This window comes from Paenibacillus sp. NAIST15-1 (assembly GCF_001894745.1).
Taxonomy (GTDB): domain Bacteria; phylum Bacillota; class Bacilli; order Paenibacillales; family Paenibacillaceae; genus Paenibacillus_B; species Paenibacillus_B suaedae.
In genome coordinates this window covers 403700-519042 of the sequence record NZ_BBYF01000002.1, presented here as the reverse complement: position 1 = coordinate 519042, position 115343 = coordinate 403700, and the positions used below count along the sequence as shown (strand labels likewise).

Genomic DNA, 115343 nt, shown 5'->3' with positions numbered 1-115343 from the left:
AACGAAAGAACCACCGAGAGGAGCAGCCGGCCTATGGCTGCTTTTTATATTTCTTGTACATCGTTTAAACTGTTCACGTACTTCATGTACCTGTCCAAGTTAGGTACAGTACTAACGCACTCACCAATCCAGTGACGCGGTTGGAATTCTCCAATCCAATACACATGACTATGGTTGTAAGAGTAAGCCTCATCTTCTGGGTCATCATAATTTTCGTTAACCCATACATACATAGCCCATTTATTCTTGTATCGGGTAGCAGACACACTGAATGTAACGGAGCAGTCATCATCACATTCTATGTCTTGCAAAAATTCGTCATCTTCACTTAGAAGGTTCTTAACCTCTTCCTCATACTTTTTTAATAAAGTTCTTGGATAGAACAGTTCATCCACATGTTTGAACTGTTCGAAGTACGTTTTGCACTCATCACATTTTGTCCATCCATCTCTATTGACGAGTACCTTATGCCCGCATTCTGAACATGTGATATAGGCGTACCTTTTCTGTTCTAGATACCGTGTTTCCGCACATCGCATTTCCCGATATAGCTTTTCCCCCAGTGAATATGGTGAAATATCCGGTGTCAACTCTTCTGGAAGAAACGCGTATTCGTGATATTTCCATTCGCGGCTATCACTATACCTGTATTGATAAGTGTAGACGACTTTTTCCAAAGTCGGAATTAACCCAGGAACCAATGTGTTTTCTTTAATCATTTTCTGAACCCTCCATCTCTCCGTATTTGAGTACCGCTTCGTACAACCAAGCTTCAACTTCATCCAAGTGTTGCTCGTGCAAGTCATTGATGAGCACTTCAAATGAGAAATGATTCTGAGAGTATCTGTCAGTTGAGTATGTTACGTTGAAAACACAATTCGTTCCAAGAACGTGATACTCGGCATCTGCAACTGTACGCGTATAATCAACAGTAATTGCGATTTCTTCCCCTTCGTCTTGAATGTCAAGTATGTAATGACCACCATCTGCATCGATACTACTTTTGCCGAGTAAATATTGTAAAGCAGCTTCCGAATTAATAATAACCCCATTTTCGAAATTTTCCTTTTTCATTCTTATCATCCTCTCTTCTTCATCAATTTGCGCCATCTTTGTAATCTTTGCGGCGTCTATTCTTCTTAATCTAAATATAGCAAATTCGGTTGTGTAATACAACCGAACATAAAGGGAACATAATCTAAATTATGTGATTTTATATATAATGAAACATGTCTTTTATTTTGTATTGTCGTAATATCCAATTGACAATTCTTTTTGCATTTCATCTTTTAACTCTAGACTATGCAAATTAATATCATCGTGTATTTTTCTTAAGTTTTTTCGTGACTCGGTTAAATTAATATCTTGTTCAATATAGTTTATATCGTATATTTCTTCTAGCTCAAGTAAAGCTTCTGTCAATTTTGAAGATAAGATCAAGCATATGCTTTCTACTTTCTTTGACAAGTATAAACGAGTTAATAAATATTCGTTTTTAGCTTTTACATAAGCGGCCTCCATTTCCCTAACTTCGTTTATATTGTAATAACTCTCTACTTTTTTAACTAAGTATGGATCTGTTCCGTTATTCCAGTTTTCAGCAATAGTTAACCATTCACTTTCTGACAGATTAAAACGTCTTAAATATTCCGCTATTACTTCATTTGAGAAATTTTTAAAATCTGGTATTTGCCTGATCCCTTGAAATCTACTTACTCGGCTTGATGCTTCTAAAAATAAATTATACAACTTCATATATGTTTCGTGCCTTTTAGTCGTATACAAATTGAAATCATACATCTTTCTTTGAATATCAAATTTATTGGCCTCTACTAATAAATTCAAATCGTGTTTGTGATTTTCTATTCTTTTAGAGAACTCTTGTTCAACATATTTTTTTGCCAAGAACCTTAAGCCTGCCCACACTGTCGCCAATATCAGTGGAATAGAAATAATATAACTTCCCCAATCAATAGGAATATGTATATTCATATTATTATTTCCTTTCATATTTGTATTTTATTATAATTCATAAGATTCGAAAAAATATTAATTACGAACTGATTTAATTATACAACCCAGATCATATATAACAGTTTCATCAAACTCAATTAACTCAAGTCCTTTATATCCCTTTTAACGGGTATATTTTCAAATCCATATCTATGTCCCACCATTTTTTGAAACATAAATATTCAATTCATTAAAATTTAATCCCTTGGATAATCCATGCTCATAATATCCATAAATGGGACTTTTGTAATTACTTCGTCTTGTCTTACATGAACTTTTCCTGTTCTTGAGTCCATTTTAATAATTTGTCCTTTTACTGGCTCTTCCCGCCCCCAAACCGTCAGTACTATAGCAGACTCTTCTTGATAAGCTTCAGTCAGTTGGTTTCCTAATTCCTCTAAAACAAATTCATCACGTGTCGGACGTTTTGGTACCTTAGGTTTTGCCATGTTGTTACCTCCTATTGCTGTTATATTCAAGTTATATTTCAAACCTCGTTTAAAACAGTTTCACATTAATTCACCAATGTCCATTGATCATTTTTTTCGTCATGAACAAAAGCGCATACCCCTATAGGAGTGTTGACATTAACAAATCTACTGTTTGCAATTTGTCTTCCAGCTTCTTTAGCCAATCTAACCATAAAGAAATTAAGAAACTTAACATTTGAACAAGCAAAAACATAATCAAGTGTTTCAGTTAAATCTAAATTTTGGTCGAGAATGATCATGTCTTCATAGTTAACAATCAAAGGTACCGCGTAAGTCACATATGATTCATATCTTCTAGTGAGTATATCTTTCTGTTCTTGACATAAGCCTGTCCCTTCATCCACAAATACTTTCGCTTTCAATGTAAGTCCTCCCATCAAACAGTCATTTCATTTAGAATCATGATGCTATTTGCTTATATTGATATCCAGTTTTTGACTTACCAATAAATTGATATTTGAATATCAGGGTACTTAGTTTTATCTCAGTGATAGAACCAACTTCAAAACTCGTTTCATTCAACTTATTTATGAAGCTTGGATTAAAAATTTCATCAGTGGTTCCATTGTCAGATACGATTTCAAACTTCTTCAAATGATCTGGTAACTCGCTGACCTCTTTCCAATAGTCCAGTGCTTGTAAAGCTCCTCTGCCGATTCCTGCATTATTTATGGCATCTGAGATATCATTTCCAATAACAAATTCTTTCTTGCCATGTAACCAAATGAGTTCATAAACATTCATTTATTAGCTCTCCAATCTCTTTTAATTTTACCCTATGAAATAACCCTTTTATGATACAATTTCTTCAATATCATCACGTTCACTTAATTGAACAAGAATGAATCCTAATCCCCATGCAGATATTTCATCATGCGTCATTACTTTAGGATCAAGAATCCCATTACCTTCAGAAAAGGTCTTATCTAGCATGTACATTCCGTATTCGAAAGTAGTGTATTTTTCTCCATCAATCATAAATACTCTCATTTAATGCACCTCCGATATCCGATAACCTTTTCATTGTTTACCTTATACTTCTTCAAGAACAACTTTATATTTCTTTCCTGTTCTCTCATTTATATATTGCGTCATTTCACCGTAAATATAATTTTGTCGCACATATGTAACTTCCTTGTTTTCTTCCTTTGCTAAAATTTCCATTAACTCATCTGAGCTTTTAACTGCGTAAACTCCAAAATCCTCTATGTACTTTTCATGATAGGCATAAAACAATTTCATCGATACCTCTCCTTTCTAAAATAAAACAGTAATTTAGTTAAAATTAATTTCCGCTACATTCAATCCTAGTTTTTCTAGATGATCGTTTGCAGCCTTAAGGCCACCTAAAATTCTAATTTCTGCTTTCAAGCGCCATTTTAGTGTCTCCCAGTCGGTTTCTTCTGTTTTTTCGTTCACTCTAAATTTTAATTCATTTAAACTCGGAAAATATACACCTTTGATTAGCGCTTTAGTTGTTGGACACTCAAAAGCATTTGTTTCATAAAAATCCTTCAGCTGATTACTCATTTCTATCACTCCTATGGTATTAGTATTAATCTATTTCCCGTTGAATCAACAGTTACATTTAAATATCGCTTTCTATTTTCACCAATGTTGCATCAACCATCCATTGTGCACTACCTTGATAATTATCAAATAGTACTTGTACCACAACATCATGAGTAGGTGAAATTGCTGTTACAGTGCCCTTACCTAACAATTCATGTTCAACTCTCTTTTCTTTTTGAAGTCCAATAAATGATTGTCTTTCCATATAATAACCCTCTGTTGATAATCCAAATACAAATTCCATACCTTCCCTAGTAACAACCCAATCACGCCCTACTTTTCGAAGCGTACCATCTGGGAATTCATCTCTTCGATGTCTTATCGAGGAATCATCCTTTTTGCCCCATCGAGTAGCTGCTTCCTTGGTGCTCATAATGTCAGGATCATTCAGGTTAATTCTTAACATCCAATCACCTTTTCTCTATTTCCTTATCTTGGTACTAGTATATCATTCACGCACGCGTGATGTCAATACAATATCTATAATATATTTTCATATTTTATTCCTTTAAATATGTAAAAAAGCCGAATTTCTTCGGCCTCATAAAATAAATGATTCCATTGCTGGCGATCTTAACATACCATTCTTAGTCCAGTTTCGAGTCTTTACTCTGGCTTTAACAAATGGCTCCATATAAACATAATTATTATCTTCTTTATAAGCCAATTTCTTTTTCACACGGTTAAACTCTTTCTTTTGATCTGGGGAAACCCCCAACTCTAAAATACCAACTGGCCTTAACGTTCCATTCTCAGTTATGATCGATGTTAACCATCCAAACTCATTTTTTCTATAACCTGTGATATGCACATCAGCATATGTCCAATTTATTGCCTTTTGCCAATCCCATGAACGCTTATTTACTTTGTAAGTCGAATTTATATTCTTGATTACAATGCCTTCGAGCATGGCTCCTTTAACGACCTCAAAGACGTCTACTGGGCTTCCTGTCATGAATCTACTCTTAGTATGTCTATCTGATTCTGGAAAGGCTTCCTCAAGCAATTCCTTTCGTCTGAACAATGGCAAGCCTGTAACATCAACACCCTTATACATAACAATGTCGAATGCAACAAATGTGACTTTACGCTTATCACGTTTAGACTTGAATCTCTTTTGTAGCTCTTCAAAATCTGGCTTCCCTTGATTGTCTGTTAATATAACTTCACCATCTAGTATTGTATTATTGGGTAAATCAATCTCAAGTAACTCAGAAAAGGTCGTGGTTACTTCGTTATTGTGCCGTGTATATAATCTAACCTGATCCATTTTAGATAATACAAGCCTAAATCCATCAAACTTCAATTCGGCAGCGTGGTTTGGACTATCAAAAGGAAGATTGTTTTCTGTGTACTGTAGTAACATTGGAGAAACGAACATAATATCACCCTACTCCATTATACTAATAATTCAATAGTAAGGTGAAAGGTAAGTTATTCTATTGAATAATTGATTGTTTATAAATATTTCACTTTTATTTCTCAATTTTCTTAACATTTTTCAATACATTTCTTTTCTATTAATAGGTAAATCACCAGTCCCCCTAAACGGCTTCAGATGCTTCGATTTCAATTTTTTCAATCACAACTAATATAGTATTCACCCCTGTTCCTGACTCTTTAAATGAACCATCTGGGAGCTTTTCATAATATCCTTTGTCACTTAACCAACTTCGGAAATGTATACTTTTAGCGTCATTTGCAAATGTCCAATGAGGCGACATGATAGCAATCAATTTACCTCCATCTTTTAAGCAACTGTAAGCATGTAATACATGTTCAATATCCTGATTCTTTTCAAATGGTGGATTCATAATAACTTTATCATATTTTATTTCGCATTCATATGTTATAAAGTCATCTGAAATTACATTATAGTTTTTCAATTTTAATATTTCTGATAAAGTATGATTCCGTTCAATCGCTTCTAATTTCAATTCTAAACCATTTTCTTGTGCATGGACGGTTATTCCATCTAGTATATTGCCATTGCCTGCTGACGGTTCTAGAACTATTTCTCCGTCTCTTAAATCTGCCAATTCAATCATTTGATTAACAATGTTCGCAGGTGTAGGAAAATATCCATAAATTTTAACCAATTTCACATTTGATTCCAGTTTCTTGATTTTTACTTTGATTGGATCAATAGGTCTTTGTATTTTATCTTTAATAATTTTATATTCTTCTACTGCTTCAATCAGTTGATGAGTATTATATATCCCTGCCTTTTGCAGTCTTTTTTGCTTTTTAGGTATTTCAGCATTATACCAGTTATTTAAATCAAAACGAGTATCAATTTCAGGATATTTATATTCATATTTCTGTATTGAATAATTCTGTATCTGATCACGAAAAGATCCAACTAAAAGACATTGCTCAAAATTAGTCATTTCGTTCAATGTAGCTTTATTTCTAAGATACTCAAGCAAAGAAATATCAAAACGCAATGAATTACGTTTCATTTCTCTACCGACTTCTTCTTGCTGCCGTTTCCACGTATTTGTTTTATAATTACCAGATAAAGAATCTAATTTAATTTGGGCTGACTCGATCTGTTTATCAATTTTTTCAATGAAATTTGTTTGATCGTGTTGCTTTTTACTTTCGGTTGTTTGACTTACTTTAGCTTCATTGTTGCTATCATCGATATTCATCATAAATTCAATTTCTTCAACAATATTTTGACCTGCCTTCGATTTGCTAATCAAATCACTGGCCTTCTGTTTACTAATGACTAGATTAGTTGTATTTAATCTTGTGGCACAATGTAAAGCCCACAGTTGACGTTTAGAAGCTTGTTCTTGATCCGTAGCATTATTCTCTTTTGGGTCTTGTGTTTGTGTGTCATATGCTTCTTGTGTTTCAAGCTGAATAGCATTAGTAACTTTCTGAGAACGTTTTGTTTTAGTGAATACAGTTTTTTCTGTATATTCGATTACCTCTTGTAATGTGTAAACTTTTACCCTCCCTTCTTGCATTTCTTTTTCAAGGCGGTTCATTGGTTGGTAGTATCTCTTAGCATTTTTTTTACGTTGATACCCTCTTTTTTCGCTTCCTAGAATCTCATACGTTACGCGAATCTGTTCACCTACTGTATAAACATCATTGACAATCCAATAATGTCCATGATACGAAAAAGAAAGGATGTCACCAATGTTAATAGTTTTTCCTTCCTTTTCAACTGGTTTAATAACTGTCTTTTCTACTTTCACTACTTCAGATTTTAATGCATCCGAGTCAGTTAATACTTTTTCAATTTTCTTAACGAATTTATTTAGTTTTTCTGCTTTTTGTTCATCTGCTGTTTTAGTTTTATCTTCCCAATTGTATTCATTAACTGAAAATACACCTTTCCCCTTAGCAATAATTTGACCATCTTTTTCAATGTGCCATGAGCAGGCTTTAGGGTTGCCATGTTGAAACGTTGGGTAAGTTTCGATTACTGTATATTCTTGCCCCTCTCCTGCTTTTTCTTTCTCTTTTTCGATAAGCACAGCACAAGAAGCTTTTTCATTTTCAGTGGATGCTGAATCGTTCATCATTGCAGTTAGTTTTGCAATCCTCTTATTTTCTATGTATTTTTTGTTATTATAATTATATTTTTTTACTTGATATCCAGATTGGCGATTATTGTATTGATCGATAACAAGAACATATCCGTTTTTTTCTGCGATTCCATCCCATGAAGCTGGAGAGTAGTAATCAACCATCGAGTCAGATTCATCTGCTTTATATCCATACACTTTCCAACCGTTTTCAATTAACTTTTCCATGATCATTACTTTTGCTTCTCTCTTATCTCCATAGTACATATCTAACGCCTCCAGATTATGTATTGTATTGATTGTATTACATTAATTAATTTATTTTATTTATCAACCCATTGATATTCAACATACCCATTAGGGTTTTTAATTTCGACACGTTCCATGATTGCTTCTAATGTTGTTTTTAAGTCATTGTAAAAAGGAAGTTCATAATAATCGAATCCAAACTTTTTAAATAAAAACTGATCAATTGTTCTATATCCAAAGCTCCCAAGTTCAGTAGATAATTGTATAATTTCTGAAATTGTTAGTTCTGATTTTTTCATTGATAATTGCCTCCACGTACTATGTATTTGATAATTTTATTATATCCCTTTAGAAAAATAAAGTCAATATATATTTTGTTATTGATCATATATTTTATTTTATAAAAGGTGAAGCAAAGAATGAGTTTTTAGTATTCTATTAACCAAACACCGTGTACATTCTTTGCTTTTAGTCTTCCGTCTTCACACATACGCTGAACTGTGCGAATATTAATATCATTCTCTATTGCATATCCTTTTACTGTGGTTACACAGTCCAGCGGTGTTACTTTTTTTCGATATATATCGTATTGCCCATTCCATCTTCCCAACCGTTCACATCTTCACCAGCATCTAAATCGCTTATTATTTGCTCCATTGATTCCATATCTGGAGGTACAATAGTAGCTATTACCTTTTCGTCTTGAATCACTTCAAATTGATGTAAGTCAAAATTTAATTCAGATTCAACTACTCTATATCCTTGGCGCGTCCATGATTTCATATTCTCTTCATCCTCTCATCATCATTTGATATCTTGGCATTTGTCGTATGTACGACTTACTAAATCCAATTTATCACAATGTCGTATGTGCGTCAACCATTATTTTCTTATAAAAGAACTATTTCATACCCTAAGTATAAATTGATATTTGACTGTATAGAATGGATCTAAGGAGGGTTGTACATATGGAAAGAAAGGACAAGTGGTCTAATCAAGAAAATATTTTACTAGCTCAAACTGTGATATCTCACATTAGCAAAGGCAGTACGCAATTAAACGCCTTTGATGAGGTCGCAGAAGCGTTAAATAGAACGCCAGCAGCTTGTGGATTCAGATGGAATTCAGAGGTTAGAAACGACTATAAGAACGAGATAAGACAGGCCAAGACAGAACGTGCAAAATTGAAGGGAAATAAGTCAGTAAAAGTTGAGAGTTCAACAACGCCCTTTGATTCAATCATTGCTTACCTTTCCAGATTCGAACAATTGCTGAATGAAAAGGACAAGCAGATTCAGCACCTTAAGGATGAAGTAAGAAGTTTAAGACAGAATACTAATAGTGATGACTTGAATAGTCTTATGGAGATTTTGAGACGTGCCAAGGATCTTGGGGCCATGGATAAAATAAGTTAAGCCTGTAGTACAATCCTACAGGCTTTTTACGTTAGACAATCTGGAAAGCAATTATTTTGTAAGTAGTATTCTTCAAGATTAACTATTTTCTCAAAATCAATATTTCCATGATAAAATAGCACTTCCTGTTCCCTTCTTATTTTCAATACATAATTTTCGTTAGTGTATATAAATTCGGCCTCATATCCTGCAACCAGTAAATGAAGTGTATCACCATTCGCCATGTTGTTCCTTACTCTTTCAAATTCTTCTCTTATAGCTTCCATTCTCATTCTCTCCATGTCTTTCCTGAACTCTTGCTCAAGCACTTCTTGCATATCTTTGCTCCATCTGGTGGACTACTTACAGGATCACCGTATAATGCATTTATTCTATCTAAGTTGTAACTTTGACAGCTTGCAATTGCTTCACCAAAATAATTGCCTGCATGTTTATGCCACATGCCAGTTTTTGATTGCATCCAAAGAGAAGGTCTATCATGCTTCATTGGCTGTTCTGATTTCGTGCCTTTCTTGTTTTCAATTTTCACTCTCTTAGAAAGTTCTTCTCTAGCATTGCTCAAATCACGTTGTATTCTCTCTAGTTCGGTAAGTGATTTTCTTTCTTCAGAACCAGCAGGGAATGAAGCCCAAAACGCACCTGCATCAATACCCAACTTCTTTATTAATTCTAGATGGTTATTTAACTTTGATTCATAGCGATCAACTCTATTAATAGCTTTTTCCATCTTATCCACATTAAATGCCTCCTATGTATTTATCTTATATTCATTATAATTCTTTATTTTTGCGAAGTCAATATAATTTTATTATTTATTGATATTTTACACTAAAAAAAGAGCCTCTAAAGGCTCTCATGTACAATATGTTTAATTCCGTTGCTATCTCTTCTTTAGTAGAATGTTTTAACTTTTAACTAATACACTCTAGCTGCGGAAGTGTAACCGTAATCCCATCCACCGTCACCATCGTTAGATACGATCTTAATTCTATATGTTCCTTCCTTTGTTGGCTTTGTTTCCAACGTTACTTGATAGCTATTGCTTGATTTTGTTTCTCCAGAAGCAAATACTTTATTGCTCGGATCGTAAACTACCAATTTCATTCCCTTTTTATCGTCATCCCCTAAATATACTCTGAGGTGGGCACCATCTTCAGAACTGTAATCGATTGAATATTCAACTTCTCCGCTGCTTGGCAACACACCTGATTTTGATTCATAAGCGAGTGGTGAATATTTTTGATTGAATACATTCTTGAGTGGATTGTATGAAGTCACACTTTGAGCAAAAACACTTGTTGGAAGGGCAGTCAGAGTTAAAACAGTAAGGAATAAAACTACTTTCTTTTTCATTCTACACGCTCCTACAAAATAGTATGATGTATTGGATTGTGTATTTCTAGGAATATATTACCATATGACCTAATAGATTTCAACACATAATCGTTATAATATAAGCAATAAATACTATTGATTTTTTGTAATATATCGAATTAATGAAAACAGTATTTCAACATAATAGATATTTCCTTATAAATTTTCCGCAATTAATTTTAAGATTATTTAGTTCCCTTACTGATAAATGATTATAATGTTCTGGCTCTTCCTCAATTAGATCTAACTCATGTTGTACCAAATATATTAAATCATATATTGAAGTGTGTTCCATAGGGTCATATGAAACACCTTCAGGCAATGATTTTACAGCTAATTTGAAATCCATTGTTATTCCTCCTATATATTAGTAGCAGCTCAATAAATCCTCCATCCGTCTTAAACTTTAGGCTTTAAAATTCTGTATTGATCTACTTTAATCTCATATTTCTTCCATTTTCCATCCACCTTTTTACAAAAGTGCCATGATCCCATATGTTTAAAAATCGCCTTATCTTCATATTCAAATATTTTTCTTTCTACAACTCCACGCCCATATAATAATTCAACATTTGCTTTTTCGATAAATTGCAATTTCCCCATTTATTACAGCCTCCTCTATGTATATGAGTGTTTTCTTTATATTATTATTATATAACTTTATAAATATAAAGTCAATATATTTATTATACTTTAATTATTATTTTATTTATATGAAAGTAACATTTCATTGTCTGTTTGATAGTTTGAGGCAATAATGCTATGCATTCTCCACTTTGAATAAAATATGCACGTTGCAAGAATGTTAAAGTGTGATCACTGTGACCTTCTTTGTATTCTCTTGCTTGATCATTTCTCCACGAAAAATACGCTTCACTATCATTTACATTTTGTTTTCCACTTTTGACTTCCTCGATACACGCTATTGCATTATCGGCAAACCATTTTCTAGTTTTCTGAATTGATTCGTCTGTTAACTCAACTCCATTAAATCGCGCCATATTTATTCCTCCGTATCATATTGAAATAACATTTCATTTGATTATGCAATATCTTTTAAATTAATTATTTTACCTTCACCTATTAACTGTTTACGTTTTTCTAAGTTGTTTAAAACTAATTCTTTTAATTTCTCTGTAGCCTTAGCCGAATATCCAAACATCGATGGTTCTTTGGGAATTTGAGCTAAATTTAATTCAGACAATTTAATTTTAATATCGCTATCTGTAATTTTACGTTTTCTTCCGTCATAATTTACATCCTTTAGTAAAATAAATTTCAACTCATATCCTTCTAATACTTCAAATTTATCAGCCCATGAATAACCTTTGTGCAAATTCAAGTCATAGTTATAATTCTCTTGTAGATCTGGAGCTAAGAACATCTTATCAATATGGACTGCATCAGTGTCTTTATTAATTTCTAATTGTACATACACATTTTCTATTGCCATTCCGATTCCTCCAAGTTCGAATATAATTAAAATTTGATTTGCTTACTACCCCTCTACTTCAGCAACTGCGTAATATATTTCATCAATATCACTGTTATAGTCAATTGGTTGTTCATTAACGGTTATCTGATCATTACGAATCTCAATTGTACAATTTGGTGTATAAATTATATGGCCTTCTACTTCAAGATCGTACCCATTTGATTCAAGTAGTTTTATAACTTTCTTCTTCAACTTATTCATTAAAATCACTGTCCTTTCGTAGTGAATGTTAATTTTATTTGATAAATCCTAATTCCCTTAACTCTTCACCATACATAACCTCTAACAAATATGAAGCATTCACAATTGTAATTTTACATTTATCTTTAAATTGTCGTATATATTTGAACATTTCGTCCCAGTCGCCCCACAAACTCGCATCAACTACCAGCATTTTTTATTCCTCCATTCAGAATATTCTAGTTTTTTTCTTGCTTTAAAGGATTACACAACTTTAATTCACTTTCACCAATGGAAAACCAAGGTGTATCAATTGGGTCAATGTAATAAGTATATTCAAAATATGTTTCACCTGACCTTGTATCATATCCTATAATTTTTCGCTTACCAAGATTCACTCCATTTGAATTCGTCCAAATAACATCATCACCAATTTTAAACTTTCTTTCTCTTTTTGATTTGTTCATTTTAACTCCTCCATTATTATAGTTATTTGCATCCTCCTCCCCCTCAGTAATGAGGGGAAGGAACACATCACTTGCATTCACTTTTTTTATTGTTTCTAGAACCATATTTTATTTTTGTCATTTTACAATTTCACTTTCGACAATCAACACTTCCTCATCAGTTTCCAGATTGCCTTCGTAGCTGATTTTAAGTTTCTTCCCTTTAAGAGACTTGTTAAGCGCCTTTTCCAGTACTTCGTCATATGTATCGTAATACAACAAGTCTACTACCCAATGTCCACCGTCTGCATCTTTTACAGATACCGCATAATACACTTTCGAAGTCTTATCAAAGTAGATGTAATCAACCTTAGTAGAAACTTGATTTGCTTCAGCAGCCTTAACAACATTCGTGCTAATCATCATCATTACAAGTGTGAATACTACGATAAATGTTTTTTTCATTTTATTTTCTCCTTTAGTATATTATAGTTTTTTAATTATTTGTTTTATTACTTAGAGAGCAATGCACCAACAACCGTTAACTTTTTAATTTCTTGCTTTCTTTGGATCTTTGACATTGCAACGATTAATTGTGTTCTGCTCATCTTCATTACCACCTTTTTATATTTATTCATTTCCTTCGTTGAATTAAATATAACATATATCTTTATATATGTAAAGTGGTTATAAGATGATTTTTATTATTTTCTATTATTATTTTTCAAAAGAAAAACCAATAAGGCCATTCGTTCCCTATTGGTTTAATTGTTCTTTGTATTCGTCTATATGGTCGAATGCAAACGATGGATAAGCAATAGCATTACAATGCTTACAACGCATCACAGGGACGTTAGGAATAGTGTAGACTTTACCGTTAATCGTTTCTTCTTTATTAATGGTCGTAAACTCATGTTCTCGCTTCCCACACTCTGTGCAAAACATTCGCTTACCAAGGTTAATTAGTTCTTGCTTATCTTGCTCCAACATTTGTATCACCTCTTGATCATTAATATATCACTCGGCAAAGAGAAAAGGCAACAATCATATGACTGTTACCACTATTACAAGATTATCAAAGTCTATGCTGACAACTACGCTTCTATTCTCTTCATTTTTAATTCTATATTTATATGTTTTATATTCTTCATCATATCGTGGTTCACCTACAAGATCACAAGGGTTAAACAGTATGTGTTCGATCTCTTCCCTTGTAAATCCACGTTCTTTCATGCGATCTTCTGCATGTGTTGATATAACATAGAATCCTTTGTTCATCAGTCCTTTTACGAGTTTGAAGAGTGTTTCTTTGTCTAATGGCTTCATAATATAATAGCACTCCTTTATTGTTTATAGTGATATTATAATATATTTCTTTATATATGCATAGTAAACGTCTTGTTTATTTCAATACTTTATTTTATAAGATCCATTTTCTTAATTCATACTCTTCTAATTCGTTAGCGGTTAATTCTCTATCATATGCAATAATTCCATGTCTTCCTTTAGTCTCATCATATTTAATGTGCCCATTTGGTTGGCAATATGGAGACAATGGACGAAGCAGCATTTCGTACCAGTGTAAGCCCTGTTCATCCCTATTGTTTGCCTGTTCGTCTTTAAACTCAATGAATGCCTTTTCTGCTTTATATTTTTCAATGAACCCATTGAACAGTTTTTCATTATTCATTAATAATTCTTTTTGCTTATTTACTTCATTATAATCTTTATTGATTGATGTATTAACAGCAAATTCGATACCTGTTTCGCTCGAATCCTCTAGAATTGTATCACCGTTATGATTGATCTGGGTCATAAGGTTAATGTTTTTGTACCCATGTTGTTGGAATTGATTGATTAAGTCGATTGCCTCTTGAATATTGTTGCGCTCATATCTTTTGATGTTGGTAAAATCTCTGTCTACTTCCTCATCAAATTTGGTGGTTTCAATTATGTATATCAATTCAAGTTCTGTTCCGAGTCCCTTTTTCCAAGTACCATTACTATATGTTGCATTATTGTTCATTATTATATCCCCTTTAGTGTTATTTTATATTTATGATTATAATACATACCTTTTCATTTGTAAAGTCTTTATAATTAAATATCAATAAATTAACTCATCGTGAAATTTGAATACGGAACATTCCTGACAACATTATAGATCCCAATAACAGCCCATCACGGTCTTAGATGGGATGAACAAGCATTCTGCCTTTTGAATGCGCGTTAGCTGTATTATATTCTTGATAAATAATCTTACCTCCCTTTAAGAGCAACGAGCCTATAGAGTAGATATTTATTGACTTTTAGACACCCACTTAGTAAATATGTTTTACTAGCTCTATAGTTCATTATCTAACCATTGCTTTAATAGTCCTCTCATTCGCTTAGATGGAATGTATATAGTTATACTATTCCCTTCTCTTATCCCGCTTCTCCATACCCATTGTAACAAGTCTGATACGGAATATAGATCTTCATTAATCTTCACATTCTTGTCATTAAAGAAACCTTCAATAATAGGATTAAGGAAATAGTTAATCGTATATGCAATATGTATTCTATCCTTAAATTCATTTGTGGCTCTTGCATTACATGGAACAAATGATTTGGCATATCCTCGTCCCTTTATCTTAGATTGAAACTGTTTAAATGTAGTCCACATTACTTGATTAGACTTAGCTTTTACTTTGTTCTTAAAATAGTTTTCAGTATTGTTTTTAAGTTTAGGTAATAGATCTTTTTTATTTGTGTACCAACTTTTTGATAAAGAGTAATCAGGATCGCCAATATTATTTAATGTACCTTGATAAATAGTTATTTTACTTTTAATTTCTTTCTTAATCTGTTCCTCATATGTATTATCTGTTTTTGCCCTGAATGTGTAATAGTTGAATCCTCTATCTTCTACTGCTTCATACTTTTCATATTTAACATTGTTCATATCATAATAATATTTTTGTATCTGTGCATCGAATAGATAAGTTAATATGTATACTTCCTTGAAGGCTTTGAATACTTCTATTGGGAATGTCCAGATTAGAATCTTACCTTTATGTATGATTAGGTTCTTATTAAGTGCCATATCTCTAATGTCATTATATCGTGAGTCATAATCCTTCTGGGACTCGTTCCAATGGATATAACCATCCTTCTCATAGATAAGCTTTTGTTTGAATAGCAAGTCAATGTCACCCTGTTTAAGCTCAAGTTGCTCTATAACGTTCATTACTTCATCTAGGATTAGAATATAATTACCACTATGGATAAGATCTTTTGTCTCCTCATTAGCTCGTTTAAATAGTGCATGAGTAGAAGCAATGTTCTTGTTGTTGATGAGTAGATAATGTAATGAGTCAAACTTAGTGTGCTTCTCACCGTCTACTGTTGTGATCTTAGGGTCATAGAATCGTCTAGTACATGCTTTCTTTACTCGTTCAATTTCTGATAGATATGGAGTGATAAAAATGTAATTGTTCTCATGATCATAGTTCATAAGGTTGATAGCTGCTGATGTCTTACCAGACCCCATTATGGAATCGACTACTTTGATTGTTGATATGGTTACTTCCTCCTTTGATTGTGTTGTGATTAGGATATGTGCTTGTGATTCCATTATATCAAAGTTGATATATGAATGTAAATTATTAAATAAATAGTGTTAATTGTTATGTTGTGATGAAGTTCTCTTATATGATATAAACTTGTAAGCCGTGATAAGTGATATGACTATGAACAGTAATTGAGTGTTGATACACATATATAGTTATACAACTTGCTTTATCACACTGGCCAAACGGCTCCTGTTACAATAACGATTATTCGGAGCCTAACTATTATTAATAATGGTGGTGTCGTTGGTCTCCCCTTTCTCCTTCTCACTCTCATCACACTAAAATAATAAGCAAAATATCGTCCAACTAATATAATAATCTAACTAAAACAGTTAAAATGCTACTAATGTCTATTAGTTGGTGCTAAAAGTCAGTAAACATAAGGGTTTTATGACCATATAGAGGGGGGTAGTTTACAACTAAAATCAGTCTAATTGGTCGGAAAAGTCGGCTAACACATCAATCCACACAGCCAACTTACAAAACATCCGATATACATTATCACCTCATTTCCCGCTTCAGAATTTCCAATTTTGACACTCAAATAATCGTAACTATAATCGCAACACACATCGTGACTCATCTCTCCTATACAGCTATATAGCCCATATAATCACTCACCTATCCTCACTTTTCATCACCTTTTACTTCTCTCGTAATCGTCTCAAATAACCCTTTAAAATTTCCAATTTTCACTCCAAAACGTCAATTTAGTCTAATATCTCTCCTTCGGTATCCAAATAACCCTTATAATTGCTCAGTTCTAGCGATATCACCTAATCTTCTCTCTATCACGTCACCTCATAAATCACTCTCTAGCCCATATAAACACTACTCTCTATCCTCATTTCTCACCTAAAATAATCGCAATCACGATTATCACTTTTTACACTCACGATTACGTACCAGTATGGGGGGATAATTTTCATCCAAAACAAAAACAGCTACCTCAGTAACAAGGTAACTGTTAAATACACACTATTCTTTATCCCACTTTTTAATATTCTTATCAATCAAATCCTTATAACTTCTCAGAAACTCGTCTCTATAGTCCAAATTAGTCAACAAGTAGTGTTCAAACTTTGTTCCTGACTTGCCATTAACAGTTTGCTCAGTTTCAATATATCGACTATATAACAAATACCTTTTATTCAACTCACGAATCATATCATGGACACTCTTATACCCAAATCCTAATGTGCTAGCCATCTTATTAATGGACATCCATGCCTTGCCTTCTGAATTGTTCGAATACCTGCTCAGTAAACAATGTAATCCCAAATACCTCTCACCAAATCCTAAGTCTATGTAATGCTGCATAAGGGGTAAATCTAAGCTTATGTACTGGTCATTTATAGTTACAGGATAATCAATCATATCACCATGTTCATTCCTTCTTTTATCCGTAACTGGTTTATCAATAGCCGTGATGACAATTGTCTTATCAGTATCAATCTTCCCATTTACATCAAGAAGTCTATCCCAACGGGAAATATCAATCTTAATAATTTTCTCTTTAACTAATACCTTTAACAACTCCAATATTCTCTGAGCTGTGTATTTCGTTTCTTTTCTCAGTAGAGATATCGACGTAATAAACGTGTATTCATGTTCCTGATTAAATAGTCTGAACCGAAACATATTTAAATACAGATTGAAACCATCTATCCCTATTTTCTGATACTTGTTACTACCATCATCAAACCAATTAGATTTAACATATATCCTCTTCATACAAAAGTTCATGAGATACACATATCACCTCTTTCTCTAACATCAATTCTACAGTCCAATTTCTAAGTCCAGTTACAGGAATCAGAACACATCCCCCCTAAGACAATATAAATACATATCCTAAGTACAATACACTCTAAAACTAAAGATAATTGTCTTACAATACAACAACCAATCTAACATCCAAAAAGAACTCTCCTCCACTGGACAAAATCTCATTTTGTTCAGGAGATATTAAATATATTAACTAAATAATTATTAAATCTATTAACTCTATAGTCAAAAATGGGCTTTTTGTCACGCACTCATCCTCATTTTTGTGTTCATTTTTAGCTTTTTGTCAAGAAAATGGTGTTTTCTATATATAGTCAAAATCGATGTTTTTGTCAAAGTTTTTTGTACTCTGATTTTTCAAAAACGGTGTTTTTGTCAAGGCAGTTATTTATAAGCTCTTTCAAATCAACTATATTTTCATGAGCAAATCGCTCTAGCCCTTAGTTTATAAGGGTTTGGTACTGTTTCGATTCAGATACTTTTGTCATATAACCATTTTCTGTTTTTGATGTTTTTGTCACGATAATGTGCCACTTAGTGTTTTCAATTAGACAACCTTTTTGTCATCCCTCATCAGATGTCTCGCAAGTTGGTTGTATACGTTTTGATTTAAGCTCTTCAGTAAAGACAAAACCTGTTCCTTACTTAAGTCATCAAAGACCGTCTCATCGATGGTACGGAACATTTGTATGCCAGCTAGATCCTCATAATTTATTTTCTCTTTCACGTATGTACTCATGAATGTCTGGACTGAGGCGTGGCCTGTTTGTTCCATATCTGATTTCACACTATTCCCGTTTTCTTGTCCGAATGTAGGCGCTACTTTTCTTAGTGAGTGTGTTACCACTCTTCCTTCAAACTCCAAAGCCTTTGCAGCCTTTGTTATTGCATCATGAATAATATCTACTGTTAGATTCTCAAACAGGCGCGTGTCTCCATTAAGATTATCAAGTAATTCAAATAACCATAGTTCAATAGGCATTGATCTTTTTTGATTTCTTTTATCAACAGCAGTTACAAGATAGAACTCTGAGTTCTTGTCTTTTCTTATATCTTTCTTTTTATCTATATTTAAAATTGCGTCCACCCTAAAACTTGTGATAACTGCTAAGTACACAAAAGCATATAGTTCATCTCCATACCTTTGTTTTTTTAAGTAATCAGCTAGAGTCATAACCTCCTCTTTTGTTAATGATTCATAACTGTCTGGAATGTATTTGAGTGGTTTTAAAGCGAATATCATATGATCAATATCATAACCTTCACTCTGTAAGAATTTATAGAGGTTGCGTGTTGCTGACATTTTTCTGTTTCTCGTTCCTTTAGAATTACCTTTTGAGTTCAGGTAATTACGATACTCAATAACACACTTTTTAGATAATCTTGTACCCTTACGACTAATTACATCTTCAGGTAACAATGATTCAAGTTCTTTTCCGCATATAAAATGAAAAAATTCTTGTATGTCTCTTCTGTACTCTTTCCTTGTGTTTTTACTCTCATACTGATTTAGAAATGCCATAATGTCAGAGTATACGTTGTTTAACACTAATCCCTGTATTGTACAGCTCTCCACTTGAATATCACCTCACCAACTAATATACTCTAAATTTAGATTAGTCGGTTATTTTTGTCAATATGATATTGATATTTTGTTTTTAATTTTGTTGACTTTCAATATTGTGTTTTGTTATATTTTTCTTATAAACAAACCAAGGGAGGGTTTTAATCATAAATCTTAACAAGCAAGTGCAGTTATACAGTGTAGACACGAGCTTTTTTTACACAAAGGAAGAATACAAAATACATAGCAAGTTAAAAATTTCCCGTCATTATAAAAAGAAAATACGCTCTCTTATGGATGAGACGCAGGATGAAGTACTTATCAAAAAACAAAAAAATCAAATAAAAAGACTCAATGGTCGAATAACATACTTAAAGAGCCTGTTGTTAGATAAATTGCAGTCCAATAACTCTGTACGTGATTTCAATGATAAATACATAAAAGACAAAAACATTGTTTCAGTATTTGAGTCAGTACTAACTAGGACATTAGGCATGGAACCTAATACATTAACAGAAGACATCATAATCGTTCAAGCTTATCACTTTAAAGTTCTTCAGAATTTAATTTTAGATGGATTCACTTACAAGAACGAAAAGTATGTTTGCTTTACTGCTTCAGCAGGTCAGATCCGTACCAAGAAAACACTCTTTATCAAAGAGTCTATTCTGGGTCAGTATATAAAATCATTAATGTGTGGCCTGTCGATTGAGCGAATTAATGAACTTGGTGGGGTAAATATTAATAAATTTCTCGCCTACCTAGCCCTATGTAACAGTGCTACAGAGCAATGGATTGGATTCGATATTGATAAGTCCATTGTAGTTGAAGATATGGAGACTAATGTTCAAGCAACGGTAGATTTTATTGATGATAAAACATACTCAATCTCGCGCAAGGAAATGGACATACCTATCACCCATACTGATGGCTGCGGAATGATACTACCCCGTACCCAAGGTAAAGCAGTTATGATAAGAATGCCTTGGATGAAGGGATTACTTGTCCCCTTCCCTTTCGATAAATTCATTAGGGAGAAGAACAAGGAGACGCCCATGAATACTGGAATTGTAAAAGATATTTATGGGAAAGAATACGATATTCTAAAAGACAAAATTGAAGTTATATTCACTAAAAGTCAGTTTAAAATGTGGAAGTATTATTCATCATGGGATGAATATAAGCTCTATTACAAGCAATATGGCTGCCAAGCTGGAATGTGTAATGAAGAGGAAGATGTTATTGGAAATGCTAAATTAAATTATCAGATGATTCAGACTTTAACAGACATTACGGAAGATGAACTAATTGAACTTACTAGTTCAACCAAGGAAGTCATTACTTCCCTTGGAGAAGATCGTAGAACAATGTTAAAAGTTCTTGGTGTAACAGAATCTAATACAAACAAGAACTACTTCCAACAGGCTTTAGATATATATCCTGAACTACTGAAAGATGTATATAGTCGAGAAATCATTAAGCAAACTAAAAAGAGTCTGATTAAAAATGCGAAGGCTGGAAAAATCGATATTGAAGGAAAGTACACTTTCATATCTCCTGATCTTTACGCATTCTGCGAATTTATATTTCTGAAAGAGTCTAATCCAAAAGGATTACTGTCTAATGGAGATATATTTTGCTCACTCTATAACCATAATGAGAAGCTTGATTGCTTAAGAAGTCCTCATTTGTATCGAGAACATGCAATCAGGATGAATACAATAACTAAAGAAATGAAAAGATGGTATGTCACAAAGAGTCTGTACACGAGCTGCCAAGATCCCATAAGCAAAGTGCTTATGTTTGACAATGACGGTGACAAGAGTCTAGTATCGAACGACATTACCCTAGTTACTGTTGCCGAGAGAAATATGAAGGACATTGTTCCCCTTTACTACAACATGGCAAAAGCAGGTGCAGAGTTAATTAATACCGAGAATATCTACAATGGACTTAAGGCTGCTTACACTGGTGGTAATATTGGTGTAATAAGCAATGATATAACTAAAATATGGAACAGTAATGATATTAACCTAGATGTGATCAAGATTCTATGTATGGAGAATAACTTTACTATTGATTATGCTAAGACATTGTACAAACCAACAAGACCAGAAAAAATCAACAGACTTATAACTCGATATACAAGGACTAAAGTTCCACACTTTTTTATTCATGCCAAGGATAAAAATGAATCAAACGTAGAACCCATGAGTAACAGCACTGTGAATCGAATGGGTAAACTAATTCCGAACAGTAGGATCAACTTTAATAGAACAAATATTGGCTCGTTTGATTACATCAATTTAATGAAATCACTTGATGTGGAAATGAATCAAGACATCATAGAGAAATACTCAAAGTTAGATCTTAAGAAACGCTTCATTTCAATTGACTATGACGAGAACAGTTCGTCCTTTGAAAATACTCATACATATAGAAAAATCCGTAACGAGCTACTTGAAACCAATAGTGATCCTTACTACGTTGTTGACATATTAGTGAAATATCTGTATGGAGACAAAAATAGCAGTCATAAAACAACACTATGGTCTACTTTTGGGGACATTATAGTTGAAAATTTAAAAGCAAATATTCACAATAAATACAATCACAAATACATAGCTTGCGAGTTATGCGGTTTACGTGTGCTGGCAACCAATAACGCAAAAAAATATTGTGCTGATTGCTCAAAAATAATTATTAGAGCTCAAGTAAAAGAAGCAAAGAAAAAATATAGGGAAAAATTAAAAAAAGAAAAGGGTATAAAATAGGATTTTTTCATTAAACTCAGTAAATTACTGGTTTTTATCTATATATATTTCTTATTTTATATTTAACTTTATTTTCTACTGTGTGATAAAACATAGATTTTTACTAAGTTCTATCGTCTATATGTTAATCTATACATAAAAATCGTAATGGTATATAAGGGAACATGAAAGCTAATATCCACATAAAAGAGACGATCATGAATCCCCTACTTAACAAAAAGAAAATTAAAGGGAGAAAATAAAGTGAAAAAAGTAGATATCGAAAAACTGTATGCCGAGAAGCGTAGTATTTCCAAAAAAGAAGCGGAAGAACAATTTGATACTTTTCTAGATATTATTGAAGACGGACTAAAGCAGGATGACTTTGTGGATATTACTAAGCGCTTTCGAATCGAAGTAGTGCCTACTAAAGCACGGAAAGGTCGTCACCCACAAACTGGTGAAGAAATCGATATCCCTGCTGGACGAAAGTATAAGTGGACAGCCCTTAAGCGTCTACAAAGTATTATCGGTAAGTAAAAACCTCCTAACTTTAATACATATATGGAGTGGTAGATTTATTTCTACTACTCCCCTATCCTCTCTGACCAACATTTAAGTTGGTCTATTTGTGCTTTCTAAAAATAATTCAGGGAGTGAATTAATAATGAATAATAAGCAAGAAGTATTGAATGAAATTAAAGAGCTGTTATATGGTCTCTATCCAAATGCAAAAGCTATCAACGTTGATGTAAATGGAGATAAGATTAAAGTTAAACCAAGTGAAGAGTATACTCTTACAGATACTCTAAACAAGGAGTAAATGTATGACTGCTAAGATACTAAGAAACACCAATGAAACTTTGGAAGAGTATCATGTCAGGCTTGGAGATAATTTAGAGACATATGGACTGAATTGGAATACTGCTGCTGAACTATTGAACAGAGAAGCTGATGAGGAGTATTCAGAGTCTAAATGGCGTAAAGATTACGCTTCATATGCTAAGTGGAAACCATTCCTCACAGATAAACTTGCTAATAGCGATGAATATATGAAGGATATACACGATAAGACTATTGAGCTCCAGAAGGAAAAGATTAGGTTTCAAGATCAAAAACGTGAGTACAACAATATAGTACGTTTACAGGCAAGGTTCGAGCATCTTAAAGATGAAATTCACAAGGCCATTACTGAGCTATCAACTAGTAAACCGTTGGAGTTCAAAGCTACTAACAAAGAACCTACTGAAGTAAGAGCAAATGTGCTTTGGTCAGATTGGCATTATGGCATGGATTTTTCGAATAGTTTTAATACATATAATCCAAATATTTTTAAATATAGAGTGCAAGAGCTTATCTCTAGAACTATTGAATACGGGATTAAACATAAAGTAGATACTCTTACAATCGGGGCACTTGGTGACTTCATAGGTGGAGCTATTCACGTTTCGACACGAGTACAAGCTAGTGAAGATGTAATTAAGCAGGTTCAGCATGTAGCTGAAACGTTATCTGAGGCTGTTGCTGAACTATCTAAACATTTTAGACAGATTAGATTTATTAATATCATTGGGAACCATGCTAGACTCATAGCAAATAAAAGTGAGTCTGTTTTCACCGAGAATTTAGAGAATATTATTCCGTGGTATCTAGAGAGTAGATTGAATGGGTTTAGTAACGTTCAAATTCTCAAGGATACAGATGGATACTATATTGATAACACTTTCTCCCCTGCTCATGTTTATGTACATGGAGACTTGGATCATGTAACTTCTGTCGCAAAAAACTTACCTCAGATGATTGGAATTGTCCCCTCTTATGTATTCAGTGCTCATATTCACCACGATACGGTGAAGGAGTATGGAAGAACTAAAGTTATCTCAAACGGTAGCTTAATCGGTGCAGATGATTATGCTGTATCAAGACGTGTATTCGCTGAACCAATGCAAAAAATGCATATTTTCAATGATAAGGATAAAATTGAGTATACAATTACAATCGATTTATAAAATATTAAATATATAAAAAAAAGGAACATAAATTATGTATTACATTGTTAATGTAAAGCAACCAGAAGTCGTAGTTAATGAAAATGGTATTGTTCAATGTATTAAGAACGAAGAGATGGATTTGCTAAGACAGATTCTTAATAAATAAATTAAACAAATACATAAAATGATTGAACCGTAGGAACCGATGTTTGTCGGTTCTTTTTGTTTGCTCATTTTGAGTAAAAAGTTTGGTGTGTGATTTTTCCACATTGCCTGTGCTTTGATACCACTCCCTTATCATACACAGGTCTTCACACACCTCCCCTCACCTGTCGTGCATTGAAGGGATAATAATAAATTCGTTATTTTTAAAAACGGTCTAGAAGTGGAAGTCATGAGTCTATTTGAAAGCTTAGATCTTCGTATCCGTTGACCATGTATTTCATTTTACACGGAGAAAAGTAATATCGGAGGAATATGTGATTTGATAAGTGAAAAGATATGCAACAAATGTGAAAAAGTATATCCACTTGATACAGACCATTTTTTCAAAAAGCATGACACAAAAGATGGATATACGAGTAAATGTAAAGTATGTGCAGGCGGTAAGTTTACTAATCATTTAAATGCCATTAAACCCAAAAATGGATATAAATTTTGTACTAAATGCAATCGTGAACTGTTGATAAACATAAGATTTTTTCCACCTGATAAATTATGCAAAGATGGCTTCAGAAATGTTTGCAGAGAATGTGGGAAAGATGGTCATTTTATGAATGAAGAATATTCAAAAAAGAGATTCTTTACCAAGGAAGATCAAGAATTCTTTATGGAAGTGTACCCTAAGCACTCTAATAAAGAATTGATAAAACTATTCTATGAAGGATTTACTGAAAAAGAATTGTGGGATAGAGCACAAAGACTAGGACTTAAAGGGAAGAATGATGAGACTCGAAAGAAGAGATATGAACAACTTTCAATTTTTATGTCTAGCCCTGAATCCCCTTTCCGAATACCAAAGACAGATGACCACAAAAGAAAGATTTCTAAAGCTAAATTAAGTGTTAAATTAGGTAAAAATCCAAACACTAAGAAATCGACCCCAGAGTTTAAAGCTTTAATCAGCAAACTAAAGAAAGAGTTGGGATACTGGAAGGGAGAACTTAATCCTCGTCATATTAATCCATTAAATGGTGACAAGAATGGTAGATGGCTAGGTGGAATTACTCCACTACACGCAAAGATTCGAAACTCTGAAGAGTATGCGGTATGGAGATTGTCGGTGTTTGAGAAAGATAATTTTACATGTCAATGTTGCGGAATTGTGAGAGACAAGATAGAGGCTCATCATGTCGAGAACTTTTCTGATAATATACATCTTCGGTTTGATATTAATAATGGCATAACTCTATGCAAGAAATGTCACAATCCAAATAAGATAAATAGTTTTCACCACATATATGGTACTAGAAATAATAATAGAGCTCAGTTAGATGAATATATAGAAAGATATAGAATGGGTGAATTTATTACACCACCTGATGATTCAATTGCGGAAGTAGGTGATCATACATGTCAAGTAAAAAACAATGCTCTAAATGCTATATAGAAAAGAATGTTACAAAAGAGTTTTATGTTAGTTACTCCAAATTATCTTCTGATGGTCGAGTTTCCGTATGTAAAACTTGTCTTAATAACATGTATGATCATAATGAACCATACGAATCATTAAAATCTATACTCCGCCTTATTGATAAGCCTTACATCTATCATATAGTCGATTCATCCATGAAAGAAAATCCAGACAATGTTTTCGGAAAATATATGAAGAACATTGGCCTTAAGAATTATAAAGGATATACATGGGGAGATAGCGTTTTTGAGCCTATTAATAAAGAAAATTACGTAGAACCTAATATAAATATTAACCAACAATTTACACTCTCTACTCAATTTCAACTTACTGATGAATTGATTGATAAGTGGGGAGATGGATACACATCTGACGAGTATCGTTCATTTGAGCGCAAATATAGCATGTTAAAGAACAACTATCAAGAAAAGACAGCGATGCATACAGAGGCTCTACTAACTTATATTAGATATAGAGTTAAAGAGGAATTAGCTACTGCTCAGGGTGATTCAAAAGCTGCGAAGGAATGGGGTACTCTTGCTAAGGATGCGGCTACTGCTGCAAAGATAAATCCGTCTCAATTATCAAAATCTGATTTATCAGATGGTTTGGACACCTTTGGTCAATTGGTAAGAACAGTTGAACAGGCTGTCGATATCATTCCAATCCTGCCACGTTTTAAAGCGAGACCACAAGATAGAGGTGATTTCACTTTATGGTGTTATGTCAATTATGCGCGTGACTTAAAAGGACTACCAGCGGCAGAATATAAAGATATTTATGAGTTTTATGAAGTCAGAAAGAAAGCTTATGAAGATGCTGCTTCCAATGGTGATGAAAATGGCCTCATATAAGAACTTTCAATCTGATAATGCAAAACATACTAAAAATAGATTAGATACTCGAAATCCTGAATTCAATCCAACTGTCTCATCTCGCGGTGTTATGGAGTCAGATAGTTTCACTCAAAATCTCGATAAATATAGTAATTTCGTTTCATGGGCTAGATTCTATCCTGATTTGTGGTGGGATTTAATTACTCCCCCAACAGGTGGAATCAGATTAGATTTAGATCAACGTATATATTTACGTTGTGTTGCAAGGTTCATTTCTAACTACATGGTATTCCCTCGTGGCTATGGCAAATGTGTATCCGGTGACACAATCCTCTTTACTGAAGGTGGTATGAAAGAGATAGGTTCATTTTTCGATTATGATGAATCCGGTAAAGAAAGATATATTGTTAAAAATATAAAACTGGTGAACAGATTTGGAGAATTAGAAAGTACTAATGCAGGTGTTTATAGCGGTAAGTTGCCAACAAGAGTAATTTTAACAGAAGAAGGATATGAATTAGAGAGTTCACTAAATCACCCTGTCTTAGTTATGACAGATTCTGGTGAAGTAGCTTGGAAACGAACTGAAGATATCCTAATTGGGGACTATATTGTAATAAATAGAAATAATGACAAATGGGGAAAAAAAATTACACTAAATGTTGATATGGATTCATTTTTAGATTCGTTCGGAAAAAGTAGTAGATGGAAAATCGAAAAATCAATGTGTTCCACTCCTACTATTCTAACAGAACAACTAGCTTTAATTCTTGGTTACCTTGTTGGTGATGGATGCTTAACAATGGATAATCGAATAATATTCACATCTAAAGATGAAGATATTATATCCAACTATATTAACTTTTTTAGTGAAGAGCTAAATATTGAAGTCAAAAAAAAGACTGATATAGATTATTATGTAAACGGAAAATATGTAAGAGAATATTTTAAACAACTTGGTTTAGAGCAAGTAGATGCTTACCGCAAAGAAATACCAAAGGTTATTTTAGAATCACCAAAAGACTTCGTGTCATCTTTTATAAGAGGTTTATTTGATACTGATGGTGGCTTATCAAACACATATATAGAATACTGTACAGCTTCAAAGAAATTATCGAAGCAAGTGCAGAGTGTATTGCTAAATTTCGGTATAGTGTCAACTCGATCAAGAAAATTCAATAAAGAATATAAGACATATTCATATCGAATTACTATTACCGGAAAGGATATGGATTTATTCTATAAGTATATTGGGTTTTCTTGTAAGAGAAAACAGGATAAATTAGTTGATTTATGTCGTGACATTAAGAGAAATACCAATAAAGACATCATTCCATACCAGCATAACCTAGTTCGTGCCTTCTATAATAAAGCAAAAAACCATAATTCATACTTATACGATAAAGTTTATCATCTCCTTAAAGGAAATAATAATCTTACTTATGAAAAACTTGATCATTTACTAAACTTGGAGAATGTCTCAGACACAACTGAATATTTTGAGCTTAAGAATTTATCTGATACTAACTATTTCTACTCAAGGGTAAAACAAATAAATAACAGTGAAAATCATGTTTATGATCTTTCATTACCTGAAACACATAGTTTTGTCTCCAATGGTTTTGTCAGTCATAATACGCTATTAGAGATAATGGCAATGGTTCACGCTTGTATTTTCTATCCTGATATTGAAATATCAATGACAGCTCAGACCAGAGAAAATGCCGCAAAATTAGTAGATGAAAAATTCAGAGAAATATTAAGATTCTATCCAATGATTCAAAACGAGATCCAAGGCAGACCTTCTTTCTCAAAAGATTCAGTTGAGATTGTTTTTACTTCTGGAGCACGTATTGATGTTATGGCTAATGCTCAAAGTTCTAAAGGTGCTCGTAGAAAAAGATTAAACGTTGAAGAAAGTAACTTGTTGAATAACGCACTTTTCGAAGATGTTCTAGAGCCAATTGTTAACGTTCCGAGAAGGACAATTGGTAGTTTAGCGTTAATAAATCCTGAAGAGTTGAATGGTCAAATAAATTTCATGACAACTTCTGGATTTAGAGGCTCTTCTGAGTTTGAACGAAACATCAGTATGTTGGATGAAATGGCAGAATTAAAAGGTAAGATCGTTATTGGCTCTGATTGGCAACTAGCTGTTAATTATAGCCGTGGTGAACCAAGGTCTACGATACTTGATAAGAAATCAAGGCTATCTCCAACGTTCTTTGCTATGAACTATGAATCTAAGTGGGTTGGTGCATCTGATTCAGCGCTAGTAAGCATTAACAAAGTAATTGACTTACGAACCCTAAAATCTCCTGAGTTAAAGGGAGATGAAAGATATATTTATATCCTGAGTGTAGACGTGGCACGTTCCCTCTCTCAGAATAACAATAAGACTTCAATCTCTGTGCTAAAAATAAAGAAGACGAAAGACCAAAAGATAAGTAAAGTGTCTCTTGTAAATCTTATTAACTTGCCAAATGGTCTAAATTTCACTGCCCAAGCTATTGAAATCAAAAAGATAAAAAAGAGATACGGCGCAAAAGTAGTTGTTGTTGACGTGAATGGTGTTGGTGTTGGCTTGAAGGATGAACTTCTTAAAGAAACAATCGACCCAATAACTGAAGAAAGCTTAGGATGCTGGGATACTATAAACACGGAAGATGAACCAGACATAGTCGATTCGGAAAAGATAGTATATGCTCTCATGGCTCAAGGTATTAACCATGACATAATAGTCAACTTCATTGACATGGTAGAAAGTTGCAAGTTGCAGTTATTAATCAAAAATACTGAAAATAACTATGAAGTTAATGACACTGATTATTTTAACAATAATGTACTTCCTCACGTTCAAACAGATTTATTACTTGAGGAAGTAGCAAATCTCAAATTAAAACAAACACAGAATGGAAAATACACTGTTGAGCAGTTAACAAAAAGAGTAGACAAGGACAGATATAGTTCACTTGTTATGGGATTGTGGTATATCAAAGAGTTCTTGTCAAAAGTAGAAGAAGAAAATGAAGATGATTATATGTTCTTCATGCAATCAGGATTCTAATGAAAGGAGGTTTTTATTGTAACACAGGTAACTGGTGAACGTAGAAAACGTGGTCGACCTCCAAAACAAAAACCCATAACCGAGACTGCTTCATCATCTAGTAATATTCAGAATGACGAACATCTTTATGAACTCTGTTCCCTAACAGACTATGTAACCCAATATGGTTCTGGCGCTTCTCTAACTGATATTAAGCTTACTGATCTATATAATTATTTGCGCAATCCATACGAGAATATAAAAAGAATTAGAACTGCTTCTAAATATCTAACTAACAAGCACGGGATAATCAAAGATGTTCTCAAGGCTTTTAAATCACTACCTACACTTAACTATCATTTGGCATGGTCTAGTTATGAAGATCTTGAATTGATTACGGAATTCGAAAAAGAGATCTATGATTTTCTAGACTCTATTAATGTCAAAAAGTTTGTTCGTGATGCCTTGTATGAAGTCGGAGAAATGGGCACTGTTGTTTCATGTCTGAGAAATGGCAAGTACGTACAATTTCTTGAGTTAGATGATCTTAGAATAAACAGACAAGAGAATGGTAAGTGGGTTGTTGAATATGACTTAGCTTCAATAAAAAGAACTCTACCATCAAATGCATCTGCAAATGATATTGCTATTGTAATTGAGTCCCTACCTGATGAAGTAACAAAGTCAGCCTATCTAAATTACCAGAGAACAAAAGATGATTCAGCAAGATATATCAGAATTTCTAATTGTGAAGTGCTTGGATTAGATAACAACAGAAACATGCCATATGGATTTCCATTAAGTATGGGCGCATGGACTTCATTGATTCAAAAGGAAATAATCGCTCGTGTTGAACGTAGTCAGGCAGATCAGCTCACCAAGAAAATCTTAATTCTCTATGCTGGTAACATAGGCGGGAAAGATTCTAATAAACCCGCACCAAAACCATTAATCGAAGGATATTTTAAAGAGGTTAGTAAACTGCTTGTTAAAAAAGGTCAGAGTAATAACTCCAGTAGTAATGATACAAGCGGAACTGCGGTAATGGCACTACCTGATTTCTTCAAGCTTGAGAGTCTAGATGTGGAAGTAGAAATGTTTACTAAGGACTTGTATAACAAGATTAATTCTGATGTCTTTATGAACTTGGGCGTTTCAGAGGCATTAATCTATGGATCTGGCGCTAACTTTTCAGCAGCAACAATGAACAGTGAAAAGTTCTTTCGAACGATCTTTACTGTTCTAGAAGACATTGAAACAATAATCAATAACTACATAGAAGAAAAATTTCCAACCGATATTTCATGTAAGTTCTATTTCGATAGGACGACAATGTTAGATAAAGATAAATATATAGATAAGTGCTATACATTCTATCAACAAACAGGGATATTCTCTCCTTGGGCAGAGGCATTACTTGGTGTACCTTATCATTATGCTCTTGGAATGGCTAAATATGAAAATGAAGTGTTGAAAATTCATGAGTTCATCAAGCCCCCACTAAATGCCCATACAATGCCCTCAAATTCAGGAGGTAGACCAGAGGGAGATGCTATTAATGACGGAAACACAAAGAGTAAGTCATATGGCGGCAATAATAACCCCTCACCTTCTGATTAAAATTATGTAGACGAAATGAAGGAGGTGAAATGAGAAAAATGAGCGAAGAGAAAATACTATTAAGAGCAAAATATATTGAATTAAGCGAAGAATCAAACGATATATACATGGTTCTTAACATGTGTATTTTGACTAATAAGGTTAATTTCAACGGTGTAGAGTTCACAGATGACTTCATTAATGGTGTTGTTACCAACAAGGAAAAATACATTGGCATACCATTGGTTGTAAACAAGCACAAACTAGAAAAAGGTTTATATAAGTCATTAACACATGAATTAGATAAAAAGACTGGTCAATTAATAACACAAGTTATTGGCTCATTTATAGATTTTTGGTCTGAAGAAGACGAAGACGGCTCTTTGAAGCTTATGGGCAGTGTAAGGGTACTTAAGCGATACCCTAAAGTTTGTGAAGCATTACTTGAACTTTACAATGATGATGACCTTGAAATGTCATGTGAAGTTTTGGTCGCTGGATATGAAAAGCAAGAAGATGGAATTCGCTATATTGCCTATAAATACGGAAAGAAAATAAATCATTTGATCGGTTCCGCTGTGGTTTCAGAACCAGCAGAAGCAAAGAGCAAAGCCACATTACTGATAGCCGAAGCATTTAATTCTGACTTTGAAGGAGGTGTAGATATGAGCAAAGAACAAACAGAGGTTTTTAATAAAGGCAAGGATATCAATTATCATACAGGAGTAGAGACTTCTTCGTTGAAATGGAGTGAAGTTTCTGGTCAAATCTACAGTATATTAAACCCGGTTAACTTAAAAACAACATACAGAAAATACAATTATTACATTCGAGATTTGTATCATGACTATGTTCTTGTAGAGGAATATGATGATTCCTCAACACTTTGGAAAATCGACTATGATATCGTAAATGATTCTGTAGTGCTATCAAATAAAGACACTTGGGCTAAAGGTAAATTGGGATTCATTCCTGATGGTGTCGAAATTGCTTCCTTAATTGAAAAAAACAAAAATCTAGAAAATGAACTTAATACTAAGGTTACCGAGATTAATAACAAACATAAGGAGGATCAAATCTTGACGGAACAGGAAATTAAAGAACTTCAGGATAAAGTCACCGAACTTTCTGAGAAGGTTACTGAACTTAATCAGACAATTGTGAATCAGCAAGAGACTATTAAAACTCATGAGCTTAAAGAAACTGAACTTTCTAATCATATTAGTGAGCTCACTCCTTTTAAAGATAAGTTTGAAAAAGCTGAGAAAGAGACAAAGAAAAATGCTCTCGTAGAGAAATATTCGAACTTATTGTCTGAGGAAGTTATGAAATCAGAAACCGTTGTCTCAGCACTGGAAGAACTGGATGAGCAAAAACTAAACGCCGCAGTTGTGGAACAGATTTCTAAGGAAGTTGCATCGAAAGAACCAAAGGAAAAGGAAAAACCAGTAGTAGTTGTAGCAAGTAATCAAGGAGAATTGATTAAGGGTTCTGTACTTGAAAAGTATGGAATTAACTAAAATATATAAATTTATGGAGGAATTAATTTAATGGGTAAATATGGTATTGCACGTCTTGATTTAGTGAAAGGACATGCTCGTCACTATGACTTTGATCAGCCAATTGAAAACGGAACGCTAGGTGAAGAAGATTATGTCACAGGTAAGCTCGTTCCCACTAAAGATGTAACTAAAAGACAAAAATTTGTAGCATCAGTAGCAAATACATATGACTCTCGTGATGAATCTGAATTCCGCAATGAGGTCGGCGGGATGGAGGTGCGGGGATATACACTTGTAGAAGATGACACAATCACTACTACTAAAATTGATTTCAGTGGAGATCGTTCTAATATTGGTGCAGTAGTTAAAGGTGATTTCGCTTATGCCAAAGTTGGTGGGAATTTCGTAGTATCGTCCACTTTCCCAACTGTAGATCCAATCCCTGCCCAAGTGTTCAGAGTTGAGGAAAAAACAACACTGAATGGTCAAGATGCTCTAGCACTTAAAATTGAGAAAGCTTAATTATAAATAAATTATTTATATTTGGAGGAAATACTTAATGAATAAACAACTAATTATGGAACTTTGCATGGACGTTCGTCATAATCGTTCGTCAGTAGCAGACCAAACCACTGAACAGCGTAAAGTAGAACTGGTTGAGCTCTTTAGTAACCTCATGTCTAACTACGAGCGAAATAAAGTAGAAATTAATGAAATTATCAAAGAAAACGTAAATGCTGTACTGAAACAACGTGTAGGTAATGCTCTAGACGTTATCGCAGAAATTGCTTATGTCCCACATGGCGTAAAAAAAGAATATAACGTTCGTCGCGGAACAATTAAAGTTGAGTATGTTGCACTTGGTTCAGAAATTCGTCGCCAAAAAATTTACAGAAGTAAAGTTGAGGCCAAACCTCAAGCAATCGGAGCTGCTGTTTATGCTGAGTGGGACGATGTACTAGCTGGTCGTGCTGAGTCTTTTACTGACATGATTGATGAAATCGCAGAAAAGACTCTTGAGCAGGTTCTTGTTAGTATTCAAAATACATTTGTAAAAGCAATGATTAATGCTCCTGCTGCCAACAAATACACTGGCGCTTTTGCTCTACAACAAATTCGCAATGTAGCAAATACTGTTTCAGCATACGGAAAACCTGTAATTGTAGGTACGTCTGTAGCTCTCTCTAATATTACTAGTGATGCTGGATTTAAGGCTTCTATGTCTGACAACATGAAAGATGAATTTAACAAAAATGGTTTCATTGGTGTTTGGGAAGGTAAGGCTCTAGTCCAATTACCAAACACTTTCACAGATGAAACAAATACTGAATGGGTATTGGATAACAAAAACTTGTTTGTCATTCCGGTGAATGCTGATAAACCAGTTAAAGTAACATTTGAGGGTGGCGCTGAAATGCTTGAGCAGCAAAGCTTTACTGACGGTTCTATTACTAAGAAAACACTTCAAAAAGTCGGTGTTAACGTACTTCAAGTTCCTAACCTTGGTCTCATCACAATTACATAACTAAGGTTATTTTAGGGAGTCAATTGGCTCCCTATAGTATTTCATAAAAAGGGAGATAAAAAATGAATAAAGTCAAAGTAATCAATAATATTCACAGTGGCGTTGGTTTCTTTCTCAATCCTACACCTGAATCATTTAGGTTGCTATCCAAACAAGCTGCTTTTATGGACATCACTGAAGAAGAAATCCAATACATCTATATCAATCAAGAAATAATCCAAAAAGGAATTTTGTGGATTGATAATAAAGATATTCGTGTAAAATACGGAATTGAAAAAGAAGATGGAACAAAAGAAAACCATAATGTATTACGTCATGATGAGATAGTCGAATTAATTCAAGGCAACTATAAGAAGCTTGAAAAAGTTATTCAAGAAATTACTGAACCAACAATTCTTACACAATTTGTTGAAGTTGCACGCGAGCTTAAGGTAGACAGTAAAGCCAAAATCGATATTATTGAAAAAGCAACAAATGCAAGGATTTTTGAAGATGAATAAGATGAATTGTGGTGATTAGATGGATGCCACATCCTATGAATTAATTTACGACCGTTTCTTATCGAAAATAACTGATTATGATTTAGCGGAACTTGCCGATGATCAACTATCAAACAGCTTATTGAAGTTCCTTAAAAGTGCAATTACTGATTTTAAGTATACTGATAAGATGCTAAGTAACAGGGATGACATTACTCAGCAATTTAATTTTGCTTTAACTGATCTAGAACAAGAGATATTGGCTAAGTATATGATTGTTCACTGGATAACACCCGAAATATTGAGACTTGAAAACATTAGGCAAACTCTCGGTAGTCGCGACTTTACCACCTACAGTAATGCCAACATGCTTGATAAATTGACCAACCTCAAGAAATCATTAATAAACGAAGCAGATCAAGACCTGATCTACTATTATTATTCTACATGAGGTGGTAAATTTGGGAGTTATAAACGACTATAAAACACGCATTTCATCAGCCAACATTAAGTCATCCATGATGACCAACACACATCGTTTCTTACGTAGTAACTTTCATAACTCCCCCTCTTACTTTGAAGTATCGGTTAACTCATCCCCTACCCTGATTAGGGTAACTATTGTCGATGACAGTAAAGTAAAAGAACAGAAAGAAATCGTAGCCTTTGATTACGAGCTGAAAAATGGGGATATTGTAGACTGGTTAAATGAGAAATGGATTACTATCCTCACTGACAATATGGGAGATGGACTTTATTATCGCTCTGTAATGAGACGTTGTGTTGGTCAGTTGAAATGGATTGATAATGAAGGTGCAATTCAGTCTGCTTACTTCACCTTCAAAAGTGATCCAGCAACTAACTTTGGTGTTGAAGATGGTAGGATTATCTCAATTGGTAATGAAAGAAGAAGTCTAATCGTTGATAGAAACTCGACAACTGCTAAGTTTAAAAAGGGAAACAGATTCATTTTTGACGGTCGTGCATGGAAAATCAGTGCTCTTGATACCATTAGTGTTAGTGATATCTCAATCGTTACTGTCGATGAGGATGAGATAAATACCGCAGACGATAACTTGGAACTAGGTATTGCTAACTATATTAGCCGATTGAAGAAGTATAGTATAAATGTGCTCAATCAAACAGATAGCCTTAAAATAGGCGAAACGTATCAAGTTATTGCACATTTATATGATGGAGATAAACTCATATCTGGCGCAGCACTTTCCTTTACATCATCAAATGAGACTGTAGCAACTGTAGATCAGAATGGACTAGTCACACCAATATCTGAAGGTGAAACTGAGATTATTGTCGCTTATGGTGATATCCGTCAATCATTTGTAATGAATGTTAAGTTAAATGTAATTGACAGCCTAACGGTTGTATTCGAAACGCAGTCATTGATTTACGTAAAACAAACGAAAACTTTTACTGTTCATTTTGAAAACAATGGGCAGACATATGATGATTCAGCGACATTCAAGTTACTTGGTGATGATGATACACCTACTACACTGGCAACAATTCAATCAACTGATATAAATGAATGTGTTCTTGTTGCTGGCAGTAAAATCGGACATGTAAAATTACATATTTCAAATTCTAACAACACAATCTCAAGTGTTCAACGTATTCAAATTAAATCTATCATATAGGAGGTGAATATGGGATATGACACGATTATGTGAATTATCTACAATGAAAACTGAAATAATGACCAGAATCATTAGCAATAAAAATTTATGTAAAGCGCTATATTATAACGATCCTGACTTTTTGGATAAGATAGAGATTAATGATCCATATTCACTTTTATATGATAGAGTATTCCCGTATCGTAGAGTTCCAGAAGTTGAAGATGAAGCGAAAACATTTATTAATTTATCTTTGAGTCGATTTAGGAAGATTGATAACTCGTTCAAAGATGGGCTTATAACTATTTTTGTCATCACTCACACCGATTTAGTTAGAACTGACTATGGGATTCTTCGTTATGATTATATCATTAATGAGATAGATGAATTATTTAATCAAAAGCGCGGTCTTGGAATAGGAAAGCTTGAATTCGCTGGCATGGATGAATTGTATGTAAACAAGAAGTTTATTGGAATATCTGTATCTTATAAGCCAGTTGATTTTAACTAGGTGCAAATATGACTGATGAATTAAAAATGCTTGCTGATCTTCCGATTGAAATTCCTAATGTAGGTCATTTTCATGTGCCACGTTTAAAAGATATAGCGTCACTTGGAGAGGAGCGATATAGTCAGATACTCTCCTTATTGCTTCTAAATAAAGCTAATATCCCCCACCTCAAAGACATAGAATTTGATAATTTCTCAATCCTCTTCGTCAACTGTTTAAATAGTGATGAACTGTGGAGCGAAGTAAAGATTGGCCTTGAGCTACTGTTCAAAGAAGAAGTTCATATTCCATCAAGAGACGATGAAAGCGTCTTTTTTTATTTTGGTGACATTTTAAATAAGCGCTATGTAACAAGAGATAATTTTGATTATATTCAGAGTCTTATTATCTTTTCAAATAACATCAAGATTGAAACTGAAGATGAATACAAACCAGCTAACAGTAAAGCTGCTGAATTGATCAAAAGACTACACGCAGGAAAAGAATACGTCAACAAAAAGAAAAAGCAGATTGTAAGCCTAGCAAATAAGATTTCTGGACTTGCTTGGAAGTCTAATAATGTAAATATTTTTGACGTATGGAACCTAAACATTTATCAATTCTATGACGCAATAAATAGACTCGAACAAATTGATAATTATCAGTTCACTCTCCAAGGTATATATTCAGGAACCGTAAACGGAAGCAAGATGAAACTTAGTGAACTACATTATTCAAATTCAAATAAAATATAGGAGTGATATATAAATATGACTACACCTAACCGTTGGGCTATTCGTGACGCAGGTATTGTTACGTTTTATAGTTTGACATCTAAAAAACCAGTTGTAACCCTTAGAACTCTTAAGACAAGTGGTCTAGAAACAACAGGTGAAACGGTATATGCCCAAGGTGGATTTGGTAATCCACGCTTAGTAGGATTCTCCTCTAACCGTCAAAGTAAAGTCACGCTACAAGATGCAATTTTTGATAACAAAGCACTTGCAATGTTGACCGGTAATGACTTGATTGAAGGAGCAACGTCTGTTTCACGCACAGAATCTCCTCTTATTCTAAAAGGAGGCAAGATTACACTTAAGGCCACTCCGGTCGGAACACCTTATGTATATAAAATCCTATCAGATGGTACATTGGGTGAAGAAGTAGCTGGCGGCACTGTTAAAGATAAAGAAATTACGTTTACTGGGTTAACAGATGGTGATGAGTTGGCGGTGTACTATAATGTTACCACTGACGCAAGTGCTAAAACATTGAAGGTTACGTCTGATGCATTCGGTAAAACATTTAAAGTAGTTATGGACTGCTTGGTGCGTGATGCTGACACTAAGAAAGATTATGCTGCTCAAATCACTATCCCGAATGCTAAATTTGAAGATAATTTCAATTTAAACATGGCCGTAGATGGAGACCCTGCTGTTCTTGATTTGAACTTGGAGGTATTGAAAGATCCTCGTAATACAGACATGTGGCTTATGACAATTTACGATGAAGAAGCAATTAAATAAAACAAATTATCAAATGGCGTATGTCTGTGGTACGCCTTTTTTTGGGGAGAGGGTATCAACAGGTTCAACTCCTGTTATCCCCTAAATGATCTTAGGGAGTGATTAAATGACAAAACAATTGACTATAGCAGGAATCAACAAACAGCATAAGGTTTTCAATGAACAAGAAAAAATTACTTTAAGCACTGGTGATTTTGTTCTAATTCAAAAGAAATTCAAGCTCACATCTATTCAAAATTTAATCGTTGAAATGACAGAGATTTTAGAAGATGCGCATAAGAAAGGAGTTTACGCTGATCTTTTAAAAGATGTTACATTCATATATTTCATGTTAATTCTACGCCATTTTACTAATTTGAATAATATCTCCACAGATATAGAGGGATTAATTAAGGTTTGTAAAAAGCTAATTGATTTAGGTCTACTTAGTGAAATCATGCAAAGTTTTGACAAGGCAGAATTAAGAAAAATAGATGATGCTATGAAGCAAGTAAACGAAAACAGTAGAGTTATTGGAGAAATGATTGGTAGTATCTATGCGAAGAATGAACTAATGAAAGTAAATGAGAACAAAGATGCCGAAAAATGATTTCTCAGATCTTAAAAGTCTATTCAAGTATATAGAGTCACAATCTGCAAAATCTTTGAAGTCAGATGTGGCTCCTACTGCAAGACAAGAAATGAGCGAAACTATTCAAGAGGTTACTTTTAGTCAATATGATCCAAGTCAATATGTTAGACGTGAGTTACGTGGTGAGAAAGGCTTATCCAGTATTGAGAACATTCAAGTTGAGTTAGTTGATGATCATACTATCTCGATTGAGAACGTAACTACTGGTGATGATGATGACTATGGTCGACCAATCGATGAGATCATGGTTACTGGTACTGGTTATACATGGGAACGTTCAAGGATCTATAAGAATCAGCCCTACCCTCGTGATTTCTATCAGGATACTGCTGATAGGCTTAAGGCCAATGGGAAGCATATAGAAGCACTTAAGAAAGGGATGCTTAAGAGAGGGTTAAATGTAAAATGATTAAACAAGGTGATGTTATTGGTTAAAAAGAAAATTAATAAAAATATTTTACGTGAACCAGCAAAGAAATTACCAGAAGTAACTGAGGAAATGTGGCTAAAGGTTAATGAAGATTATAGGAGTTTGGTTGAAGAATATATATCTACACAAAGTCTTAGTCCAGACTCTAAAAAACAATATACAAGCTGCTTAAAGCAGTTTGGTTGGTACATATGCAATTCGATGCAAAACAAACCATTCTATAAGCTTACCAAGCGTGATTATTTAAGATATCTGAGTTTTATTAGGGATAATAGAAAAATGTCGTCCAGTGCTATTAGCCTTAGAAAAGCTTCTGTGTCAAGTTTGTGTAATTATATTGAGAATATAGTTGCTGAAGATGACGAGAATTATAGAACATTTAGGAATTTCACTCGTGGTCTACCTGCTATACCGAAGAATCGAGTATACGAGAAGGTAAAAGTAACAAAAGATGAGTATGACTTAATGATGTCTGTACTTGAAGATGATGAAAACTATTTAGGTATGGCTTGGCTGGCAACAGCATTTCGGGTTGGAGCAAGACGTTCTGAAATCATTCAATTTAAAACAGAGATATTAGACTATGAAGTTCCAGAAGGGCAAACTTATGTCGTTACCCATAATGTAAGGGGTAAGGGGCGTGGCGATGATGGGAAAATATTGCAATATATGGTGCCTCTTGATGTTCTCCCCCACTTAAAGAAATGGATTGAAGTTAGAGGTTACGAACATGAGCACATCTTTACAACTAAATATAATGGACAAATTGATAAAATGTCTCAGACTTGGGCAGATGATTTTTGTGCCAACACACTCTCCGATATTCTTGAAAGACGCATAAACGTCCATATATTTAAGAATTCCTGTATCACTCACCTACTTGAATCAGGTGTAGATATTAACTTGGTGAGTAAGTACGTTGCACATCATGAAAACATTTCAACAACACAAATTTATGATCTTCGAGATTTTGAAGAAGAGAAGAATCAAATATTTGGGTAAATAAAGGAGATATTGTTGCGAAAGAATTCTTACAGTAATGAAGAGCTATTAGCAATTTTAAAAGATTATATTACTGCTAATGGAATTCCGACCTCCAAAACTTTTAAGGCGGCCAATGGACTTCCTGCTGCTGAAGTTTATCGATTAAGATTCGGAAGTTGGTATAATGCAATCCGTCTTTCCGGTGTAACAATACCAGAAGAAAAACAAAAATATTATCAAAACGATAGGAAAAGTAACAAACAAATACTCGATGATTTGCGTGAAACAACGCTTCTTCATCTGAAAAATAATAAATATCTACTAACACTTAAAGATATTGAAAAGTATCCATCAATGCAGTGTGGAAGTGTTTATATTAAGAGATTCGGTGGGATTAAAAAAGCATATGAATTGATTGGTTATGACTATAAAGAATTTAACAATACTCAATTAGAAAAAGATATGCTCCATAAACTAAAAGAGCTTAGCGAAATCCTAGGTCATTCTCCTAGCACATATGATTTAAATGAGTATAGTCAAAAATATAGTGAATTTTATAGTGCATCAACCTATGATCGTCATTTTGGTAATATCTCAAATGCTCTATTAAAAGTCGGCTTGGATATAACAAGCTCTTCTAAGACAAGACGTATGAGTGAAGAACAGATGATACTAAAGCTTAGAGAAATATATAAGGAAACTGGCAGATATCCAGATCAAATTATTCTAAATTCCAATCCTAACTACCCTAATTATGCTACTTATGTAAGTAGATTTGGTTCTTGGGAAAATGCTTTTATGGAGGCATTTAATAAAAAAATTGTTCATCTCTCACAGCGCTATCAAACTCATAAAGGGAATATATGTAGATCGAAACTAGAATATATCTTTGCGTGTATGCTAGAAAAGAAAAACATTGAGTATGAGATAGATAACATATATTACAAAGATTACATTCCAAATTTAGATCGAAAATATCGTTTTGACTTTATGATAACACTAGATTGCAAAACTTACTTTATTGAAATCTTTGGACTTGATAATTATAAAAGATACGACAAAGTAAAAGAGCATAAAATAAAATTATGCAATGGTAATAATATAAACCTCATCCACTTCAACCAACACGAAATAAATAATAAAACTCAAAATGACATATTCGACCTTCTAATGAAGAAGATTTCTCAATCATCTAACATTAAAACGATAGTCAATAAAAGACACATTTCATTGTAACAATAGGGAGAAATTCAATGGCTAAATACGAGTTAAATGATGACATTATTAATAATATTCTTGTCTTTCTTGATCGTGTCCCCTTTCAAGGATTGAAAGAAAATCAAGCAATTAACGATATTATTCACACTTTAAACTCCCCCATCCAAGAAGCACCAACAATAGAAAATAAAGAAATTAATTAGTGAAACGGTCTGCATCAACTATGGTGCAGATTTTTTTGTTAATTAGGACGGAGTGAATAACTCACTCCTTTCAAAAAGTAAAGGAGTGATTATATAAGTGGGAAAAGATTTAAGAATACTCATTAGTGCCACGCTCAATGAAGGCAAATCAATTGGGGACATTAATGATGCAATAAAGCGAATTCAGAAACATGCATCTCTACAAAAAATAAAATTGGATATTGAAATTGGAAAGAATCTTTCTCAAACTTTGAGCAGTTTTATTGCCTCTATTGATAAGATTACTAAGGCTACTCAATTACAAAGTAATGCACTATCAGGATCAACTAATAACATAAAAAATGAAACTGATGCTATGAATAGAGCAACACAAGCCGCGAAACAGTTCAGGCTTGAAAGAGAAAAAGTAGTTAAAGCTTTCGGTGAGGAACAATATCGTGTTCAAACTTATGGAAACAATCTCAATAACAATAAACAAATCGTAACAAAACACCCTAACGGTGAGGTTAAGGGTAATATCATTGAAACCTACGATTACGCCAAGGATGCTAGAGATGCAGCACAAGCAATCGAGAAACGTAGACAACTAGAACGAAATCTAATCCGAGATGTTGATAAAGCACACTATGAAGCGTTTATCGAAAAGGAAAAGCGTGAAAAACATCTTGGTGAAACAAGAGTTTTAGATCAGGTACGAGCCTATGAAGTAGCTAAGCGTGAAGACTCAATTTTCAATCAGAAGCGATTAAATGAACAACAAAAGTTTGTTCAACTTCAGGAAAAGGCTTGGGCTGAAAATAAGAAGAGAGATGAGGATTTTCTTCTTAGTAAAGCTCGTATGGAAGCCAAGATTGCTGATGTTACAAGACGATTTGGTTCAAGTACTAAAGTAAAATCACAAATCGATGAGTTGAATGCCTCCTTTGGGCAGATAACTAAAGCAAGTAATTATAAAAAAGCACTAGCTGATATTGACATTGGTCTCAAGAATATTGTTGCATCCGCTAAAACTTCTGGTTCACATATTGAAAGCTTATCTGAGTCATTCAAAACTGCAATAAGTAGAACCATAACATGGACATTAACCATGGGGTCATTGTATGGAAGTCTACATGCTCTTCAAGCTGCTGTTGATACGATCATAGAAATTGATTCACAAATGACTCAGTTAAAACGAGTTATGAGTGGTTCAACAGACTTTGAGGGAATGCTTCAGAACAGTATTGATTTAAGTAATGAGTTGGGACGAACTCTAAATCAAACGTTAGATGTAATGATAGATTTTGCAAGACAAGGTTTTAATGAGGTCGATACTACCAACCTTTCTAAAACCGCAATATTAATGCAAAATATATCAGAAATGACTCCTAAAGAGTCAGTTGATGCTCTTACGAGCGCAATGATTGCGTTCAATATAGAGTCATCGAAGAGTATTAAGATCGCAGATAGCATAAACGAAATAGATAACAATTTTGCCGTTACATCGCAGAACCTCGCAGTTGCATTGCAACGAGCTGGTTCTTCTGCACGCACGTTCGGAGCGACTATGGAGGAAACACTCGGACACGCAACGGCAATTATGGCCGTGACGCGAGAATCAGGCTCAATTATTGGCAACTCATTAAAAAGCATTTACTCTCGTATCACAACAATGTCCGAAGCTGAGACTATCCTTAATGGTATCGGCATTTCTATTCGTACCATGAGCGGAGATGTAAGGAGAGTTGATTCCATTCTTGGTGATCTTGCGGAACAATGGAATACGCTTACTAATGAACAACAGCAAAATATCGGTGTAACACTAGCAGGACGTTACCAGCTTAATCGGTTTTTGGCGCTCATGAGCAACTATGAAATGGGCATTGATGCAACAAACACTGCCCTCCATTCTCAAGGTTCAGCTTCACGCGAGAACGAGAAATACATGGAATCCTTACAAGCACGAATCGAAAAGATGAAGGTAGCTTGGCAATCACTCGCTGTATCAATGGGAGATGCAGTAATTTCTAACTCCTTGGTAAATCTAATTGCCCTAGCTACAAACTTTGGTAATGTATTCAAATGGCTGACAGATACAGTTGGAGTTCTTCCCGTTGTATTGGGTGTCTTAAGTATGGCTATCTATGGCCTAAGTGCTGCTTTTAGAACTGTAATGATAAACATCACCCAAACAATAGCAGGTATTTTAGGTATTCCAGTAGCTGCTAGTGCTGCCGCTGGTGGTACAAATATATTGGCACGGGCATTGCAATTTTTAGCGGGCTCGGCTAGTGTGGCTAAGGGTGCAATTAGAGGGCTCTTATCTGCAACTGTCGTGGGTGGGGTTTTTGTTGCCTTGGGAGCTGGTCTAGAGTGGTTAATAAACAAATTTACCGACACGAAGATTGCTGCTGAGGACACTGCTACATCCCTAAATGATACGGTTGCCAAAGTAAGTGATATAAAATACTTAAAAGAACTTGGTGATCAGTACGACAAGCTTGCTAAACAAACTAATCTATCTGCTGACGAAAAAACTAAGTTATTTAAAATCGAATCAGAATTAGAGTCTAGATTTGGTATATCCGCTAAAGGCTTAGATAATCAAACCTCTGCCTACGAGCAAAATACTAAAGCTATTCAACAAAAAGTAGCCGCTCTCCAAGAAGAAGTTAAAATAGAACGGGAAAAAGCGGCACTCGCGTTTTACAGTGAAGAAACTTCTATTCGTGATTCTATAGGCAAAAAGAAACAAGAAGCTGAGGAAGCTAATCGTTTACTTGATGAGGCTCGGAATAAATACGATTCTTTTTTGAAGAGTAAAGAAAGCGGTTCTCCAATAGATAACGATGGTCTATATAGCATTACTGGTTTTATGAATGCGACAATCGATCCGAAGAACAGTAACTTTGCAGATGGTGTTCAACGGTTAGGAGAGTTCTACGCATCTAATGTAAAAGAGCTTCAAGAGAAGTTTGATAAAGCAAATAATGAACTACAGCAGAATCTAAATAAAGCTGCACAAGGTATTAATGGTAAATTCCAAGGTTATTTAAACATTCTAGAAGCTAATGGAGAAAAGATCTCCCCTCTTATGTCATCAATCTTTGAGGGATTAGCTTCGGCTGATGCTTCTAGTAACTTAAATTTAACCACGCAGCAACTTGATCAATTTTTTAATGCTTTCAATAATAAGAATATTAGCTCCATTCAAGATCTTGACAATGTATTCCGAACCCTTCCTCCTGATCTTCAACTAACTGGAGAACAACTTGACGGAGTTAGATTGGCTTTATTGCGAATCAAATTTCCTGCTCAACTTGAAGAAGATATGTTAAATGCTGCTGACTCTGCTGAAGTCTTGGGAGTTAATACAGGTGATTTAGCCGATGAAACTAAAAAGACAGTTGATGGTATTAAGGAGTTAAATAATGTTCTGCACCAGCTCAAAGAGGGGCAATCGTTATCCTCTGATGCTATGTTTGATCTCATTACGAAGTATCCAGAGTTGCGAGATAATGTATATAAAACCGCAGATGGTTGGAAAGTTGAAGAAGATGCGGTAAATGCTTTACGTGAAGCAAAGCTTAAAAAAGTACAAGAGGACATTAAAAATGAAAATGCCAGCACTGCGACTTCTCTCAACAACGCTCTTCAACGTATCCGTGGTTACGGTGTAGAAATTAAGCAAATCAAGAACCTTCAAGATGCAAAAAATGCATTAAATAGCTTGGAATCTGAGTTGGATAGCTCTAGAAATCCTCTAGGTAAAAAAGCTGGAATGTTTGATCCTTTATTTGGCGCACCCGACAGTGTCAAAGCGGCAGCAAATAACTACATAGATGATAAGCAAGCGGCACTCACTGGTGCCATAATTGACACCAAGAACTATATTTCCAGTGCAGAACAAGGCGAAGCTGAAATCATGAAGCTTATGGATATGGTTTCTGATCCGAATTTCGGTGTCTCCCCTTCGAAAGAAAAGAAAGAGAAAAAAGGTAAGAAAGATAAGGATGACGCTGCTGAGAAAGCGCGTAAGGCTCGTGAGGATGCATATAACAAGGATGTTGCTCGTTTTAAATACTTAGTTGAAATGCAAAACTGGACAACTGATGATCAAATCAAAGGTTGGGATAGGATTGCACAGCGACACAAACAGCATCTAAAAGAAAATGTAGATAATGAACGCTCCATTAATCTTGAAGTCAAAAAGCTTCGTGAACAAAGATTTAAAGATGAAATGGATGCCCTTGATAAACGCGTAGAAAAAATGCGTCTCTCTAATGCTACTGAAGTCAAGATGGATCAAGAGAGGCTTAAAACTTATAAAGCATTGGCTACTCGTAAAGATCTCACACCCGAGCAACAGGCTGATCTTAAGACTAAAATATTTGACACAAGTAAGAGGATTGATGATGGTCGATTAGCTGAAACAAATGAGTATTTAACTAAAAGGAATAAGGTTGTGTCTGAGTATAATCGTCTACTGTCTTATTCTGAAAAACAACAGAACTTATACAATGAAGGTACTGCCGAATACAATCAAGAATTAGTGACTCAGAATCAGCTTCGCAAGAAGATGATTACCTTTTATAACGATGAGATTTATTGGATCACTGAGCGCCTAAAAAAAGGTGATCTCACAAAAGCCCAAACAGATGCTTTAATTACCCAGATGGACGAATACAAATCTGCCCTACTGGATGTGTCCGTAGCTCAGCGCAATATGGCTTCAAAGATAGCCGATGATACAATAAATAAAGTAATCGAAGCATATAAGAAGGCTGAGAAAGCTGCACTTGAAGCAATCGATGCACAAATCAAATCAGAAGACGAACGTCATGATAAGGTAATGAAGGATTATGATGACGAACTAAATGCTTTCAATGCGATTGTTGATGCAAAGCTTAAGGAGATTAGTCGTCAGAAGAATGAAGAAAGTTACGAAAAGCAACTTGCTAATAAACAAAAAGAACAAGCAAAGATACAACAAGACATAAATAAGCTTCTTCTGGATGATTCAGATTCAGGCAGATATAAGCGTCAGCAACTTGAAGAAGATCTTGCTAAAGTCATAGATGAAATCCAGACTATGCAAAATGACCGTACATACGAACTTCGTGAGCGCGAGTTGAATGACTTAAAGGATCAGAAGAAAGAGCAGATTGATGTTAACAAAAAGACAGAAGATAATCTTCACAAAGTCCTTAAAGATAGCCTAGATAAAAAGAAAAAAGATGAAGAAACATATTGGAAGTCTATTTTAGAGAATGATCAATACTTCACCCAACTAAGAGAAGACATAATTAACGGAAGTCTTGACTCTATTACAAGTTCATTTGATTTGTTTAAAACTGATGTTCTCTCACATTTGCAAGATGTAGAAGATGGTATTCAGAATAGTATTATTGACAAAATGAACGAAGCACAGCGTTCCCTGTCTGCTTTAGGTTACAGCTCCGTTGCGAGTTCTGGCACGAATGACTCTACTGGAAAAACCGTTTCACGTCCCTCCCCTTTTGACAGGATGTCAGATTCTGATTTTAATATGTATAAAACCAATAAAAGAATCTGGGAGCAAAGCAGAGATGAACAAGTAAAATCTCAAGCTGCTATTCAGAATGCTAAGTTGAGAGAAAAGTATGGAATAGCTAAGGATAACTTTACATACGGACAGATTGCAAAGTTTGATACAGGCGGTATGACTCCTGCTTGGGGTAATAAAGATGGTAAGTTCTTGTTAGCTCACGAGAAGGAATTAATCCTGAATAAGGACGATACATCTAATATGCTTAAGCTTGTTGACATTACGAGAAACATTATTTCTAATTTGAATCCACTTAAAAGCTTACAACTTGCAACTCCAGCAGGCACTCCTGCTGCGGAAAGTTCTATTTATCAAGTGAATTTATACGTTGACAATATGACCGGAAGCAAAGAAGATACTAATAATGTTTTAAGTACAGTTGTAAAAGGATTAAAGAAACTTGGTCGCTAGGAGAGACTTTTACTGGTCTCTCCTTTTTATTTTCGAGGTGATTATTTTGACCATATATGATGATTTGTACTTTGTTTATGATGGCATTTCTAGTTATTCAATGGGAGTTATTCACGTTACAGTCGGGAAAAGCGGTATGTTACAGGAGACTTTTGCGCCTACTACCAAAATTAATGAAGTTTCAGTTCGTGGAAGGAATCGTCCATACTTTATTGATACCGAGCGAGATCCTTTAGTTATTCCAATGCAAATCACTTTTAATGTAGATTTTTCAGAAGAACGATTAGAGGAAATAGCTAATTGGCTAATCCAGCCTTTTTATAAAGAGTTGTACTTCTCGAATAATCCGAGCAAAAGATACTACACCGTTTTCAATGGTAATTCTCAATTGATTCATAATGGTATTAGGCAAGGTTACATTGAGTTGGAAATGAGAAATATTGATAGTTATCGCTACTCTCCTATTATCAGTACCCCATACTATTATGAATACGAGAATAACTCAAATGGTACTGAATTTGTAATTGATAATGATGGTAGCGAACCAATCTTCCCCTCTCTCGATATTGAGAAAACTGGTGATGGTGATATCAGGATCATTAATTTATCAAATGGCTCACAAGAGTTCAAGTTAAGCGGATTAGTTAACGGTGAAATGTTAGAGATTGATATGGAAGACAAGAGCATTGAAACAAACTTGACAGGTATTTATAGATATAAAAACCATAATGATATTTTCTTGGAGCTACCTAGAGGTAAAAACTATTTAATGGTATACGGCAATTGTAAGCTCAGATGGACTTATCAGTTTAAGTACCTATCTTAGAGAGGAGACTATTTATTGATAAGACCAGATTTAAAACCAATTAATATTAGACCGAATATTCAACTTTGCAAACCAGACTTGGATAGGCAAGTTGTGGGCAATCTCTCCACTTCATATCGAATAAGTAGAAAAGTTAACTTAGGCAGCTTAAATGAGCTGTCTTTTTTGCTGCCTTATAAAGTATGGAAAAAAGGAAAATTGATTGACAATCCTCAATTGAAGAGATTATTTAGCAAGTATCTAATCAAGCTTACCTATGGTCATGATACTGAGTATTTCATTATTGATAAAATAAAAGATGTAATGGAAAGTAACTCTGACTATAAGCAAGTGGATTGCCTGAGTTTAGGATATGAAACTTCATCTAAAATCGTTAAAACATATAAAGAGGTATCGAAAAACCTTTCTACTCACCTACAGTCGTTACTCTCCTCTACTATATGGAATATCGGCTATGTGGACGCTCTGTTTGATACAAAATATCGTACATTGGATCTATCATCTACAACAGTACTAGATGGAGTACAACAAGCGGCTCTTACTTTTGATGCACTAATTGAATGGGATACTGTAAATAGAAAAATAAACTTCTATCAAGAGAAAAATTACGGTCAATATAAAGGTCATAACATTAGCTATGGAAAGCTGATGGAGACTGTAAGTCAGGAGACAAATTTAGATGAGTTTTGTACTCGTTTAAGAGTCTTTGGGGCTGATGATGTGTCTATTCAAAGTGTAAATGCGACTGGCTCTAATTACATCGAAGACTATTCTTATTTCATGTACCCTTTCCAGCGTGACGTTAATAAGAAAGTATTGAGTGAAAGTCGATATATGAGCAATGGTTTGTGTCACGCCTTGCTTGATTACAGGGAACTTGTTAAAAGTAAAGACTCACAATTTAAGTCACTGTTGGACACGTTAAAACAACAACAAGATTCATTAACACTTCGACAAAATGAATTACAAAAAATTAATGATCAGTTAGCTATCATTGAAGATACGTTAAGCGTAAAAAATGCTGCTGGAGAACCTGTACAGGATACTATAAATCAAAAAAATAATAAACTACAAGAAAAAAGTACGAAGCAGAATGAGATTAATAATATAAATAATCAAATTTCTACCACTAATAATTCTATTACGCAACTCAAGAACTTACTTAAAATAGAGAGTAACTTTAGCTCTAGTCAAATAAAAGAATGGAATCAGTTTATTTACGAAAAAGAATTCGTAAATACGAATATAACCACTCCACAGAATCTTCTTGAGGCTGCAACTGAGCATTTTTATAAGATAAATGAACCTAAGTTAGTGGTGTCCCTATCTGTTGTAAACCTGTATGAAATATTTCCCGAAGCTTTGAAATTAGATCGATTGAGAATTGGTGACATTGTACGTGTTTATCACGAAAAGCTGGGAATAAATATCGAAGCAAAATTAGTAGCAATTGACTTTGACTATGAAGGTAAGAGTATTAGTATTACTATTTCAAATGTTCGAGATATTTTGAACGATGAACAGAGATTTCTTCGTGATTTGTATAAATCAATATCCACTTCCACATCGGTGGATACTAGCAAATATAAATGGGATGAGTCAGTCTCTAGTGTGAATGATGTGCAGCAAATTATCAATGGAGTTTGGGATGCCACTAAGCGTGAAATAATTGCCTCTAATGAGAATAGCGTAACTATAGATCGTCGGGGTATTCGTGTACATGATTTAGCTAATCCAAATAAACAATTAATCATGCAACACGGGGTTCTCGCCATGACTTCCGATTCTGGGAATACATGGCGCACAGCTATTACTGCTGACAAGATTGTCGCAGAACGCGTCATGGGCGTTCTACTAGCAGGATCAAATCTGACGATCACTACCTCAAAAGGCGACTTCCTTGTAAATAGTGAGGGAGTTAAGATAAGAGACTTAGACTTATCTGTGACCAAAACGGATAATAAAAGTAGAGTTTTATTGTCTGCAAATACAGGTTTCAGAATTCAAGCTAATATAGGTACAGCCTCCTCTCCTAACTGGGTTGACAGATTCTTTGCAGATAACGATGGCAATTTGAGTATCACAGGTAATATCAATGCTACTAGTGGTACTTTCACTGGAATAATCAATGCCCAAGGTGGAACATTTAGCGGCAACATAAATGCTCAAGGTACTATTACTGGCGGTACACTTAAGAGTGCTAACTTTGAAGTTGGTAGCATAACTAGCTCTACAATTTCAGCAGCAACAATCAATGGTTCAGAAATAAATGGCGGTATTATCACAGGTCCCACTTTAAGAACATCTGCAAATGGTAGACGTATTGAAGTAGATGCTAATGGTTTGAGGACATATGATGGCAGCGGTAGAAATCGAATAGTAATTAACACTGGTTCCGATTCCGGTGTTTCTTCTCTAACCTTTTATAATCAGTATGGAAGTTACGTTGGTGAAATAAACTCCTACTCAGGTTCTAACCAATTGACTCTATACGGAAGTAATATTTCTATTGGTTCTAATGATACGTCTACTCCAATTGGTATGAATGGTGCAGCTACTTTTCGTGGCCCCGCAACATTTTACAGTTCAGTTGATTTTAGAGGTAGTGTTACAGGCTTAGAACTTACAATTGGACATATAAGAAATTTACGAAGCGAATTAGATTCATTGTGGAATGCCGTTAATGCTAGATCTTACAGAGGGCATAGTCACTCGTTATATATCGGAACACACAATCACGGCAATAAGGATAACCAAAACTGGCCTCCGAATGGGGGGTATTTCACTACTGGCTCAGATTAAAATTGATGGCGACAACACTAAAGGGTATAATTGGCATATACAAATATACCAGAGGAGATGTTTCCATGTTAAATAAAGCTAAGTATGTCGTAGTAGGGGCTGTAGTAGGTTCCTTATTAACTGTATCAGCGAGTGTCTTTGCTGATAACATTCAAACCTTGCTTGGTAAGAAGGTAGACAAAGAATATACAGTTAAGATTAATGGGAAGTCCATTTCAGATAAGGCAATTGCAGTTGATGGTAAAGCCCACCTTCCAGTAAGAAGTATTTCTGACGCACTTGGTGCTAATGTAGATTCAGTTAATAATGGAGTGATCAGTCTGACAACTAAGGAGAATGAAACAGTTAACGAAACTCAACCAAACGATAATAATACCGGAGCATATGCAAATACAAGTAAAAAAGATTTAGAAAGACTCAAAACTGAAAAGAGTACTCAGCTCAAATTTATTACAGACGAGAGAGACGAATTAATTAAAAGAGTTGAGCAAGCTAAAAAAGACGGTTCAACTTCTTTTGTTGAGGAAAATGAGAAAATTGTCAAAGACAACAATCAAAGAATCGAAAAGCTTCAAAAAGAGATTGCTGATATTGAGTCGGAAATCGCTAAGAAAAGTTAATAATAACCTTATGTGGTCTCCTGAATTATTTGTTCAGGGGACTTTTATCTTTTACATGTGTTTCAACATAATTAATTGAAGTACATTGTGATAATACGTAACACATTGTATTACAACACATTACACAACTGATGAAACATATATTTCATTACCCATAAAACTATAGAGAGAGGATGTTTGAATGAGCCTAGATTATGAGCTCTCCCCTATTGGAAAATATCGACGAGGCACACCTGATGATCCGTATATGCCAATAAATCAACAACAGAAAATAATAAATCAAAGAATGCAATTAACCGAAATTCCTGTATTTAGAGATAAGGTTAGAATTTATGGCTATTCTGAAGTTCCACAAAACTACTCTGCCGATTTAGCAGAAAATCAATACAGAGTAGATTATAACAATGGGATTGTCTACTTCCACCAAAACGCTGAAGGAAAAACTTTAACTGCAAGTTTTTTAGGTCGTGGAAATGCCTATATCAGCTCTAACCGAGTATGGGTGAATCAGAACAATGGTGAAGTTACTAGAACTCTAAAAGAATTGATTGATACTGGTGAAACAGCCCTTGATAATATTCAGAAATTGAATCAAGTTATTGGCGATGCACAAACCGCTACTAAGAATGCTAACGATGCCACTAAAGTTTCTACTGATACTAATACTGCAATCAGAAATGAAGAGTCACTAAGATTCACTGAGGAAAACGTTAGAAAAGAGAATGAGAAACAGAGAATAGAGTCTGAACAGAAACGAAATCAAGCTGAACTTATTCGTGATAAAGATGAAAATATAAGAAATTCTCTGGAAAATGAAAGAAAAGTAAATGAAGAAGCTAGAAAAAAATCTGAGCAAGCTCGTGAGACAAATGAAAACGAGCGTAAATTAGAAGAAGAAAAACGTAATAGCAATGAAATAATTAGACAGTCTCAGGAGGATAAGAGGCAAACTGATACTGCACATGCAATATCTGAAGCAAATGATGCAAGAAATTCTGCAAATCAAGCTGCAAATAACGCTCAGAATATTGCCGATGAAACTAGACATCTTGATGAATACTCACCTATTACAACTTATAAGCCGAACAATATAGTTAGCTTTGATGGTTCTAGTTACATGAATGTTGAGGAATCAAAAGGAATCGACCCATCTGATAACACTAAATGGAAACTTGTTGGTAAAAAAGGTGACAGCATTAATTGGAAGCGAGACTATTCATCTACTACACAGTATCAAGAAAACGATACTGTGTTTTTTAATGGTTCCAGCTATATTGCATTAAAAGATAATATTGGTATCTCCCCTACTGATAAAAGTGTTTGGGATCTATGCGCTCAAAAAGGGTTAGACGGAACGGGTGCTGGTTCTGTTACAGAAGTCAAATCAGTAAACGATGATATTAAAGTTGATTTTGAATCAACTACCCCTACCTTGACACTTAATAGTGGAAATGGAACAAACCAAATTGTAAAAAGAGATATTAACGGAAAAATTGAAGATGTAGAGAATCATGTTGCTGAAAATGTGGCTCATGGAGCAACAGAAGATAATATACCTAATCGGATTATTATTCGCGATTCTAATGGAAGTGCAAAAGTCTCCCCTCCTACAGATAATGAGCATATAGCTAGAAAAGCAGAAGTTGATAAAGCATTAACGGACGCAAAAGAGTATTTTAATAACATAGCACTAAATGATGTACATCAGGAAATTACATTAAAATCTGGTATTCAGGTTATTAATATACCTGAAGCAGCTCCATTCCGACTCGGAGCGATTAGTGGGAAAACGGAAATCCGAGACGGTATCGGAATCGTAAACGTCACGAATCCGTATGCTATCGCGACGAGCGGTAACCTACTGCCGCCGTTTATGGAATGGGAACAGGGAATCGCACCGGGCGATAGTTGTATGATTGACGATCAGTATGCTGTTACAATTGATGCTCAAAAAGTTGGCGGATCATTCGTGAGATATTATGTTCCGGTGTCTAAATCGTCCGTTTATACCTTTACAGTCGATTCTCAAGGCACTAACTCCCTTGCGTATGTATATCTATGCAAGCCAGACAAAACACGCATAGATAACGTGAAACTAAAGGGAACAGTTACAACGACGGATGCAACTGCTTGGTTTGAAGTAGTGTTAAATACTCTCGATAGTACGGGCACATCTCCCGTTATTGGTACAGCTAAATACCGAAATCCGATGCTCGTACCCGGCGATAAACCGCAGCCATTCGCGCCACAATCACGTTCCATGTGGGCAGCCGAATGTCAACTCGCAGCGAATCCGGTAGATGGTTCGAATGCGGACGTGTTGCACGTTGGTGACGACGGATTGCCCTATGTGTTCGAAAAGTGTAAAAAGGTTGCGTTAGACGGATCGTTGAATTGGACTTTAAATGGCACTGTAAAAAGTGGCTTTAAAATCGTAACAGCTAGTGGACTTTCGCCCGCGATTAAGACAGTACCTCAGGGTATTATAGTTGATTACAAAGGCATACCACTGAATAATGATTTAGATGGCGTAAGTGGGTGGACAGGTGGTGGTTATTGGCAGATGGGCGATTCTGCATATAATAATCTTTATTTGTCCGTCTCCAACGCAGACAGCGGTTGGGGCGACAGCTACACACCGACAGTCGACGAAATCAAGGCGTATTTCTTGGGCTGGAAGATGTTTAACTGGGATGGTGGCACAGGCGGCTCAGTGGACGGAAAAGGAGTTTATAACGGTAAGACAGGAGAAGTCAAAGCATTTATAAAAATATCAGAAGTTGGTAATGCGAACGCTCCGTCTAGAACGACTATACTGCCGACAACGTCATACGAGAGTTTCACGCCTTACCGTCTCCAATATCTCAAAGCGAAGCCAACCGTCGAGCCCATCAAGAATTACGAAACTGGCCTGACGCTCTCGAAAGGCTGGAACATGGTCGAGGTCGGTAGCGGCGTTGTGATTCGTGAGAAGGCGAATCCTACGGTTAATACGTCAATCGGATATGCAGCTATTAACACAAAGGGCTCTCCCAACTATCCCAACTCGGTACCATTGCAGCATGTCGCAAAAAATATCCAGCGCGTTTATAAAGGCGCAAGCTATGACGAAAATTGGTCTGTAAAAAATGGAGGAGGTAATGGGGCTTATACAGATATTCCGCTCCAAAACTACGACACGACCGCAGTCTATCACGTCACATATACAACGCTAGACCCTACGCTTACGGCTCCTATCATCGGCAGCAAAGCAACGAACCTGCGCGGTACAGTAACGGATATGGTATCGTGGGCAAGCGATGCAGAGCGACGGTTGAGTGTGGTTGAGACACAGAAAGCAGAGAAGGACTCACCTCAATGGATTACCCCTACGTTACTTAACGATTGGAAGCACGATATAACTGTTTCTTATTTCAAAGACAGCTTCGGAATCATACACTTTACTGGGAACATTAAAGATGGAGTCGTCAATAAAATTGCGTTCATGCTTCCATCTGGTTATCGTCCTAAACGTGTTACGCAAATATCTACGACAGCATACAGTGGGAACGCTTGGGTAACGGCAGCGGTTACTGTTCGGGATAGCGGCGAGGTGTTTATTGACAACAATGTTACGGCGATAAAGACTGTACTTGGCGGGATATCATTCTTAGCAGAACAATAAGGAGGACGCACGATGAAAGAAGCAATCAAAACCGATCTAAACGGTAGATACATCGAACCAACGCTCGTTGCGGACTCCGTGACGGGCGTTTTTGATAGAATGGAGCCGGTTCAGACTAACGATGAAACGCCACGGGCGGCAGTTGTCGAGCCAGATGAGTCGGAGACAGTGCTAGTCGGGTATACGGTGGCTATTACGCTGCCTGACGGACTGTACGAGCCGACATTCGATGTCGAGGGCTATCGCAATTCCGTAAAAGTTTACGAAGCAGCATACGATCCGGAAAGCGAAGAAACAACACCGAGATCGCCGCAGTCTGTGGATGGCTCAAGCTTCTGGCGTAACGGTTTGACTGATAAGGAAATTGAAGCTTTGAAACCGAAACCGCAGCCTTCTGAACTTGAATTAATACAACAAGATAATGCATCCCTACTTTTAAAAGTCGCTGATCTTGAAGTAAGAAATCAGGCTCAAGTTAATGATACTGCATCCATGCTTTTAAAAAATGCTGAATTAGAATTGATTAATCAACAACATACTTTTGATTTAGCATCAGTAATTTTGCAAAATGCTCAACTAGATTCTACAAATCAGCAACTTGCTCAAGATTATGCAACACTTTTACTAAAATTATCTCAAAAAGGAGTGTTTTAATTGGACTGGTTTAAAATGATTAAGCGATACTATGATCTAAAATGCTATTCAAAAGATCCAAATAGCTCTATGTATGTTGGCAAGTTTGTTGAGTATGGTTCTATTACAGTCGTACAATTTAAAGAAATAACAGGGGATGATTATCCTACTGCCTGAAGAAGAGAATGATGAAATGATGATTTTATAGTCCCGTGTGCACTAAGCCTCTGATTAATGTCAGGGGCTTTTAATTATATAGGAGGGATTCATTTGCAATCTCGTAACAAAGCAAATCTGATTGGTATTGATGTGTCTCATCACAATGGAAGTATCGATTGGAACAAAGTTATCGCTGATGTTAAGTATGTATTCATCAAAGCATCCGAAGGGGTTGGTTATAAAGACCCCAATCTTACCCTGAATGCAACTGGTGCAGAGAAAGTGAATCTACCAAAAGGCTTTTACCATTATGCTCGTCCTGAAACGGGTAATAGTGCAAAGTCAGAAGCACAATCCTTTGTGGATTCTATTAAAGGATTTAAGGCTGAACTTCCCCATGTTCTAGATTTGGAGGGTGCTGCTGCAAACCTAGGAAAAGAGGCTTTAACAAAGTGGGCAGTAGAGTGGCTTGAAGAGGTTCAAAAACTCACAGGACATAAAGTCATGCTCTATACTGGAGCAAGCTTTGCAAAGACTTATTGTGGTACTGCTCTGGGTAGGTATCCTCTTTGGGTGGCTCACTATGGTGGTGTTGACACTCCAATGAATAATTCTATTTGGTCTAAGTGGGCAGTTTTTCAATTCACAGAGACAGGTAGAGTCTCGGGAATCAATGGTAATGTTGATATTAATGTCATGGAGGTTGAGTTTATGAATGACAAATCTAAAAATGACTGTAAAGGTCATTGGGCTGAATCGGCGATTAAAGAAGTTATTGAAGCAGGTATTATGAGTGGTCGAGGCAATGGATTTGAGCCAAACTCCCCTATCACTAGAGCTGAAGTAGCTACGATTGTGAGTCGCCTTCTGAAAAGAGGATAGTTAAATGAAGTTTCTAAACAATATAGTCAACGAGATGTCATACTCTTCAACGCAATTGTTCACCAATATTTCAGCGGGGTTTGCAGCGGTAATGACTTATTCCTTTGGCAATGATCCTCCACTTGCTTTAAAGATTTTATTGATTATGATTGGTGCCGACTATGTAACTGGAATATTAGCTTCACTTGCAGAGAAAAAAGGGGTAAATAGTAAGGTTGGCTTCAAAGGTATCTTGAAGAAGGTTTCAATGGTGCTTGTTGTTTTCATATCTCATAAAATTGACCTGCTTCTTGCTGCAAATGGATTAATTATGATGGGTTCTATATATTTCTTCATTAGTAATGAGCTAATATCATTTGCTGAAAATGTTGGTCGAATTGGTGTACCGCTTCCCCCTGTTATTAAAAAAGCTATTACTGTCTTACAGGAGAAAAGCGAAAGTGAACCTGAATTTGAAGAGAATAAAAACAAAAAATCAAAATAATGAGGAGTTTTGAAAATATGAGTATTGACTATAAGGATTATGGATTCATTCGTATCACAAGCCCTTATGGTTGGAGAAAGAACCCTAGTGGTGCAAATAATAAAGAATGGCATAAGGGAATTGATCTAATTAAAAATCATAAGTCTCCTATTCATGCTTTTATTGGTGGAACCGTTAGACACGCAAAAGAGGGTGTTCCCAATAGCGGACTTGGAAACTATGGATTGACTGTAGTCATTGAAGATAATAAGGGCTCATATCACCTTTATGCTCATTTGGATAGCCTTTGTGTCTCTGTGGGTCAATCTGTAAAGTTAGGCCAGCAGGTAGGCACACAAGGAAATACAGGAATGTCATTCGGATCTCATCTTCACTACGAAATAAGATTAAAGAAAGCACCAAGTTTTGGATTGGGATCTGATACAGATCCTACACAATATTTAAATGATTGGTTTAAAGTGAATCAAGAACCTACAAAAGTACCTGTTTATGTAGAGAATGAAAAATGTAGTGATGGATTGTTGATTGATAATGTTACATTTGTTAACGTTCGAGATCTTGCTGAGGCATATGGTGGAAAGCTTGAGTGGAAAGACAAGATCCTCAAAGTTAATGGAACGATTATTGGTAGTGCAAGACTAATTAACAACTCTAATTATGCTCCTGTTCGCGATATTGCTGCTATTTTGAAGGCTACTGTACAATTGAACGGTAAAGAAGTAAAAGTACATAAATAGGATGTGAGAATTAAATTATATGGATAACTTAATTATTATTAGTGTAGTCACACTAGCTTTTGTAGTGGGATTATTTGTCGTTCCTTATTTATCGAAAAAAGGTATGCTCACTAGTGGTTTTCTTGGTAGCTTTGGTCGTTCAACCTTCATTGCTAAAGTTTTATTGCGCACATTAAAGCTTGATGAAGGCAAAGTCGATAAAGTTAATGCCGTACTTGATATTGCAGACATGGCTGTTGATTATGTTAATAAATTTGTAGTCATTAAAGATAGTGAAAACACACAACAAATCACATTGGATGCTATAAAAAAGGTTTTGAAGAAATTGGACATTAAACCGACTGAAGATGAATTGGAATTGATTAAGATTATCGTTGAAGAGAGTCTTAACTGGCATGATAGGAGATAATGAAATCCCTCTTTCATCATCTTAAACGTGTTTTAAATATGTATCCACACCCCCTCTTTTGCTTCATATTGAGGGGGTATTTTTTTCGCAAGAACAAATCAAATAAAATTCGGTATGTTTATCCGTCCCATGTCTTCATTATCTTCATTACCTTTGATAATAAAATCCTCATACGTTAGATTACGCAAGCTGTTTTGAGACAACTTACCTTTATTATTTCTAATTAACCTAACAGCCTGATTTCTTATTGCCTTTTCAATCAAATTTCTAACGAAGCGACCATTACTAAAATTGTAGTCTTCCTCTTTTTCTTTAGTTATGAGCTCTTTAATTTTAACAACCGCTTCAGGAAGAATTACATATTCCCTCTCTAATGCCATTTTATACGCCATCTTTAGAAGTTCATCCACTGTAAAATCAGGGAAATCAAGATGAATCGCAAACCGTGAAGGTAGTCCAGAATTAGTCTGCAACATTTCATCAAGTTCATTCCTGTATCCTGCAATGATAAGAATAAATTCATTCTTATGATCTTCCATGAGTTTTACCAGACAATCGATACATTCTTTCCCGAAGTCTTTTTCTCCTCCTCTAGCAAGGCTGTACGCCTCGTCAATGAACAATACCCCTCCAAGTGCCTTCTTAACCACCTCACGCGTCTTCTGCGCTGTATGACCGATGTATTCGCCCACAAGGTCGGCTCGATGTACTTCCATGAGATGCCCTTTGCTTAATAAGCCCATTGTCTTAAATAGCTTTGCAAGTATTCTCGCAACACTTGTTTTCCCAGTTCCGGGGTTCCCTTTGAACAACATGTGATATACTTGTTCGTTTACCAACATTCCCTCGTTTTTGCGATGCTGATTAATCGTGAGCATAGCGTAGATCTGAAACACTAAATCTTTGACTTTATCTAAACCAATTAGATCATCGAGTTCTTCAAAGATTTTTGTATACTCCTCTTTATGATCGTTACTACTATCTTGAACAACTGGTATTGAAATTATTTCGCTTCGATGTTCGTTTTCTTTAGTATTAAAAACTACGCTCACTTTACGGTCTCTTGTCGTTATAGATCTATTATCAGAAGTCATGGTATCACTTCCTGAGTATTAGTTCATTGCATCTTGTTCACTTTTCTAATCTTTGATAATTAATGACGGCATAACCATGTTCTTTTAGTGTAGTTCGAACGTGCTGTGGAACAAACCCATAATCACGATATATTTCAGTTAACGTCTTTTTCTGATTGTAGTGTAAATCGTATATTGTCTCAAAATCTCTCTTACGATTTAGTCGGGCACGTTCCTTCAGCGATATTGTAGTTAGATTGTATTTACGAAATAAAGTTTTTATGTCCCACCAATTACATTCATACGTTTTAGCAATATCATCAAAAGAAGCTAACTTCTTATAGTATAAAGTCTTCATTTCCTCAATTGCTTGTTCAAGTCTTCTCCACTTCTCTGAGTGTTCGTTCTCATTTCTCTCTAACTTAGGGAGTTCTTTAGATTCGGAAACATAAAAACCCAAACTCTTGTGTTTACCAAAGTATCAATTGCTTCTTTTCCGAAATCTTTTTCTCCGCCACGGGCCAAGCTATATGCCTCATCTATAAACAAAATGCCACCCATTGCCCTTTTAATTAAATCTCGCGTCTTCTGTGCCGTATGTCCGATATATTCGCCAACCAGATCAGCCCTCTCTACTTCGAGCAAATGCCCTTTGCTGAGCACTCCTAGCTGCTGGAACATTTTCGCCATGATCCTGGCTACAGTCGTCTTGCCCGTACCAGGATTGCCCTTGAAGATCATATGATATACATGTGATTGGCAGATCAACCCCGCATCCTGCCGTCTACGATTCATCTGTAAAATCGCATAGAGCTCATAGGCAATGTCCTTCATATGCTTCAAGCCGACAAGTCGATCAAGTTCTTTGCGAACCTCGCCAAATGGCCCATCCTGTGGGACAGCCAAGCTATCCGCTGCTGCTTCTCCATTTGTCTGATTTGCGGCTGTCTCCTGATTGGATTGCTCCACAGGTCGCAGCACGACATTTATTTGACGAGACGGACGTGCATTTCCTTCGGAATTTGCCGCTCGAAGCCTAACATTCATGCTTGTCACCCTTTCGACGTTCATCCTAATCATGTTTCCTCACAACACTGAACACAAATAGTCGATGTTCCAATATATTCTATCGTCTGACAGGTTATTAGCAGTTTCGTTACTATAGCTATTCCTGAGCATGATTCATATCAAGGGGAATTGCAATCCGAACATGGATACATACTACGTCACAAACATAATCACAAAAAAAGTGTGCAGGAACTCTCTCCTGCACACTATGCACATCGCCTTACGCTACCTTATGTGGATGAAGAACACCGCTATTGCTCACGGTTTGCACGGTCTATTTCTTATCTTAAGCAGCCTTATTCGAATTCTTATTCTGCTTGTGATTCATTATCTTCCCAGTAACAGATTGAATTTCTACCGAAGAATCCTCTGCCCCGTTGCCTGCAGACTTATCTTTGCTGCTGTTGTCTTTATCCTTCTGACCGCCAGAGTTAATAATGCGATCCGACCCTTTCGTTCCGAAGCTATTCATTCCCGAAGTTCCATTCGTCGCATTGGAACCAGACGTATCTGTAGATCCTGAAGAACCATCCCCACTAGATGTCCCTGTAGAATCGCCGTCTCCATTGCCTGTACCATTATCGCCTGTTTCCGGCTGATTATTATTCGAATCTGGATTTTCTGGTACAGTTGGCGGTGTCGGCTCTTCCGGGTTCGTAGGCTGTTCCGTTGTCGGCGGCTCAACGACCGGTGGATCTACTGCCGGAGGATCAATTGGCGTTTCCGGTGTCTCCTCCTTAATCGTGACGGAAGATTGATTCGATCTTCCTGACTCTTCGGATGCATTTACCGCTGTAACATAGTACGTGTACGTTTCTCCAGGGAAGACACCAACATCTTCAGCGCTGTTGCTCTTCAAGCCTTTGAGCAGCTGTGTGAATGTGTTGTCCTTAGAAGACTTCCGATAAACATGGTAAGAAATATTATCACCAGATACGCTGTTCCAGCTCAGTGCCACACTCTTTGTATTCTCAGAGTACGATGCACTCAACCCGCTAGGCGCCCGCAGTTCTTCCGGCTTTTGTTCCACTTTATCCGGCTTCTTGAAGGAACCCGACTTCTTGCTTTGCAGCGCCTTACCCATAACCTCGCTGAACATTTTCGATGCTCTGCGGCTGCTCTCATGGACAAGGTGATTTTTGTCAGTCTTGTCATACCCCATCCAGACAGCTGCTGTCCATTCTGGCGTATATCCGACGAACCACGCATCACGGTCGCCCTTGCCAGTGTAGCCTGGCACAGAATACTGCGTCGTACCCGTTTTACCCGCAACAGTACGACCACTGATTTGTGCATTTTTACCCGTACCATTCGTAACGACTTCGCGCATCATTTCAGTCATATAGTAAGCCGTTTTCTCACTCATGACCTTTTTGCCTTTCGGCACGTGATACACATAATAGTCATTGTTTTTGCGGTCTGTAATCTTTGCAATCGCATAGGCATCATAATAATTCCCTCCGTTAGCGAATGCATTATAAGCCTCTGACATATTGATCGGAGTAACCCCGTACGTCATCCCTCCCAATGCGATTGACAAGTTATAATCGTCATTCGTCAGAGGGAAGCCGAGGCTTTTCGCAAATTCAAACCCTTTTTTCATTCCAATTTCATTCAATGTCCATACAGCAGGGATATTGATGGAACGTCTAACCGCTTCCGTCATCTCTACTGATGTCGTATAGCCCCCAAGGTTCGTAGGACAATATTTGCCGAAGCACTGCTTCTCATTGCTCAATTTCGACCACGGGAAGTACTTGCCCGTCTCCAGCGCTGGCGCATAGGACACGATTGGCTTGAAGGACGATCCCGGCTGACGCTTTACAGTAGCACGATTCAATCCTTTGCGAGCATAATCCCGCCCACCTACCATCGCGATGATGGAGCCATTGCTATGATCTGTAATAACCATTGCGCCTTGCATTTTCGTATCATCCGGGCTCTGCTCGAACATATCGTCATTGTTGAACGCATCGTACATAATGCGCTGAGCATTCGCATCCATCGTCGTATAAATGTGATATCCTCCGCGATACAGCTCATCCTCGGTAAGACCCGTTTTCTCAGTCGCTTCCTCTACCATGTAGTCAATGAATGCGTTGTATGCTTCATTTTGCTTATCCTCCGACTTAGCCGCGTGCCCCGACATTTTCGGATCATATTCCACCGCTGCAGCACTCTTCGCCTCTTCAGCCGTAATATAGCCTTGTTCATACATCAGCTGAAGAACAACAGCCCGGCGTTCCTTCGATCGCTCTGGACTCGACAGCGGATTATATCGGGATGGCGCTTTTGGGATAGCTGCCAAAGTCGCAACTTCCCATAGCTTCAGATCATTCAAGTCATCCTTATTGAAATACACCTTAGCAGCAGCTTTAAGCCCATACGCACCTTTACCGAAGAAGATCCGGTTTAAGTACATCGTAATTATTTCGTCCTTCGTAAAATGATTCTCCAACGAAAGCGCAATCGACACTTCCGTTGCCTTCCGGAAGAACGTCTTATCACTCGTCAGGAACATATTTTTAGCAAGCTGCTGTGTAATGGTACTTCCGCCTTCTGCAAGGCTTCGTGACACAACGTCCTTAACCATCGCACGCCCAATTGACCACAGATCGACCCCGGAGTGCTCCTTGAAGCGTCTGTCTTCCGTCGCTATGAAGGCATTGCTAACGAATTCCGGAATATCTCTTGGCTCCGCAATCTCTCGATGCTCTATGCCTTTACCAAGCTTAGCAAGCTCTGTACCATTCACATCGTATACAGTGGATACCTCAGCCAGCTTGAACATATCAGCATCCTTGTATTCACGCATCAGCCGCTCCCCGTTCAATAATACGAACAAATAACCGCCAACGGCACAGAACACGGCAAATGCCGTCGTGAAAAACATAAGCCAAAACGTCTTTTTCCAAGTCCATTTCTTTTTCTTCTTAGCTTTGCGCTTAGGATTTCCATGTGCCGGTGTGCGCGTACGTTGAGTTGATTCTTTTTCTCTCGTCATCTGCAATCCGACTCCCTTTATTCCTTTGATTGTCTCTCTCTTCATACCTTGTTGAGATACGATTGAAGCATATCCCTCATACTTATACCCAATATGACTACGAATGAAAAGAACAACCCTTCAGGGTTGTTCGGCAGCGACTATATTCCATTAGACGTGATGGAGGGGCAAAAAGTTTCATTGGCAATCTGCCCCAATCCATCTAATTTACGCCTCGTTCTGATGATCTTGCATCAGGGATACGTTACGTTGTGGCGTGAATGTGGAAATGGCGTGTTTATACACCATTTGTTGACGTCCCTCGCTATCGATGACAATGGTAAAGTTATCGAATGCGCGAATGACACCACGAATCTGGAATCCGTTCGTCAAATATACGGTCACTGGAATGCTTTCCTTGCGCAATTGATTCAAAAAAGTGTCCTGAATGTTAATAGATTTATTCATCGTCCGTACCCCCAATAATCATGAGATTGTGTTGAAATATATTCAACCTGTTATCGAAACTTTCCTGCTATGAGCTTACAAATTTGTTCAAATTGTTGATCTGCACAATCTGATTCTGTGACATCAACCCAGTGAATATCCTTCATGTGCCGGAACCAAGAGAGCTGGCGCTTCGCAAATCTTCTTGTATCGCGCTTAAGCAGTTCAACGGCAGCATCGAGTGACATGTCACCTTCAATATACGCTGCGATTTCCTTGTAGCCAAGGCCTTGCATCGATACGAGATTTCGCGAGTAGCCCTGTTCGAGCAGCCGGCGAACTTCTTCCACCAGCCCCTCCTCCATCATCATATCAACTCTTGCCTCTATTCGTTTATATAGCATCTGCCTATCCATTGTCAAACCTATGATACACAGATCGAACGGCGACTCCTTTTTCTGACGGCCTAATTGCTTCGAAAATGGCTCGCCTGTAAGATGATATACTTCCAAGGCTCTAATTACTCTGCGCTGATCATTGGCATGCAGTTTGTCAGCAGTTTCCGGATCCACTCCCCGCAAGCGCTCCAGAAGCGCTTCTGCACCGTGAGAAGCTGCAAATTCCACCATTTCTTGACGGAATGCTTCATCTGCACCGTGTTCACTGAATTCATACCCGTAGCATACTGATTCAACATAGAGCCCAGTTCCCCCGACGATAAATGGGGTATGATTGCGGTTCGCGATCTCGTCGATAAGTGTCCGGCACTGAAGTTGAAAATCAGCGACCGAATACGGCTCATCGGGATCTAATATATCCATTAAATGGTGTGGAATGCCCTCTCGCTGCTCTACTGGCAGCTTAGCTGTACCAATATCCATTTGCCGATATACCTGCATACTGTCACCGGATATAACCTCACATTGGAATTTCTTAGCCAAGTCAAGACTAAGCTTCGTCTTTCCAACCGCAGTCGGTCCAATGAGTACAAGCAGCCTCGGTTTATTACTCATCGTTGCCTCCAGCAATGTCAATCACCCCATATGCCAATTTCGCTCCGGATGGTAACACACGGGTGAATCCTAGCCGGGCAAATTCTTCGCTGTTCTTTACTTCCTTCATGACCACTCTCTTGCGCGCCACACGGCAAGCTTCCGCAATCGCTTCATGCGTCAAGGCTTTATGGTTCGCCATCGTACGCAGCGGATCAATCGATGCCGAGCTTGTAACGGGAGAGCGGAACATCGGATCAAAGTATACCACATCGACGGAACGGCTTGGCAGTGAACTGAGCATGCTTAGATGTTCAGCCTGCTTCATCACAATACGGCGCATCGCTCCCGTAACCTCGTCCACACCACTCTCATACAGCTGCAGCCCTTCGTGCACAAGCGCAAACAGTGATGGCTCACTCTCCAGCGCTGTAACCTTCCCATTGGGGCCTACCGTGACGGCAAACACCAGAGAATCCCCTGCTAGGCCTGCCGTACAGTCTAACACCTCATCGCCAGGCGCAACACCACTCGCTGTAATCATCCCGTCCGCATCTCCGGACAAAATCCGCTTCGCCCGCACATAGGCCATACTCGGATGATAAGTCAGCTCCGTGACCCCTAACTTCATATAGCGGACACAATTGTTGAGATAGACGAGAAATTCATCGTCGCCATATCTACGCTGCATACGAGGCAAGGTCTGATCGCGTCGTTCAGCATAGAACCATCCGAACAGCTTGGCCATCTTCCGAGCTCGCTCTTTAAGCTCTGGTGACGTATACTCGCCTGTCGTGACTATCATTTGCTCCTCCTCATTATATACGCTGTGGAAAGGGAATTACAAATCCCCAGCTATTCTTACATTACCCGCTTAAACATTTTCTCCAGATCGTAAGTTGTAAATCGAATGACGATCGGCCTGCCATGCGGACATGTAAATGGCTGGCGGCATGTTCCCAATCGGACGAATAGCGTCTCCGCCTCAGCTGCTGTCAAGCGCTGATTCGCTTTAATCGATGCCTTACAAGAGCACATCGTCGCTGAGGCCTCTCTTAATTTCGCAATATCGGGCGCCTTCTCGCTCAACACCCAGTCCGTCATTTCTTGAATAATATCCGTTTCTTCCCCTTTAGGGAACCAGTATGGATGGGAACGAACTAGGAATGTTTGGCCCCCAAATGGCTCCATGACGATCCCGACCTGCTCCAGCAAATGCATACGGGATCGAATCCGCTCCGCATCAGCAGGGGTAAACTCTAATGTGATCGGCAGAAGCAGCTCTTGAGAGGCTTCTACCGGCTTGCCGAATCGCTCAAAATAATATTCATAATTGATTCGTTCATGCGCTGCATGCTGATCAATTAAATAGAGCCCCTCTTCATTCGAAGCGATCAAGTATGTTCCGTGCAGCTGACCAATGTAAGAAAGTGCTGGGAACTTCGGCAATGCAGCGTTGTCCGTACTACCTTCCTCCGTCAGCCATTCCTTCCATTTCTCCGCACCGGCCTTCACTGCGGCTTGCCCTGCTTGCTGCTTAGCATTCGAATAAGGATTCGAATAAGCACTCGTATTGGAGCTTCCCGCATTGCGGCTACCATAAGAAGGAGACGTCTCTCGAACTCTATCTCTCTCCTCTTGACCGTTTGCAATCGATGCTGTCTCTGCATCATAGGAAGTTGATGGAGTCAATTCGTGATCCACAGCTTGCTTGAGTTTCGCCGGACTGTCTACGGTGTCCTCGTTACTAGAAGTCGATTCAGAGGACTTAATAGCCACTGGATCTGCACTTGCAGCTACAGCCAGCTCATCCTCGTTCTTGCGACCTATCTCTTGCAGTTGTTGCTGCTCCGTCTTCTTCTGTTCTACCGAGCCACTTAGTGCAATAGAATCAATAACGGATTCATTTGGAGGTTGCAAGGCTTCTGGAGCAACACGAGACATTTCGGCTGCTGCGGTCTGATTCCATTTCCCCGTTAGTTCAGGTTGTCGCTGCACGTTAGGTTGATGGGATGTTTCAGCATTGCTTCGTGACTGCTCCCGATCTTCCTTCGCTAATTGCGCGGCAGAGGACGGATCAGACTCAATGACTAGCGCCCCCATTGGCTTTAATTGCTTCTCTTGATTGGCCGCTATCGTCTCCGCAGCTTCCCATTGAAGCTCTGCTTGCTCGACATATGTTCGCACCTTCGCCTTCTTCGGAGCCGCTTCAGGAATAAGACGCTGCTTATGCAGCAATTGCTTCACGGTCTCTTCGATGAATGCGCACAACTCTGCCTCTTTGCTGAAGCGAACTTCAAGCTTGGCAGGATGCACATTCACATCCACGAGAGAAGGGTGCATCGTCACATGAAGCACGAGCATCGGGTAGCGATTGATCGGCAAGAACGTATGGTACGCACGAAGTATCGCTTGATTCAGCGGAAAGCTTCTGACATATCTGCCATTGATCATCCATGACATCGCATTGCGGTTTGAGCGCGTTAATTCAGGCTTGCCAATATAGCCTTGCACCTCGAAGTCCAAGTGTTCTCCCTTGACCTGCAGCATCCCTTTCGCTGTCTGGACGCCATATACAGAGGCAATAACCTGCAATAAGTCTCCATTGCCAATCGTTTGCAGCAGAGTGTGCTCATTATGCTTCAAGGTAAACGCTATACTTGGATACGATAACGCCAAACGATAGATGAGATCAGAGATATGCCCCAGCTCCGTCTGGATTGTTTTCATATACTTTAACCGTGCAGGCGTATTATAGAACAGTTCACGTACCGTAATCTCCGTCCCTTGCATGGACTGTGCGGGCTCATATGATTTGATCGCACCGCCTTCAATAACAAGCCGCCTGCCTAACCCGCTAGATTCTGTCGACGTTACCAACTCTACCTTGGCAACAGCCGCAATACTCGGAAGTGCCTCTCCTCGGAACCCTAGACTGCGAATCGAGAATAGATCTTTCCCTGTCTGGATCTTGCTCGTCGCATGCCGCAAAAAGGCATTTTCCGCATCATCATCCGCTATACCGGAGCCATTGTCTTTTACTCGGATGAGCTGCAGGCCCCCTTCTTCAACGGATACATCAATACGTGTAGCTCCTGCATCTATCGAGTTCTCAACCAGCTCCTTCACAACCGATGAAGGACGCTCCACTACTTCGCCTGCGGCAATCTGGTTGGCAATGTGCTCGTCCAATATTTTAATAATTGCCATCTCTCACACCTCCTTAACTCTCGATTTCTCATGCTCTATTCATTAGGATTCACGAGTAATTTCACGTGCCCGCTTCATCAGATCATGCAGTTGATTCATTGCTTCCAATGGAGTCATTGACATCACATCTACATCTGTCAAAGTGCCGATGAACTCCTTCATTGCTATTACTTCAGCACTGTATTGAACGGAATGATCCGGCTTCTCTTGCTGTGCCGCTTGATGGGTCTCGGCAGTACTTGCCATACTCATGACAGATTGCTCGTCATCTGTCTGACTGTCTTGCAAAGGCTTCACATGCTGTGTAGGTGACTGAATGGGACTATCCGCAGATACCGCAGTCTGATCCCATCCGAATAAGGACAGCTGTTCCACATGATTGACAGGAAGCTCTTGCTGCGAACTCGAAGGGGATGCATGTGTTGTCCCTTCACGATCCGTTGTCTCATACTGCTTCAACAGGTCGTATGCACGATTAATAATTTGATCAGGGAGACCCGCAAGACGTGCACAATAGATACCATAGCTTGTGCTGGCTGCGCCTGAAATCAACTTACGCAGGAAGGTAACTTGATTACCGCTTTCCTGCACGGCCATGCATACATTCTTCAATCGTGGCAGGCGATCCGCCATATGCGCCAATTCATGGAAATGGGTCGAAACGAGCGCCTTACAGCCGATTCGATCGTGGACATATTCCACTACAGCCTGTGCAATGGACATCCCCTCACTCGTTGATGTGCCACGACCCAGCTCGTCAATGATGACCAAACTGCGGCGCGTTGCCTTCTCTGTCATCACCTGTATATCCATCATTTCCACCATAAACGTACTCTGACCGCCAATTAGATCATCTGCAGCTCCAATTCTCGTGAAGATCCGATCGACAATCGGCATAGACGCTCGTTCAGCTGGAACGAAGCATCCAATCTGCGCCATGATCGATATCAGGGCTACTTGACGCATGTACGTGCTCTTACCTGCCATATTCGGCCCTGTTATGAGCAGCATCGTCTCATTCTGCTCTGTCAGCTCGGTATCGTTCGCCATGAAGTCTCCACCCTGCATGACGGCCTCCACAACGGGATGGCGTCCCTCAGCAATATGCATATCCAATTGCTCCGTGAATGCCGGACGAACATATCTCCTAGCTGCACTGACTGCAGCGAGTGATTGGTAGACGTCTATTTCAGCAACTGCTTCTGCCAATGCCTGCAGGCGGCGAATCTCGCCTCCAATGCGCTGACGCAGCTCGCTAAAGCGCTCGTACTCCAAGCCGAGCATCTTATCCTCAGCCTCGAGAATTAGCGCTTCCTTCTCCTTCAATTCAGGCGTTACGAATCGTTCTGCATTCGCCAGCGTCTGCTTACGCTCATATCGTCCTTCCGGCAGGGATGACAAATTCGACTTCGTTACCTCGATATAATAGCCGAATACCTTGTTGTATCCGATCTTAAGCGACTTGATTCCGGTCGCTTCCTTCTCTCTGCGCTCCAGCTCAGCGATCCAGCGCTTGCCGTTCACACTTGCTTCTCGGAGCTGATCAAGATATTCATCGTATCCTGGCTTAATAAGTCCACCGTCACGTACCGATACCGGAGGCTCGTCCACCACCGCACGTTCAATCCAATCGTGGATATCTCCACATGCATCCAATTCACTAACAAGATTGTGAAGTGTTGCAGACGATGTCTGCACGCATAACTGCTTCAGCATCGGAATCTGACTCAGTGAAGACTTCAGTGCAACGAGATCACGACCGTTCGCCGTACCGAAGGCAATCCGGCCTACAAGACGCTCCAGATCATATACCGAGGACAACTGCTCACGCAGCTCTTCTCGCCATATGAGATGATGATACAGCGTATCAACGGCCTCTAAGCGCTCCTCAATGGCCTGCCGATTCATGAGCGGCTTGTCAATCCAGCGACGAAGCAGCCTTGCCCCCATCGACGTCTCGGTGCGATCAAGCAGCCAGAGCAGGGAGCCTTTCTTCGCACGCTCACGCACGGTTTCCGTAAGCTCCAAATTACGACGTGTAAAAGGATCTAACACCAGATATTGATCCGGGTCGTAAGTTCGAATATTCGTCAGCTGACTCAATGAGCGCTTCTGTGTTTCTTGCAAATACCCCATCAGCATAGCAAGCGCCTGCTGCCGCTCATCCTCAAGTCGAGTCCAGACGGCTTCGCCGAACTGCTGCCTTGCCAATACTTCATCCTTGCGGCTCCATTCGGTAAACAGAACAGAACGATTCCACGCCTTCGTAAGCGGCTCCGCCTCTTGCAGCAATGCAGGATGGCCAATAACTTCTGTCGGCATATAGACATTCAGCTCATCAATAAGCCAAGATTGCCCGATCGGTGCTGAAGTAACAATCAGTTCCCCTGTGGAAAGATCACAGGCAGCCAGTGCATTGCTGGTACTCCCTTGGGATAGACAGACTAGATAATGATTCGACTTATCGTCGATCAGCTTGCCTTCCATGACTGTGCCTGGCGTCACAATCCGGACGATTTCCCGGCGGACGACTCCCTTAGCTTCCGCTGGATCCTCCACCTGTTCACAGATGGCAACCTTATATCCCTTTTCAATTAATCTCTGAATATAATTATCTGCCGAATGATAAGGCACGCCACACATTGGGATACGATCCTCTGCACCGCTGCTGCCTCTACCCGTCAGTGTAATCTCCAATTCCTTCGATGCTTGAATCGCATCGTCAAAGAACATCTCGTAAAAATCCCCGAGGCGGAAAAACAAAAAGGCATCCTTAACCTGCTCCTTGATGCTCAAATATTGTTCCATCATCGGTGTCAGCTTCACCATAAACACCCTCCGATAACATAAGTAGAACTCTATTATATCAAAAAAAGAGCGGGGACTCACGCGCATTTCACGCAGTCACCGCTCACTCGATCCCAACCATGTACTCCGCAAATCCTCCTGCTCATCCCATATCCATTGTGCTCTTATGCGATGAGACAGCGCTTGAATAGCATGTTCGGCCTGTACCGATAGGCTATCATCTCTCCATTCATTCCTGCACTTCCTCACTTCTCTCAGCAAGTCGTCCATAAGCTCTAACGCCAGCATGCGCATAGGTTGTCTTCCCGCATCTGTGAGATAATTATCGCGCCTTGTCGGATAAGCATGGAATGCTTGAATCACCTCTTCACGCACACTATCGCGCCTAGTCAGCTTTGGATAAACCACTGCAACCGTACGGAATAAGGTTAGAACCTCTAATGTCAGGACCGGCGTCATAATAAAGCATGGAAGTGTTCGGTATTCAAATCCGCCCTCACCGCCATGATCATGTTCGCGCACATCCCCATACGTCCCATACCCTGGACGCCTCCTTAATGAACCCGCTGGATTCTCAAGAAGAGCCAGCGGCAGAGCTACATAAGTATCCAACGCTCTTATCAAGTCTGAGGTTAGCCAAATTCCACTAACATGGATATGCCCTCCGAGCGAGAATTTTCCTGCTGGATGCGATCCACCCAGCCATACGAGCTTGGAATCCTGCATGTGAGAAGCACGCTTCTCTGCAATGATACGGTCTGCAAGCTGCATAGCCCTGCACAAATGCTCCACAAGCTGGGCAGGACGCTCAGCAGGTTCCGGACGAAGCTCCATCAGAGGATAGATGACACGTCCTTGCAGACGCACCGCATCACAACCTGCGGCTCCACCCTTGGGTAAGTACCGAACGGCAGGGACGATCTTCTCGGCATGGGCATCATATAGAATTAATTCTACATCCATCCCAAGCTTCAGTTGTGTTCCCTTGTTCCGAATTCGTGAATGCTGTATTGTCTCCTCATGCCATGCTGCAGCATACCTCTCCCGTACCCATGATGGAATTCGCTGCGGTATAGGGTCGATATGCACGATTACATCACCCAACTGGGGCTCATCCAGCACACCCGCTGGCAAGTCTGTCATTCCCTCCACGGCAGAAGATGGTGTGCAGCGCAGCGTAACCGCAGCGATGTCCCAGCCTACTGCATATGCAGCTCGCAGAGCCAGCCGGGCAAGCCGGCGATAAGGCGGCTTGGACCAATCATCAAGCGCACGATACATGGGAAGACCCTGCGGAGGAGTTGAACTCTGTGCGGCAGCAACGATACGACAGCCATTGACCCAGAAGCATATAGAACGAACGTAATGCTGGCCCGAATTCGGCGGCAATTCATCTGCCCACGTAGCCCATTCGGCCACAGGCAACCCCCATAGCTTCAAGCGTTCACGCATGGTGCTTGAGCGCCAACTCGCAGCATAGCGATTGAGTACGATTGCGCCCTCTTCCTCCTGACGATCCACTACTCTCTCCGCATCCTCCCGATTCCGCTGTGCCATACTGCGTTTCCACCATACGATTAATTTCCCAAGCTCCTGAACAGCAATTGACCTAGCTCCGGCTCGCACATATCTCGTATTGGAGACCGCCTTCACTTTATACTGCTTCCACATGTTGGCGGCTTCCCGGTCATCCGTTATGACAACCACGCTATCTTCACAAGCAAGGTCTCGGCTCAACGTCGCCTCCCCCTTCGCATCCAGCATATATGATTACATCCTGATTAGATTCACATTGCAGCTATGAGGCCAACCAACAACATTACCTGAATTTTTGTTGCGAATCCAAAAAAAAGGAGGGCTCCCGCCCTCTACAATCTTTCCTTTACTGCATATCCTGTGGGTATATCATCAAGTTTGTAAGCACAGGTTTTGCAGCAGCTCACCCACCATGCGCATGTTGGTTGAGAGTATCCTCAATAGGAAATGAGAAACCGCCGCAAGCGGTCAGGGCCTGCGGCGATGATTACAACTCCTCATCCGTCAAGTCCGGTTCCAAGTCGTCGAAGCTCTCATCCTGAACACTAAAGTCAAAATCCTTGTCTTCGAAATCATTGCACCCGTCCTTACAAACGAGAACACATACCTTTGTCTCTGCAACCATTTCCACAACGAATTCCCGCTCAACACGAATAGTCACACCGCGTCCATGCGAAGATACACTAGCTTCAACGCAGTTCGGTTCCTGAACTGCTTCCGCAGATACCTCAACAGTGGAAGAACGATGCTTCGGATCAACATACGACAGCGGAACGAGATCTACATACGACACCGTTTCTTTCGCAACGTCAGTTTGGGAATTGTTGTCGTATGAATACCAGATGTTGATATCGTAAGTACCAATTACTTCAATGCCGTCTCCTGCCCGCACCGATTCATATTGATGGTTTATGAGCCAAGCCCCCAATATGCTTGTCGGATGATTAGGCGGAGAGACGGTATGTGTGACGACAGAGAACTTACGACCTTTGCCGCAGACTGCTTTCGTGATGATTTCCCGGCAGTGGTGTTTTTCTGTGTTTGCCATCCTGTGGACCTCCTCCATACAATCATTCAATTAAAGTGTATGCAGGACAGTCGTCTAGGGTGACAACAATTTTTTAAGAGTGAACGCATTTTTTGAGAGTCAACATATGCTGGCCTGACGCGGGTTACACGCCAAGTCGAAGTTGTTTCTTATCTCTTTTCGCTATCTTCAAATATTGTTGAAGCTCGCGAATTACTTGCAAGACGGCTGCACGCACTTCAAATTCTCCACGTGTAACAGGCAAATCCATTTGACGGAATACCTCGTCCAAATCATTCAGAAGCTGTTCTGTCTTGCCCGTATAATGCGGCTCCTTCACATCCTCGCTCAATTGATCGAATACATCTGCTACTAAATAGCACTGAGGGAATGATTGATACACTTGAGAGAGCAGCTGAAGGATTCCCTGCACATTTTCCAGCTGCGCCTTGCGCATGTAGAAATAAATCAGCCACTGCTCATCGGCATGAATATCATCCGTACGCATGAGTCGATTCTCCAATGCCTTCGAGGCAATAAAGATTCCTTCATTTACTTTTTCATCCGCATCAATAATTTCATGTCCATCCCATACATAGGTTGTATCCCTCAGATTGGAGCTAATTTGTGTGAAAATCAGGGAAAAGTAAGCATCGACTTCCTTCTTAATTCGGACAAGCTTATCCTCTTCATTCGGCATATACACCAGATTGACGACACTGGCTGCACCAAGTCCAATGGCCAACAGAAGCACTTCGTTCAACACGCCATGCAGCGTTAAGGTTCCTGCGCCATAGATATGGAACACAACGACTGAGCTTGTTACGATTCCTTCCTTGAAATTAAGCTTAGCGATAATCGGGAATGCAACTAATATGTATAAAGCCAGCACCCATAGCTCGAAACCGAGAAGCCCGAACAATAATGAAGCTAGCAGCAAGCCGACAACCGATGCCAGAAATCGCGCCGACACGGTCTTTATGCTGCGCTTGCGGGTAACATCCACTCCTAATATAGCTAGCAAGCCCGCCCCTAGCGGATTCACTGCTCCTGCAAGGTTAGCAACGATTATCGCCAATATTGACGCGATCGCTGTCTTAATGACACGAATACCAACAAATCCGAACACCATGTGCGAGTACGCTCCTTCAATGAGACCCTTATGTAATGTTATCTTCTTATGATACATGTTCATTATATCGACTCGGATGTCGTGTTGCAAAAAAAGAGGAATGCCATTCATTGGCATTCCCCTGTCACTCCATATACACTTCGGCAAACCACGAGAACATATACGGATTACGTACGATTCACGATTTTCCGCTCTACGAACGCAACTGCTTTATACATTAGTGTAGCCACAATTGCGATAATGACAAGCGATGACATAACCAGTGTAAAATTAAACACTTGAAATCCATATATAATCAAATATCCAAGCCCTACCTTGGATACAAGAAATTCACCAACAATTACACCTACCCATGCAAGCCCGACATTCACCTTCAGCGTGGACACGATCGCAGGAAATGAGGCCGGCAGAACGACCTTGCGAAATATCGTCCGCTTCCCGCCCCCAAATACACGGACAACCTTGATGTAATTTGGATCGACTTCCCGAAAGCTATTGTACACAACAATGGTTGTTATGATTACGGTGATGGATAAAGTGGTAGCCACAATGGCTGTAAATCCCGCTCCAAACCCGACGATGAACAAGGGGCCAAGCGCAACTTTCGGCATGCTGTTGAAGACAACCATGTACGGATCTAGCACTCGCGCAAGAAATTCTGACCACCAAATGAGCACGGCAAGCAGAGTGCCGAAAACAGTACCGAGTACAAAGCCTACAATCGTCTCACCTACTGTCATCCCTAAATGGGGCCAAATGGAACCGTTCATGACATCCTGCACAATTTGCGCGCCTACCTTGCTCGGATAACTGAATAACAGAACATCGATCCACTTCAGTCGGCCTGCTAGCTCCCAGAGCGCTATACAGGAGATTAGAATGATTAGCTGTGTCACCGTAACTGATGTTGACAGTGCACGTCTGCGTGCGCGATATTGCGCATAGGTCGATGCTACTAGCTCCTTCGTATTATCTGAGGGATGGGGTATGGGCGGTGAATCATCAAGATCCGAATGTCGGCTCATTGCTTTCCCTCCGATCTGACGCCTCAAGTTCCTTCCACAAGTCATGGAACAGATCATTGAATCCTTCCTGCTCACGTGCATAGAAGGGTTGGGAGTTGCGGATTGACTCTGGTATGACGAATGTTCGCCGAATGCTGCCTGGATCACGGTTCAACACAATCACCCGATCACTAACGGCTATTGCCTCTGACAGATCGTGGGTAACGAGAATGGCCGTCTTATTTCGTAGACGCAAAGTTTCCACGACCAAATCCTCCAATTGCAGCTTCGTCTGGTAATCCAAGGCAGAGAAGGGTTCATCCAGCAGCATAAGCTCCGGTTCCGTCGCAAGCGTCCTGACCAGTGCAACACGCTGCCTCATTCCGCCGGACAGTTGATGAGGATACAGCTTCTCTGTCCCTTCGAGTCCCATTCCGTTAAGCAGCTGAACAACTCTCTCCTTCATCTCAGGGGTTAACTGTTTTGTCAGTTCCAGCCCCATGCATGCATTGTCAAGAATCGATCTCCAAGGGAAGAGATAGTCCTGTTGAAGCATATAGCCGACATGAGATGAGGTACCGCTCACTCGCTGACCATATACATTTACATATCCGTAGGTTGGCTTCATCAGGCCAGCGATAATGGATAGTATTGTTGTCTTGCCGCAGCCGCTCGGCCCAACCAGACTAACGAACTCGCCCGGCATGATGGAAGCGGTTAGTTCATTTACTGCCAGCTTCGCTTCTCGATCTGTCACATAGACATGAGTCACACGGGATAGCTCTACTGCAGGTATCATTGAGGCGCCTCCCTTCGAATGAGCGTTATGGGCATCCGTCATTTCACCAGCTTTATCGCTTTCTCGGCAAATTCATTCGTAACGATCTGCTCGTGATGTACACGAGATTTCAACTCCCCTGCCGAATCTAGCACATCCAGCAGATTGTTCCATTCCTGCTCATCCAGGACTGGATCTGCGGCATACGATTGTTGTTCCTTATACCGCTTAACCGCACTTGCGACAATATCCCGGTCAGCATCCTTGAAGAATGGCAGAATAACATCGGTAATCTCTTCAGCGGACTGCTTCTCTACCCATTGCTGCGCTTTATAGATCGCATTCGTGAACTTCTGTACAGCATCCTTGTTCTTAGAGATATAGCTCTGCTTAGACATGAAGGCCGTATAAGGAAGCTTGCCGCTCTCTACACCGAATGAGGCGACAACAACCCCCTTGCCTTCTTTCTCAAAAATAGAAGCCTGCGGCTCGAATAGCTGTACATATTCGCCAGTCCCTGAAGCGAATGCTGACGCAATATTGGCGAAATCAATATTCTGAATGAGCTGCAGGTCTTTGTGTGGATCAATGCCATGCTTCTTCAGCGTAAATTCCCCTGCCATCTGAGGCATTCCGCCCTTGCGCTGTCCGAGGAATGTACTTCCCTTCAGTTGATCCCAATCGAAGCCGTCCTTTTTCTCACGGGCAACGAGGAACGTGCCATCTGTTTGCGTGAGCTGCGCAAAATTAATAACCGGATCCTCAGCCCCCTGCTGTGCAACATAGATGGACGTCTCTGAGCCAACAAGCGCTACATCAATTCCCCCTGAGAGCAGCGCTGTCATTGTCTTATCTCCGCCAGAAGTCGTCTGTAGATCAACGTCCAGTCCTTCCTCCTTGAAGAATTCCTTGCCAAGCGCCACATACTCAGGGGCATAGAATACAGAGCGCGTCACTTCTCCTACCTTGATCTTCACTAAATCACTGCTTGAACCACATGCACTAAGCACCAGCACAGCAAAAACTACGATGGCCAAGGTACCTATTCGCCACTTGTGTCTCATCCGATATCTGTCCTCCTTATCTGGAATGGGTATACCATGGAACCTGTTCGTACTCTTCTGAGTCAATCTGCTCGACCCATAATCGCGTAAACTCTTACCTAATTGAACCTGCCCTGTTGTTCGGTTATTGCATTGTATGCATCCATTACTGAAATGGTTATTCGCCCGACCCTAATCAAATGGCAACGCTTGAAAAAAGCTTATCCTCCATCGTTGCGATTGAGGTGCTCCCTGCCGCCGAATGAGTAGCATAAATCATAAAAAAACGCAGCCCCATCCGGGACTGCGTTCTACATTCAAAATTGATTCGGTTACATGCCGTAAACTTCATTCGTCTTCTTCGTCAAATAATCGACCAGATATTGCGGGTTCAATGCCTCTCCAGTTACCTTCATAATGATCTCGGATGGAGTCAAAAGCTTCCCGTATTGATACACTTGTTCCGTCAACCATTGCTTAATTGGCTCCAACTGGCCATTTTCAACGAGGGTCTCTAAGTTAGGAAGCGCGCTTTCCATCGTATGCATCATTTGAGCGGCATACATGTTGCCAAGGGAATACGATGGGAAGTAGCCGAATCCGCCGCCTGACCAGTGCACATCCTGCAAGACCCCTTCTCCAGCATGGCTCGGACGCACGCCCAAATAAGACTCATATTTCTCATTCCACACGCGAGGAAGCTCCTCAACAGGCAGATTCTCATTGAACAGCATCTTCTCGATCTCATAACGGATTATGATATGCAAATTGTACGTCACTTCATCTGCATCCGTACGGATTAAGGAAGGTTCTACCCGGTTAATTGCACGGTAGAAGGTATCAACTTCCACTTCGTTCAATTGCTCTGGGAACAGACGCTGCAATTCCCCGTAGTAACGATTCCAGAACGGACGGCTGCGGCCGATCATGTTCTCCCAGAATCGGGATTGCGATTCGTGAATGCCCATCGATGTTCCGGTTGACAATGGAGTGCCATCGAATTCCTTAGTAATGTTCTGCTCATACAAGGCATGGCCACCTTCGTGCAAAGAACTGAATATCGCACTCGCCGCATCATCCTTCTTATAATGCGTCGTAATACGAACATCGCCTGAGTTCAACCCGATCATAAATGGGTGAACGCTCTCATCCAAGCGTCCAGCCTCGAAGTCGTAGCCCATTTCCTTCAGCAAATACAGGCTGATTTCCTTCTGCTGCTCAATTGCGTAATCACGATGCAAGAACTCATACGCTGGCTGTTCATCTTTCTCCTGTACAGCATGTACAAGCGGAACAAGACCTTCTTTCAGTTTACCAAAGATGGCATCCAGCTTCTCCACCGTCATCCCTGGCTCATACATATCAAGCAGCGTGTCATAGCGCGTGTCCTTCACGCCCCAATAGTCGATCAATTGCTGCGTCTTCGCTACGATGTCACGCAAATACGGAGCGAACATTTCAAAATCAGCCTTTTCCTTCGCTTCCTCCCACATCGTCTCTGCATGCGAGGTTAATACGACATATTCTTGATACAGCTTGGGAGGAATTTTGCGGCTGCGGTTGTATTCCTTACGCGCATCTGTAACCATTTTACGATCTGCATCGGACAGTTCGCCGAATACATCAGCCTGCTCCAATGCATCCAAACATTCTCCCATCTCATCCGATACGGACAGCTTGAACATATCCTCGGACAATGCTCCGATTGTTTTAGAACGCTGTTCAGCCCCCTTGCGTGGAGCACCTGTACGCAGATCCCAATGCAAAATGCTTAATGCTTCACCATAACTTTTCAGTTTCGTTGTTATATCCCGAAATTTCTGCAAGATTGCCTCATTTTGCGCATTCATGCCTATTTCACCTCGAATTATGTATAGTCTTCCTTCTTGATGATACGCGGTGAAAACGATATAATCAACATTCGAAAGCGATTGTGAATAACGATTCGTATTTTGGAATCATTGTTACATTGCTATTTGTACACTTACTCGAACATGTCAAGCCATAAAGGAGCAGATTCGATGTCAATTTGGATTCAAGTGACTGAAGCTGCCGAAGAGCAGCTCAAGCAGCGTCTCAGCTCCGCAGATGGCGGAATTATCAAGCTTGTACACGATACGGAAGGCTGCGGCTGCGCCGTCAACGGCGTGCCCGCCATATGGATCGCCCCGCAGGCTGACGCAGATGACGTGCAGCTGCAAAGCAATGCCCCGCTTGACATCTACATGAACCGGCATCACATGGTGTTTTTTGATGAGAAATTGAACCTTGATGTATCGGGGACAGGCGGCTTTTACAAGCTGAGCAGTGCACAACAAATTTATTCAACACATGTCGCATGCAAGGATCGACGTGACAACAAATGAAGCGTCAACATGCAAGGGAGGGAAAAACATGTCCAACATGTCCAACATTTTAGATTTCAACCGTGAATTCGTCGAGAAACGCGAATATGAACAGTACTTGACTGACAAATTCCCCGACAAGAAAATGGTCATTATCACATGCATGGATACTCGACTCGTCGAGCTCCTTCCAAAAGCAATGAATTTGCGAAATGGCGACGTAAAAATTATTAAAAACGCAGGTGCAATCATTTCACAGCCATTCGGAAGTGTTGTGCGCAGTGTGCTTGTCGCTATTTATGAACTGGAAGCCGATGAGGTTATCGTTATCGGACACTATGGCTGCGGGATGACTGGCTTGAACTCTCAACAAATTATCGACAAGGCCAAAAAGCGCGGCGTTGAAGATGTTGTTCTGGATACGCTGACGAACTCCGGCATTAAGCTGCACCACTGGCTGCGAGGCTTCAATGATGTCCATGAAGGGGTAATGAACAGCGTACAAGTGCTGCGCAAGCACCCGCTTCTTCCTTCTGACGTACCTGTGCATGGCATGGTCATCCATCCAGATACGGGGGCATTGGAATGGGTTGCAGACGGATATCGCTTCTTGGAAGATAAAGATACCGAACCAGGGCATGGGCAGCATTCACCCTCTGCTACTCGATAATCCCGTTACATAGACACGGGCAAAGCTCCTGTACCAGAACCAACTTGCGTTCTGATACAGGAGCTTTTTTGTTATTATTGTCAAATATCCCATATATGCTTGACCTACGAAGGAATGGACACCCAGTGACCCGAGGCAACCTCGACCAATCGGGAACGATCCAGCTGATACGGATCGGATTCCCCCAATTCTTCCATGAATGCACGTGGCTTCTGCATTTCGATCTGCGGATCTGGTACAGGAATTGCGGCTAATAATGACTTCGTATACGCATGCTGCGGGTTCGAATACAATACTTCGCTTTCTGCCAGCTCTACGATTTTGCCGCGATACATCACAGCTACCCGATCACTAATATGCTTGACCATAGACAGGTCATGTGCAATGAACAAGTAGGTTAAGCCAAGATTTTGCTGAAGCTCCTGCATCAGCTGCACAATTTGGGCTTGTATCGATACATCAAGCGCTGATAGTGGTTCGTCACACACAATGAATTTCGGTTCTACCGCAAGCGCTCTAGCGATTCCGATGCGCTGACGCTGCCCTCCAGAGAATTCATGCGGATAACGCATAGCATGAGATGGCTCTAGCCCAACCATATCGAGCAGCTCCTCTACCCGCTTCTTCCGCTCTTGCTTGCTTGAGACCAATCGGTGAACATCCAGCGCTTCACCGATCAGATCGATAACCTTCCATCTCGGATTCAATGACGCGTACGGATCCTGAAAGATCATTTGCATATGCCTGCGAACGATTTTCATCTCCTGTGCTGACAATCGGTTTACCGACATGCCCTGATACAGCACATCACCACCAGTTGGCTCATACAGGCGCAATATCGCTCTTCCTGTTGTTGATTTGCCGCAGCCGGATTCTCCCACGACGCCAAGCGTCTCCCCCTCTTGGATATAGAAGCTGATATCGTTAACTGCCTTTACGATATTCCCTTTGCCCAAATCAAAATGCTGCTTTAAGGAACGAACCTCCAGCAATGGACGTTGATCAGTTGACCGAGGACGAACGAATGGGGCAGACTTCACCTTCTTCTCATGTAATCGGGGAAGCGCGTTCAATAATTTTAGCGTATATGGATGTTGTGGATTGGCGAATAGCTCTACGGTCGGGCCTTCCTCCACAATCTCTCCTTCCTTCATGACGAGCACGCGATCACACATCCCTGCAACGACACCAAGGTCATGCGTAATGAGAATGATTGAAGTACCAAATTCTCTCTGCATATGCTTCATAACATTCAAGATTTGCGCCTGAATTGTAACATCCAGTGCAGTTGTCGGTTCATCTGCAATGAGGAGTGCCGGCCTGCAGGCAAGGGCGATAGCTATCATTACTCTTTGGCGCATGCCGCCTGAGCATTCATGAGGATAGTGAGAATAACGCACTTCACTATTGCGGATCCCAACCATCTTCAACATGTTGATCGCTTCCGCCTTTGCCTGTGCAGCTGTCATATCCTGATGCTTGATTAAGCTCTCTGCAATTTGACTTCCAATGCTCATCGTTGGATTCAACGAAGTCATTGGATCTTGAAAAATCATCCCGATGTGACGCCCACGAATATTCTCCATGTCGGACTCTGAATAACGCGCCACGTCCTCACCTAAGAAACTAATCGTACCTCTCTGCTTTGATGCTATCGATGAAGGCAGCAAGCGCATGATGGATCGTGCTGTAACACTCTTGCCACTCCCTGATTCGCCCACAATTCCGAGAGTCTCGCCTGGGTTGACCACGAAGCTTACGCCTCGAACCGCTTGAATCTCTTGCTCCCGATTCTGAAATGCTACCGATAAATCCTGAACTTGAAGGATATGCTCCATGCCCGTTCCCCCGTCTATCGTAGTGATGAATAGGTTTGCTAACAGTTCTTGACAAAACCTTGAAATAAAATATACTATATCCATCGGAATTATACAAATTAAAAGTGAAGGAGGTGCTTATACTACATGCAAATGGAATATACTGAAGCGCCTAGGCTTCCAAAATGGACAGAGACAATCAGCCACAGCTATACAAAGTTGAGCCTGAACCCAATCTATGCACGCCTTGCCATACTGCTCGGCTTGCCTGTCCACCTTGCGGCATACATTATCTATCAGGTTAAACGAAGGGATGATAACGTCCAAGCGGCACGAGATTTGGTCACGCAGGAACTCCTCGCTTCCGGTTACAAAGAGAAGCTTCAAGCCGACTTCGAGGATCAACTACGCTGCAAGCATCGCTTCTTCGGTGAGAACATAGACAATCTCCAGTTCAATCGCCAGGTTCACAAGTTGACTGAAGAACAATTCCGCCAAGCCGTACATGAACATACCATTAAAATGCTTGACCAACGACTCCATAGACGCACTACCTACTCTGGTACCTTTCAAGCCTTGCTTCGACACCCGCTGTTTATCATCTTGACCTTACTTCCCGGATTTCCGATGTATCTGCTTGTGCTCTTGTATTACAACGCATATCTCAAATACATATTTGAGCGATTGATGATGAGTCTGCTTGTAATTATCGGGGTCTCTATTGTCGTATTCACCATATTGAAGCTGTCCCCATTCCATCCTGCAGTTAATATTTTGGGAGAAACGGCGACAGCGGAGCAGATCGAGGCGTTCAATAAGATGCACGGCTTGGATCAACCCTTTTTCATTCAACTGTGGAACACATTAAGAGGCATCGCCACATTTGATTTAGGCAGTTCATTTGCAGGCAACGAAGAAGTATCAACTGCCATCGCAGCCAAATTTCCAATTACGTTAACGCTAACAATTATTTCACTTGCACTTGCTCTCCTCATTGCACTGCCGATCGGCATCATTTCTGCAACACGACCTAATACATTGTTCGATTATACGTTCATCTTTATCGCATTGCTTGGTTTATCGATACCTAACTTTTGGCAGGGACTGGTCTTCATTCTTAACTTCTCCATTCATCTGAAATGGCTGCCTGCAACCTATAATCCGAATAATTGGCTGTCTGTCATTATGCCGGTCATTGTACTTGGAACAGGATTGACAGCATCCGTAGCCCGCATGACCCGCGCTTCTACTCTTGAGGTGATTCATGAGGACTACATCTTAACTGCTAGAGCGAAGGGGCTGCGCAAACGGCAGGTACTGCTCCGGCATGCTGTAAGAAATGCCCTCATTCCGATTCTGACGGTAGTGGGATTGCAATTTGGAGCAATGCTTGGAGGAGCTGCTGTTACGGAGAAGGTGTTCAATATTAGCGGTATCGGCAGTTATATCATCGATAAGCAGTTCATTCCGGATATTCCCGCCATTATGGGAGGTGTTGTCTACACGGCGATTACGATATCACTGGTCAATTTAGCGGTGGATATTATGTACGCCTTCATTGACCCACGGATTCGTACCAAGATGAAACAATACTAAAGCAGGTGAATCATGAACAAATCACTAGACAAACGATGCGATAACACAAACCGACTGAAAACAAACAGAGAATATAAGTACGCCAGCTTCGCGACCATCGTATCATCCTTATTGTCTCTACTCCTCCTGGTGAACAGTTATGATGTAACAAATCAAGCTGTACGGCATTATGTATTCACCGCTGCTGTCCTATATATCTTCTTCACCTTGCTTCAGTTGGCTGTCACGATCAAGATTAAGCATGATATCAGCTGCAGCGGCGACATCAGAACCTCCACACGAGCTGCCGGTTATCCGTTATTACTAAGCCTTCTTACTGGGAATGTGTTCGTTGCAGCCGCCTCACTACAATTGCTGAAGAACAGAGCTTCGCTGCATTATTCCTTAGCTGTATACATGCTGCTGACACAGGTCTTTGTTCTCGGCGTATCTGCTCTAAACCTATTTAAGCCCTATGTGGCCGATACATTCCCAGCGGCGATGCTGATCCTGATCGTGATCGCCATTTTTCAACTCACAATCCTCATTCTAATAGCTTGCGGCATTATACAGAACCGAATAAGGCTATGGATACGGATCTTTGCGGTCCTACTCCTGTTCACAGCGATTACGGGGAATTTATTCGCTCTGCTGCTTGGAGTCATGCTGCTTCTGAACAATCGGCATGATGAGACTGGTGCGAAGTGGAAGGAAGTATGGGAACGAATAACACGGAATGCAGCAGCCATGTCAGGGTTATTCTTTATCCTCTTCTTGTTCTCAATCTCGATTTGCAGCTTCTTCACCTTCGACTACAGCATCGCTGTGGAGAATGATTACAGTTCGATTCTGCAAACACCGAACCTCACCTACCCGCTCGGCACCGACAACTTTGGCAGATGCCTATTTTCGAGAATTATATTTGGAGCTCGTATTTCACTCATAGTTGGAATCATTTCCACAGCAATCCCTGTCATTGTGGGCGGTGTGCTCGGCGCCATCTCCGGCTTCTATGGACGCCGGACGGACAATATCATTATGCGGCTGCTCGATGTGATTTACGCTATTCCGGGGATATTGCTAGCCATCGCCATCATCGCGGCATTCGGCGCCAACACGATCAATCTCATTGCTGCACTAAGCATCGGATCAATTCCGAGCTATGCCCGCACGATGAGAGCTAGCGTCATGGTCGTAGCTACATATGAATACGTAGAAGCAGCTAGGGCCCTCGGTCAACGGAAGTTGGCAATTATATTCCAGCATATTGTACCGAATTCACTTGCCCCGATGATTGTGAAGTCGACACTTACAATCGGTGGCGCTGTTATTTCAACAAGCAGCTTAAGTTATTTAGGACTTGGCGTTGAGCCGCATATCCCAGAATGGGGCAACATTTTGAAGCTTGGCAGCACTTATCTCGAATCACATTCTTATCTCGCTATCTACCCAGGCATTGCTATCATCGCACTTGTGTTGTCCTTTAACTTCCTTGGCGATGGAATACGGGATGCACTAGATCCGAAAATGCACTAAGGGAATGCGATTACTTGGCCTAATATAGGCAAAAATGGCCGCAAGTCATGCTGCAAAAATATGCGCACGAACAAAGAAGTCAGAATCATAAATACGAGATTATGGGAGGGAACTCATATGCTATCCAAAAGCAAGTTCTTCATCTTACTATTGTCTGTACTCGTGTTAGTAAGCGGATGCTCGGTAAGTACGAAATCCGATACCGTTGGCAAAGAGCCTGCCAAGAGCGCTGAAAATAAACCGCAAACAGAAACAGGAGCACCAGTGACCATCGAACTGCTGGGCATGAGCACTGGCGAATCCGATCTTAACATCATTCGTGATCAACTAACCAAAAATGGCTTCAACGTGAAGCTGAACTTGCAGCCGGATTACGGCAGCTTCAAGGCTCAGAAGGAAGCTGGCAACTATGATATCGCACTGTCAGGCTGGACCACCGTAACGGGAAATCCTGATTATGCCGTACGTTCCCTATTCAAATCAGGAGGAGACTACAGTATCCTCGCTGATCCGGAAATCGATGCATTGATCGACAAAGCGGCCTCACAGACCCCTGCGGAGTTTATCGAGACCTACAAGCAATTGGAGCAGCGGCTCGTGTTTGATCAAGCTTATATTGCGCCCTTATATATTTCGTTAAAGAGCCAAGCTTACAATAAAGACCTGCTGAATGGAGATTCCGTGAGATTGTCCAAGTCTCGTTCCTTTGCCTGGGAGGATGTAGACTTTAAGGATACGTCCAAGCGTCAAGCAACTCCTCTCATTTTGTCGCAAGGATCTTCAACGCTGACCTCCCTTGATCCGATTAAAGGCAATGATGGATCGATCAACATGATCAATACGAATATGTATGTACGTCTCATTAATCTGACCGATGATGACCGCATCACTTCAGACGGTTCCTTGTCCTACAATCACGCAATTGCTGAAGGCAACTCGGATTATTACTTTATTTTGAGAGATGATATCCATTTTTCCAAAATTGAGAACAAGCTTGCTGTTGATACCGGCGAGCGCGTTGGAGCTGACGATGTTGTATTTTCCCTGAATCGGGCAAAGGATAAGAACTCTGTTCCCGATCATCGCACGTACAGCCTGCATGAGCATATTAAGTCCGTTGAGATTGTCTCAGATCTGAAGGAGCTGGAAACTGCGAAGCTCTCAGGAGGCAGTGACACAATTAAGACTGTGCTAGAGCAAGGACTTGAAAACAAGATTTCCTCACTTGTCACGAATAAAAATGATGCGAACAGCAAGACCGGCAAATATCAAGTTATCAAATTGACAACAACTGAACCTTTCCCTCAAGTATTAAATTATTTGGCTCATCAGTCGGCAGGAATCGTATCGAAGCAGCAGGTAGAGCGCATCAATACATACGATGTAGCGAAGTTCGATGTTAACAAGGACATTCCATATGGAGATCAGAATACAGTTACGGAAGGAAACAAATACAATAACGTACTGGTTACGAGCGGACCATATATCTTGTCCTATAAAAATGATTATGAAGCGATTCTATACAAAAATCCGGGTTACTTGAGAGGCACAAAGCATGAACCGAAAATCAATAAAGTCATTCTGCGCTTCATAAAGGATGCTGACAGCCAATTGGCCGCACTTCGAAGCGGTGAAATCTATGTCAACTATGGAGTGCCTGAAACAAAATTTGACCTTGTGAAAAATGACAGCAAGTTGTCCTTGCAAAGCATTGAGAGCAATGCAGTATCTTACCTGCTCTTCAACACAGCGAATCGAGAAGTAGCCAAGAGTGCAGACCTGCGAAAAGCAGTTCTATACTCTATCAACCAAGAAGACTTCATGAAATTCTACAATAACTATATCTTCAAGGCAGCCTCGACGGTCAGCCCAATCGTAAAGACCGGGAATGAACTGAAGGCAGATCCTAAGAAGGTAAAGGAATTCTTAGACAAGTATCGATCAGCATCCAAATCCTAATTATCATTTCGAATGCAGCAAGGCTCTGCGTCCTCCCCTTGTAGAGGCACAGAGCCTTGCTCGATCTCGGAGCCGATAAGGATAGAATGCCACTCATTGCAGGATCTAGAACGAAGCCAAGACCATTCGCTGCCCCGAACAGTGCCATACCACATATTTTCGTCTGCGGTGTCGACCATCAAAAAAGACCACTCTCATGAGTGGTCTATAAGATTATCGAATTATTAGGTATTAAGGTCATTCTGTATTACCGTATACGCAAAACATCTCAGTGGTAAGGATTTCATCTTCGTTCTGATTGACGGACTAAGCTTCCAGGATTCACACCATATTTGCGGCAGAAAGCTTCCGAGAAATAACTGGCATTCGAGTAACCCACTTCATAAGCGGTTTCCGTTACATTCAGCTTGCCCTGCTGCAGCAGAAACAGTGCTCTCTCTAACCGCTTCTCTCGTAAATAGCCGAATACAGTTGCTCCGTACATTTCTTTAAAGCTCTTTTTCAGCTTGAAATCATTCAAGCCCACCATGCGAGACAACTCCAGCAATGAAGGCGGATCTGACATTTCCTGCACCATAATTTCTCTCGCCTGCTTAACCTTCTGCATATCCGTTCTACTCATCTTCTTCGTATGAGATGTTCTGGGATTCGAGAAGAACAGTTGGAAGGCTTCCTCTAATAACTCCATAGCACGGCATTCCAATTCAATATTTCGAGTACTGGACATCAAGGATGCTTCAAGCAGCTGATGCAAACGTAAGGTTGCATCAGGCGTAATTCGTTCATATTCACACCCATAATCTTGGCTGCCAAGTAGCTGCGAGAAATCCACCCTTCTCGTCCCATCACCTTCCTCCATAAAGTGATGAAAAGTGTGAATCGGAATACCAATACTGACCATATGGTACGTCGTATTGCCAGTAAACTCAAACCTCGCATCTGCTTGTTTAATCAATTGCAGGGAGCATATTCCTGGGATGATTTCATTTCGCTCACCAGCTATGCTCACTTCCCTAGTCCCCTGCAAGCAATACTGCAGTTCAACCATCGCTGCCTCCGTTTGCAGCGATATGGTTCGCTCACGGTTCATCGTATAATTCGAGACAATAACTTCAATATCGGTACGCGGAATAAATCTTCGAATCGTTCCCTCACCTATGTGTGAAGGGAGCAGTAATTGTTCGTTGCGGTTCGAATCCATCCGCTTTATTTCAAGTCCGTCAAAAAATCGATTGAAATTATGATGAAAGTCGATTTGGCTCATCCCTGTACGATCTCCATGTTAAGATGTAATCATCTACTCAACAACAAACACCTAAGCCTTGTAAACGGCCGCTTCAAAAGTTCGCTGAAGCATTCCCGTATCCAAATGCTCACCGATAACGACAAGCACATCCTTCACCTCGCCTTGAGGCGCTATCGGAATAAATTCAGATTGACGATATGCAAATTGGAACATATAACGCTTCGTCGCATCAGTAAAGCTTACAATCCCTTTAGCACGATACACATTTGAAGGCAGCGTGGACAGCCAATTTTCAAATCGCTCACTGTCCATCGGCTCAGACAATGGATGCGTCCACGCTGTGACGAAATCATGAGCATGTGAATGAGAATGATGGTGTGAATCCTTCTTCGCATGCTCCACATGGAGATGATCACGACCATGCTGCGCATGTGTATTATTCGTATTTTCGCTGGATTGTACATCATCTTCAACAAGCAATAACGATCCTCCCGCATGTTCACAGCTCTGAATCCACAGCTCTCGTTCGACGACGGCATGATCAGTAATGACAAGGCTAGCGTGTGCATTCCATTGCTTCACATGCTGCTGTACTTTATCGAGGTGTTCAGCTGTTGCCAAATCAGATTTATTTAATAGGATTATGTTTGCTGCTCGTACCTGTTCTTCCAGCAATCGCATCATCTTGCGGTTCGCTTTCTGGATGGCAGTCTCATCATCTAGCAGGTCTCCCAGATGTTTGGCATCGACAACCGTGACGATGTTAGTCAACACAATATCTGAATACAGAGAAACCTCGGTAATAGACTCGACCAGTTCCATCGGCTCTGCTATTCCCGTACATTCTACATAGATGACATCCGGCTGTTCTTCCTGTACAAGCTCATACAGCTTGGTGCTGAAGTCGCCGCGGAACGAACAGCATATGCAGCCACCGAGCATTTCCTTCATCGCCACTTCAGGCGGCAACTGCTGACCGTCCAAATTCACTTCACCAACTTCATTCATAATGACAGCAGGTGTTAGATTCTCTTCCGTGCTCCACTGCAGCCACTGCTTCAACAATGTCGTCTTACCCGTACCTAAAAAGCCAGATAATATAATAACCGGTATAGCCCGGTCTCGATTTTGCTTTTGTTGTGATGTTCGCATTGACAATAACCCCGTTTCCCTAATCATGCTTGCTCTCTCATCATACCCTCATGCTCTATGCGAAGCAACCATGCCACTTACGGGATCTATCCACATCCGATATGATGGAAATAATAACTGCTGAGATCTTTCAAAACACACTTGATATTATGTATATTCTTACATATAATGGGGATTGTATCATTTGCATTCTTGCTATGGTTACAAGTTGAATGAAGTAGAAACGACAGAAGGGGTACATTGAAAGAAAGAGGAGGTGTTAGGGTTGCTGAATACATTGTCATACGGATTGCTAGGCCTTCTAGCTAGCGATTCCTGTTCTGGTTATGATCTTATGCTCCGTATCCAGCCGTTTTGGCCAGCGAAGCACAGCCAGATCTATCCGTTATTGGCAAAGCTCGAACGAGAGGGCTTGGTTCAATTTGTGCGAATTGAACAGCGGGACAAACCCGACAAGAAGGTCTACTCCATTACTGAACAAGGGAAGTCTGTTGTATTGGATTGGCTGGGCGAACCTCCTGCGGAGCAAATGACACGTGATGAGCTCAGCTTAAAAACAAAGTGCATTTGGATGACCGAGAAAGAAATCACGATTCCATTATTCCTAACCCGAATGAAACAACTAGAGACCAAAACGGCTTATTTTGAGAAATTGCTTGATCGCATCTCTGAGGAAGATCGCCATATTCGATCCAAGCATTTCGGCGACTATATCCTGCTTCATCGTGCAATTTCTCTTGCTGCCGCCCAAATTGAATGGTGCCGCTGGGTTGTTCAAATGTTAGAACAAGAGGATTCTGATTCATAAACATCTGGTTCCCGTCCGTATCTTGGTATCTACAGACGGGATCCTTATTTTCCTGATCGTGTCGACTTTCTATTGGTGGTTCTAGCCTTGAATGCTTGCTGCCTCGCTTCGATGACGTCTGTCCGATCGCGCAGCAGGTGCTTGTCTCTAACCGCTGCAATTGATTGACTGCCATTCATACACCAAGTCCATCCCTTATCCGCACAAGATTGGATACATAATTCAAGCAGATATTGATCTTCTATTGGAAAGTTCCACTCCGAGTATGTGGAAGCTGCGTTTGTCATCTTGTTCTCATCTGTGAGTAATGCTACCCGTTCCTTCAATTCATGCTTCAGGGTCTCACCATTAATTCCAAGCGCCCCCCAGTCGATCGCTTCCGCATGTCCAAGTGCACTTGATAACATTTTCAATGTCCCTGCCACATTACCTCGGCGCTCGTGATAGAGGCCTACAGCAATTTGTACAAGTGCAAGCCACTGACGTTTCCGTTCCGCAGAGGGCTCTTCCTTCCAATACTCTTCCATAATTTCATGACATTCGAACCAGTCTCTTGGCCCATGGAAATGTGCCAAATATTCAATATACGCTTTTGGATATCGCATCGTGTTCCTCCTACTATAAAAACAGTTCTCGTTGCAATGAACTTAATTTCGTTTATTGTATCAATTTCAATATTTATTTGAAACCTCTTTTTACTCGAACACGTATTATTACTTGTCAACAAATATTACATCAATAGGGAGGCAATTCATGCGTAATAAATGGATCATGGTCGTTATGGCATTCTTCCTTATCTTCGCGGTAACAACACCGACGGTGATAGACGTGGCTGATGCCAAGCGCGGAGGTTCATTCCGCTCAGGAGTTCAGAAGTACAAGCCAGCTCCAAACAAGTCTACGAATCAGGTGAATCGTACCGACAACACCAATAAGAGCAATACATCAAGCACAGCACCGACACAGCAACGTGGATTTTTCAGTGGCGGCGGCCTAATGAAAGGCTTAATGATTGGTGGATTAGCTGGAATGTTGTTCGGCAGCATGTTCGGCAATCTTGGATTCCTGGGAGACATCCTTGGGCTTATGATCAACGTAATGGCAATATTCCTTCTCATCAGCCTTGTTATGATGGTAGTGAAGAGGTTCAGAAATAAACGCAACCCATCTACACCAGGTCCTGGGCGGTGGAATTAATGCAATTTCGTCTCTCTATGGACGAACTCATTAATGCTGTATGCCTTCACATGGCGATGCGCAAGCAGGTTCGACCCGAAGATGTAAATGTTGAGCTGTGCTGGGATGAAGAGCATGGATTCACAGCAGAAGTATGGGTGCATGATCGCTCCCAATACTTGATTGAGTCCAATCTGCTGGAAGCCATTGAACAGTACATGAGCAAGGAATACGGACAACGTGTATTCCGTCATCAGATTAAGCTTGACGTTGATGAGGAAATGTGGGCAGATATCGATACAAACCTATAATATAAGACGCGGCTATAAATAGAGCGGCAGCCCGTGAGTCATACGATGATGCATCGTTGGCCCAAGCGGCTGCCTTTTTTTCTTATCAAACTAAAGAGCAGGAAGGATATTCGACTCTCAGTTAATTCGAAATGATAGTGACTCCTCCACTTGCATAACCTGCAATCGAAATTGGCTCTGTCAATCCAGTAGTCGTAACGGAGAATACCAAAAGCAAGCGAGTTTGAGGTGGAACTACGATATTCAATCCCGACAGCAACCCATTTACGTGTTCACCTAACGTAATAACTCCCGTCAATGATGGCTGCAGATCTACTAACGTTCCTGCTATTGGTGTAAAGATATTATCTGGCACAGTGGATTGCCAGAGTTGAGCATGAATCGTTAACGTTTGATTAACCCCACCCAAGCAGTCTAAGCAGAGCCCTGAAGTAACACTAAAGTATGCAGCTATACATTTAATGGTTCCTCCACATGGAACTGTAAATGCAAGATTTAAAGGTATCCCAGGTCCTCCCGTAAGGTCTATCGTAGCTCCAAGTACCGATGGAGTTTGTGCGCTGTTGCCGAATCCAATGAGACCACCAATACCCGCTACTCCACAGAAACCAGTCGTTAGCAATATTGGTAAGAACGACGCAAATGGAATAATAGATGGTGCCGCTGGACCAGTTGCTCCGGTAACTCCTGCTCCGGTCGCACCAGTCACTCCTGTAGCTCCGGTAACCCCCGCTACTCCGGTGGCTCCAGTGGCTCCTGCAACACCTGTTGCTCCCGTCGGCCCAGTTGGTCCAGTCGGTCCCGTGGCTCCTGTGGCTCCTGTGGCTCCTGCTCCGGTTGCTCCGGTTGCTCCGGTTGCACCTGTAGCTCCGATGGCGCCGGTCGCTCCGGTTGCTCCTGTCGCACCTGTTGCTCCCGTGGCTCCTGCTCCGGTTGCTCCTGTTGCACCCGTTGCTCCGATGGCGCCGGTCGCTCCGGTTACGCCGGTTGCACCCGTTGCTCCCGTGGCTCCTGCTCCGGTTGCTCCTGTTGCTCCCGTTGCTCCGATGGCGCCGGTCGCTCCGGTTGCTCCTGTCGCACCCGTTGCTCCCGTGGCTCCTGCTCCGGTTGCTCCTGTTGCTCCCGTGGCTCCGATGGCGCCGGTCGCTCCGGTTGCTCCTGTCGCACCTGTTGCTCCCGTGGCTCCTGCTCCGGTTGCTCCTGTTGCACCCGTGGCTCCGATGGCGCCGGTCGCTCCGGTTGCTCCTGTCGCACCTGTTGCTCCCGTGGCTCCTGCTCCGGTTGCTCCTGTTGCTCCCGTGGCTCCGATGGCGCCGGTCGCTCCGGTTGCTCCTGTCGCACCTGTTGCTCCCGTGGCTCCTGCTCCGGTTGCTCCTGTTGCTCCCGTGGCTCCAATGGCGCCGGTCGCTCCGGTTACGCCGGTTGCACCCGTTGCTCCCGTGGCTCCTGCTCCGGTTGCTCCTGTTGCACCCGTTGCTCCGATGGCGCCGGTCGCTCCGGTTGCTCCTGTCGCACCCGTTGCTCCCGTGGCTCCTGCTCCGGTTGCTCCTGTTGCACCCGTTGCTCCGATGGCGCCGGTCGCTCCGGTTGCTCCTGTCGCACCTGTTGCTCCCGTGGCTCCTGCTCCGGTTGCTCCTGTTGCACCCGTTGCTCCGGTTGCTCCTGTCGCTCCCGTTGCTCCTGTCGCTCCTGTTGCTCCCGTGGCTCCCGTAGCTCCTGTGGCTCCTACTCCCGGGCCAGTTGGACCAGTAATACCCTGTGCACCTGTCGAGCCCGTTGCTCCTGTCGCACCTGTTACACCGGTCGAGCCCGTCGCACCTGTGGCTCCCGCCCCGGTTGCTCCTGTTGCACCCGTTGCCCCGGTTGCTCCCGTTGCACCTGTTGTCCCAGCTTCACCCGTTGCACCTGTTGCTCCTGTGGCTCCGGTAGCACCTGTTGCTCCTGTTGCGGAAACAACAGGCGCTGCCAGAACCGTTTCCAGCTTTGTTTGAAGCAGCATTTCTTTTTTCGTCACATCACGAAGTGTGTCACGCACACTTTGATTGACTAATAATACATCGCTCAAAGTCGCCGGAGGAGATGTAACTCCTGGCAGCGTACCAAGCGCAAACTGTATTTTTTCACCTTCTGCATTAAGGATATGACTTAACCCAAGCTCTTCTAAAGCAATAGAGGACAGTAATAAATTGATTGCATCATCCCTAGTTACCGTAATAATGGGTGTAATATTAGGTATGTTAGCTTGCGACAACAATATCCCTCCCTATCCTATAATGTAAACTCTGGATACCATATACATATATGTGATTACAGGATAAGGGGTTCTCGTCACATCTGTAACCAAATACCTATTTCAACGATGATTCCATCCTTAATATCTTGGGTGAACATAACTTCCATATTTATAAGTCAATCTCTTGAAGCCTTTATTGCGCATCCATGCATCAATTCGTTTTTCAAATAGTTCTCCACCATATACCGGATATCGCTGCGACGCAGGATGTATCTCATGATAAGACGCAAACTTGAAATCTTGTGCATTTACTAGATAACATTGATCTGAGAATCCATATCCGATATAGAAGAACTCTTCTTCGCTCTCTGCTTCGAACCTCGCTTCATCATATCTACCATTCCATACCGGATTAGCTACCTTGATACTCCGATCGGACTCCATGCGGTTGATAGCCTCATCAATCCAAGAGAAGGAGGATTCTAGTATGGAGTCCCCGGAGAAATGGAGCAAATAAGGCGTATGGCATCGGTATATACTTACCAGCTCCGAAATAGAATAATAGTAGCCTCCCGCAAAAGATTCCTTCTCAATCTGGAAATACTGCAGTGCCTCGTCGGCCCAATGTTCAACAACTGCATATTCGGTGATTACTCCTGAATCCACTAATTTCTGTGCATAGAAGGAAACTTCTTCGACATCATTTACATTATTAATATAGAGAATCACTTCAGAGAAGGAGTACTCATTTAGTGCCACTGCCCTTTGCAATCGATCCGTCGTGAGCAGGGCCTTCCAATCCTTTTCGTAACATTTCGTTTCGAAGGTAACTTGATGCTTCATATCCATCCATAGCCTCCATGCATTTCGAAAATATTCAAGTATAGAAAGAAGGTATCCTTGTGACTGAATGGAAATTCCATCGTAAAAGCTTCGAGTATGATCATGTTGCACCACATGTGCTAACCTATTCCGCTTGGACAGGTCATCGTGAATTCGCATATGATCTGGTATCATTTGCGAAGCCTCAATTAATCGTTGAGCTTGGCACGCATTGGGGAGCTTCCTTCTTCAGCTTCTGCGAAGCTGTTAGGGACAATGATTTGTCTGCGAAGTGCTATGCAGTGGACACATGGGTAGGCGACTCCCATTCTGGTGCCTATAATGAGGACGTGTATCAAGAAGTGGGACAGATTGCAGCATCCTTATATCCGAATGTTGCCACGTTATTACAGTCCACATTCGATGATGCGCTTCAGCACTTCGAGGATGGCTCCATTCATCTTCTTCATATTGACGGATTCCATGAGTATGAGGCTGTACACCATGACTACCATACTTGGCTGCCTAAGCTAGCTGATAACGGAATCGTATTGTTCCATGATATCTCCGTCCGACTTTATGGATTTGGCGTGTGGCAACTATGGGACGAATTAATCACTCAGCACCCTTCTTTCCAATTTGAGCATTCCAGCGGATTGGGCGTGTTGTTCCCTAAAGGAGATGCCGCTTACTCAGAAATACATCCTCTCATTTCGCATCAACTTCAACAAATGTATGCACACCCTAATCAATAGACTCACAGCCAAGTTTCCTACTGTTTGTGGTACCAGTCCCAAGGCTTAGGCATCCAATCATACGTGTATAGTACTTCCGGAATTCGATGTTGAAGCTGAATATCAGCAGCGCATCTGCCGCCCCATTCATCATCTTCCCCATAGCTAATATCTTGGAACTGATGTACAAGTGCAATTCGTTTGGCATAACACATGAGATGATTTGGTTTGCGATAATAATACTGCGTGTCTTGCCCATGCTGATATTCAACACCGTATTTGCACAGTTTATCGGAAATGCCGTTCAGCTTCACCTGTACGTCGAACACAATACAATCGGCACGAGGTTCTTTCTCGATCGCCTCCAGCAAAGCATCCACATAATGAGGACTGATTTGATCATCGTCATCAATAAAGGCAACAAACCGTCCTTGAGCCTGTTTGAGCAATTGGTTTCGTTTATCGCCAATTGTTCTTTTTTTATTGTCAATGAGGACTAGTATTTCCACAGGTTTACCAAACGCTTGTTGATGAAGGTCAGCTAATAATGAAGATAAAAAGGTGAATCGCTCCGGAACTGACGGAATAAGCAGAGATAGCCCACAATTCTGAGATCCGCTCTTGTCCAGCATCTCAAAATAGGGGCCAAAATACACTTCATTAGTAATGACACTGGGGTGATCAGATGCATATAACGCAGCCTGTTGATGATGGTGGTAGGCTCGCTTGAGATCACCCAGCTTGTCATAGCATACACATAATTGCAGGTGAGGCAGCCATGTATGATTCGCAATTGCATCCGCTTGAGCGGATGAGAACGGCATCTGTAATGCTAATCCATACCAGCTAGCTGCTTCTGACCATTTCTCTTGTATGAAATATTGATATCCAATGCGGCAGCAACTATCAGCGCTCGGAGGCTCATATTGCAGTGTCCTCAGAATCGTTCTAATCACTTTGGCATCCATACCCAATTCCTTGTAGCCGTTTGCTAGGAGCCCGCACACGGAAATAGCTGTTTTCGCATCGACGTCCCCTTTGTCCAACAATAGTTCATAAATAATAACAGCTCGCTTCCACTCGCCATTCTCCATGAACGCCGCAGCATCTTTCAGTAGTATTGAGGAAATGTCTGATGCATGGTCATCCTCTAAATGCTCGTGAGTATCCAATGACATGCTCCTCCTTTAGAGCCATTAAGACTAGCTCGAAACATAGTTAGCATTACTCTCTATTATATGTTCCTCTTGATCATCGGTGTCTGGAATAGTCTCCTGAGTACTCCCCTTGAAATACAGGTATCCTTCGAACAAATTCGGCAAGATCTGACCCGTACGACGAAGCTCAGTCACATGTGCACGCGTAATCTCGCTTGTAATCTCATATTGCTGCATAGTCTGCTCAATCCCATATCGTCTCATAACCTTTTCTATAATGGATTCCAAGGTTATCGGCCTGTCTTGAATGATCTGATAGATAACATTCGATAACTCATTTATTCGCGACAAATGCTGGTTCGCCAAATCCATTATTTTCGATTTCCGGATGCATCCGCCATGATACAGCACATACGCTTCGGAACTTAACGATAACAACTTGCGAATGGATGTCTTGGCATCTGCAATATTTGTATAGTAAAGAAGCTTCTGCTTCGATAAAGTATGATACCCGAACAATGAATCACTGCAGTATACAACATCATCCGGTGTAATCACTCCAATCATGCCTGCACAATGTCCTGGCAGTGTAACAATTTGCAGCTGGATGGCACCTACTTGGAAAGATCCCTCCTCATATGGAATATAGTCAGTGATCAAATGATTGCGCTCATGATCCTCACTCTTAATGCTGTCGCCTCCACGAGAAGCATCTGATTCGTCGAGCATATGCTGCATGTACATCCCTGTTTGATGCGTGCTGTATATCTTGATGTTCGGATATTGATCCTTGAAATAATGGATTCCCCTACACTGCACTTCATGCCCATGCGTTGTAATAATTGTCGTTATTTTGCCGCCATACTCTTTGACAGCATGATCAACTTCTCTTGCCACGCTTGTACTCGCACCGCTATCAATGAGTAACGCACACTTGGTCTTTGGATCCATGTATACGCCAACGGCCCAGCGTCCAGATGCACAATAACTGGAGCCCGCAATTCGAATGAGATTCAATTTTGCCATCAAGCAATCTCCTTTCCACATCATTGTGATGAGGTAAGTTGCGTTTATTTTCTATAGTAAATTCTGCTTCCTATTTTTGATACAATCTTGTTTTGATTCGACATCATGTCCCCGTCCACCTGATGATGGGTAACAATGAGCGGCGCCACTGGCAGCTTTACTTTTACTGGTTTCGTCTGAGGCCGAGGCTTACGCACATCTTTGGACATAAACGGAGGACTTGATGGACGTCTCTTTTTCACAGCACCGCCAACCTTGACGGCATCTAACGCACTCGACACCTGATTCACAGTTTGAATCGGTTGAACGACTTCCTTCGACACCTGATTCACAGTTTGAATCGGTTGAACGACTTCCTTCGACACCTGATTCACAGTTTGAATCGGTTGAACGACTTCCTTCGACACCTGATTCACAGTTTGAATCGGTTGAACGACTTCCTTCGGCACCTGATTCACAGTTTGAATCGGTTGAACGACTTCCTTCGACACCTGATTCACAGTTTGAATCGGTTGAACGACTTCCTTCACTTCCTTCGTTATCTGTTCCGGCTTTGCTTGTTTATAAGCTTGATTGAAAGATTTATAGTAGTCTTCCAGATACCGTAAGTGCTCTTGTAGCTGCTCGACAAGTAAGCGATTCGTTAGCATCCATCTACCGAGCAGAAATTGTGTGCGATGCACGGAGTCGAGCACTTCCTTGATCTGATCCTCTTCCAATTGTTCAGAATGTGTATCGATTACCGTCTGCTTATATACCTGCACCCTTCGATACGTACACAGGTGAAGCTCACGCAGCGTATCTACCATTGACAAAATTTGTATAACATGCAATTCTTTACTTTTCTGATCCCATCTCATATCCAACGCGTGGATGAGATGGAACACCGATAGCAGCATTTGAGACAAAGGTTGAAAGGTCTTAATCATCATCCACCTCGATCCATCTATTAATAATCGAATTCGTTTGAATCAGAATCCAGCTCTTCGCCTATATCATTCTGCTTTGTGATCGGGGCGCTGGTCTTGACAGCAGGATCTCTTGTTTGTGCTTGGAATTCCATATGTACGACCATATTCAGCTTCTTCAGCAGCAGCCACTCCGCCATTAGCATTGAATCCAGAATTTGTACAACAGAGGAGTTGTAATCCACAATTTCCTTAGGTGTCGGATGAGTTGGGAAGTTCTTATCCTTGCCAACGAACGCCTTTGCTTTTTCGGCCTCGGTAAGGAGCAGCTGTCCAAGGGCGCCTTCTTCCAGAGAGAGCGATTGCAGTAGATGCGCAACTGCCTCGTCAATTGATGGAATTTGATCATCATTTTTTTGAATGCTCATGTTCTCCCTCCTCTCTCTCCGGATATGGCGAAATGCTATTCTTCACAATCCTCAAAACATTCATGCTGCTTCTCAAAGCGAATCACATCTTCCAGCTTAAAGTGCAACAGAATCTGATTTTTCACAACGTTTCTCAGCATGCGATCAACACTTTCATTAATTTGAAGCGCTTCAGACAAGCATACATCCCGATCTCTAAGTATGGCCTGAATTTTTTCGCCTTCCGCATTGATAATATGAGACAATCCAATTTCTTCAAGAGCAATTGATGTTAGCAGCAGGTTCACAACTTCTTTTCGCTTCAGAATAATTTCCGGTTTTATATCCGGAACATTTGGCATGGACATGATACATATCCTCCTTATTGAGGTGCTACTCTCAGCCATTTACAGTTCAATTCCTCATATTTTTATGCCAAAGACAAATACATCATGCTGAGTTTCGAGCTTTGTTTGTCCCTTGAACATGATCCTCTTGCAAAAAGAAAGTACATTCTCCTGCAGATCATCCGCTCCACAGGAGAAATGTAAGCGCAACGAGGTGCTTGACAGTTTAGATGACTATACCTGCAGGTAGTTTACAATCCAGGGAAGCTGCTAAGTATATTGTCTAGCTTAAATTGAAGAAGCATTTCTTTCTTAATTACATCTTGCAATGTTTTTCTTACACTGTCGTCAATCGCCAGCAATTCCGCAACCGTTGCCGCTGGGGTGATGCCAGGTGCAAGTGTACCAACAACGAGTTGAATTTTCTCTGCCTCTGCATTCACGATGTGAGCAAGAGCCAGTTCTTCCAGAGCGATAGAAGCCAAAAGCAACGTTACGGTTTGGCCAAGGGTAATCGTAATAGTGGGAGTAATATTTGGAATATTAGCCTGTGACAAAACTGTTCACCTCTCTCTTTTCCTTTGCAAGCACCTCATTGCAACTTACGTTACTCATCCTATGTCAGAGGGTTTATCTCATATGCTAAATTCTGAACAATGCTTTTTAATCTGTTCTCACCCGAATATCAATTTCAGGCACTGCATACAGTTACTTATCTTATACGAAGCTGAAAAGGAGTGAATGGATTGCAATCTCCTACGTTGTCCATCTGCTTGATTGCGCGGAATGAAGAGGATGTCATCGCTCGCTGCCTGCAGAGCATCAGGCCTATCGCAGATGAAATTATTGTTGTGGATACAGGATCAACGGATCGTACAATCGAAATATGCCAGGAGTTCGGCGCAACCGTGCTTAGACATGAATGGCAAGATCATTTTTCATTGGCACGCAATTATGGATTAGAGCAGGCAACAGGTGACTGGATTATGTGGATGGATGCTGATGAGGAAATGGATGTGGATGATCGTCAAACAATGAAGAAGCTGCTTCCTTCCTTAGACAAGGATATCTACTCGATTCATTTAATTAATTTCATTGGAGCAACTGTTCAAGCGAATGAATCATTTCATATTGCGCATGCTCGCCTCTTTCGTAATCACAAGGGATTTAAGTTCCAGTTCAGTATCCACGAGACATTGAATGTTCATGAAGTGCTGCCAGATCAAGATGAATCGCAAATCGCTACATTGCCAGTCAAAGTGTACCATTACGGTTATTTGAATGATGTAACTTATGCCAAGAACAAAAGCGAGCGCAATATAACGTTATTGCTCAAAGCAATCGAAGCCAAAGAGCCAAATCCATGGCTGGAGTATCACTTAGCGAGTGAATATTCGCGTTTGAAGAAATATGATTTTGCTTTTAAATACGTGAATTGGTCAATTGTTAGATTCCTATCCGAAGGACTTACGCCGCCATCGCTTGTGTATAAGCTGAAATATTCGATTCTACTGGAGACAGGAAGTATAGAGGGAGCTTGGCCAGCCATTGACAAGGTATTAGTGCTTTACCCCGATTATGTAGATCTTCATTTATACAAGGGTGTCATCCTGCATCAACTGGGCAAACACGAACAGGCACTCGAAACGTTCGACCATTGTATTGCATTAGGCGACAAACAGCTGAACCATTTAACCCTTCACGGCAGCGCTACCTTCCACGCCTATTATTATAAGGGACAATGTTATGAGCAATTAAATCAGCCACAAGATGCATGGTCAGCATATCGTTCAGCCCTGAACTTCTATCCTGAATATGAGCCTGCCAATCTTGCACTTCAACAGTTGCTCGTCTCTCATCCTGATTTGCACGAACAACCATCACCAATTTCTTAATTTATATAAAAAAAGCCTGAACCCTCCGTCAGTGTATCACTGGCAGTGAAGGTTCAGGCTTTTGACATTCAAGCTTTCAGACGAAGCTAGCAACTCGGATCTCACTCTTGATATGCTGCGTTGTATCGCCTTGTTTCGCATCATAATCCGTTAAACTAATCCCATTCAGATTCGGCACTTGGACATTGCGGCGAATCAATCTCAATCGTTCTGCCCTAGTCTCATGCAGGCCATCCCGCTTAGCCTCTCCCACCATCCACACCGCATTCACTTCAGGATTTAGGGAGCGTTTGAGTGCCCGAAGCTGCCTGCGTTCAGGTGCAGGAAGATATTCTGACGCATCGATCAGAAAAATATAATCCTGTGTGGCCTGTTCTGATCCTTGTTGTATGATGTATGCTTCACCTGCATCCATTTCTTCCGTTGTATCGATCCACCGAATGGGAACAGACGTCTCCAATTCAACGTCTTCCCGCTGTTCTCCGGTACAATTACATATGATAATTTCATTTGCCACTTCATGAATCGAAGCGATGCAAGCTTGCAACGGCTCAGTTCGTTCCCTCCATCGAATGCAGAAGGTAATGGTTGACTCTGCTTTGTACAACAGGTCGAATATATCAGCCCCCCACTTCCGGCGTGCTTGCTCCCGATTCGTATGCAGCAGCATCATCAAGCTTGACTGCTCGAGCTGATTCGTCGTCACATGGCCCACATGATGAATGAAGGAATCATTCGCAATGAGCATACGATAACCCGCATTCGCTGTTCGCAAGCATAGATCATCATCCTCATAATTTCCTAATCCGTAGCGTTCATCGAAGCCCCCTACCTCTTCGACAACACTTCGCTTCATCAGCATGCAAAATCCAACAAGTCGGCGAACTTCTGTCACCGTTCCAGCAAATTTATGTTCATGTTCCTTCGCAAAATTGTTCAAGTCCCATAAATCGGTATACGTTACCGGGATTTGTTGATGAGCACTCGAATAATTCGTAAACGGTCCGACCATGCCTACATCTTCACTGGAGTGAAGCACGCGCAGCATATTGCTCAACCAATTTGGCGTGACAATGGTGTCATTATTCAAATAAAGAATATGATCCCCTGTCGCAAGAGCTGCTCCTTGATTGCATCCTTTTGAGAATCCTGCATTCACCGCGTTTTCAATCAAGATTACATCCGACTGCAGTCTCAGATAGGGAAGCGTTAAGTCCGTCGAACCATTGTCAACGACAATTAACTCGTAAGGCTCCGTCGTATACTTACGAATGCTTTCTAGACATCGAATCGTATGAGCAAATTGATTCAACGTGAGTATCACAATACTGACCTTCAACACAATCCCCTCACTTCGCAATCACATACTTGGGAAATATGACTGTAATTAATGAAATGCCTCTACAATTTGATTCTCAACTGTTCGTATCGTTCCTCGCCAAGCTTCTCGCGGAAATATTTCTGATTATGAAGCATACTTGGATGAGAGGGAAGGTAGCTGAGTGCAAACTCGTTATGATAGCAAGCCCTCTCGATGTCACCAAGACGATCATGACATACACATAGCTGCAAATGCGGTACCCACGTCCATGAGGATGGCTCTACCATAGACATTTGCGCTTCATCTGCTGGAAGCAGTGTAGCTTGCTCGAACCAGTACTTCGCTTGTAGAAAATGCCCCGAGTCCACCCACATGGCCCCAATCGCACAGCATATTTCCGCTCGCGGCTTATCATAGACGAAACTGCGGAACAGCGCCATAAACTGTTCGGTACGTTGACCCAACTTGCCATAACACTCCGCCATTTTTCTGCACGCCTGAATATTATCCTCTACCCACCCTTGCTCTGTTTCGAGGAACTTCATATATCCGTGTGCTGCTTCTTCGAATCGGGAATGATCTCGCAATTCATTCGCAAAATAGTATAGATCGCGAGGCGTAAATTGCTCTCCCTCGGCAAGTCTCTTCTCGTAAATTCGCAAATTGCGATCGGTATATGCTTTATCCTTCTTATGTGTGACACACACATCACTATGAATAATATGTCCGCCTACTTCCAAATATTCGTGCACTGGCCCATACCATTTGAACCCACGATCACGCCTAACTAAGCGATTTCGCCGCAGACTAGACGTAACATTCCCCTTATCATCAACCATTAATACATAGTGCATGGTCACACTATCAACATCACGAGTGAGTGTCTTCTTCAGCTCTACTAGAAGGCGTTGATCCTTACTCTCTATCACATCGTCCGCATCGAGCCATAGAATATATTCTTGTGTAGCTTGACTGAAGGCATAATTCCGTGCAGCAGCAAAATCGTCAATCCATTCAAAATCAAATATACGGGCTTGATACTGTCCTGCAATCTCCTTCGTCCGATCTGTCGATCCCGTATCAACAATAATGATCTCATCAACAATGTTATGGACTGATGCAAGACATTGCGCTAGTGCAATCTCCTCATTACGTACAATCATACATAGACTAACCGTGATTGATGCAGACTGATCCATCGTCATTTCTGCCTCCTCAATATGTGAATCTAGCTGTACCTGATTAGACTGAGCTAGCAGCAGGTCAAGCGCTTCTCTGGCTTCTTTATGGCTGCGATCTACCTCTAGACAATTCTCATAGGCCTGTATCGCTTCTTCCCGATGATTAAGAAGTTCATGGCACTTCCCGACATAATACCAAGCGTGGAAGCTTCCAACTCCTCGCAGCGTAAGATGATAGATATTTTGTTCCCCCAGCTCAACACAGTACTGAAATACAGGCAATGCATGTTCAACCTTTTGTTTTAAATACAAGATGATCCCCTTGTAGAAATGGAGATCAACGTAATCTGGATATAACGCGATCGCCTTATCGATCGAAGGCCATGCCCCTTCATAACTGCCCATGATCAACATAAGCTCATATTTTAATTTATATAGAAGCGACGGTGGCAGCTTCCCCTGTTCTACAAACCGCATAACGGAAGTATTTACAGACTCATAAGCTTCAGCATACTTTTTCAGCCGATACTGCTCACTTGCAATATGATAATCGACCCACGGGTTGTAGTCCGGCTTGTCTTTCTCCATCTGTAATAATCGCAAGTTCCGCTCCGACTTGTTCCGCAAATGAGTTACTGCTTCTAGGTAGCCATAGTGATGAAGTTGTACGGGCAAGATTTTAACATCGAATTGCTCGCCCAGAACCTCATGTACATTTACCTGTTCATGGATCGCTCCGACGAACTGGAAACCCATATGATTGCGAAGCAGCCGATGCTGACCAATTAAGTATGTTTTCTCACTGCTAGGTGTGTCTTCCCCAATGTAGTTCAACAGCTGAATTACACCGATGTGAGCTTGCTCTTCTTGCAATATATCTCGAATCAACATGGCTTGATCTGAATCCAGCCTCTCATCCGCATCCATCCATAATATCCAGTCGCCAGTTGCTTGCTTCAGGGCATAATTGCGAGCTTCGGCAAAGTTGTCATTCCACGGCATTTCATATATGTTCGCTCCATATGATTGGCATATTGGAATCGTCTGATCGGATGATCCCGTGTCGACAATAATGATTTCATCTACAACATTCTTGACGCTGTCCAGACAAATGCCGATAAATGTCTCCTCATCCTTAACGATCATGCATAATGATAGTCGCTTCTCCAACTTCCCATCCCCTTTTCACATCGCTACAAACGATATATGCCACAAATAGCCCAGTCGTGCATGTCGGAAATGGGTTCCTTTGACTTCAACGCTATCATGTCGTCCAAATTCTACGATATTCATAGATTTTTTTGTTACATTTCGTAAATGTAACAACATTGTCTTCAGTTTTTAATGTTCATTTAATGTTCCTTTCGTATTATTTGTATTAACGGAAATAGATCAATAGAAGGAGGTCCGTTGCCAGATGAAAACAGTTTATATTGAATTCCAACAACGAAAAATACCCGTGTTTTGCACAAATATGTCCCACAAAAATACATTCTCACTACTTATGGATGCACTTAACCGCAAGATGAATACAGGCAAGCGAGCGATCAAGACCTGTCTTGAAACCTTGATCAGTATTGAAATTATCGGCTCAGAGGCAATCTTGCATTCAAGACGTGAAATGGACACTGTAGCATTGTCCTTATATTAATCATTCGTGCATTTGAATTCCGACAGAATTGTTTTGATAGATCATTGCAAAAGGCGTAATTCCTTTTTGGAATTACGCCTTTTGCAATCTTTACACGTTATTCTTTTGTAAAATCAAACTTGACACGATACATTTTGTATCATACATTACAAGTATGTGTAACGTAACTTATGAATCTGCGATCCTACTCTAGCATATTTATGACAAAGGAGTCCTGCTATGACCTTTGGAGAGCGCTTACGCAATTTACGAACGGCCCGCAACATGTCGCAAGAGCAAGTAGCTCGACATATTGGATTAACTCGTTCGGCATATAGCCATTACGAAATTAACAATCGGCAGCCCGTCTATACAACCCTTCTTAAGCTAGCTGTCTTATTTGATGTATCCGTGGATTACCTAATCAATGATAACTCCTATCTGGAATCACACGAGACGAATCAGCTGCTGCAGCTATGGCATGGGCTTGATGCCGACTCAAGACAGCAGACACTCCAGCTCATGAGGCAATCACTCTACTCCAAGCGATAGGGTTTACGACCATCCCTATTTTACTTGAGCAGGCAGTATAATGTAGAATGTCGTTCCATGTCCTTGCACACTCTCAACGCCGATTCTTCCTAAGTGCAATTCGACAATTTCTTTGGCTATTGCCAGCCCTATACCGCTGCCGCCTGTCATTGAATTTCGCGACTTATCATTTTTGTAGAAACGGTCGAATAGATAAGGCAAGTCTTCTTCTCCCACTCCAATTCCGGTATCCGTGATTTGAATATGCACCGCTTGCTCCTGTTTGAGATAGTCCACTTCAATGGTAATCGAGCCGCCAATTGGCGTAAATTTGACCGCATTATAAATAATGTTGTCAAATACCTGCATCATACGATCAATGTCCACTTCCAGCATAAGACTTACAGGCGGAGCATTGCGGTACGTCAAGTTGTAACATGCGAACATTAACCCTCTGCTTCGCAGTTCCAACTCGTAATGCTCTTCCAGATGCGAAATAAAATGTTCAAGAAGTACAGATTCTATCGATACAGGCACCCTTCTTGCTTCTAATTTGGACAACTCAAACAAATCGTCAATCAGATGATTCAAGCCATTAATTTTATTTAGCATGAGGCGAATATATTTCTTCTGCTGCTCTCTATCCTGAATTACCTCATCTTGGAGCGCCTCCAAGTAACCACGAATTAAGGTCATTGGTGTTCGCAAATCATGGGAAATATTTGTGAATAGATGCCTGCGGGAGGTCTCCATCCGCTCTAACTCATAATTTTTCATTTCTAAATTTGCGTTCATTTGAGTTAAGGCAGCTGTGCGCTCTTGGATCCGCGCTTCTAAGTTAGCATTCAACTCTCGTAACTCGATCGTTACGGATTCTACGTCGTACATCGCCTTGGAATATCTCATTGAGATCATAAGCGACTGCATGAAAACGCAAAATACAAGTCCACTTGGAGCCAAGTCTCGAATGGGAGCAAGCGAATGATAATATAAAATATCATTAAGAACCAATATATTGAAAACAGTAAAGCCGAATAATGCAATATGCGCTCCCATCCGATGATTATAGACAGCCTTCATATTCATTATGATTACATAGCAAGTCGCTGCTATCACATATAATTGGTAAAGCAGAAGGTAAGAGGTGAACGTACGCACAGGCAGGAATACAATGGAGACAATTAGCAATGCTCCTGCTACATTCATTATCGTATACGTCCTATAGCACGCGTCCTCATAAAATAAATATCTCACATATCCGCATCCTGCCATCGTCGCCACGATCATTAGCACATATTCCAGGCGAATAACGAAATACCACGATAAACCAGGAAACCAAGTAAGCAGAATGGCATCTCCCGACGTTAGGATTCGGATTGCCATTGCAATACAAAGAATCGCAAATAGAAACGTATACCAATCCTTGCGCCTCTCTATGAACAGACCAATATGATAGAGCCCCACCATTAATAAGCAGCCGAACAGCATACTGTCCCTAACCAATTCCAATCTGCTCTTGCTTATAATTTTCTCCGATGAACCCAGGTATAGTGACTGCCATATTCCTCCACGATGATGCGAGAAATTCGTAACCTCGATAACGATATCAGCGGTGTTTCCAGGAGTACTCACCATAACCATGCGTTGCTTCATAGAAGGAACAGCATAGTCCTCAAACTCGGAGACTTGTCCTTCATGAATAATCGGCTTACCATTCACCCACATGCGATATGAACTATATATGCTGGGGAGCCATACACCCAACAGATTATCCTTCGCATTCTTCTTTATCGTAAGATAATACGTCGCGACTCCCGTACCCGTCTTGGAGAACCCCGGATTCGTTAACTGATTCCAAGAAGATGGCACCTTCACATCCGCCATCATTGAAGGGGAATCCGTTATTTTCTCCGTAGGAAGCAAGCTCCCCCATTTCATCTTCCACATTCCGTTCAATGGCACAATTCCATCTTTTTCAAAATTCCAGTTCCGCAAATCAAGTATTCCATTTTCCGCGCTCGGAGCACGCTTCGAATCAATAATCGCCCCTGCAACATGTAGAATAATTATAGTTACAATAATCATGGCCATCATAATATGAAAAGTTATTCGACGCATCGATGACGCCCTCCTCAACCCTTCCATTTTATAACATACTTTCTTATTTGACGATAGAAGAATCCAAGGAATTAAGGTTTCATGTCGCAATTAGGAATAGATTGCCATATCCTGACGATTTTCGCTATAATGAAAGAAGTGGCGGAGGTGATAACCTGCAGTGAACGAGAGCAAAATATTAATCGTAGATGATGAAATAGAGATTACCGAACTCATATCCTTATATTTGCGCAGGGAAGGCTACCGTGTATACGTTGCAGACAACGGATATACCGCCTTACAGATGATGAAGGAAATTGAACCAGACTTAATTATTTTGGACATCCTCCTCAAGTCGCTAGATGGTATTGAGGTATGCAAGGAAGTGCGCAAGACATCGAATGTTCCAATCCTCTTTATAAGCTGCAAGAGTGACGATGTAGACATTATATTAGGTCTTACAGTCGGTGGAGATGATTACATTACGAAGCCATTCAGCCCTAGTCAACTCGTTGCTAGGGTCAAGGCCCATTTGCGCCGCAACTCTCTGTCTGCTCAAGCACTGCAACGCTCGGCTCAACATAGACTGTCCTACGAAGAATTGGAGATGGATTTGCAGAGCCACACCGTGACCGTACAAGGCAGAGCTGTTGCACTATCTGCCAAAGAATTCGACTTACTCGCGTATTTGGCACAATCGCCGAACAAAGTATTCAAGTTAGAACAATTGTATCAGCATATCTGGAATACCGAGAGCTTCGGTGATACACGAACACTCATGGTACATATTAGCAATCTACGCAAGAAGATTGAACCGGATCCTACACGCCCACGCTACATCGTAACCGTACGAGGTGTAGGGTACAAATTTCAAACCGAATAACCAGTTCTACACCAATACCCGCATGAATTCATCTCATGCGGGTATTGCTTTCGTAAACTTTCTGGAAGCTTGGGCTTGTTTATAGTACAATAACGCTTAGTGTTAAGGAAGTTTGAACAGAAGAAAGGAAGTCACATTACATGTACATGTCTACTGACTGGAAAGACTATGAATTAATTGATACAGGCGGCGGAGAGAAGCTTGAACGCTGGGGAGATGTAGTGCTTCGTCGTCCCGATCCACAAATCATATGGCCTCTTGAAAAGGAGACAGATATTTGGCGCAATGTACACGGCCATTATCATCGCAGTTCCTCTGGCGGCGGTCAATGGGATATGAAGAAGCCTATTCCAGAGCGTTGGACGATTGAATACAAGCATCTCAAGTTCTATATTAAGCCAACGAACTTTAAACACACAGGTCTGTTCCCTGAACAAGCAGTAAACTGGGACTGGATGATGAACAAAATTAAGAGTGCGAATCGTCCAATTAAAGTTCTTAACCTGTTCGCTTATACTGGCGGTGCAACAGTGGCCTGTGCATCTGCCGGCGCCGAAGTCTGCCATGTTGACGCTGCTAAGGGGATGGTGCAGTGGGCGAAGGAAAATGCCGCGTTGTCCGGTTTGGAATCCCACCCTATCCGTTTCATCACGGACGATGTATTCAAGTTCGTACAAAGAGAGCAGCGCAGAGGCAACAAATATGACGCCATCATTATGGATCCCCCTTCCTATGGTAGAGGACCTGGCGGTGAAACGTGGAAGCTGGAGCAAAGCTTGTATCCGTTTCTTGAGTTCTGTACGACAATTATGTCGGACAATCCACTTTTCCTGCAAATCAATTCATATACGACTGGGATCTCGCCTACCGTACTAAGCAATATGCTGAGTATGACAATGAAAAAGCGCTACGGCGGCAAGCTGTCCTCAGGTGAAATAGGCATCCCGATTACGAAGTCCGGTATGGTACTCCCTTGCGGTATATTGGGAAGATGGGAGGCATAACGATAGATGTTAGGCCAACCTGCAACTCCGCATATTGGCATCTTATACGAGGATAATCACGTAATCGTTGTCGAGAAGCCAGTTAATATCTTGTCACAAGCGGACGATACGCAGGATGCAGATATGGTGACCTTACTGAAGCAAGACTTGAAGGAGCGTTATGCGAAGCCTGGCAATGTCTATGTAGGTCTAGTCCACCGATTGGATCGTCCTGTCGGTGGAGCCATGGTATTCGCGAAGACGAGCAAGGCTGCCTCACGCTTATCTGATGTCGTTCGCACACACAAGCTGGGCAAGACTTACATGGCTGTCGTTCACGGCCGTCCAGCTAAGACCAACGGGACATTAACTCACCATTTGCTGAAGGATGTCCGCACGAACACAGTCCGCGCTGTTGCTCCTGGAACTTCAGGAGCCAAGGAGGCACGCCTGTCTTATGAGGTAGCTGGCATGAGCGGCGACATGACGCTTGTGCGTATAGAGCTTCATACCGGACGACCGCACCAAATTCGCGTACAAATGAAAACGATTGGTTGTCCATTATATGGAGATCAGAAGTACGGCGCTGATCGCAATAAGCCTGGTCAGCAGATTGCTCTATGGTCTGTGCAGCTATCGTTCCCCCATCCGACTACGAAGGAAGTTATGGAGTTTAGATCTCAGCCGCCCATGGAATACCCATGGAATCTCTGGGATCCGGCAATCTATTCTTCCTATTGATGTATTCTCCATGTACATCAACAATCAAGCTGGGGCAATCTTACCGATTCGGTAAATAATCATCGCACGCAACACCGTGATTGTACGATCGCATTGCTGAGAAGCAGCCTTCTCTCGATGCGATTGTACACGATGCGTTCATTTGCAGACACAGTCATCATTCAGTCATGCTCATTTAACGCATGGTGTTATTCGTGTATGAAAGGAGGAAAATAGGAAAATGAGTAACGGACGGTATGTACGAACAGGATTGCTGGTCATTGCAATTGTTCTCTTGATTTTATCCACTGCTTGCGCAATTGCCGCGCCATCACAGCTTGTCGATCAAGATGCATCTAGTTCGCAATCAACAACGGGCAGCGAACAGCAGACAAAGCCTCAACCGGCACACAAAACAGCACTAGCTCAGCATAAGGACAGTTCACCTTCATCGACCGATGCCGATCATCTCAACTCTTCTACGAACATCCCGGCTAGTACGGCCACTATGCCGCCTAACAACACGAAGGCAAAGCCATATACTCTTTCCGGCAAGCTTCTTGCGGTAGGAGATATTATGATGCACTCCCCTCAGTTTCCTGCCTATTTTAATAAGAAGACAGGCACATACAATTTCAAGACCTATTTTACTAAGGTGAAGCCTATTCTCGAGACAGCAGATTGGTGCTGGGCGAATCTGGAGACTCCATTGCTAGGCGGCGAGAAGGTCTATACCGGATACCCCATGTTCAACGCACCACCAGAGCTTGCAGATGCCTTGAAGTTCGCAGGCTTCAATATTGTAACGGCGGCGAACAATCATTCATTAGATCGATATGAAGCCGGAGCCCTGCGCACATTGGAAGTGTTGAAGAAAAAAGGACTGGTAACGAAGGGACTCTCCGCCTCATTATGGGAATCCAAGCAGCCAACATTAGTTGAGAAAAACGGAATACAACTAGGCATTCTCGCGTATACGTACGGAACAAATGGCATCCCGCTCCCGAAGCAGAAGCCTTATCTTGTCTCTCTCATTGATGAGAAGCGCATGATACAGGATATTCAGAATACGAAGAAGGCTGGAGCTGACGTTGTCGCAATTGCCATTCATTTCGGCACTGAATATGAGCACACGCCGAATCAAGAGCAAATTCGACTGGCGCGTTCGCTGATCCAAGCTGGAGCAGATATTATATTGGGCTCTCATCCACATGTCATTCAACCCTATGAGCGTATTACGGTAAGAGAGCCCGACGGCTCTAAGCGCGATGGGCTTATTATTTATTCAATGGGGAACTTTATATCCAATCAGACAGGCAATGGTACTGATATTGGAGTAATCTTCGGTGTAGAAATTAATAAGCATATGCCTGAAGGCACAATCGAACTAAAAAATGTGACAACGATCCCAACATGGGTGCATATTGATGGTGCCCGTGACAAGCGCAAGTACCGTGTACTCCCACTGGAACAAACGATCAAATCACATTCTGACAATCGATTAAGCACACAGCAATATCAGGCAATGAAAAAGATGCTCACCAGTGCGACAAGCCATCTTGCCTCAAGATCGGCTGTACCGGTTATACTCAATGTCTCGCCTTCACCATAGATTATTGGCCTGCACGAACAGGCTCTGACGCTGCAGCCGTCTCTTTCTCAACAGTAGACGGTTGTGGCGGCTGAGTTAGCTTGCCAAGCAAAAGGATAAGCAGCTGCTGGTTATGCGTTGAGATCCGATGTAAAATTTCATTCCAGTAGTTCTCTCGAATAGCGACTCCACGGCGCATTTCCTGTTCTCCGAATTCGGTTGCCTGGATCCACACAATTCGACGATCATCCTGGTCTCGCTCTCGAATAATTAGAGCATTCTTCTCCATCCGATCCATCAATGTTGTAATCGCAGCAGGAGTCGTAGCTAAGTGAGGCAACAGATCAGAAGGCTTAACCTTCCCATATTCCGCAATTCGTTCTAATACGGTTAACTGGCTCTCTGTCAAGCTTGGCGCCAGGGACTCGTCCATCATTGACTTATAATCCTTGGATAACTTCGACCATAGCTTGGCAAATTCGGTTGCATGCATGCAAACGACTCCCCCTTTATTCCATGTCGATCTACAAACACCTAAATTATACCACAGCAAAGTAGATAGGACATCCCTAATCTTAGCATAATGCCATTTAATTACAAATTTATTGCCAAAGAAAGTTCAGGAACCAAGCAATCAACTAGCACATATACTGTTGTATAGGCATCTATCACACCAACTTCTCACTAATTTGATGCTTTAACTGCGAGGAGGGGACACAATGGATCAGGACAAATCCGGTATTTTCCGCAAAGCAATGGAGATCGGGATCATAAAAGACCCACAATGGATAGAACGACTCGATGAGCCCGTACCATTGTGGGTCCTATTAGAGATTATCAATACCCTGCACGATGTGTTGAATCCACCGCACAAGCCATTCGATTAGACGGATGGTGGGGTAATAATCATCGTATTTACAATACTATCTTCCTTATCGATTGCAACCAAGCTTCGGCCTTGCGCTCTCTTATCCATGAGAGGGGCATGTTCAGTAATAAGCTGATGCAATCGTCCCTGTTCCGTAATGATCGTAATCGGATACGACTCTTTACTGAAGTAAGCGCCAATTAACTTCTTCCCATTCGGCTTCACTCGCTTCCCTTCTTTGAACTCGAATGTAGCCATTCCTTTACCGCCGCGTCCCTGTGTTGGGTAATCCAGCAGCAACGAACGCTTGCCCCATCCAATATCCGTTAGAACAGTAATCTCGCCCTCTTCACCAGTGACCCGAAGAGCTGCTGTGATTGCATCGTCATCCTTAAGCTGCATTCCACGAACACCACCAGCTGCGCGTCCCATCGGATTCACTTCCGCTTCTGTAAATCGGATAGACATTCCTTGCTCGGTCACGAGAAGAAGGTCTGCTGCCCCATCACTGAGCATGACAGCCAACAACGCATCTTGGTCTGCTACTTTACAAGCAGCGACTGCCCCTGTACGGTTGGTTTCGTATTCCTTGAGCATCGTACGCTTTACTTGGCCACGACGCGTAACGAACAAGAGCGAACTCAACTCGTCTGCGAATGACTTGACTGGAATAACAGCTACGATAGAGTCTTCCTTCGCAATCGGAATCACATTGACGATGGCTGTACCATTGTCCTTCCACTTGAATTCTGGAATCATATGGACAGGCAAGGAGAAATATTGTCCCCGCTGCGTAAAGATAAGCAGGCGATCCAAGGTGTTCACTTCATAAATTTGACGGATGTAGTCGCCTTCCTTAACACCAGATGCATCCCATTCTCCGCCAGA

At 40.5% G+C, this 115343-nt stretch carries 113 protein-coding genes and 2 pseudogenes (1 of these 115 cut by a window edge); 51 read left to right on the top strand and 64 right to left on the bottom strand.

The window, feature by feature from the left end; translation table 11 throughout:
- Positions 1-44: 44 nt before the first annotated feature.
- The 14 genes from PBN151_RS06090 to PBN151_RS06025 form a co-directional block, all read right to left on the bottom strand.
- Positions 45-719: a hypothetical protein gene (locus PBN151_RS06090; protein WP_072728179.1), complete on the bottom strand. Its 675-nt coding sequence runs from the start codon at positions 717-719 to the stop codon at positions 45-47.
- Positions 712-1110 carry a hypothetical protein gene (locus PBN151_RS06085; protein ID WP_139295280.1) on the bottom strand — a complete coding sequence of 133 codons (399 nt, stop codon included), beginning with the start codon at positions 1108-1110 and terminating at the stop codon, positions 712-714. Before PBN151_RS06085 ends, PBN151_RS06090 begins: the two co-directional genes overlap by 8 nt.
- A 126-nt stretch (positions 1111-1236) precedes the next feature.
- On the bottom strand, positions 1237-1992 hold the full coding sequence (locus PBN151_RS06080; RefSeq protein ID WP_072728175.1) for a hypothetical protein: 756 nt from the start codon (positions 1990-1992) through the stop codon (positions 1237-1239).
- A gap of 218 nt (positions 1993-2210) precedes the next feature.
- Positions 2211-2462: a YolD-like family protein gene (locus tag PBN151_RS06075; RefSeq protein WP_072728173.1), complete on the bottom strand. Its 252-nt coding sequence runs from the start codon at positions 2460-2462 to the stop codon at positions 2211-2213.
- 65 nt (positions 2463-2527) lie between these two features.
- A complete protein-coding gene (locus PBN151_RS06070) occupies positions 2528-2866 on the bottom strand; it encodes a hypothetical protein (protein WP_072728171.1) in 339 nt (112 codons plus the stop codon).
- 37 nt (positions 2867-2903) lie between these two features.
- Positions 2904-3248: a hypothetical protein gene (locus PBN151_RS06065; protein WP_072728169.1), complete on the bottom strand. Its 345-nt coding sequence runs from the start codon at positions 3246-3248 to the stop codon at positions 2904-2906.
- Between the two features lie 48 nt (positions 3249-3296).
- On the bottom strand, positions 3297-3494 hold the full coding sequence (locus tag PBN151_RS06060) for a hypothetical protein (RefSeq protein ID WP_072728167.1): 198 nt from the start codon (positions 3492-3494) through the stop codon (positions 3297-3299).
- 42 nt (positions 3495-3536) lie between these two features.
- Positions 3537-3746 carry a hypothetical protein gene (locus PBN151_RS06055; protein WP_072728165.1) on the bottom strand — a complete coding sequence of 70 codons (210 nt, stop codon included), beginning with the start codon at positions 3744-3746 and terminating at the stop codon, positions 3537-3539.
- A 33-nt stretch (positions 3747-3779) separates the two neighbouring features.
- Positions 3780-4034 (bottom strand): hypothetical protein, encoded by a 255-nt coding sequence (locus PBN151_RS06050; protein ID WP_072728163.1) that lies wholly within the window; start codon positions 4032-4034, stop codon positions 3780-3782.
- 58 nt (positions 4035-4092) lie between these two features.
- Positions 4093-4449 carry a helix-turn-helix domain-containing protein gene (locus PBN151_RS06045; RefSeq protein WP_175560605.1) on the bottom strand — a complete coding sequence of 119 codons (357 nt, stop codon included), beginning with the start codon at positions 4447-4449 and terminating at the stop codon, positions 4093-4095.
- Between the two features lie 168 nt (positions 4450-4617).
- Complete coding sequence (locus tag PBN151_RS06040; protein ID WP_083545042.1) at positions 4618-5442, bottom strand: ATP-dependent DNA ligase; 825 nt, start codon at positions 5440-5442, stop codon at positions 4618-4620.
- A gap of 178 nt (positions 5443-5620) precedes the next feature.
- Positions 5621-7888 carry a DNA methyltransferase family protein gene (locus tag PBN151_RS06035; RefSeq protein WP_072728156.1) on the bottom strand — a complete coding sequence of 756 codons (2268 nt, stop codon included), beginning with the start codon at positions 7886-7888 and terminating at the stop codon, positions 5621-5623.
- Positions 7889-7944: 56 nt separating this feature from the next.
- Positions 7945-8169 carry a hypothetical protein gene (locus PBN151_RS06030; protein WP_072728154.1) on the bottom strand — a complete coding sequence of 75 codons (225 nt, stop codon included), beginning with the start codon at positions 8167-8169 and terminating at the stop codon, positions 7945-7947.
- Positions 8170-8434: 265 nt separating this feature from the next.
- Positions 8435-8653: a hypothetical protein gene (locus PBN151_RS06025; RefSeq protein WP_072728153.1), complete on the bottom strand. Its 219-nt coding sequence runs from the start codon at positions 8651-8653 to the stop codon at positions 8435-8437.
- A 185-nt stretch (positions 8654-8838) separates the two neighbouring features.
- On the opposite strand from PBN151_RS06025, the gene PBN151_RS06020 reads away from it, so the two are divergent.
- A complete protein-coding gene (locus PBN151_RS06020; RefSeq protein ID WP_072728151.1) occupies positions 8839-9285 on the top strand; it encodes a hypothetical protein in 447 nt (148 codons plus the stop codon).
- Positions 9286-9311: 26 nt separating this feature from the next.
- Here PBN151_RS06020 and PBN151_RS06015 read toward each other — a convergent pair whose 3' ends face one another.
- From PBN151_RS06015 to PBN151_RS05940, 17 genes are all read right to left on the bottom strand, one after another.
- On the bottom strand, positions 9312-9551 hold the full coding sequence (locus PBN151_RS06015; RefSeq protein ID WP_072728149.1) for a hypothetical protein: 240 nt from the start codon (positions 9549-9551) through the stop codon (positions 9312-9314).
- Between the two features lie 2 nt (positions 9552-9553).
- Positions 9554-10021: a hypothetical protein gene (locus PBN151_RS06010; protein ID WP_072728148.1), complete on the bottom strand. Its 468-nt coding sequence runs from the start codon at positions 10019-10021 to the stop codon at positions 9554-9556.
- Between the two features lie 179 nt (positions 10022-10200).
- A complete protein-coding gene (locus tag PBN151_RS06005; RefSeq protein WP_072728146.1) occupies positions 10201-10638 on the bottom strand; it encodes a hypothetical protein in 438 nt (145 codons plus the stop codon).
- Between the two features lie 157 nt (positions 10639-10795).
- Positions 10796-11008 carry a hypothetical protein gene (locus PBN151_RS06000; RefSeq protein WP_072728144.1) on the bottom strand — a complete coding sequence of 71 codons (213 nt, stop codon included), beginning with the start codon at positions 11006-11008 and terminating at the stop codon, positions 10796-10798.
- A 50-nt stretch (positions 11009-11058) separates the two neighbouring features.
- Complete coding sequence (locus PBN151_RS05995) at positions 11059-11262, bottom strand: hypothetical protein (RefSeq protein ID WP_072728142.1); 204 nt, start codon at positions 11260-11262, stop codon at positions 11059-11061.
- An 83-nt stretch (positions 11263-11345) separates the two neighbouring features.
- Positions 11346-11660, bottom strand: a complete 315-nt coding sequence (locus tag PBN151_RS05990; protein WP_072728140.1) for a hypothetical protein — start codon at positions 11658-11660, stop codon at positions 11346-11348.
- 41 nt (positions 11661-11701) lie between these two features.
- On the bottom strand, positions 11702-12112 hold the full coding sequence (locus PBN151_RS05985) for a hypothetical protein (protein WP_072728138.1): 411 nt from the start codon (positions 12110-12112) through the stop codon (positions 11702-11704).
- A gap of 45 nt (positions 12113-12157) precedes the next feature.
- Positions 12158-12355: a hypothetical protein gene (locus PBN151_RS05980; protein ID WP_072728136.1), complete on the bottom strand. Its 198-nt coding sequence runs from the start codon at positions 12353-12355 to the stop codon at positions 12158-12160.
- 34 nt (positions 12356-12389) lie between these two features.
- Entirely contained in the window at positions 12390-12548 is a 159-nt protein-coding gene (locus tag PBN151_RS31025) for a hypothetical protein (protein ID WP_175560620.1), read from the bottom strand.
- Between the two features lie 25 nt (positions 12549-12573).
- On the bottom strand, positions 12574-12801 hold the full coding sequence (locus tag PBN151_RS05975; RefSeq protein WP_072728134.1) for a hypothetical protein: 228 nt from the start codon (positions 12799-12801) through the stop codon (positions 12574-12576).
- A 117-nt stretch (positions 12802-12918) separates the two neighbouring features.
- Positions 12919-13245, bottom strand: coding sequence for a hypothetical protein (locus tag PBN151_RS05970; protein ID WP_072728132.1), 327 nt, complete (start codon positions 13243-13245; stop codon positions 12919-12921).
- Positions 13246-13536: 291 nt separating this feature from the next.
- Entirely contained in the window at positions 13537-13770 is a 234-nt protein-coding gene (locus PBN151_RS05965; RefSeq protein WP_072728130.1) for a YgiT-type zinc finger protein, read from the bottom strand.
- Positions 13771-13824: 54 nt separating this feature from the next.
- Complete coding sequence (locus tag PBN151_RS05960) at positions 13825-14106, bottom strand: DUF4258 domain-containing protein (RefSeq protein ID WP_072728129.1); 282 nt, start codon at positions 14104-14106, stop codon at positions 13825-13827.
- A 94-nt stretch (positions 14107-14200) separates the two neighbouring features.
- Positions 14201-14806 carry a defense against restriction DarA-related protein gene (locus PBN151_RS05955; RefSeq protein WP_072728127.1) on the bottom strand — a complete coding sequence of 202 codons (606 nt, stop codon included), beginning with the start codon at positions 14804-14806 and terminating at the stop codon, positions 14201-14203.
- 318 nt (positions 14807-15124) lie between these two features.
- Complete coding sequence (locus PBN151_RS05950) at positions 15125-16399, bottom strand: hypothetical protein (protein ID WP_370510404.1); 1275 nt, start codon at positions 16397-16399, stop codon at positions 15125-15127.
- Between the two features lie 976 nt (positions 16400-17375).
- Complete coding sequence (locus PBN151_RS05945) at positions 17376-17939, bottom strand: hypothetical protein (RefSeq protein ID WP_175560619.1); 564 nt, start codon at positions 17937-17939, stop codon at positions 17376-17378.
- 793 nt (positions 17940-18732) lie between these two features.
- Complete coding sequence (locus tag PBN151_RS05940; protein WP_072728121.1) at positions 18733-19761, bottom strand: tyrosine-type recombinase/integrase; 1029 nt, start codon at positions 19759-19761, stop codon at positions 18733-18735.
- A gap of 281 nt (positions 19762-20042) precedes the next feature.
- On the opposite strand from PBN151_RS05940, the gene PBN151_RS05935 reads away from it, so the two are divergent.
- From PBN151_RS05935 to PBN151_RS05785, 33 genes are all read left to right on the top strand, one after another.
- Positions 20043-22523 carry a hypothetical protein gene (locus tag PBN151_RS05935; RefSeq protein WP_227774431.1) on the top strand — a complete coding sequence of 827 codons (2481 nt, stop codon included), beginning with the start codon at positions 20043-20045 and terminating at the stop codon, positions 22521-22523.
- A gap of 243 nt (positions 22524-22766) precedes the next feature.
- Positions 22767-23042 (top strand): HU family DNA-binding protein, encoded by a 276-nt coding sequence (locus tag PBN151_RS05930; RefSeq protein WP_072728116.1) that lies wholly within the window; start codon positions 22767-22769, stop codon positions 23040-23042.
- Between the two features lie 127 nt (positions 23043-23169).
- The gene (locus PBN151_RS31020; RefSeq protein ID WP_175560617.1) at positions 23170-23325 is read left to right on the top strand and encodes a hypothetical protein; all 156 of its coding nucleotides are present in this window, start codon (positions 23170-23172) and stop codon (positions 23323-23325) included.
- A gap of 4 nt (positions 23326-23329) precedes the next feature.
- Entirely contained in the window at positions 23330-24511 is a 1182-nt protein-coding gene (locus PBN151_RS05925; RefSeq protein ID WP_072728114.1) for a hypothetical protein, read from the top strand.
- Positions 24512-24977: 466 nt separating this feature from the next.
- A complete protein-coding gene (locus tag PBN151_RS05920; protein WP_072728113.1) occupies positions 24978-26102 on the top strand; it encodes an HNH endonuclease in 1125 nt (374 codons plus the stop codon).
- Positions 26066-26980, top strand: coding sequence for a hypothetical protein (locus tag PBN151_RS05915; protein WP_072728110.1), 915 nt, complete (start codon positions 26066-26068; stop codon positions 26978-26980). The genes PBN151_RS05920 and PBN151_RS05915 overlap by 37 nt, the downstream gene beginning before the upstream one ends.
- Positions 26955-30029: an LAGLIDADG family homing endonuclease gene (locus PBN151_RS05910; RefSeq protein WP_227774429.1), complete on the top strand. Its 3075-nt coding sequence runs from the start codon at positions 26955-26957 to the stop codon at positions 30027-30029. Before PBN151_RS05915 ends, PBN151_RS05910 begins: the two co-directional genes overlap by 26 nt.
- 216 nt (positions 30030-30245) lie before the next feature.
- Positions 30246-31628 (top strand): hypothetical protein, encoded by a 1383-nt coding sequence (locus PBN151_RS05905; protein WP_227774427.1) that lies wholly within the window; start codon positions 30246-30248, stop codon positions 31626-31628.
- Between the two features lie 38 nt (positions 31629-31666).
- Complete coding sequence (locus tag PBN151_RS05900; protein ID WP_175560614.1) at positions 31667-33127, top strand: coiled-coil domain-containing protein; 1461 nt, start codon at positions 31667-31669, stop codon at positions 33125-33127.
- Positions 33128-33157: 30 nt separating this feature from the next.
- The gene (locus PBN151_RS05895; protein ID WP_072728104.1) at positions 33158-33631 is read left to right on the top strand and encodes a hypothetical protein; all 474 of its coding nucleotides are present in this window, start codon (positions 33158-33160) and stop codon (positions 33629-33631) included.
- Between the two features lie 37 nt (positions 33632-33668).
- Positions 33669-34634 carry a hypothetical protein gene (locus tag PBN151_RS05890; RefSeq protein ID WP_072728102.1) on the top strand — a complete coding sequence of 322 codons (966 nt, stop codon included), beginning with the start codon at positions 33669-33671 and terminating at the stop codon, positions 34632-34634.
- A gap of 62 nt (positions 34635-34696) precedes the next feature.
- On the top strand, positions 34697-35134 hold the full coding sequence (locus PBN151_RS05885) for a hypothetical protein (protein WP_072728100.1): 438 nt from the start codon (positions 34697-34699) through the stop codon (positions 35132-35134).
- 19 nt (positions 35135-35153) lie between these two features.
- A complete protein-coding gene (locus PBN151_RS05880) occupies positions 35154-35564 on the top strand; it encodes a hypothetical protein (RefSeq protein ID WP_072728098.1) in 411 nt (136 codons plus the stop codon).
- Between the two features lie 10 nt (positions 35565-35574).
- Positions 35575-36771: an Ig-like domain-containing protein gene (locus tag PBN151_RS05875; protein WP_072728096.1), complete on the top strand. Its 1197-nt coding sequence runs from the start codon at positions 35575-35577 to the stop codon at positions 36769-36771.
- A gap of 16 nt (positions 36772-36787) precedes the next feature.
- The gene (locus PBN151_RS05870; protein WP_072728094.1) at positions 36788-37261 is read left to right on the top strand and encodes a hypothetical protein; all 474 of its coding nucleotides are present in this window, start codon (positions 36788-36790) and stop codon (positions 37259-37261) included.
- Positions 37262-37269: 8 nt separating this feature from the next.
- Entirely contained in the window at positions 37270-37995 is a 726-nt protein-coding gene (locus tag PBN151_RS05865) for a hypothetical protein (protein WP_072728093.1), read from the top strand.
- A 15-nt stretch (positions 37996-38010) separates the two neighbouring features.
- Complete coding sequence (locus PBN151_RS05860; RefSeq protein WP_072728091.1) at positions 38011-38766, top strand: hypothetical protein; 756 nt, start codon at positions 38011-38013, stop codon at positions 38764-38766.
- A gap of 106 nt (positions 38767-38872) precedes the next feature.
- Positions 38873-39355 carry a hypothetical protein gene (locus PBN151_RS05855; protein ID WP_072728089.1) on the top strand — a complete coding sequence of 161 codons (483 nt, stop codon included), beginning with the start codon at positions 38873-38875 and terminating at the stop codon, positions 39353-39355.
- Positions 39342-39806, top strand: coding sequence for a hypothetical protein (locus PBN151_RS05850; protein ID WP_072728087.1), 465 nt, complete (start codon positions 39342-39344; stop codon positions 39804-39806). Before PBN151_RS05855 ends, PBN151_RS05850 begins: the two co-directional genes overlap by 14 nt.
- Before the next feature lie 12 nt (positions 39807-39818).
- Entirely contained in the window at positions 39819-40829 is a 1011-nt protein-coding gene (locus PBN151_RS05845) for a tyrosine-type recombinase/integrase (RefSeq protein ID WP_072728085.1), read from the top strand.
- Between the two features lie 12 nt (positions 40830-40841).
- Complete coding sequence (locus tag PBN151_RS05840) at positions 40842-42047, top strand: homing endonuclease associated repeat-containing protein (RefSeq protein ID WP_227774425.1); 1206 nt, start codon at positions 40842-40844, stop codon at positions 42045-42047.
- 17 nt (positions 42048-42064) lie between these two features.
- Positions 42065-42232 (top strand): hypothetical protein, encoded by a 168-nt coding sequence (locus PBN151_RS31015; protein ID WP_175560613.1) that lies wholly within the window; start codon positions 42065-42067, stop codon positions 42230-42232.
- A gap of 97 nt (positions 42233-42329) precedes the next feature.
- Positions 42330-48209, top strand: coding sequence for a phage tail tape measure protein (locus PBN151_RS05835; RefSeq protein ID WP_072728082.1), 5880 nt, complete (start codon positions 42330-42332; stop codon positions 48207-48209).
- A 37-nt stretch (positions 48210-48246) separates the two neighbouring features.
- On the top strand, positions 48247-49035 hold the full coding sequence (locus PBN151_RS05830; protein ID WP_227774423.1) for a distal tail protein Dit: 789 nt from the start codon (positions 48247-48249) through the stop codon (positions 49033-49035).
- A gap of 15 nt (positions 49036-49050) precedes the next feature.
- Entirely contained in the window at positions 49051-51837 is a 2787-nt protein-coding gene (locus PBN151_RS05825; RefSeq protein ID WP_072728078.1) for a phage tail spike protein, read from the top strand.
- Between the two features lie 65 nt (positions 51838-51902).
- Positions 51903-52457, top strand: a complete 555-nt coding sequence (locus PBN151_RS05820; protein WP_072728076.1) for a hypothetical protein — start codon at positions 51903-51905, stop codon at positions 52455-52457.
- 181 nt (positions 52458-52638) lie between these two features.
- Positions 52639-56121: a hypothetical protein gene (locus PBN151_RS05815; RefSeq protein ID WP_072728075.1), complete on the top strand. Its 3483-nt coding sequence runs from the start codon at positions 52639-52641 to the stop codon at positions 56119-56121.
- Positions 56122-56133: 12 nt separating this feature from the next.
- Positions 56134-56775: a hypothetical protein gene (locus tag PBN151_RS05810; RefSeq protein WP_072728074.1), complete on the top strand. Its 642-nt coding sequence runs from the start codon at positions 56134-56136 to the stop codon at positions 56773-56775.
- The gene (locus PBN151_RS05805; RefSeq protein WP_072728073.1) at positions 56776-56931 is read left to right on the top strand and encodes an XkdX family protein; all 156 of its coding nucleotides are present in this window, start codon (positions 56776-56778) and stop codon (positions 56929-56931) included.
- Positions 56932-57024: 93 nt separating this feature from the next.
- Positions 57025-57795, top strand: a complete 771-nt coding sequence (locus PBN151_RS05800) for a GH25 family lysozyme (protein WP_072728072.1) — start codon at positions 57025-57027, stop codon at positions 57793-57795.
- Positions 57796-57799: 4 nt separating this feature from the next.
- Positions 57800-58279 (top strand): phage holin family protein, encoded by a 480-nt coding sequence (locus tag PBN151_RS05795; protein ID WP_083544971.1) that lies wholly within the window; start codon positions 57800-57802, stop codon positions 58277-58279.
- Between the two features lie 17 nt (positions 58280-58296).
- Entirely contained in the window at positions 58297-59016 is a 720-nt protein-coding gene (locus PBN151_RS32415) for a peptidoglycan DD-metalloendopeptidase family protein (protein ID WP_072728070.1), read from the top strand.
- 19 nt (positions 59017-59035) lie between these two features.
- Positions 59036-59425, top strand: coding sequence for a hypothetical protein (locus PBN151_RS05785; RefSeq protein WP_072728069.1), 390 nt, complete (start codon positions 59036-59038; stop codon positions 59423-59425).
- A 98-nt stretch (positions 59426-59523) separates the two neighbouring features.
- Here PBN151_RS05785 and PBN151_RS05780 read toward each other — a convergent pair whose 3' ends face one another.
- From PBN151_RS05780 to PBN151_RS05705, 15 genes and pseudogenes are all read right to left on the bottom strand, one after another.
- Complete coding sequence (locus tag PBN151_RS05780; RefSeq protein ID WP_072728067.1) at positions 59524-60519, bottom strand: AAA family ATPase; 996 nt, start codon at positions 60517-60519, stop codon at positions 59524-59526.
- A gap of 450 nt (positions 60520-60969) precedes the next feature.
- A pseudogene (locus tag PBN151_RS05770) lies at positions 60970-61545 on the bottom strand (AAA family ATPase); the annotation flags it as partial.
- A gap of 307 nt (positions 61546-61852) precedes the next feature.
- Positions 61853-64570, bottom strand: a complete 2718-nt coding sequence (locus tag PBN151_RS05765; RefSeq protein ID WP_083545041.1) for a transglycosylase domain-containing protein — start codon at positions 64568-64570, stop codon at positions 61853-61855.
- Positions 64571-64777: 207 nt separating this feature from the next.
- Positions 64778-65017 carry an RNA chaperone Hfq gene (gene hfq, locus PBN151_RS05760; RefSeq protein ID WP_005549853.1) on the bottom strand — a complete coding sequence of 80 codons (240 nt, stop codon included), beginning with the start codon at positions 65015-65017 and terminating at the stop codon, positions 64778-64780.
- A gap of 50 nt (positions 65018-65067) precedes the next feature.
- Positions 65068-66009 (bottom strand): tRNA (adenosine(37)-N6)-dimethylallyltransferase MiaA, encoded by a 942-nt coding sequence (gene miaA / locus PBN151_RS05755; RefSeq protein WP_021253934.1) that lies wholly within the window; start codon positions 66007-66009, stop codon positions 65068-65070.
- The gene (locus PBN151_RS05750) at positions 66002-66793 is read right to left on the bottom strand and encodes a class I SAM-dependent methyltransferase (RefSeq protein WP_072728063.1); all 792 of its coding nucleotides are present in this window, start codon (positions 66791-66793) and stop codon (positions 66002-66004) included. The genes miaA and PBN151_RS05750 overlap by 8 nt, the downstream gene beginning before the upstream one ends.
- 56 nt (positions 66794-66849) lie before the next feature.
- Entirely contained in the window at positions 66850-69198 is a 2349-nt protein-coding gene (gene mutL / locus PBN151_RS05745) for a DNA mismatch repair endonuclease MutL (protein WP_072728062.1), read from the bottom strand.
- A 42-nt stretch (positions 69199-69240) separates the two neighbouring features.
- The gene (gene mutS, locus PBN151_RS05740) at positions 69241-72027 is read right to left on the bottom strand and encodes a DNA mismatch repair protein MutS (RefSeq protein WP_072728060.1); all 2787 of its coding nucleotides are present in this window, start codon (positions 72025-72027) and stop codon (positions 69241-69243) included.
- Positions 72028-72102: 75 nt separating this feature from the next.
- Positions 72103-73770 carry a putative amidoligase domain-containing protein gene (locus PBN151_RS05735; RefSeq protein ID WP_072728058.1) on the bottom strand — a complete coding sequence of 556 codons (1668 nt, stop codon included), beginning with the start codon at positions 73768-73770 and terminating at the stop codon, positions 72103-72105.
- Between the two features lie 259 nt (positions 73771-74029).
- A complete protein-coding gene (locus PBN151_RS05730; RefSeq protein ID WP_021253939.1) occupies positions 74030-74590 on the bottom strand; it encodes an outer spore coat protein CotE in 561 nt (186 codons plus the stop codon).
- A gap of 124 nt (positions 74591-74714) precedes the next feature.
- Positions 74715-75701 (bottom strand): aromatic acid exporter family protein, encoded by a 987-nt coding sequence (locus PBN151_RS05725; RefSeq protein ID WP_028533063.1) that lies wholly within the window; start codon positions 75699-75701, stop codon positions 74715-74717.
- A gap of 167 nt (positions 75702-75868) precedes the next feature.
- Entirely contained in the window at positions 75869-76726 is an 858-nt protein-coding gene (locus PBN151_RS05720; protein WP_139295276.1) for an ABC transporter permease, read from the bottom strand.
- Positions 76704-77504, bottom strand: a complete 801-nt coding sequence (locus tag PBN151_RS05715) for an ABC transporter ATP-binding protein (RefSeq protein ID WP_072728056.1) — start codon at positions 77502-77504, stop codon at positions 76704-76706. The genes PBN151_RS05720 and PBN151_RS05715 overlap by 23 nt, the downstream gene beginning before the upstream one ends.
- A gap of 38 nt (positions 77505-77542) precedes the next feature.
- Complete coding sequence (locus PBN151_RS05710; protein ID WP_072728054.1) at positions 77543-78547, bottom strand: ABC transporter substrate-binding protein; 1005 nt, start codon at positions 78545-78547, stop codon at positions 77543-77545.
- Positions 78548-78858: 311 nt separating this feature from the next.
- A complete protein-coding gene (locus tag PBN151_RS05705; protein WP_072728053.1) occupies positions 78859-80376 on the bottom strand; it encodes a carboxypeptidase M32 in 1518 nt (505 codons plus the stop codon).
- Positions 80377-80547: 171 nt separating this feature from the next.
- Here PBN151_RS05705 and PBN151_RS05700 point away from each other — a divergent pair, with 171 nt between their 5' ends.
- Entirely contained in the window at positions 80548-80892 is a 345-nt protein-coding gene (locus PBN151_RS05700) for an iron-sulfur cluster biosynthesis family protein (protein ID WP_021253945.1), read from the top strand.
- Positions 80893-80920: 28 nt separating this feature from the next.
- Complete coding sequence (locus PBN151_RS05695; RefSeq protein WP_021253946.1) at positions 80921-81541, top strand: beta-class carbonic anhydrase; 621 nt, start codon at positions 80921-80923, stop codon at positions 81539-81541.
- Positions 81542-81645: 104 nt separating this feature from the next.
- Here PBN151_RS05695 and PBN151_RS05690 read toward each other — a convergent pair whose 3' ends face one another.
- Positions 81646-83379, bottom strand: coding sequence for an ABC transporter ATP-binding protein (locus tag PBN151_RS05690; RefSeq protein WP_072728052.1), 1734 nt, complete (start codon positions 83377-83379; stop codon positions 81646-81648).
- Positions 83380-83511: 132 nt separating this feature from the next.
- Here PBN151_RS05690 and PBN151_RS05685 point away from each other — a divergent pair, with 132 nt between their 5' ends.
- The 3 genes from PBN151_RS05685 (at position 83512) to PBN151_RS05675 (ending at position 88428) form a co-directional block, all read left to right on the top strand.
- On the top strand, positions 83512-84954 hold the full coding sequence (locus tag PBN151_RS05685) for an ABC transporter permease (protein WP_072728511.1): 1443 nt from the start codon (positions 83512-83514) through the stop codon (positions 84952-84954).
- 12 nt (positions 84955-84966) lie between these two features.
- A complete protein-coding gene (locus PBN151_RS05680; RefSeq protein WP_072728050.1) occupies positions 84967-86469 on the top strand; it encodes an ABC transporter permease in 1503 nt (500 codons plus the stop codon).
- A gap of 117 nt (positions 86470-86586) precedes the next feature.
- Positions 86587-88428 (top strand): ABC transporter substrate-binding protein, encoded by a 1842-nt coding sequence (locus tag PBN151_RS05675; RefSeq protein WP_072728047.1) that lies wholly within the window; start codon positions 86587-86589, stop codon positions 88426-88428.
- Between the two features lie 283 nt (positions 88429-88711).
- On the opposite strand, the gene PBN151_RS05670 is transcribed toward PBN151_RS05675, so the two are convergent.
- Positions 88712-89692: an AraC family transcriptional regulator gene (locus PBN151_RS05670; protein WP_072728045.1), complete on the bottom strand. Its 981-nt coding sequence runs from the start codon at positions 89690-89692 to the stop codon at positions 88712-88714.
- Between the two features lie 51 nt (positions 89693-89743).
- Positions 89744-90826, bottom strand: a complete 1083-nt coding sequence (locus PBN151_RS05665) for a CobW family GTP-binding protein (protein WP_072728510.1) — start codon at positions 90824-90826, stop codon at positions 89744-89746.
- Between the two features lie 265 nt (positions 90827-91091).
- Here PBN151_RS05665 and PBN151_RS05660 point away from each other — a divergent pair, with 265 nt between their 5' ends.
- Complete coding sequence (locus PBN151_RS05660; RefSeq protein ID WP_021253953.1) at positions 91092-91634, top strand: PadR family transcriptional regulator; 543 nt, start codon at positions 91092-91094, stop codon at positions 91632-91634.
- A 44-nt stretch (positions 91635-91678) separates the two neighbouring features.
- Here PBN151_RS05660 and PBN151_RS05655 read toward each other — a convergent pair whose 3' ends face one another.
- Entirely contained in the window at positions 91679-92239 is a 561-nt protein-coding gene (locus tag PBN151_RS05655) for a DUF309 domain-containing protein (protein ID WP_021253954.1), read from the bottom strand.
- Between the two features lie 148 nt (positions 92240-92387).
- Between PBN151_RS05655 and PBN151_RS05650 the strand changes: the two genes are divergently transcribed.
- Positions 92388-92831: an import inner membrane translocase subunit Tim44 gene (locus PBN151_RS05650; RefSeq protein WP_021253955.1), complete on the top strand. Its 444-nt coding sequence runs from the start codon at positions 92388-92390 to the stop codon at positions 92829-92831.
- Positions 92831-93121, top strand: coding sequence for a YxcD family protein (locus PBN151_RS05645; protein ID WP_065292994.1), 291 nt, complete (start codon positions 92831-92833; stop codon positions 93119-93121). Before PBN151_RS05650 ends, PBN151_RS05645 begins: the two co-directional genes overlap by 1 nt.
- Positions 93122-93242: 121 nt before the next feature.
- Here the strand turns inward: PBN151_RS05645 and PBN151_RS05640 are convergent, their stop codons facing one another.
- Positions 93243-95372 carry an alpha-helical endospore appendage domain-containing protein gene (locus tag PBN151_RS05640; RefSeq protein ID WP_072728043.1) on the bottom strand — a complete coding sequence of 710 codons (2130 nt, stop codon included), beginning with the start codon at positions 95370-95372 and terminating at the stop codon, positions 93243-93245.
- 120 nt (positions 95373-95492) lie between these two features.
- Positions 95493-96203, bottom strand: a complete 711-nt coding sequence (locus tag PBN151_RS05635; RefSeq protein ID WP_227774421.1) for a hypothetical protein — start codon at positions 96201-96203, stop codon at positions 95493-95495.
- A 53-nt stretch (positions 96204-96256) separates the two neighbouring features.
- Between PBN151_RS05635 and PBN151_RS05630 the strand changes: the two genes are divergently transcribed.
- Positions 96257-96931, top strand: coding sequence for a class I SAM-dependent methyltransferase (locus PBN151_RS05630; protein ID WP_072728041.1), 675 nt, complete (start codon positions 96257-96259; stop codon positions 96929-96931).
- 17 nt (positions 96932-96948) lie between these two features.
- Here PBN151_RS05630 and PBN151_RS31765 read toward each other — a convergent pair whose 3' ends face one another.
- The 6 genes from PBN151_RS31765 to PBN151_RS05600 all read right to left on the bottom strand — a co-directional run bounded on the left by PBN151_RS31765 (position 96949) and on the right by PBN151_RS05600 (position 101312).
- Positions 96949-98082: a glycosyltransferase family A protein gene (locus PBN151_RS31765; protein ID WP_227774419.1), complete on the bottom strand. Its 1134-nt coding sequence runs from the start codon at positions 98080-98082 to the stop codon at positions 96949-96951.
- 30 nt (positions 98083-98112) lie between these two features.
- Positions 98113-99093, bottom strand: a complete 981-nt coding sequence (locus PBN151_RS05620) for an MBL fold metallo-hydrolase (protein ID WP_072728039.1) — start codon at positions 99091-99093, stop codon at positions 98113-98115.
- Between the two features lie 44 nt (positions 99094-99137).
- Positions 99138-99992, bottom strand: a complete 855-nt coding sequence (locus PBN151_RS05615) for a hypothetical protein (protein ID WP_227774417.1) — start codon at positions 99990-99992, stop codon at positions 99138-99140.
- Positions 99993-100042: 50 nt separating this feature from the next.
- Positions 100043-100429 (bottom strand): alpha-helical endospore appendage domain-containing protein, encoded by a 387-nt coding sequence (locus PBN151_RS05610; RefSeq protein ID WP_072728036.1) that lies wholly within the window; start codon positions 100427-100429, stop codon positions 100043-100045.
- A 35-nt stretch (positions 100430-100464) separates the two neighbouring features.
- Positions 100465-100776 carry an alpha-helical endospore appendage domain-containing protein gene (locus PBN151_RS05605; RefSeq protein WP_072728034.1) on the bottom strand — a complete coding sequence of 104 codons (312 nt, stop codon included), beginning with the start codon at positions 100774-100776 and terminating at the stop codon, positions 100465-100467.
- Positions 100777-101006: 230 nt separating this feature from the next.
- Positions 101007-101312 carry an alpha-helical endospore appendage domain-containing protein gene (locus PBN151_RS05600; RefSeq protein ID WP_021254600.1) on the bottom strand — a complete coding sequence of 102 codons (306 nt, stop codon included), beginning with the start codon at positions 101310-101312 and terminating at the stop codon, positions 101007-101009.
- Between the two features lie 189 nt (positions 101313-101501).
- On the opposite strand from PBN151_RS05600, the gene PBN151_RS05595 reads away from it, so the two are divergent.
- Positions 101502-102650: a glycosyltransferase family 2 protein gene (locus PBN151_RS05595; protein WP_072728032.1), complete on the top strand. Its 1149-nt coding sequence runs from the start codon at positions 101502-101504 to the stop codon at positions 102648-102650.
- A 76-nt stretch (positions 102651-102726) separates the two neighbouring features.
- On the opposite strand, the gene PBN151_RS05590 is transcribed toward PBN151_RS05595, so the two are convergent.
- From PBN151_RS05590 to PBN151_RS32480, 3 genes and pseudogenes are all read right to left on the bottom strand, one after another.
- A complete protein-coding gene (locus PBN151_RS05590; RefSeq protein ID WP_072728030.1) occupies positions 102727-103989 on the bottom strand; it encodes a glycosyltransferase family 2 protein in 1263 nt (420 codons plus the stop codon).
- A gap of 62 nt (positions 103990-104051) precedes the next feature.
- Positions 104052-105170, bottom strand: coding sequence for a glycosyltransferase family 2 protein (locus PBN151_RS05585; RefSeq protein ID WP_072728507.1), 1119 nt, complete (start codon positions 105168-105170; stop codon positions 104052-104054).
- A gap of 66 nt (positions 105171-105236) precedes the next feature.
- Positions 105237-106298, bottom strand: a pseudogene (locus tag PBN151_RS32480) (glycosyltransferase family 2 protein); the annotation flags it as partial.
- 271 nt (positions 106299-106569) lie between these two features.
- On the opposite strand from PBN151_RS32480, the gene PBN151_RS05575 reads away from it, so the two are divergent.
- Entirely contained in the window at positions 106570-106803 is a 234-nt protein-coding gene (locus PBN151_RS05575; protein WP_021254604.1) for a hypothetical protein, read from the top strand.
- A gap of 219 nt (positions 106804-107022) precedes the next feature.
- Positions 107023-107334: a helix-turn-helix domain-containing protein gene (locus PBN151_RS05570; protein WP_021254605.1), complete on the top strand. Its 312-nt coding sequence runs from the start codon at positions 107023-107025 to the stop codon at positions 107332-107334.
- Between the two features lie 15 nt (positions 107335-107349).
- Here PBN151_RS05570 and PBN151_RS05565 read toward each other — a convergent pair whose 3' ends face one another.
- Entirely contained in the window at positions 107350-109431 is a 2082-nt protein-coding gene (locus tag PBN151_RS05565; RefSeq protein ID WP_072728028.1) for a sensor histidine kinase, read from the bottom strand.
- 160 nt (positions 109432-109591) lie between these two features.
- On the opposite strand from PBN151_RS05565, the gene PBN151_RS05560 reads away from it, so the two are divergent.
- From PBN151_RS05560 to PBN151_RS05545, 4 genes are all read left to right on the top strand, one after another.
- The gene (locus PBN151_RS05560) at positions 109592-110293 is read left to right on the top strand and encodes a response regulator transcription factor (protein ID WP_021254607.1); all 702 of its coding nucleotides are present in this window, start codon (positions 109592-109594) and stop codon (positions 110291-110293) included.
- Positions 110294-110433: 140 nt separating this feature from the next.
- Positions 110434-111297 carry a class I SAM-dependent methyltransferase gene (locus PBN151_RS05555; RefSeq protein ID WP_028533072.1) on the top strand — a complete coding sequence of 288 codons (864 nt, stop codon included), beginning with the start codon at positions 110434-110436 and terminating at the stop codon, positions 111295-111297.
- 6 nt (positions 111298-111303) lie between these two features.
- Positions 111304-112017: an RluA family pseudouridine synthase gene (locus PBN151_RS05550; protein WP_072728026.1), complete on the top strand. Its 714-nt coding sequence runs from the start codon at positions 111304-111306 to the stop codon at positions 112015-112017.
- Positions 112018-112237: 220 nt separating this feature from the next.
- Positions 112238-113608: a CapA family protein gene (locus tag PBN151_RS05545; RefSeq protein ID WP_072728024.1), complete on the top strand. Its 1371-nt coding sequence runs from the start codon at positions 112238-112240 to the stop codon at positions 113606-113608.
- A gap of 1 nt (position 113609) precedes the next feature.
- On the opposite strand, the gene PBN151_RS05540 is transcribed toward PBN151_RS05545, so the two are convergent.
- Entirely contained in the window at positions 113610-114080 is a 471-nt protein-coding gene (locus tag PBN151_RS05540; RefSeq protein WP_021254611.1) for a MarR family winged helix-turn-helix transcriptional regulator, read from the bottom strand.
- Positions 114081-114306: 226 nt separating this feature from the next.
- Between PBN151_RS05540 and PBN151_RS31005 the strand changes: the two genes are divergently transcribed.
- Positions 114307-114474: a hypothetical protein gene (locus tag PBN151_RS31005; protein WP_021254612.1), complete on the top strand. Its 168-nt coding sequence runs from the start codon at positions 114307-114309 to the stop codon at positions 114472-114474.
- Here PBN151_RS31005 and gyrA read toward each other — a convergent pair.
- A protein-coding gene (gene gyrA / locus PBN151_RS05535) for a DNA gyrase subunit A (protein WP_072728022.1) crosses the window boundary here: on the bottom strand, positions 114471-115343 show its final stretch. Its footprint extends 1575 nt past the window's final position; only the last 873 of its 2448 coding nucleotides appear in the window; its start codon lies beyond the right edge, outside the window; the stop codon is at positions 114471-114473. The two genes, PBN151_RS31005 and gyrA, sit on opposite strands and share 4 nt — an antisense overlap.

Coding starts and splice junctions, on each gene's coding strand:
- PBN151_RS06090 (WP_072728179.1), bottom strand. CDS start 719: ATGATTAAAGAAAACACATTGGTTCCTGGGTTAATTCCGACTTTGGAA.
- PBN151_RS06085 (WP_139295280.1), bottom strand. CDS start 1,110: ATGGCGCAAATTGATGAAGAAGAGAGGATGATAAGAATGAAAAAGGAA.
- PBN151_RS06080 (WP_072728175.1), bottom strand. CDS start 1,992: ATGAATATACATATTCCTATTGATTGGGGAAGTTATATTATTTCTATT.
- PBN151_RS06075 (WP_072728173.1), bottom strand. CDS start 2,462: ATGGCAAAACCTAAGGTACCAAAACGTCCGACACGTGATGAATTTGTT.
- PBN151_RS06065 (WP_072728169.1), bottom strand. CDS start 3,248: ATGAATGTTTATGAACTCATTTGGTTACATGGCAAGAAAGAATTTGTT.
- PBN151_RS06060 (WP_072728167.1), bottom strand. CDS start 3,494: ATGAGAGTATTTATGATTGATGGAGAAAAATACACTACTTTCGAATAC.
- PBN151_RS06055 (WP_072728165.1), bottom strand. CDS start 3,746: ATGAAATTGTTTTATGCCTATCATGAAAAGTACATAGAGGATTTTGGA.
- PBN151_RS06050 (WP_072728163.1), bottom strand. CDS start 4,034: ATGAGTAATCAGCTGAAGGATTTTTATGAAACAAATGCTTTTGAGTGT.
- PBN151_RS06045 (WP_175560605.1), bottom strand. CDS start 4,449: ATGAGCACCAAGGAAGCAGCTACTCGATGGGGCAAAAAGGATGATTCC.
- PBN151_RS06040 (WP_083545042.1), bottom strand. CDS start 5,442: ATGTTACTACAGTACACAGAAAACAATCTTCCTTTTGATAGTCCAAAC.
- PBN151_RS06035 (WP_072728156.1), bottom strand. CDS start 7,888: ATGTACTATGGAGATAAGAGAGAAGCAAAAGTAATGATCATGGAAAAG.
- PBN151_RS06030 (WP_072728154.1), bottom strand. CDS start 8,169: ATGAAAAAATCAGAACTAACAATTTCAGAAATTATACAATTATCTACT.
- PBN151_RS06025 (WP_072728153.1), bottom strand. CDS start 8,653: ATGAAATCATGGACGCGCCAAGGATATAGAGTAGTTGAATCTGAATTA.
- PBN151_RS06020 (WP_072728151.1), top strand. CDS start 8,839: ATGGAAAGAAAGGACAAGTGGTCTAATCAAGAAAATATTTTACTAGCT.
- PBN151_RS06015 (WP_072728149.1), bottom strand. CDS start 9,551: ATGGAAGCTATAAGAGAAGAATTTGAAAGAGTAAGGAACAACATGGCG.
- PBN151_RS06005 (WP_072728146.1), bottom strand. CDS start 10,638: ATGAAAAAGAAAGTAGTTTTATTCCTTACTGTTTTAACTCTGACTGCC.
- PBN151_RS06000 (WP_072728144.1), bottom strand. CDS start 11,008: ATGGATTTCAAATTAGCTGTAAAATCATTGCCTGAAGGTGTTTCATAT.
- PBN151_RS05995 (WP_072728142.1), bottom strand. CDS start 11,262: ATGGGGAAATTGCAATTTATCGAAAAAGCAAATGTTGAATTATTATAT.
- PBN151_RS05990 (WP_072728140.1), bottom strand. CDS start 11,660: ATGGCGCGATTTAATGGAGTTGAGTTAACAGACGAATCAATTCAGAAA.
- PBN151_RS05985 (WP_072728138.1), bottom strand. CDS start 12,112: ATGGCAATAGAAAATGTGTATGTACAATTAGAAATTAATAAAGACACT.
- PBN151_RS05980 (WP_072728136.1), bottom strand. CDS start 12,355: ATGAATAAGTTGAAGAAGAAAGTTATAAAACTACTTGAATCAAATGGG.
- PBN151_RS31025 (WP_175560620.1), bottom strand. CDS start 12,548: ATGCTGGTAGTTGATGCGAGTTTGTGGGGCGACTGGGACGAAATGTTC.
- PBN151_RS05975 (WP_072728134.1), bottom strand. CDS start 12,801: ATGAACAAATCAAAAAGAGAAAGAAAGTTTAAAATTGGTGATGATGTT.
- PBN151_RS05970 (WP_072728132.1), bottom strand. CDS start 13,245: ATGAAAAAAACATTTATCGTAGTATTCACACTTGTAATGATGATGATT.
- PBN151_RS05965 (WP_072728130.1), bottom strand. CDS start 13,770: ATGTTGGAGCAAGATAAGCAAGAACTAATTAACCTTGGTAAGCGAATG.
- PBN151_RS05960 (WP_072728129.1), bottom strand. CDS start 14,106: ATGAAGCCATTAGACAAAGAAACACTCTTCAAACTCGTAAAAGGACTG.
- PBN151_RS05955 (WP_072728127.1), bottom strand. CDS start 14,806: ATGAACAATAATGCAACATATAGTAATGGTACTTGGAAAAAGGGACTC.
- PBN151_RS05950 (WP_370510404.1), bottom strand. CDS start 16,399: ATGGAATCACAAGCACATATCCTAATCACAACACAATCAAAGGAGGAA.
- PBN151_RS05935 (WP_227774431.1), top strand. CDS start 20,043: ATGGATGAGACGCAGGATGAAGTACTTATCAAAAAACAAAAAAATCAA.
- PBN151_RS31020 (WP_175560617.1), top strand. CDS start 23,170: ATGAATAATAAGCAAGAAGTATTGAATGAAATTAAAGAGCTGTTATAT.
- PBN151_RS05925 (WP_072728114.1), top strand. CDS start 23,330: ATGACTGCTAAGATACTAAGAAACACCAATGAAACTTTGGAAGAGTAT.
- PBN151_RS05915 (WP_072728110.1), top strand. CDS start 26,066: ATGTCAAGTAAAAAACAATGCTCTAAATGCTATATAGAAAAGAATGTT.
- PBN151_RS05910 (WP_227774429.1), top strand. CDS start 26,955: ATGGTGATGAAAATGGCCTCATATAAGAACTTTCAATCTGATAATGCA.
- PBN151_RS05900 (WP_175560614.1), top strand. CDS start 31,667: ATGAGCGAAGAGAAAATACTATTAAGAGCAAAATATATTGAATTAAGC.
- PBN151_RS05895 (WP_072728104.1), top strand. CDS start 33,158: ATGGGTAAATATGGTATTGCACGTCTTGATTTAGTGAAAGGACATGCT.
- PBN151_RS05890 (WP_072728102.1), top strand. CDS start 33,669: ATGAATAAACAACTAATTATGGAACTTTGCATGGACGTTCGTCATAAT.
- PBN151_RS05885 (WP_072728100.1), top strand. CDS start 34,697: ATGAATAAAGTCAAAGTAATCAATAATATTCACAGTGGCGTTGGTTTC.
- PBN151_RS05880 (WP_072728098.1), top strand. CDS start 35,154: ATGGATGCCACATCCTATGAATTAATTTACGACCGTTTCTTATCGAAA.
- PBN151_RS05870 (WP_072728094.1), top strand. CDS start 36,788: ATGACACGATTATGTGAATTATCTACAATGAAAACTGAAATAATGACC.
- PBN151_RS05865 (WP_072728093.1), top strand. CDS start 37,270: ATGACTGATGAATTAAAAATGCTTGCTGATCTTCCGATTGAAATTCCT.
- PBN151_RS05860 (WP_072728091.1), top strand. CDS start 38,011: ATGACTACACCTAACCGTTGGGCTATTCGTGACGCAGGTATTGTTACG.
- PBN151_RS05855 (WP_072728089.1), top strand. CDS start 38,873: ATGACAAAACAATTGACTATAGCAGGAATCAACAAACAGCATAAGGTT.
- PBN151_RS05850 (WP_072728087.1), top strand. CDS start 39,342: ATGCCGAAAAATGATTTCTCAGATCTTAAAAGTCTATTCAAGTATATA.
- PBN151_RS05845 (WP_072728085.1), top strand. CDS start 39,819: ATGTTATTGGTTAAAAAGAAAATTAATAAAAATATTTTACGTGAACCA.
- PBN151_RS31015 (WP_175560613.1), top strand. CDS start 42,065: ATGGCTAAATACGAGTTAAATGATGACATTATTAATAATATTCTTGTC.
- PBN151_RS05820 (WP_072728076.1), top strand. CDS start 51,903: ATGTTAAATAAAGCTAAGTATGTCGTAGTAGGGGCTGTAGTAGGTTCC.
- PBN151_RS05815 (WP_072728075.1), top strand. CDS start 52,639: ATGAGCCTAGATTATGAGCTCTCCCCTATTGGAAAATATCGACGAGGC.
- PBN151_RS05810 (WP_072728074.1), top strand. CDS start 56,134: ATGAAAGAAGCAATCAAAACCGATCTAAACGGTAGATACATCGAACCA.
- PBN151_RS05795 (WP_083544971.1), top strand. CDS start 57,800: ATGAAGTTTCTAAACAATATAGTCAACGAGATGTCATACTCTTCAACG.
- PBN151_RS32415 (WP_072728070.1), top strand. CDS start 58,297: ATGAGTATTGACTATAAGGATTATGGATTCATTCGTATCACAAGCCCT.
- PBN151_RS05785 (WP_072728069.1), top strand. CDS start 59,036: ATGGATAACTTAATTATTATTAGTGTAGTCACACTAGCTTTTGTAGTG.
- PBN151_RS05780 (WP_072728067.1), bottom strand. CDS start 60,519: ATGACTTCTGATAATAGATCTATAACGACAAGAGACCGTAAAGTGAGC.
- PBN151_RS05765 (WP_083545041.1), bottom strand. CDS start 64,570: ATGACGAGAGAAAAAGAATCAACTCAACGTACGCGCACACCGGCACAT.
- hfq (WP_005549853.1), bottom strand. CDS start 65,017: ATGAATAAATCTATTAACATTCAGGACACTTTTTTGAATCAATTGCGC.
- miaA (WP_021253934.1), bottom strand. CDS start 66,009: ATGAGTAATAAACCGAGGCTGCTTGTACTCATTGGACCGACTGCGGTT.
- PBN151_RS05750 (WP_072728063.1), bottom strand. CDS start 66,793: ATGATAGTCACGACAGGCGAGTATACGTCACCAGAGCTTAAAGAGCGA.
- mutL (WP_072728062.1), bottom strand. CDS start 69,198: ATGGCAATTATTAAAATATTGGACGAGCACATTGCCAACCAGATTGCC.
- mutS (WP_072728060.1), bottom strand. CDS start 72,027: ATGGTGAAGCTGACACCGATGATGGAACAATATTTGAGCATCAAGGAG.
- PBN151_RS05735 (WP_072728058.1), bottom strand. CDS start 73,770: ATGCTGGATGCGAAGGGGGAGGCGACGTTGAGCCGAGACCTTGCTTGT.
- PBN151_RS05730 (WP_021253939.1), bottom strand. CDS start 74,590: ATGGCAAACACAGAAAAACACCACTGCCGGGAAATCATCACGAAAGCA.
- PBN151_RS05725 (WP_028533063.1), bottom strand. CDS start 75,701: ATGGTGTTCGGATTTGTTGGTATTCGTGTCATTAAGACAGCGATCGCG.
- PBN151_RS05720 (WP_139295276.1), bottom strand. CDS start 76,726: ATGAGCCGACATTCGGATCTTGATGATTCACCGCCCATACCCCATCCC.
- PBN151_RS05715 (WP_072728056.1), bottom strand. CDS start 77,504: ATGATACCTGCAGTAGAGCTATCCCGTGTGACTCATGTCTATGTGACA.
- PBN151_RS05710 (WP_072728054.1), bottom strand. CDS start 78,547: ATGAGACACAAGTGGCGAATAGGTACCTTGGCCATCGTAGTTTTTGCT.
- PBN151_RS05705 (WP_072728053.1), bottom strand. CDS start 80,376: ATGAATGCGCAAAATGAGGCAATCTTGCAGAAATTTCGGGATATAACA.
- PBN151_RS05700 (WP_021253945.1), top strand. CDS start 80,548: ATGTCAATTTGGATTCAAGTGACTGAAGCTGCCGAAGAGCAGCTCAAG.
- PBN151_RS05695 (WP_021253946.1), top strand. CDS start 80,921: ATGTCCAACATGTCCAACATTTTAGATTTCAACCGTGAATTCGTCGAG.
- PBN151_RS05690 (WP_072728052.1), bottom strand. CDS start 83,379: ATGGAGCATATCCTTCAAGTTCAGGATTTATCGGTAGCATTTCAGAAT.
- PBN151_RS05685 (WP_072728511.1), top strand. CDS start 83,512: ATGGAATATACTGAAGCGCCTAGGCTTCCAAAATGGACAGAGACAATC.
- PBN151_RS05680 (WP_072728050.1), top strand. CDS start 84,967: ATGAACAAATCACTAGACAAACGATGCGATAACACAAACCGACTGAAA.
- PBN151_RS05675 (WP_072728047.1), top strand. CDS start 86,587: ATGCTATCCAAAAGCAAGTTCTTCATCTTACTATTGTCTGTACTCGTG.
- PBN151_RS05670 (WP_072728045.1), bottom strand. CDS start 89,692: ATGAGCCAAATCGACTTTCATCATAATTTCAATCGATTTTTTGACGGA.
- PBN151_RS05665 (WP_072728510.1), bottom strand. CDS start 90,826: ATGCGAACATCACAACAAAAGCAAAATCGAGACCGGGCTATACCGGTT.
- PBN151_RS05655 (WP_021253954.1), bottom strand. CDS start 92,239: ATGCGATATCCAAAAGCGTATATTGAATATTTGGCACATTTCCATGGG.
- PBN151_RS05650 (WP_021253955.1), top strand. CDS start 92,388: ATGCGTAATAAATGGATCATGGTCGTTATGGCATTCTTCCTTATCTTC.
- PBN151_RS05645 (WP_065292994.1), top strand. CDS start 92,831: ATGCAATTTCGTCTCTCTATGGACGAACTCATTAATGCTGTATGCCTT.
- PBN151_RS05635 (WP_227774421.1), bottom strand. CDS start 96,203: ATGGATATGAAGCATCAAGTTACCTTCGAAACGAAATGTTACGAAAAG.
- PBN151_RS05620 (WP_072728039.1), bottom strand. CDS start 99,093: ATGGCAAAATTGAATCTCATTCGAATTGCGGGCTCCAGTTATTGTGCA.
- PBN151_RS05615 (WP_227774417.1), bottom strand. CDS start 99,992: ATGCTGCTATCGGTGTTCCATCTCATCCACGCGTTGGATATGAGATGG.
- PBN151_RS05610 (WP_072728036.1), bottom strand. CDS start 100,429: ATGAGCATTCAAAAAAATGATGATCAAATTCCATCAATTGACGAGGCA.
- PBN151_RS05605 (WP_072728034.1), bottom strand. CDS start 100,776: ATGTCCATGCCAAATGTTCCGGATATAAAACCGGAAATTATTCTGAAG.
- PBN151_RS05585 (WP_072728507.1), bottom strand. CDS start 105,170: ATGGATCAGTCTGCATCAATCACGGTTAGTCTATGTATGATTGTACGT.
- PBN151_RS05575 (WP_021254604.1), top strand. CDS start 106,570: ATGAAAACAGTTTATATTGAATTCCAACAACGAAAAATACCCGTGTTT.
- PBN151_RS05570 (WP_021254605.1), top strand. CDS start 107,023: ATGACCTTTGGAGAGCGCTTACGCAATTTACGAACGGCCCGCAACATG.
- PBN151_RS05565 (WP_072728028.1), bottom strand. CDS start 109,431: ATGCGTCGAATAACTTTTCATATTATGATGGCCATGATTATTGTAACT.
- PBN151_RS05555 (WP_028533072.1), top strand. CDS start 110,434: ATGTACATGTCTACTGACTGGAAAGACTATGAATTAATTGATACAGGC.
- PBN151_RS05550 (WP_072728026.1), top strand. CDS start 111,304: ATGTTAGGCCAACCTGCAACTCCGCATATTGGCATCTTATACGAGGAT.
- PBN151_RS05545 (WP_072728024.1), top strand. CDS start 112,238: ATGAGTAACGGACGGTATGTACGAACAGGATTGCTGGTCATTGCAATT.
- PBN151_RS05540 (WP_021254611.1), bottom strand. CDS start 114,080: ATGCATGCAACCGAATTTGCCAAGCTATGGTCGAAGTTATCCAAGGAT.
- PBN151_RS31005 (WP_021254612.1), top strand. CDS start 114,307: ATGGATCAGGACAAATCCGGTATTTTCCGCAAAGCAATGGAGATCGGG.